This is a genomic window from Methylosinus sp. PW1 (assembly GCF_000745215.1).
Taxonomy (GTDB): Bacteria; Pseudomonadota; Alphaproteobacteria; order Rhizobiales; family Beijerinckiaceae; genus Methylosinus.
Genome location: NZ_JQNK01000002.1, coordinates 340,717 through 450,640, shown reverse-complemented (window position 1 = coordinate 450,640; position 109,924 = coordinate 340,717). Strand labels below are relative to the sequence as shown.

The 109,924-nt window shown below is 66.0% G+C and carries 118 protein-coding genes and 2 tRNA genes (2 of these 120 running past the window's edge); 75 read left to right on the top strand and 45 right to left on the bottom strand.

The features are described 5' to 3' along the window. The 7 genes from K369_RS02635 to K369_RS27465 form a co-directional block, all read right to left on the bottom strand. Positions 1–60, bottom strand: partial view of a peptidylprolyl isomerase gene (locus K369_RS02635; protein WP_084570398.1) — the beginning only. Its footprint begins 492 nt before the window's first position; only the first 60 of its 552 coding nucleotides appear in the window; the start codon lies at positions 58–60; its stop codon lies off the left edge, out of view. Between the two features lie 27 nt (positions 61–87). Then, positions 88–588, bottom strand: coding sequence for a pantetheine-phosphate adenylyltransferase (coaD, locus tag K369_RS02630; RefSeq protein ID WP_036287093.1), 501 nt, complete (start codon positions 586–588; stop codon positions 88–90). 63 nt (positions 589–651) lie between these two features. Next, positions 652–942 (bottom strand): HigA family addiction module antitoxin, encoded by a 291-nt coding sequence (locus K369_RS02625; protein ID WP_036287090.1) that lies wholly within the window; start codon positions 940–942, stop codon positions 652–654. A 12-nt stretch (positions 943–954) separates the two neighbouring features. Beyond that, positions 955–1,233 carry a type II toxin-antitoxin system RelE/ParE family toxin gene (locus tag K369_RS02620; protein ID WP_036287088.1) on the bottom strand — a complete coding sequence of 93 codons (279 nt, stop codon included), beginning with the start codon at positions 1,231–1,233 and terminating at the stop codon, positions 955–957. Positions 1,234–1,277: 44 nt separating this feature from the next. Further along, positions 1,278–3,788 carry a cell cycle histidine kinase CckA gene (cckA, locus tag K369_RS02615; protein WP_036287699.1) on the bottom strand — a complete coding sequence of 837 codons (2,511 nt, stop codon included), beginning with the start codon at positions 3,786–3,788 and terminating at the stop codon, positions 1,278–1,280. Positions 3,789–4,049: 261 nt separating this feature from the next. Further along, positions 4,050–4,451 carry a hypothetical protein gene (locus K369_RS28105; RefSeq protein ID WP_371033282.1) on the bottom strand — a complete coding sequence of 134 codons (402 nt, stop codon included), beginning with the start codon at positions 4,449–4,451 and terminating at the stop codon, positions 4,050–4,052. Next, positions 4,448–4,810, bottom strand: coding sequence for a hypothetical protein (locus K369_RS27465; RefSeq protein WP_245278074.1), 363 nt, complete (start codon positions 4,808–4,810; stop codon positions 4,448–4,450). Before K369_RS27465 ends, K369_RS28105 begins: the two co-directional genes overlap by 4 nt. 30 nt (positions 4,811–4,840) lie before the next feature. On the opposite strand from K369_RS27465, the gene K369_RS27895 reads away from it, so the two are divergent. Beyond that, positions 4,841–4,975 (top strand): hypothetical protein, encoded by a 135-nt coding sequence (locus tag K369_RS27895; protein WP_256380970.1) that lies wholly within the window; start codon positions 4,841–4,843, stop codon positions 4,973–4,975. A 73-nt stretch (positions 4,976–5,048) separates the two neighbouring features. On the opposite strand, the gene dksA is transcribed toward K369_RS27895, so the two are convergent. Together dksA and K369_RS02600 are read right to left on the bottom strand one after the other, a co-directional pair. Further along, a complete protein-coding gene (gene dksA, locus K369_RS02605) occupies positions 5,049–5,465 on the bottom strand; it encodes an RNA polymerase-binding protein DksA (protein WP_024880015.1) in 417 nt (138 codons plus the stop codon). 80 nt (positions 5,466–5,545) lie between these two features. Next, positions 5,546–6,766 (bottom strand): NADP-dependent isocitrate dehydrogenase, encoded by a 1,221-nt coding sequence (locus tag K369_RS02600; RefSeq protein ID WP_036287085.1) that lies wholly within the window; start codon positions 6,764–6,766, stop codon positions 5,546–5,548. Positions 6,767–7,011: 245 nt separating this feature from the next. On the opposite strand from K369_RS02600, the gene K369_RS02590 reads away from it, so the two are divergent. The 5 genes from K369_RS02590 (at position 7,012) to K369_RS02570 (ending at position 12,902) form a co-directional block, all read left to right on the top strand. Then, the gene (locus K369_RS02590) at positions 7,012–7,257 is read left to right on the top strand and encodes a type II toxin-antitoxin system ParD family antitoxin (RefSeq protein WP_018265318.1); all 246 of its coding nucleotides are present in this window, start codon (positions 7,012–7,014) and stop codon (positions 7,255–7,257) included. A 1-nt stretch (position 7,258) separates the two neighbouring features. Then, positions 7,259–7,570 (top strand): type II toxin-antitoxin system RelE/ParE family toxin, encoded by a 312-nt coding sequence (locus K369_RS02585; RefSeq protein ID WP_018265317.1) that lies wholly within the window; start codon positions 7,259–7,261, stop codon positions 7,568–7,570. A 4-nt stretch (positions 7,571–7,574) separates the two neighbouring features. Further along, on the top strand, positions 7,575–8,402 hold the full coding sequence (locus K369_RS02580; protein ID WP_036287079.1) for an RNA methyltransferase: 828 nt from the start codon (positions 7,575–7,577) through the stop codon (positions 8,400–8,402). Between the two features lie 199 nt (positions 8,403–8,601). Next, positions 8,602–11,994 carry a DNA polymerase III subunit alpha gene (dnaE, locus tag K369_RS02575; protein ID WP_036287076.1) on the top strand — a complete coding sequence of 1,131 codons (3,393 nt, stop codon included), beginning with the start codon at positions 8,602–8,604 and terminating at the stop codon, positions 11,992–11,994. Then, positions 11,991–12,902: an MBL fold metallo-hydrolase gene (locus tag K369_RS02570; protein WP_036287073.1), complete on the top strand. Its 912-nt coding sequence runs from the start codon at positions 11,991–11,993 to the stop codon at positions 12,900–12,902. The genes dnaE and K369_RS02570 overlap by 4 nt, the downstream gene beginning before the upstream one ends. Before the next feature lie 67 nt (positions 12,903–12,969). On the opposite strand, the gene K369_RS02565 is transcribed toward K369_RS02570, so the two are convergent. Then, the gene (locus K369_RS02565) at positions 12,970–13,746 is read right to left on the bottom strand and encodes a DUF1499 domain-containing protein (RefSeq protein WP_036287696.1); all 777 of its coding nucleotides are present in this window, start codon (positions 13,744–13,746) and stop codon (positions 12,970–12,972) included. Between the two features lie 167 nt (positions 13,747–13,913). Between K369_RS02565 and K369_RS02560 the strand changes: the two genes are divergently transcribed. Then, positions 13,914–14,117: a hypothetical protein gene (locus tag K369_RS02560; protein WP_036287071.1), complete on the top strand. Its 204-nt coding sequence runs from the start codon at positions 13,914–13,916 to the stop codon at positions 14,115–14,117. A gap of 194 nt (positions 14,118–14,311) precedes the next feature. Here the strand turns inward: K369_RS02560 and tuf are convergent, their stop codons facing one another. The 4 genes from tuf to K369_RS02540 form a co-directional block, all read right to left on the bottom strand. After that, the gene (gene tuf / locus K369_RS02555) at positions 14,312–15,502 is read right to left on the bottom strand and encodes an elongation factor Tu (RefSeq protein WP_018265311.1); all 1,191 of its coding nucleotides are present in this window, start codon (positions 15,500–15,502) and stop codon (positions 14,312–14,314) included. Between the two features lie 185 nt (positions 15,503–15,687). Further along, on the bottom strand, positions 15,688–18,021 hold the full coding sequence (locus tag K369_RS02550; protein ID WP_036287069.1) for a TonB-dependent receptor: 2,334 nt from the start codon (positions 18,019–18,021) through the stop codon (positions 15,688–15,690). A gap of 228 nt (positions 18,022–18,249) precedes the next feature. Beyond that, positions 18,250–19,554, bottom strand: coding sequence for a dihydroorotase (locus K369_RS02545; RefSeq protein ID WP_036287066.1), 1,305 nt, complete (start codon positions 19,552–19,554; stop codon positions 18,250–18,252). A gap of 45 nt (positions 19,555–19,599) precedes the next feature. Next, positions 19,600–20,169 carry a hypothetical protein gene (locus K369_RS02540; protein ID WP_036287063.1) on the bottom strand — a complete coding sequence of 190 codons (570 nt, stop codon included), beginning with the start codon at positions 20,167–20,169 and terminating at the stop codon, positions 19,600–19,602. Positions 20,170–20,308: 139 nt separating this feature from the next. Here K369_RS02540 and ftsE point away from each other — a divergent pair, with 139 nt between their 5' ends. The 4 genes from ftsE (at position 20,309) to K369_RS02520 (ending at position 23,666) form a co-directional block, all read left to right on the top strand. Further along, entirely contained in the window at positions 20,309–20,971 is a 663-nt protein-coding gene (gene ftsE / locus K369_RS02535; protein WP_024880027.1) for a cell division ATP-binding protein FtsE, read from the top strand. Next, the gene (locus tag K369_RS02530) at positions 20,958–21,947 is read left to right on the top strand and encodes an ABC transporter permease (protein ID WP_245278060.1); all 990 of its coding nucleotides are present in this window, start codon (positions 20,958–20,960) and stop codon (positions 21,945–21,947) included. Before ftsE ends, K369_RS02530 begins: the two co-directional genes overlap by 14 nt. Positions 21,948–22,065: 118 nt before the next feature. Continuing rightward, the gene (locus tag K369_RS02525; RefSeq protein WP_036287057.1) at positions 22,066–22,764 is read left to right on the top strand and encodes a YdcF family protein; all 699 of its coding nucleotides are present in this window, start codon (positions 22,066–22,068) and stop codon (positions 22,762–22,764) included. A gap of 125 nt (positions 22,765–22,889) precedes the next feature. Beyond that, on the top strand, positions 22,890–23,666 hold the full coding sequence (locus K369_RS02520) for a 1-acyl-sn-glycerol-3-phosphate acyltransferase (protein WP_036287054.1): 777 nt from the start codon (positions 22,890–22,892) through the stop codon (positions 23,664–23,666). Positions 23,667–23,669: 3 nt separating this feature from the next. On the opposite strand, the gene thpR is transcribed toward K369_RS02520, so the two are convergent. Beyond that, positions 23,670–24,254 carry an RNA 2',3'-cyclic phosphodiesterase gene (thpR, locus tag K369_RS02515; protein ID WP_036287052.1) on the bottom strand — a complete coding sequence of 195 codons (585 nt, stop codon included), beginning with the start codon at positions 24,252–24,254 and terminating at the stop codon, positions 23,670–23,672. A gap of 254 nt (positions 24,255–24,508) precedes the next feature. Then, positions 24,509–25,276 (bottom strand): arylesterase, encoded by a 768-nt coding sequence (locus K369_RS02510; protein WP_084570394.1) that lies wholly within the window; start codon positions 25,274–25,276, stop codon positions 24,509–24,511. Positions 25,277–25,289: 13 nt separating this feature from the next. Here K369_RS02510 and K369_RS02505 point away from each other — a divergent pair, with 13 nt between their 5' ends. The 5 genes from K369_RS02505 to K369_RS02485 all read left to right on the top strand — a co-directional run bounded on the left by K369_RS02505 (position 25,290) and on the right by K369_RS02485 (position 32,129). Continuing rightward, positions 25,290–25,976 carry an ABC transporter ATP-binding protein gene (locus K369_RS02505; protein ID WP_036287050.1) on the top strand — a complete coding sequence of 229 codons (687 nt, stop codon included), beginning with the start codon at positions 25,290–25,292 and terminating at the stop codon, positions 25,974–25,976. Then, the gene (locus K369_RS02500) at positions 25,973–28,531 is read left to right on the top strand and encodes an ABC transporter permease (protein WP_036287048.1); all 2,559 of its coding nucleotides are present in this window, start codon (positions 25,973–25,975) and stop codon (positions 28,529–28,531) included. Before K369_RS02505 ends, K369_RS02500 begins: the two co-directional genes overlap by 4 nt. Before the next feature lie 165 nt (positions 28,532–28,696). Beyond that, entirely contained in the window at positions 28,697–29,707 is a 1,011-nt protein-coding gene (locus tag K369_RS02495; RefSeq protein ID WP_036287046.1) for a DUF2232 domain-containing protein, read from the top strand. A 45-nt stretch (positions 29,708–29,752) separates the two neighbouring features. Next, positions 29,753–30,319, top strand: a complete 567-nt coding sequence (gene rplI / locus K369_RS02490) for a 50S ribosomal protein L9 (RefSeq protein WP_024880036.1) — start codon at positions 29,753–29,755, stop codon at positions 30,317–30,319. 304 nt (positions 30,320–30,623) lie between these two features. Continuing rightward, the gene (locus tag K369_RS02485; RefSeq protein ID WP_036287044.1) at positions 30,624–32,129 is read left to right on the top strand and encodes a replicative DNA helicase; all 1,506 of its coding nucleotides are present in this window, start codon (positions 30,624–30,626) and stop codon (positions 32,127–32,129) included. A gap of 12 nt (positions 32,130–32,141) precedes the next feature. Here K369_RS02485 and K369_RS02480 read toward each other — a convergent pair whose 3' ends face one another. Continuing rightward, positions 32,142–32,741, bottom strand: a complete 600-nt coding sequence (locus tag K369_RS02480; RefSeq protein WP_036287041.1) for a glutathione S-transferase — start codon at positions 32,739–32,741, stop codon at positions 32,142–32,144. Positions 32,742–32,791: 50 nt separating this feature from the next. Between K369_RS02480 and K369_RS02475 the strand changes: the two genes are divergently transcribed. Continuing rightward, positions 32,792–33,451 (top strand): class I SAM-dependent methyltransferase, encoded by a 660-nt coding sequence (locus K369_RS02475; protein ID WP_036287037.1) that lies wholly within the window; start codon positions 32,792–32,794, stop codon positions 33,449–33,451. 39 nt (positions 33,452–33,490) lie between these two features. On the opposite strand, the gene K369_RS02470 is transcribed toward K369_RS02475, so the two are convergent. The 5 genes from K369_RS02470 to K369_RS02450 form a co-directional block, all read right to left on the bottom strand. Beyond that, positions 33,491–33,826, bottom strand: coding sequence for a hypothetical protein (locus K369_RS02470; RefSeq protein WP_036287034.1), 336 nt, complete (start codon positions 33,824–33,826; stop codon positions 33,491–33,493). 107 nt (positions 33,827–33,933) lie between these two features. After that, positions 33,934–34,491 carry a Uma2 family endonuclease gene (locus K369_RS02465; protein ID WP_036287690.1) on the bottom strand — a complete coding sequence of 186 codons (558 nt, stop codon included), beginning with the start codon at positions 34,489–34,491 and terminating at the stop codon, positions 33,934–33,936. A gap of 35 nt (positions 34,492–34,526) precedes the next feature. Continuing rightward, positions 34,527–35,162, bottom strand: a complete 636-nt coding sequence (locus K369_RS02460; protein WP_036287031.1) for a glutathione S-transferase family protein — start codon at positions 35,160–35,162, stop codon at positions 34,527–34,529. Between the two features lie 190 nt (positions 35,163–35,352). Then, complete coding sequence (gene gyrA / locus K369_RS02455; protein ID WP_036287028.1) at positions 35,353–38,100, bottom strand: DNA gyrase subunit A; 2,748 nt, start codon at positions 38,098–38,100, stop codon at positions 35,353–35,355. Positions 38,101–38,473: 373 nt separating this feature from the next. Continuing rightward, positions 38,474–39,682 carry a hypothetical protein gene (locus K369_RS02450; protein ID WP_036287024.1) on the bottom strand — a complete coding sequence of 403 codons (1,209 nt, stop codon included), beginning with the start codon at positions 39,680–39,682 and terminating at the stop codon, positions 38,474–38,476. 175 nt (positions 39,683–39,857) lie between these two features. Here K369_RS02450 and K369_RS24390 point away from each other — a divergent pair, with 175 nt between their 5' ends. Continuing rightward, positions 39,858–40,208: a GCG_CRPN prefix-to-repeats domain-containing protein gene (locus K369_RS24390; protein ID WP_051948805.1), complete on the top strand. Its 351-nt coding sequence runs from the start codon at positions 39,858–39,860 to the stop codon at positions 40,206–40,208. Positions 40,209–40,307: 99 nt separating this feature from the next. Here K369_RS24390 and K369_RS25960 read toward each other — a convergent pair whose 3' ends face one another. The 4 genes from K369_RS25960 to K369_RS26935 form a co-directional block, all read right to left on the bottom strand. Then, entirely contained in the window at positions 40,308–40,466 is a 159-nt protein-coding gene (locus K369_RS25960; RefSeq protein WP_198033001.1) for a hypothetical protein, read from the bottom strand. Between the two features lie 120 nt (positions 40,467–40,586). After that, positions 40,587–40,820, bottom strand: a complete 234-nt coding sequence (locus K369_RS02440) for a group II intron maturase-specific domain-containing protein (protein WP_051948802.1) — start codon at positions 40,818–40,820, stop codon at positions 40,587–40,589. Positions 40,821–40,840: 20 nt separating this feature from the next. Continuing rightward, entirely contained in the window at positions 40,841–41,170 is a 330-nt protein-coding gene (locus K369_RS26940) for an ISAs1 family transposase (RefSeq protein ID WP_245278073.1), read from the bottom strand. Between the two features lie 26 nt (positions 41,171–41,196). Next, a complete protein-coding gene (locus K369_RS26935) occupies positions 41,197–41,589 on the bottom strand; it encodes a transposase family protein (RefSeq protein ID WP_198033000.1) in 393 nt (130 codons plus the stop codon). 208 nt (positions 41,590–41,797) lie between these two features. Between K369_RS26935 and K369_RS02430 the strand changes: the two genes are divergently transcribed. After that, positions 41,798–41,871: transfer RNA gene (locus tag K369_RS02430), tRNA-Cys, on the top strand. Between the two features lie 135 nt (positions 41,872–42,006). Here K369_RS02430 and K369_RS02425 read toward each other — a convergent pair. From K369_RS02425 to nhaA, 3 genes are all read right to left on the bottom strand, one after another. Beyond that, on the bottom strand, positions 42,007–42,369 hold the full coding sequence (locus K369_RS02425; protein WP_036287019.1) for a hypothetical protein: 363 nt from the start codon (positions 42,367–42,369) through the stop codon (positions 42,007–42,009). A gap of 90 nt (positions 42,370–42,459) precedes the next feature. Continuing rightward, complete coding sequence (locus K369_RS02420; protein ID WP_024880048.1) at positions 42,460–42,798, bottom strand: hypothetical protein; 339 nt, start codon at positions 42,796–42,798, stop codon at positions 42,460–42,462. A gap of 49 nt (positions 42,799–42,847) precedes the next feature. Further along, complete coding sequence (gene nhaA, locus K369_RS02415) at positions 42,848–44,050, bottom strand: Na+/H+ antiporter NhaA (RefSeq protein ID WP_036287014.1); 1,203 nt, start codon at positions 44,048–44,050, stop codon at positions 42,848–42,850. A 116-nt stretch (positions 44,051–44,166) separates the two neighbouring features. Here nhaA and K369_RS02410 point away from each other — a divergent pair, with 116 nt between their 5' ends. The 3 genes from K369_RS02410 to K369_RS02400 all read left to right on the top strand — a co-directional run bounded on the left by K369_RS02410 (position 44,167) and on the right by K369_RS02400 (position 47,097). Beyond that, entirely contained in the window at positions 44,167–45,294 is a 1,128-nt protein-coding gene (locus tag K369_RS02410) for an anhydro-N-acetylmuramic acid kinase (RefSeq protein WP_036287012.1), read from the top strand. Positions 45,295–45,382: 88 nt separating this feature from the next. Next, positions 45,383–45,976: a redoxin family protein gene (locus tag K369_RS02405; RefSeq protein WP_036287010.1), complete on the top strand. Its 594-nt coding sequence runs from the start codon at positions 45,383–45,385 to the stop codon at positions 45,974–45,976. 281 nt (positions 45,977–46,257) lie between these two features. Further along, positions 46,258–47,097 carry an outer membrane protein gene (locus K369_RS02400; protein WP_036287008.1) on the top strand — a complete coding sequence of 280 codons (840 nt, stop codon included), beginning with the start codon at positions 46,258–46,260 and terminating at the stop codon, positions 47,095–47,097. Positions 47,098–47,303: 206 nt separating this feature from the next. On the opposite strand, the gene K369_RS02395 is transcribed toward K369_RS02400, so the two are convergent. Next, positions 47,304–47,978, bottom strand: a complete 675-nt coding sequence (locus tag K369_RS02395; RefSeq protein ID WP_018265280.1) for an alpha/beta hydrolase — start codon at positions 47,976–47,978, stop codon at positions 47,304–47,306. Positions 47,979–48,251: 273 nt separating this feature from the next. On the opposite strand from K369_RS02395, the gene K369_RS02390 reads away from it, so the two are divergent. From K369_RS02390 to K369_RS02335, 12 genes are all read left to right on the top strand, one after another. Then, positions 48,252–49,337 carry an acyltransferase family protein gene (locus tag K369_RS02390; RefSeq protein ID WP_198032999.1) on the top strand — a complete coding sequence of 362 codons (1,086 nt, stop codon included), beginning with the start codon at positions 48,252–48,254 and terminating at the stop codon, positions 49,335–49,337. A 9-nt stretch (positions 49,338–49,346) separates the two neighbouring features. Further along, positions 49,347–50,507, top strand: coding sequence for a cysteine desulfurase family protein (locus tag K369_RS02385; protein WP_036287005.1), 1,161 nt, complete (start codon positions 49,347–49,349; stop codon positions 50,505–50,507). A 67-nt stretch (positions 50,508–50,574) separates the two neighbouring features. Then, complete coding sequence (gene sufB / locus K369_RS02380) at positions 50,575–52,044, top strand: Fe-S cluster assembly protein SufB (RefSeq protein WP_036287003.1); 1,470 nt, start codon at positions 50,575–50,577, stop codon at positions 52,042–52,044. 140 nt (positions 52,045–52,184) lie between these two features. Then, positions 52,185–52,934: a Fe-S cluster assembly ATPase SufC gene (sufC, locus tag K369_RS02375; protein ID WP_018265276.1), complete on the top strand. Its 750-nt coding sequence runs from the start codon at positions 52,185–52,187 to the stop codon at positions 52,932–52,934. A gap of 10 nt (positions 52,935–52,944) precedes the next feature. Beyond that, positions 52,945–54,249: a Fe-S cluster assembly protein SufD gene (gene sufD / locus K369_RS02370; protein WP_036287684.1), complete on the top strand. Its 1,305-nt coding sequence runs from the start codon at positions 52,945–52,947 to the stop codon at positions 54,247–54,249. Further along, the gene (locus K369_RS02365) at positions 54,246–55,496 is read left to right on the top strand and encodes a cysteine desulfurase (protein WP_036287000.1); all 1,251 of its coding nucleotides are present in this window, start codon (positions 54,246–54,248) and stop codon (positions 55,494–55,496) included. The genes sufD and K369_RS02365 overlap by 4 nt, the downstream gene beginning before the upstream one ends. Positions 55,497–55,511: 15 nt before the next feature. Next, positions 55,512–55,922 (top strand): iron-sulfur cluster assembly protein, encoded by a 411-nt coding sequence (locus K369_RS02360; protein WP_174242402.1) that lies wholly within the window; start codon positions 55,512–55,514, stop codon positions 55,920–55,922. Positions 55,923–55,937: 15 nt separating this feature from the next. Then, a complete protein-coding gene (locus K369_RS02355) occupies positions 55,938–56,363 on the top strand; it encodes a VOC family protein (protein ID WP_036286997.1) in 426 nt (141 codons plus the stop codon). 57 nt (positions 56,364–56,420) lie between these two features. Continuing rightward, positions 56,421–56,789, top strand: a complete 369-nt coding sequence (locus tag K369_RS02350) for an iron-sulfur cluster assembly accessory protein (RefSeq protein WP_084570391.1) — start codon at positions 56,421–56,423, stop codon at positions 56,787–56,789. A 162-nt stretch (positions 56,790–56,951) separates the two neighbouring features. After that, positions 56,952–58,019: a phosphoribosylformylglycinamidine cyclo-ligase gene (gene purM / locus K369_RS02345; RefSeq protein ID WP_036286994.1), complete on the top strand. Its 1,068-nt coding sequence runs from the start codon at positions 56,952–56,954 to the stop codon at positions 58,017–58,019. Further along, positions 58,016–58,669: a phosphoribosylglycinamide formyltransferase gene (gene purN / locus K369_RS02340; RefSeq protein ID WP_036286992.1), complete on the top strand. Its 654-nt coding sequence runs from the start codon at positions 58,016–58,018 to the stop codon at positions 58,667–58,669. The genes purM and purN overlap by 4 nt, the downstream gene beginning before the upstream one ends. 367 nt (positions 58,670–59,036) lie before the next feature. After that, entirely contained in the window at positions 59,037–59,747 is a 711-nt protein-coding gene (locus K369_RS02335; RefSeq protein ID WP_036286990.1) for a glutathione S-transferase family protein, read from the top strand. A 1-nt stretch (position 59,748) separates the two neighbouring features. Here K369_RS02335 and ndk read toward each other — a convergent pair whose 3' ends face one another. After that, positions 59,749–60,171 carry a nucleoside-diphosphate kinase gene (gene ndk, locus K369_RS02330; protein WP_018265267.1) on the bottom strand — a complete coding sequence of 141 codons (423 nt, stop codon included), beginning with the start codon at positions 60,169–60,171 and terminating at the stop codon, positions 59,749–59,751. A gap of 209 nt (positions 60,172–60,380) precedes the next feature. Here ndk and tpiA point away from each other — a divergent pair, with 209 nt between their 5' ends. From tpiA to K369_RS02300, 6 genes are all read left to right on the top strand, one after another. Next, positions 60,381–61,139 (top strand): triose-phosphate isomerase, encoded by a 759-nt coding sequence (gene tpiA, locus K369_RS02325; protein WP_036286985.1) that lies wholly within the window; start codon positions 60,381–60,383, stop codon positions 61,137–61,139. A 100-nt stretch (positions 61,140–61,239) separates the two neighbouring features. Then, positions 61,240–61,470, top strand: a complete 231-nt coding sequence (locus K369_RS02320; protein WP_036286982.1) for a hypothetical protein — start codon at positions 61,240–61,242, stop codon at positions 61,468–61,470. 57 nt (positions 61,471–61,527) lie between these two features. Next, positions 61,528–61,878 (top strand): HIT family protein, encoded by a 351-nt coding sequence (locus tag K369_RS02315; protein ID WP_036286979.1) that lies wholly within the window; start codon positions 61,528–61,530, stop codon positions 61,876–61,878. A gap of 232 nt (positions 61,879–62,110) precedes the next feature. Continuing rightward, positions 62,111–63,199 (top strand): 3-deoxy-7-phosphoheptulonate synthase, encoded by a 1,089-nt coding sequence (locus K369_RS02310; protein WP_036286976.1) that lies wholly within the window; start codon positions 62,111–62,113, stop codon positions 63,197–63,199. A gap of 106 nt (positions 63,200–63,305) precedes the next feature. Continuing rightward, positions 63,306–63,518 (top strand): hypothetical protein, encoded by a 213-nt coding sequence (locus K369_RS02305; RefSeq protein ID WP_036286973.1) that lies wholly within the window; start codon positions 63,306–63,308, stop codon positions 63,516–63,518. Positions 63,519–63,599: 81 nt separating this feature from the next. Next, positions 63,600–63,908, top strand: a complete 309-nt coding sequence (locus K369_RS02300; RefSeq protein ID WP_051948799.1) for a hypothetical protein — start codon at positions 63,600–63,602, stop codon at positions 63,906–63,908. 15 nt (positions 63,909–63,923) lie between these two features. Here K369_RS02300 and K369_RS02295 read toward each other — a convergent pair whose 3' ends face one another. After that, positions 63,924–64,154 (bottom strand): hypothetical protein, encoded by a 231-nt coding sequence (locus K369_RS02295; RefSeq protein WP_036286971.1) that lies wholly within the window; start codon positions 64,152–64,154, stop codon positions 63,924–63,926. Between the two features lie 184 nt (positions 64,155–64,338). On the opposite strand from K369_RS02295, the gene K369_RS02290 reads away from it, so the two are divergent. Continuing rightward, positions 64,339–64,785 (top strand): four-helix bundle copper-binding protein, encoded by a 447-nt coding sequence (locus tag K369_RS02290; RefSeq protein WP_036286969.1) that lies wholly within the window; start codon positions 64,339–64,341, stop codon positions 64,783–64,785. A gap of 4 nt (positions 64,786–64,789) precedes the next feature. Here K369_RS02290 and K369_RS02285 read toward each other — a convergent pair whose 3' ends face one another. From K369_RS02285 to K369_RS02270, 4 genes are all read right to left on the bottom strand, one after another. Continuing rightward, positions 64,790–66,181, bottom strand: a complete 1,392-nt coding sequence (locus K369_RS02285) for a carbohydrate porin (protein WP_051948796.1) — start codon at positions 66,179–66,181, stop codon at positions 64,790–64,792. Between the two features lie 72 nt (positions 66,182–66,253). Further along, positions 66,254–67,705, bottom strand: a complete 1,452-nt coding sequence (locus K369_RS02280) for a TadE/TadG family type IV pilus assembly protein (protein ID WP_245278059.1) — start codon at positions 67,703–67,705, stop codon at positions 66,254–66,256. A gap of 5 nt (positions 67,706–67,710) precedes the next feature. Beyond that, complete coding sequence (locus K369_RS02275) at positions 67,711–68,199, bottom strand: pilus assembly protein (protein WP_245278058.1); 489 nt, start codon at positions 68,197–68,199, stop codon at positions 67,711–67,713. Positions 68,200–68,294: 95 nt separating this feature from the next. Next, positions 68,295–68,855 (bottom strand): TadE/TadG family type IV pilus assembly protein, encoded by a 561-nt coding sequence (locus tag K369_RS02270; protein ID WP_051948895.1) that lies wholly within the window; start codon positions 68,853–68,855, stop codon positions 68,295–68,297. 205 nt (positions 68,856–69,060) lie between these two features. Here K369_RS02270 and K369_RS02265 point away from each other — a divergent pair, with 205 nt between their 5' ends. From K369_RS02265 to K369_RS02195, 15 genes are all read left to right on the top strand, one after another. Further along, a complete protein-coding gene (locus tag K369_RS02265; protein ID WP_036286961.1) occupies positions 69,061–69,648 on the top strand; it encodes a polysaccharide biosynthesis/export family protein in 588 nt (195 codons plus the stop codon). Positions 69,649–69,744: 96 nt separating this feature from the next. Beyond that, complete coding sequence (locus K369_RS02260; RefSeq protein ID WP_036286959.1) at positions 69,745–71,103, top strand: outer membrane beta-barrel protein; 1,359 nt, start codon at positions 69,745–69,747, stop codon at positions 71,101–71,103. Positions 71,104–71,241: 138 nt separating this feature from the next. Beyond that, a complete protein-coding gene (locus K369_RS02255) occupies positions 71,242–72,732 on the top strand; it encodes an O-antigen ligase (protein WP_036286956.1) in 1,491 nt (496 codons plus the stop codon). Between the two features lie 21 nt (positions 72,733–72,753). Next, positions 72,754–74,994 carry a polysaccharide biosynthesis tyrosine autokinase gene (locus K369_RS02250; RefSeq protein ID WP_036286953.1) on the top strand — a complete coding sequence of 747 codons (2,241 nt, stop codon included), beginning with the start codon at positions 72,754–72,756 and terminating at the stop codon, positions 74,992–74,994. Continuing rightward, positions 74,991–75,617 (top strand): hypothetical protein, encoded by a 627-nt coding sequence (locus tag K369_RS02245; protein ID WP_036286950.1) that lies wholly within the window; start codon positions 74,991–74,993, stop codon positions 75,615–75,617. Before K369_RS02250 ends, K369_RS02245 begins: the two co-directional genes overlap by 4 nt. Continuing rightward, positions 75,614–76,480, top strand: coding sequence for an ABC transporter permease (locus K369_RS02240; RefSeq protein ID WP_036286945.1), 867 nt, complete (start codon positions 75,614–75,616; stop codon positions 76,478–76,480). The genes K369_RS02245 and K369_RS02240 overlap by 4 nt, the downstream gene beginning before the upstream one ends. Further along, complete coding sequence (locus tag K369_RS24385) at positions 76,480–77,766, top strand: polysaccharide ABC transporter ATP-binding protein (RefSeq protein ID WP_051948789.1); 1,287 nt, start codon at positions 76,480–76,482, stop codon at positions 77,764–77,766. The genes K369_RS02240 and K369_RS24385 overlap by 1 nt, the downstream gene beginning before the upstream one ends. Then, positions 77,763–78,932: a glycosyltransferase gene (locus K369_RS02230; RefSeq protein ID WP_036286943.1), complete on the top strand. Its 1,170-nt coding sequence runs from the start codon at positions 77,763–77,765 to the stop codon at positions 78,930–78,932. Before K369_RS24385 ends, K369_RS02230 begins: the two co-directional genes overlap by 4 nt. After that, positions 78,926–79,885 (top strand): glycosyltransferase family 2 protein, encoded by a 960-nt coding sequence (locus K369_RS02225; RefSeq protein ID WP_036286941.1) that lies wholly within the window; start codon positions 78,926–78,928, stop codon positions 79,883–79,885. Before K369_RS02230 ends, K369_RS02225 begins: the two co-directional genes overlap by 7 nt. Continuing rightward, positions 79,882–80,754 carry a glycosyltransferase family 2 protein gene (locus tag K369_RS02220; protein WP_036287662.1) on the top strand — a complete coding sequence of 291 codons (873 nt, stop codon included), beginning with the start codon at positions 79,882–79,884 and terminating at the stop codon, positions 80,752–80,754. Before K369_RS02225 ends, K369_RS02220 begins: the two co-directional genes overlap by 4 nt. 13 nt (positions 80,755–80,767) lie before the next feature. Next, positions 80,768–81,994 (top strand): glycosyltransferase family 4 protein, encoded by a 1,227-nt coding sequence (locus K369_RS02215; RefSeq protein WP_051948786.1) that lies wholly within the window; start codon positions 80,768–80,770, stop codon positions 81,992–81,994. A gap of 5 nt (positions 81,995–81,999) precedes the next feature. Next, positions 82,000–83,454 (top strand): O-antigen polymerase, encoded by a 1,455-nt coding sequence (locus K369_RS02210; RefSeq protein ID WP_036286938.1) that lies wholly within the window; start codon positions 82,000–82,002, stop codon positions 83,452–83,454. Next, entirely contained in the window at positions 83,433–84,506 is a 1,074-nt protein-coding gene (locus K369_RS24380) for a glycosyltransferase family 4 protein (protein ID WP_051948785.1), read from the top strand. The genes K369_RS02210 and K369_RS24380 overlap by 22 nt, the downstream gene beginning before the upstream one ends. Then, positions 84,439–85,704, top strand: a complete 1,266-nt coding sequence (locus tag K369_RS02200) for a glycosyltransferase (RefSeq protein ID WP_371033283.1) — start codon at positions 84,439–84,441, stop codon at positions 85,702–85,704. The genes K369_RS24380 and K369_RS02200 overlap by 68 nt, the downstream gene beginning before the upstream one ends. Then, positions 85,704–86,534: a glycosyltransferase family 2 protein gene (locus K369_RS02195; protein WP_051948783.1), complete on the top strand. Its 831-nt coding sequence runs from the start codon at positions 85,704–85,706 to the stop codon at positions 86,532–86,534. Before K369_RS02200 ends, K369_RS02195 begins: the two co-directional genes overlap by 1 nt. Before the next feature lie 7 nt (positions 86,535–86,541). On the opposite strand, the gene K369_RS24375 is transcribed toward K369_RS02195, so the two are convergent. Then, positions 86,542–88,095: a sugar transferase gene (locus K369_RS24375; RefSeq protein ID WP_051948780.1), complete on the bottom strand. Its 1,554-nt coding sequence runs from the start codon at positions 88,093–88,095 to the stop codon at positions 86,542–86,544. A 225-nt stretch (positions 88,096–88,320) separates the two neighbouring features. Between K369_RS24375 and K369_RS02185 the strand changes: the two genes are divergently transcribed. Both K369_RS02185 and K369_RS24370 read left to right on the top strand, forming a co-directional pair. After that, positions 88,321–89,085, top strand: a complete 765-nt coding sequence (locus K369_RS02185) for a metallophosphoesterase family protein (RefSeq protein WP_051948777.1) — start codon at positions 88,321–88,323, stop codon at positions 89,083–89,085. A 14-nt stretch (positions 89,086–89,099) separates the two neighbouring features. After that, a complete protein-coding gene (locus K369_RS24370; protein WP_051948775.1) occupies positions 89,100–91,160 on the top strand; it encodes a polysaccharide biosynthesis tyrosine autokinase in 2,061 nt (686 codons plus the stop codon). 37 nt (positions 91,161–91,197) lie between these two features. Here K369_RS24370 and K369_RS02175 read toward each other — a convergent pair whose 3' ends face one another. Beyond that, positions 91,198–91,668, bottom strand: a complete 471-nt coding sequence (locus K369_RS02175; protein WP_036286932.1) for a MucR family transcriptional regulator — start codon at positions 91,666–91,668, stop codon at positions 91,198–91,200. Between the two features lie 652 nt (positions 91,669–92,320). On the opposite strand from K369_RS02175, the gene K369_RS02170 reads away from it, so the two are divergent. The 13 genes from K369_RS02170 to K369_RS02110 all read left to right on the top strand — a co-directional run bounded on the left by K369_RS02170 (position 92,321) and on the right by K369_RS02110 (position 103,444). Then, positions 92,321–93,613 (top strand): site-specific integrase, encoded by a 1,293-nt coding sequence (locus K369_RS02170; protein ID WP_036286930.1) that lies wholly within the window; start codon positions 92,321–92,323, stop codon positions 93,611–93,613. A gap of 189 nt (positions 93,614–93,802) precedes the next feature. Next, complete coding sequence (locus K369_RS02165) at positions 93,803–94,153, top strand: hypothetical protein (RefSeq protein WP_036286928.1); 351 nt, start codon at positions 93,803–93,805, stop codon at positions 94,151–94,153. 339 nt (positions 94,154–94,492) lie between these two features. Then, entirely contained in the window at positions 94,493–95,023 is a 531-nt protein-coding gene (locus K369_RS02160) for a hypothetical protein (protein WP_156967643.1), read from the top strand. 114 nt (positions 95,024–95,137) lie between these two features. Beyond that, positions 95,138–95,386, top strand: coding sequence for a hypothetical protein (locus K369_RS02155; RefSeq protein ID WP_036286922.1), 249 nt, complete (start codon positions 95,138–95,140; stop codon positions 95,384–95,386). A gap of 101 nt (positions 95,387–95,487) precedes the next feature. Continuing rightward, complete coding sequence (locus tag K369_RS02150; protein WP_156967642.1) at positions 95,488–95,748, top strand: hypothetical protein; 261 nt, start codon at positions 95,488–95,490, stop codon at positions 95,746–95,748. Then, positions 95,745–96,644: a toprim domain-containing protein gene (locus tag K369_RS02145; protein ID WP_051948770.1), complete on the top strand. Its 900-nt coding sequence runs from the start codon at positions 95,745–95,747 to the stop codon at positions 96,642–96,644. The genes K369_RS02150 and K369_RS02145 overlap by 4 nt, the downstream gene beginning before the upstream one ends. Next, complete coding sequence (locus K369_RS02140) at positions 96,641–98,170, top strand: YfjI family protein (protein WP_051948767.1); 1,530 nt, start codon at positions 96,641–96,643, stop codon at positions 98,168–98,170. The genes K369_RS02145 and K369_RS02140 overlap by 4 nt, the downstream gene beginning before the upstream one ends. A gap of 2 nt (positions 98,171–98,172) precedes the next feature. Further along, the gene (locus K369_RS02135) at positions 98,173–98,460 is read left to right on the top strand and encodes a hypothetical protein (protein WP_036286918.1); all 288 of its coding nucleotides are present in this window, start codon (positions 98,173–98,175) and stop codon (positions 98,458–98,460) included. After that, positions 98,457–98,846: a single-stranded DNA-binding protein gene (locus tag K369_RS02130; RefSeq protein WP_036286916.1), complete on the top strand. Its 390-nt coding sequence runs from the start codon at positions 98,457–98,459 to the stop codon at positions 98,844–98,846. Before K369_RS02135 ends, K369_RS02130 begins: the two co-directional genes overlap by 4 nt. Positions 98,847–98,918: 72 nt before the next feature. Then, entirely contained in the window at positions 98,919–99,659 is a 741-nt protein-coding gene (locus K369_RS02125) for a hypothetical protein (RefSeq protein WP_036286915.1), read from the top strand. 20 nt (positions 99,660–99,679) lie between these two features. Beyond that, the gene (locus K369_RS02120; protein WP_036286913.1) at positions 99,680–102,970 is read left to right on the top strand and encodes a phage tail tip lysozyme; all 3,291 of its coding nucleotides are present in this window, start codon (positions 99,680–99,682) and stop codon (positions 102,968–102,970) included. Next, complete coding sequence (locus tag K369_RS02115; protein ID WP_156967641.1) at positions 102,964–103,164, top strand: hypothetical protein; 201 nt, start codon at positions 102,964–102,966, stop codon at positions 103,162–103,164. The genes K369_RS02120 and K369_RS02115 overlap by 7 nt, the downstream gene beginning before the upstream one ends. Next, entirely contained in the window at positions 103,157–103,444 is a 288-nt protein-coding gene (locus tag K369_RS02110; RefSeq protein WP_198032998.1) for a DUF6525 family protein, read from the top strand. The genes K369_RS02115 and K369_RS02110 overlap by 8 nt, the downstream gene beginning before the upstream one ends. Here K369_RS02110 and K369_RS02105 read toward each other — a convergent pair. The 7 genes from K369_RS02105 to K369_RS02075 all read right to left on the bottom strand — a co-directional run bounded on the left by K369_RS02105 (position 103,416) and on the right by K369_RS02075 (position 106,964). Continuing rightward, the gene (locus K369_RS02105) at positions 103,416–103,715 is read right to left on the bottom strand and encodes a hypothetical protein (protein ID WP_036286907.1); all 300 of its coding nucleotides are present in this window, start codon (positions 103,713–103,715) and stop codon (positions 103,416–103,418) included. The genes K369_RS02110 and K369_RS02105 overlap by 29 nt on opposite strands. A gap of 521 nt (positions 103,716–104,236) precedes the next feature. Beyond that, positions 104,237–104,467: a hypothetical protein gene (locus tag K369_RS02100; protein WP_036286905.1), complete on the bottom strand. Its 231-nt coding sequence runs from the start codon at positions 104,465–104,467 to the stop codon at positions 104,237–104,239. After that, positions 104,464–104,787: a hypothetical protein gene (locus tag K369_RS02095; RefSeq protein WP_156967640.1), complete on the bottom strand. Its 324-nt coding sequence runs from the start codon at positions 104,785–104,787 to the stop codon at positions 104,464–104,466. Before K369_RS02095 ends, K369_RS02100 begins: the two co-directional genes overlap by 4 nt. Further along, positions 104,784–105,152: a hypothetical protein gene (locus K369_RS02090; RefSeq protein ID WP_036286901.1), complete on the bottom strand. Its 369-nt coding sequence runs from the start codon at positions 105,150–105,152 to the stop codon at positions 104,784–104,786. The genes K369_RS02095 and K369_RS02090 overlap by 4 nt, the downstream gene beginning before the upstream one ends. After that, positions 105,149–105,463, bottom strand: coding sequence for a hypothetical protein (locus K369_RS02085; protein ID WP_210165041.1), 315 nt, complete (start codon positions 105,461–105,463; stop codon positions 105,149–105,151). The genes K369_RS02090 and K369_RS02085 overlap by 4 nt, the downstream gene beginning before the upstream one ends. Before the next feature lie 549 nt (positions 105,464–106,012). Then, positions 106,013–106,372, bottom strand: a complete 360-nt coding sequence (locus tag K369_RS02080; RefSeq protein ID WP_036286897.1) for a hypothetical protein — start codon at positions 106,370–106,372, stop codon at positions 106,013–106,015. Positions 106,373–106,889: 517 nt separating this feature from the next. Beyond that, a tRNA-Val gene (locus K369_RS02075) sits at positions 106,890–106,964 on the bottom strand. A 266-nt stretch (positions 106,965–107,230) separates the two neighbouring features. Here K369_RS02075 and K369_RS25150 point away from each other — a divergent pair. From K369_RS25150 to K369_RS02060, 4 genes are all read left to right on the top strand, one after another. After that, positions 107,231–107,410: a YdcH family protein gene (locus K369_RS25150; RefSeq protein WP_083919220.1), complete on the top strand. Its 180-nt coding sequence runs from the start codon at positions 107,231–107,233 to the stop codon at positions 107,408–107,410. A 155-nt stretch (positions 107,411–107,565) separates the two neighbouring features. Then, a complete protein-coding gene (locus tag K369_RS02070) occupies positions 107,566–109,002 on the top strand; it encodes a protein adenylyltransferase SelO (protein ID WP_036286896.1) in 1,437 nt (478 codons plus the stop codon). A 10-nt stretch (positions 109,003–109,012) separates the two neighbouring features. Continuing rightward, entirely contained in the window at positions 109,013–109,606 is a 594-nt protein-coding gene (locus K369_RS02065) for a hypothetical protein (protein ID WP_156967639.1), read from the top strand. A 121-nt stretch (positions 109,607–109,727) separates the two neighbouring features. Next, positions 109,728–109,924: the 5' portion of a YdcH family protein gene (locus K369_RS02060; protein ID WP_051948764.1), read on the top strand. 22 nt of this gene lie beyond the right edge of the window; the window shows 197 of its 219 coding nt (coding positions 1–197); its start codon is at positions 109,728–109,730; the stop codon falls past the right edge of the window.

Genomic DNA, 109,924 nt, shown 5'->3' with positions numbered 1-109,924 from the left:
TGCGCAGGCGGAAGCGGCGGCGAGAGCGGCGAGCGTGAAGCTGCGGCGATCGATAGGCAATCGAGCCTCCCTTTGCGTTGTTTTCTGTCAGCGTCTGGAGAGCGCGCGGCGCAGAGCCTCCGCCGCCTCTGGCGGAACAAAGGCCGAGACATCGCCTCCGAGCGAGGCGATCTGCCGCACGAGCGTCGCAGTAATGTGACGAACCGCTGGAGACGAAGGGTGAAAAATGGTCCTGATCTCCGGCGCCATGGCGAGATTCATCCCCGCCATCTGCATTTCATAGTCGAAATCGGAGCCGTCGCGCAATCCGCGCAGGATCAGCCCTGCGCCATGCTCGCGCGCCGCCTCCACCGCGAGCCCGGCGAAGGAGACGACTTCGAAGCGGCAGGAGCGCGCCTCCTCGAGTCCGGCGCAGACCGTCTCGATCAGCGAGACGCGCTCATCGAGCGGGATCAGCGGCGTCTTGCCCGGATGCGCGCCTATGGCGATGACGAGGCTGTCGCATAGGCTCGCCCCGGCCCGGATCACGTCCAAATGGCCGAGGGTCAGCGGATCGAAGGAGCCGGTGTAGAGGGCGGTGCGGGTCATGGCGGGGATATAGGCGATTTTCTGGGCGTCGTCAGGGCGTGAGCGCTCATCGACCTGTTGACGTCATGCGGATTTTGGGAAGAGCCGTTCGACCTTGATCGACCCGGCTCTAGCGCGCACCAGCGAGAGGTCATGGTTCGCCTGCAGACGAAGCCAAGCATCGGCCGTGCTTCCGAGCGCCGTCTCCAGGCGGAACGCCATCTCGGGCGTTATCGCCGATCGCCCGGCTATGACGTTATGCAGCTGTTGCCGGGTGACGCCGAGAGCTTTTGCCGCCTCGCTCACAGAAACGCCCATTTCCTCGATGCTGTCTCCGATGGTCTGCCCCGGATGAGGAGGGTTTTTCATCGCCATGATCAGCCTCGCTCAGTGATAGTCGACGAGGTCGACATCTGAGACCTCTCCCTTTTCCAAACGAAAAACGATCCGCCAATTCGCGCGAACCGTGATCGACCAGAAGCCATGCAGCTCGCCTTTGAGCGCATGCAGCCGAAAAGTCGCCAAATCCATGTCGGCCGGAACTTCGGCAATGTCCAGCAGAGCGAGGATCTGCTTGATCTTGCGCAGCTGGTCAGCGCTGACGCCCTTTGGATCGTCCTGCTCGAACAGCCGCTTTAGTCCCTTGTGCCGAAAGCTCGCGATCACTCGATCCAGCCGCCATTGTAAAACATCGATTTACATTTGTCAGCTCACCCCAGGCTCGCCTTCACCGTCTCGATCAGCTGCTTCAGGCTGAAAGGCTTCGGCAAAAAGCCGAAATCGCCCTCCGGCAGATTCTTGGCGAACGCCTCCTCGGCGTAGCCCGAGACGAACACCACTTTCGCCGTCACGCCGCGCTTGCGCAATTCCGCGAACATGGCGGGGCCGTCCATTTCCGGCATCACCACGTCAGACACGATGAGGTCGATGCGCTGGCCCTCGCGCTCCACCACTTCCAGCGCCTCGAGGCCGGAGGCGGCCTCCATCACCTTATAGCCGCGCGAGCCGAGCGCCCGGGCCGCGAAGGCGCGCACGGCGTCCTCATCCTCGACCAGCAATATGGTCCCCTGCCCCGTGTAATCGGCGGCGGGCTTGGCGGCCTCGGGCTTGGCGGCGACCTCGCGGACCTCGGGCACATGGCGCGGCAGGAAGATGCGAAACACTGTTCCGCGTCCGAGCTCGCTGGCCGGGAAAACGAAACCGCCCGACTGCTTGACGATTCCGAACACCATCGACAGGCCGAGGCCCGTGCCTTTGCCGACCTCCTTGGTGGTGAAGAAGGGCTCGAAAATCTTGGCCATCACATCCGGCGCTATGCCGGCGCCATTGTCCTCGACCTCGATCAGCACATATTCGGCCGGCGTCAGCGAAGCCTCGCCGAAGGCGGCGCATTCGCCCGCAGCGACATTGCGCGTGCGCAGCTGGATGCGCCCGCCCGATTCCGGCATGGCGTCGCGGGCGTTCACCACCAGATTGATGATGACCTGCTCGAATTGATTGATGTCGGCCTTCACGAACCACAGATCGCGGCCGTGCTTGAGATCGACCTCGACCTTCTCGCCGACGAGACGGCGCAGCAGCAATTGCAGCTCCGACAGCACGTCGCCGAGCTGCAGCACCTGCGGCCGCAAGGTCTGGCGGCGCGAGAAGGCGAGCAGCTGCCGGGTGAGGCCGGCGGCGCGATTGGCCGTCTGCTTGATCTGGATGATGTCCTGGAAGGACGGATCGGTCGGCCGGTGATTGGCGAGCAGCAGGTCCGAATAGCCGATGATGGCGGTGAGCATATTGTTGAAATCATGCGCCACGCCGCCGGCGAGCTGGCCGACCGCCTGCATTTTCTGCGATTGGGCGAAGCCCTCCTGCAGCTTGCGATGCTCGGTGGTGTCGAGCGCATAGATGGTCGCGCCCTTTTTGCCGGCGTCCTCCGAGGGGGCGACGAAGAAGCGCGCCGAGCGCGTCGGCAGTCCGTCCTCCTCCTGCAGCGCGGCGTCGATGGGCGGCACGTCGCCACGATTGTCCAGAGCGGCGGCGATCGCCTCCTTCAGCGCGGCGCGGTCGCGCTCGACGACGCTGGCCAGCACCGGCCAGGCGGCGGCGCCCTTCAGCGCCTGCGGCAGCAGCTTGGCGAAGGCGGCGTTGGAGCGCGTGACCTTGCCGTCGGGATCGACGGCGGCGATGGCCATGGGCGTCGAATTGAAGAAGCGCGCGAAACGTACTTCTGCGGCGCGCAGATCCTCCTCCGGCTCCTCGCCGGCGGTGCGGTTGAGCACCAAGGTCCGCGAGGCGCCCGGCGCGCCGTCCTGGCCGAAGGCGACGCGATGCAGCAGCCGCACCGGCAGAGAGCGGCCGTTGCGGCGCTTCAGATCGAGGTCGATCTGCGCGGTGCGCACCTCGCCCGAGCCGCCGGTGATGGCGGTGAGCAGAGTCGAGCCATTATTGGCGACGATATCGGCGAGCGAGACGCCGCCCGAGCCGACCTGGGTGAGGTCGTAGCCGAGCCAGCCCGCCAGCGTCTTGTTCATATAGGAGATCGCCCCGTCCGGGCCGGCCGAGAAAAAGCCCGCCGGCGCATGGTCGAGGAAGTCGATCGCGTGCTGGAGCTCCTGGAAGACATTCTCCTGGCGCTGGCGATCGGCGGTGGCGTCGACGACTGTCCACAGATTCGTGTGGCGCGCGCCGTCGCGCTCGAGCGGACGCACGCGAATGCGATACCAGCCGACCTCGGCGTCCCCGGTCAGCGGCGGAACGAGCCGCACATCCTCGACATGGGCGCGCCTGGCGCGGGCCGCCTGGGCGAGGCGATAGATCGCTTCCGAGACTTCCGCCGGCCCGGAGAACAGCCGCTCGACCGTCAGCAGCCCGGCCGGATCGCGCGAGCCGCACAGCTCGAGATAGGCGTCGTTAGCGTAGACGATCTGCGTGTCGCCCTCGGTGACGAGCAGCCCCTCGGAGAAGGAATCGGCGATCTGACGGGCGACGTCGAGCCGCGCGGAACGGCCCGGAAAGCGCAAAAATCCAACGGCATAGGCGAAGGCGCAGAAAACGCCGGCGACGGCCAGCAGCGCCAGCAGGCCGACGGCGAATTTGGGCGCGACTGGCGCCGGCAGCAGCGAGGCCACGACGATCGAGCCCACGAGGGCGATGGCGAGCGCGAGGACCAGGCCGACATTGCCGGGGCGTTCGGTGCGGTCATAGGCGGGCGGCGCCGTCCTGTCGGTCACGGGAATCGTCTCATGAATCGTTTCATGGGCCGCCTCATTGGCCGTATCTCGGGCCGTCTCTCGCCGTCGGATGGGCTCCTGCGCCCACAAACGCTGCGGCGCAGGCAGAATCAGGCGGAACAATGGCCCCGGCCGGGGCTCATGGCAATGTCCTTGCGCATTTTCCGCAAGCGCGAATCACGAAGAATGCACTATTAACCATTGCTTAACCTTTGAGGCGCGCTTGCGTCCAACGCTGATAGACTGCATTCTCGCGCCGCGTCACGACGAAAGAAAAATCGATTCATGCCGTCCAGCATCACACAGTCGCAGCTCCTGCCGATACTCGCCGCAATTGTCGCATTCCTGTTCGCGGCGCTGCTGCTCGTCTATATCTACCGGCTCTTGTTCGGACGACGCATCAAGGCTCCAGGGCCGCGCAACCGGCCGCGCCGGCTCGATATCGTCGATACTTTCGATGTCGACGGCGATCGGCAGCTCGTTATCGTGCGCCGCGACAATGTCGAGCATCTCCTGCTCATCGGCGGGCCGAATGATCTCTTGGTCGAGGCGTCGATCAGCCGGGTCGAGGCCCGCGAGCAGCGCCCGCGCGAGAAAGAGGCTCCCTCCGCCGGCCCCGGCTGGCCGCTCGGCCCTTCCGCCGCGCCGCAGGCGCCGGCTCACGCCCCTACGCCGACCCCGTCTTTTCCGCCGACGCTCGGCCCGGCCTCTTCGCCCGTGGAGAGCGAGGCTCCCAAGGCGCCGGTCGAGCCTGCGCCGCCTCCGTCGGCCGGTCTCGCGCCGCTGCCGCCGGATCTGTTCGGCCCTCCGCCCTCCAAGCCCGCTCCGCCGCCCGCGCCCGAGGCGCCTGCCCGCGCCGGAACGCCGCGCTTCACGCCGCAGCGCCCGCCCTTCACCCCGACGCCGCGCCCGCCGCGGCCCGCGCCGCCGCCTTTCCTGTCGCGCGCCGCCAAGCCGCCGGTCCCGCCGCCGGCCGCCGAGGTCCCCCTCCGCCGCCGCCCGCTCCCGAGGAACCGCCGCATCCGCCCGCTCCTGAGCCGCCGCCGGAGCCCGTGGCTGTCGAACCGCCGCCGCCCCCGCCGCCTGCGCCGGAGGAGCCCGCGCCGCCGCTCGCCGAGCCAGATCCGCTCGACTCGCTGGAGGCCGAAATGGCCCGTCTGCTGGGTCGGCCGGAATCCAAGCCCTGAAAATAAAACAGCGCCCGCGGAGATTTTCCGCGGGCGCTTTGGTTTGCATCTGACCGAAAAAGAAGAGAAGCCGTCAGTCGTCCCGATAGACGCGCTCACGACGCTCATGCCGCTCCTGCGCCTCGATCGACAGAGTGGCGATCGGCCTCGCGTCGAGACGCTTCAGCGAAATCGGCTCGCCCGTCTCCTCGCAATAGCCATAGGTGCCGTCCTCGAGCCGCGCCAGAGCGGCGTCGATCTTGGAGATCAGCTTCCTCTGCCGGTCGCGAGCGCGAAGCTCGATCGCGCGATCGGTCTCCGACGAAGCGCGATCCGCAAGGTCGGGGTGGTTCTCGTTCTCGCTCTGCAGAGTGGCGAGCGTGTCGCGGCTCTCCTGCAGTATCTCGTCCTTCCACGCGAGCAGCTTGCGCCGAAAATACTCGCGCTGCCGATCATTCATGAAATCTTCTTGCTCGGACGGTCTGTAGCTCGCGTCTAGATCCACCGCCATTGCCGCGAATCCTCCCTAAGCCTGAACGCGGCGTCTATATAGCCGCGCCGCTCGGGTTGCACAATCACTTCGTCGCGCGCTCATTTACCGAGCGAAAGCGCGGCTGCGAGATTGGAATCGATCTTGTCGAGGAAGCCGGTGGTCGACAGCCATTTCTGATTATGGCCGACGAGCAGCGCCAGATCCTTGGTCATGAAGCCCTGCTCCACCGTGGAGACGCAGACCTGCTCGAGCGTCAGCGCGAAGCGCGCCAGCGCCTCATTGCCGTCGAGCTTGGCGCGATGCGCGAGCGCGCGCGTCCAGGCGAAGATGGAGGCGATGGAATTGGTCGAGGTCGCGTGGCCCTTCTGATGCTCGCGATAATGGCGCGTCACCGTGCCATGCGCGGCCTCCGCCTCGACGGTCTTGCCGTCCGGCGTCATCAGCACGCTCGTCATCAGGCCGAGCGAGCCGAAGCCCTGCGCCACCGTATCCGACTGCACGTCGCCATCGTAATTCTTGCAGGCCCACACATAGCCGCCGGACCATTTGAGCGCCGAGGCGACCATATCGTCAATGAGGCGATGCTCATAGGTGAGGCCCTGCGCCTGGAATTGCGTTTTGAACTCGGCGTCGAACACTTCCTGGAACAGATCCTTGAAGCGCCCGTCATAGGCTTTCAAAATCGTGTTCTTGGTCGAGAGATAGAGCGGGAATTTGCGGTTCAGCGCGTAATTCATCGAGGCGCGCGCGAATTCGCGGATCGACTCGTCGAGATTGTACATCGCCATTGCGACGCCGGCGCCGGGGAAGCGGAACACTTCCTTCTCGATCACCGCCCCATCGTCGCCCTCGAACTTCATCGTCAGCCGACCCTTGCCGGGCGTGCGGAAATCGACGGCGCGATATTGATCGCCGAAGGCGTGGCGGCCGATGACGATCGGCTGCGTCCAGCCGGGCACGAGGCGCGGAACATTCTTGGCGATGATCGGCTCGCGGAAGATGACGCCGCCCAGAATATTGCGGATCGTGCCGTTGGGCGACTTCCACATTTCCTTCAGGCCGAATTCCTGCACGCGGGCTTCGTCCGGCGTGATGGTGGCGCATTTGACGCCGACGCCATGCGTCTTGATCGCCTCGGCGGCGTCGATCGTCACCTGATCATTGGTCGCGTCGCGGTTCTGAATGGAGAGATCGTAATAGAGCAGCTCGAGATCGAGGTAAGGGTGGATGAGCTTGTCCTTGATATAGGCCCAGATGATCCGGGTCATCTCGTCGCCGTCGAGCTCGACGACCGGATTCGCGACCTTGATCTTGCTCATGAAATGCCTCTCCCCGCGTGAGCCGCCGGCCTTATAGCGCGCGCCTGCCGCAAGGCAAAGCAGGCGCCATAGGCAAATCTGCGTCGCGCAGTCGCGTTCGCGCTTTTCTGAAAGGCGATTTTGATCGACGGCTGCCGAATGTTCAGGCGCCGACGCTCACGGCGCGCTCGCCGAGAGAATTCGACCGGCGTTTCCAATAGCACGATATGCGCATATCGTGCTATAAAACCCCGAGGAGGCTCGCCATGAACGTATCCGTCGGCAAGCATTGGGAAGAGTTCATCGATTCCCTCGTCAAGCAGGGCCGCTACGCTTCGGCGACCGAGGTGATGCGCGAGGGCCTGCGCCTCGTCGAGGAGCGCGAAGCCAAACTGAAGGCGCTGCGCGAGACGATAGAGGCGTCGCTGGCAGAAGGGGGCGAGCACAGCGACGAAGAGGTGGCCGCTTATCTCGATAAGAGAGCCCAGGAACTGAAAGCGCGAGGATATTGATTTGCGCCGACTCGTCTATTCGAGCGCGGCGCGACGAAGCCTCGGCGATCTTCTCGAATATCTGACGATCGAAATGGGTGCGGAAGCGCTCGCTTCGCCGATCGTGCGGCGCATTCGGGACAAATGCGTGAAGCTCGCGGAACTGCCCGCTATTCTCGGCAGGCCTCGCGACGATCTCGCGCCCGGCCTGCGCAGCTTTCCTTTCCGAGGTTTCGTGATCTTCATGCGCTATAGCGACGACAGGCTCGATATCATCGACATCGTGCACTCACGGCGGGACGCCGACGCCGTGATGGGCGAGACCGAGCATTGATCCCGTGACCGGCGCCGGTACCGACCACACCAAGCAAAGCCTCGAGGGCGGGCCGACCATTGTGCTCGTGCGGCCGCAGCTCGCGGTCAATATCGGCATGTGCGCGCGCGCCATGGCCAATTTCGGCCTCTCCGATCTGCGGCTCGTCGCGCCGCGCGAGGGCTGGCCGACACGCGATCCCGTCTATCGCGAGGCCTCTTACGCCGCCGCCGCTGGCGCCGCGCATCTGCTCGATTCGGCCAAGCTCTACGAGACCGTGCGCGAGGCGATCGCCGATCTCTCCTTCGTCTATGCGGCGACGGCGCGCGGGCGCGGCCAAGTGAAGCCCGTGGTGACGCCCGCGACCGCAATGTCCGATACCGTCCTGCGCATCAAATCGGGCGAGCGCCATGGCGTGATGTTTGGCCCGGAGCGCACCGGCCTCGACAATGACGATGTCGCGCTCGCCGATTCGATCCTCACCTTTCCGGTCAATCCCGCCTATGCCTCGCTCAATCTGGCGCAGGCTGTGCTGCTCACCGGCTATGAATGGTTCCGCTACGCCCATGGCGAGACGCTGCCCTTCGACGTCATCGAGCGCTCCCCCCCCGCCACCCGCGAGATGACGCTCGCCTTCTTCGACTATTTGGAGAAGCATCTCGACGAGCGGCAGTTCTTCCGGCCCGAGACGAAGAAGCCGGTGATGTCGCGCAATCTGCGCAACATGTTCCACCGCATGAACATGACCGAGCAGGATGTGCGCACGCTCTGGGGCGTGGTGGTGCGGCTGGTGGAAGGCCCGCGGCGCGAGCCGAAGAAGGCGGCGCGGCGCAAGAAAGACGAGCAAAGCTGAACCAGTTCGCGCTCCTTCTCCCATTCGTGGGAGAAGGTGTCACGCGAATGCGTGACGGATGAGGGTCCGTCCGCCGATGCGGCGCCATGGGACAGCGCGAGCGCTGCGAGGACCCTCATCCGACCCCGCTTCGCGGGGCCACCTTCTCCCGCGCGCGGGAGAAGGAGCCGCGGCGGCCGGTTGCTGATATGATCCCTATATGTCCCGCTACGCCGAGCTCGCGACTGCGACCAATTTCTCCTTCCTGCGCGGCGCCTCGCATCCCGAGGAGATGGTCGCGCAGGCGATGGCGCTCGGCCATATCGGCATAGGCGTCGCCGATCGCAATTCGCTCGCCGGCGTGGTGCGCGCCCATTCCTATCTGCGCGAGCATGCGGCCGAAGCGCCCGGTTTTCGCCTCGCCATTGGCGCGCGCCTCGTCTTTGCCGACGAGACTCCGGATGTTCTCTGCTATCCGCAGGACCGCGCCGCCTATGGGCGCCTGTGCCGGCTTCTTACGCGCGGCAATATGCGCGCGCAGAAGGGCGAGTGCCGCCTTTTCCTCGACGATCTCTTAGAATTCGCCGATGGCCAGCAGCTCATCGCGATGGAGGGCGCGGCGCTTGCCCCCGCCTTGCTCGCGGCCGCATGCGGCCGGCTATGGCTGGCGGCGACCGCGCTCTATGGCGTCGATATGCGCGCCGCCCTCGCTCGCCGCATCGCGCTCTCGCGCGAGACGGGCCTGCCGCTCATCGCGGTGAATGACGCCAATATGCATGTCCCCGAGCGCCGTCCGCTCGCCGACATTCTCGCCTGCGTGCGCGAGAAGACGACGCTCGACGACGCCGGCTATCTCCTCTCCGCCAACGCCGAGCGCGCGCTGAAGAGCGGCGCGGAAATGGCGCGGCTTTTCGCCCAAACGCCGCAGGCGCTCGAGGAGACGACGCGCTTTCTGGACGGTCTCTCCTTCAGCCTCGACGCGCTCGCGCATAATTATCCGAGCGAATTGCGCGAAGGTTTTTCCAGCGAGCAGGAGGCGCTCGAACATTACGCGCGGGAGGGCGCGCGGACGCGCTATCCGAACGGCGTTCCCGAAAAGGTCGAGGCGCTGCTGCGCCATGAGCTGCAGCTGATCACCGAGCTCGGCTACGCAGCCTATTTCCTCACCGTGCACGACATTGTGCGTTTCGCACGCGCAAAGGAAATTCTCGCGCAGGGGCGCGGCTCGGCCGCCAATTCCGTCGTCTGCTTCTGCCTCGGCGTCACCGAGGTCGATCCGGCGAAGCATGATCTCCTCTTCGAGCGCTTCGTCTCCGCCGCGCGCAACGAACCGCCGGACATAGACGTCGATTTCGAGCATGAGCGGCGCGAAGAGGTGATGCAATATATCTACGCGCGCTATGGCCGCGAGCGCGCCGGCCTCACCGCGACGGTCGTCTCCTATCGCTCGCGCTCGGCCATTCGCGAGGTCGGCAAGGCTTTCGGCCTTTCCGCCGATGTCGTCTCGCGGCTTTCCGGCAATGTGTGGGGCCGCTCGGGCGAGCGAGAAAAGGCGCAAGGAGAGGCGTCGCCACCTCCCCCTGGAGGGGGGAGGTCGAGCGCCGAAGGCGATCGGGAGGGGGTGACTCCCCGAGTCTCGGGGATGACCCCACCCCGGACCGCTTCGCGGTCCGACCCTCCCCCTAAAGGGGAGGGTGAGCGCGAGCCGCGTCTCGCCAAGGCCCTCGAGCTGACGCGCGAGCTGACCGGCTTTCCGCGCCATCTCTCGCAACATACGGGCGGTTTCGTCATCACGCGCGATCGGCTGGACGAGATCGTTCCGCTCGCGCCCGCCGCCATGGAAGGCCGCACGACGATCGAATGGGACAAGGACGATCTCGACGCGCTGCGCATATTGAAGATCGACGTGCTGGCGCTCGGAATGCTCACCTGCCTGCGCAAGGGCCTCGCCCTGCTGGCCGAGCGCTATGGCGTCGTGCATCGCCTCTCGTCGATCCCGCCGGGAGAAGCGAGCGTCTATGACATGATCTCGCGCGCCGATACGATCGGCGTGTTCCAGATCGAGAGCCGCGCACAAATGTCCATGCTGCCGCGGCTGCAGCCGCGCGAATTCTACGATCTCGTCATCGAGGTTGCGATCGTGCGCCCCGGTCCCATTCAGGGCGATATGGTGCATCCTTATCTGCGTCGTCGCATCGGCAAGGAGGAGGTCTCCTTTCCATCGCCGGAGCTCGAGGAGGTGCTGCGCAAGACGCTCGGCGTGCCCTTGTTCCAGGAGCAGGCGATGCGCATCGCCATTGTCGCCGGCGGCTTCACGCCGGACGAGGCGGACCGTCTGCGCCGCGCCATGGCGACCTTCAAGCGCGTCGGCACGATCGGAACCTTCCGCGCCAAAATGCTCGCGGGCATGGAGGCGCGCGGCTATAGCCGCGATTTCGCCGAGCGCTGCTGGAGCCAGATCGAAGGCTTCGGCTCCTATGGCTTCCCCGAGAGTCACGCGGCCTCTTTCGCTTTGCTCGTCTATGCCTCCGCCTGGCTCAAATGCCGCTACCCGGACGCGTTCTGCTGCGCCTTGTTGAATTCGCAGCCCATGGGCTTCTATGCGCCGGCGCAGATCGTGCGCGATGCGCAGGAGCACGGCGTCGGCGTGCATGAGGTCGATGTGAATTTCTCCGATTGGGATTGCGCGCTGGAGACGCGCGCGCAGGCGACGCCGCGGCATTCGCGCCACGCCTGCATGGCCGGCGACATTCGCGCCACGCATGACGTGCGGCTCGGCTTCCGCCAGATCGTCGGCCTGCGCGAGGCGGATATGAAGCGCCTCGTGGCGCGGCGCGGCGCGGGCTATGATTCCGTGCGCGATCTGTGGCTGCGCGGCGGGCTCGAGCCGGCGACGCTGGAGCGCTTGGCGGAGGCCGGCGCCTTCGCCTCGCTCGGCCTGCCGCGCCGCGATGCGCTCTGGGCCGTGCAGGCGCTCAACCGCGCCGGCGACAAGGACGAGCTCCCCCTGCTGCGCGCGCTCTCCTTCGCGCCGCAGGAGGAGGACGCGAACCTTCCGCCCATGCCGCTCGGGGCCGAGGTGGTGGAGGATTATCGCTTTTTGTCACTGTCGCTGAAAGCGCATCCCATGGCGTTTCTGCGTGGGCGGCTGGAAGCGAAAGGAATTAAGCCTTGCGCAATGCTCGGCGGCGGCCCCCTCCCCAACCCTCCCCCGCAAGCGGGAGAGGGAGCAGGCTCCGCGCTTCATCGAGATTCCGCGCAACGGGGGGGTGTGAGGGAGGGGGCAACGGGCCAAGGCGCGCGCGTGACGGTCGCCGGCCTCGTGCTGGTGCGGCAGAGGCCGGGCTCGGCGAGCGGCGTCATCTTCATGACGATCGAGGACGAGACGGGAATCGCCAATATCGTCGTCTGGCCGAAACTGTTCGAGCGGCAGCGTCCCGAGGTCATCGGCGCGCGGCTGGTGTCGGTCACGGGGCGCGTGCAGAATGAATCCGGCGTCGTCCATGTGATCGCGCAGAAGATCGAGGATCTGAGCGCCGATCTGCGCCTGCTCGAGCAATCGCGCGGCGCCAAGGCGCGCGAGCCCATTCCGAAGGGACGCAATTTTCAATGAGCCCAGATGATTTTCTCACCACATTCGACTCTCCGCCGGGCGCGCTGCAACGCGTTTCGCGGCTGACGCGCCGCATCGTCGCGCCCAATCCCGGCGCCTTCACCTATACGGGCACGTGCAGCTACATCGTCGGCGAGGGCGAGGTGGCGATCATCGACCCCGGCCCGGCGGACGCCTCGCACATAGAGGCGCTGCTCGCCGCCGTAGCGGGCGAGACGCTGCGCTATCTGCTCGTCACCCATACGCATCGCGACCATTCGCCGGCCGCGCGCATTCTGGCGGAGAGGACCGGCGCGACTATCGCCGGCTGCGCGCCTTATGCGCCGCCGCCCGATCTTTCGGTCACAGGCCCCGGCCTCGACGCCTCGCATGACAAAACATACGCGCCCGACATGTCCCTCGCCGATGGCGACCGCCTCAGCTTCGGCGGCCTCACCATCGAGGCCGTCGCGACGCCGGGCCATACGACCAACCATCTCTGCTTCGCGCTGGCCGAGGAGGCGACGCTCTTCACCGGCGATCATGTGATGGGCTGGGCCACGACCGTCATCGCGCCCCCGGACGGCTCCATGAGCGAATATTTCGCCTCGCTGGAGAAGCTGCGCTGGCGCGACGATCGCCTCTACTGGCCGGCCCATGGCGGGCCGGTGAAGGAGCCGCAGCGCTATTTGCGCGCGCTGCTCCACCATCGCCGGCAGCGCGAGGCCGCCATCCTCGAGCGCCTCGAGGCCGGCGACGAGACGATCGCCGTCATTGTCGCGCGCATCTATGAGGGCTTCGACGCGCGGCTGCAAAGGGCGGCGGCGCTCTCCGTCTTCGCGCATCTCGAAGACTTGATCGAGCGCGGCCTCGCCCGCTGCGATGGGCCGGCGACATTGGAGGCGCGGTATTTCAGGGCGAGCGAATAGGGAGTAACGAATAGCGAATAGCGGCGTCTCAGTTCTATTCGCTATTCGCTACAAACTCCCTACTCCCTCACTTCTCGTTCAGCCCCGCCTGCAGCTCCTCCGCAAATTGCCGGATGCGCTTGGCGTTGGCGCCGAAATCATGGCGCCCGTAGCGCGAGGCGGAGCGCACGTCTATGCGCGTCTGGCCGGCGAGCGGACGCAGCCGCACGGCGATGTCGTCGGCAAAGCCCATCACCAATGTGCGGTCGAGAAAATCGAGATGGCCGACGCCGGACCGGCCGCCGGGCGGGCGCTGGTCGATGACGCGCCAGCCGCGGCTCTGCGCGGTCTCCAGCACCAGCTGATAGGCCTCGTCCGGCTCGAGATCGACGACGATCGGCTCTATGTCCGGATAACCGTCCCTTTGCCGCTCCGCAGTGTCGGCGTCGAAGCCGGCGGGCGTGAAGCCGGCGCGCGCCGCCACGGCCGCGCGCGAGGTGGAGAAGCGCGGCGGATCCGCCGTGTCGGTCGAGACGTCCGAGAGCACGGGCAGGCGCACGGCCTGGACGGCGAGATAGGCCGGATAGCCGAGCGTCACCGCCGCGAGAAAGGCGCCGCCGAGCGCCTCGCCCAGCCCGCGCCGGCCCTCCTGCCAGATGACGACGCAGGCGGCGAGAAACAGCAGCAGCGCGACGAGCGCCACCACGATCGCGCCGCCGAGCACGGCGAGCGAGGCCTGCGGCTCCACCGCATTGGCGCGCGCGAGGATCACGGCGATCGCCGCGACCGGCAGAGAGAAAACGGCGAGCCGCCGGCACCAGACCGCGGCGTTGGAGACGGGCTCTTCTGGGATATGGCGCAGCATGGAGCGATCATAGCATCGATCGCGGCGCGGCTCATCCACAGCCACATGCGGAAGATGCGCGGCGGGCTCCGCGATTTTACGAATAGTTTACCGGGGTAAGGGAGACTTTAAATCAAATGCACGCATTCCTCGAGCGTCCCTCAACCATTCAGTAGAGAGTAGCCGCCATGTCGAAGCTCGTCGCCACCGATTTCAGCGAAGCGCAATCTGCCGACCGTCCGCATGATCTGCTCGCCCGCCTCTATCGCGAGATCGGCATTTCGGCCGTCGCCGCGGCGCTCGAGGTGATGCATCCGAGCCATGACGAGACCGAAGCCTCCGAGGATGCGCGCCTGCCGGCGATCCTCCTCGAGGAGCAGCTCGCGGCCTGACGGCCTACAACTCTCTTCTCCCCGACTTGGGACCGCGAGCCTCGAGGCTCGCAGTCCCTTTTTTCGAAGCGAGCCCTAAAGGCTCGCTTTTTTATTCGATGATCGAGGCGACGACGCCGGCGCCGAGCGCGAGCGCGATGTTTCGCGCTCGCGCCGACCTGAATGCGGTTGTCGCGACGGTGTGCTCGCTGCGATCACTCGATGATCGAGGCGACCACGCCTGCTCCAACCGTGCGGCCGCCTTCGCGGATGGCGAAGCGCAGCTTCTCCTCCATGGCGATCGGAACGATGAGGTTCACCTCCATCGCCACATTATCGCCCGGCATCACCATCTCCACGCCCTCGGGGAGCGTCACGATGCCGGTCACGTCCGTCGTGCGGAAGTAGAACTGCGGACGATAGTTGGTGAAGAACGGCGTATGACGGCCGCCCTCTTCCTTCGTCAGAATATAGGCTTCCGCCTTGAACTTGGTGTGCGGCTTCACCGAACCCGGCTTCGACAGCACCTGGCCGCGCTCCACGTCCTCGCGCTTGGTGCCGCGCAGCAGCGCGCCGATATTGTCGCCCGCCTCGCCCTGATCGAGCAGCTTGCGGAACATTTCGACGCCGGTCACGGTCGTCTTCACCGTCGGGCGAATGCCGACGATCTCGACTTCCTCGCCGACCTTGACGATGCCGCGCTCCACGCGGCCCGTCACCACCGTGCCGCGGCCCGAGATCGAGAACACGTCCTCGACCGGCATAAGGAAGGGCTGATCCTTCGGGCGCTCCGGCTGCGGGATATATTCGTCGACCGTCTGCATCAGCTTCAGGATCGCGTCATGGCCGATCTCGGGCGTCTTATTCTCGAGCGCCGCCAGGGCCGAGCCCTTGGTGATCGGAATATCGTCGCCGGGGAACTCGTATTTCGACAGCAGCTCGCGAACCTCGAGCTCGACGAGCTCGAGCAGCTCCGGATCGTCGACCATGTCGACCTTGTTCAGGAACACGACCAGCGCCGGCACGCCGACCTGGCGGGCGAGCAGAATGTGCTCGCGGGTCTGCGGCATCGGGCCGTCGGCGGCGGAGACGACGAGGATCGCGCCGTCCATCTGCGCGGCGCCGGTGATCATGTTCTTCACATAATCGGCGTGGCCGGGGCAGTCGACGTGGGCGTAGTGGCGATTGGCGGTCTCATACTCGACATGGGCCGTCGAGATGGTGATGCCGCGGGCGCGCTCTTCCGGGGCCTTGTCGATCTGGTCATAGGCCGTGAAGGTCGCGCCGCCCGTCTCGGCCAGAACCTTGGTGATCGCCGCCGTCAGCGACGTCTTGCCATGGTCCACGTGACCGATCGTGCCGATGTTGCAATGCGGCTTCGTGCGTGAGAATTTTTCCTTGGCCATGCTTTCTGGTTCCCGGTTGCGGCGCGCCTCGCGTCCCGCGCGCGCGTGCCTTTAAGGCGGTTGCCGCTTTTCTTCAAGAGCGTTCGCGATTCCGCCGGGCCGCTCAAACAAGATAGGGGAGGCGCCGCTTATCGCCGCCTCCCCGTCAGATAAAGAATATTCCGTTGCTAGATCATAGCTTTAGGTCAGAACTTGACCTTGACGCCGCCATAGGCCGCAATCGGCGCGCCCGGCCCCACCGTACGCGGGTTGGAAAAGCCCGACAGCGCGCCGCTTTCGAAATAAGTGCCGAAAGTATAGTAGCGCCGATCGAACAGATTCTGCACGAGGGCATAGACCTCGACATTATCCATGACCTTATAGGAGGTCTTCAGATTGACGATGCCCCAGGACGGCAAAGTCTTGTCGAGATTGGCCTCGTCGCCGGCCAGATGCACGCCGCTCGTCAGAACATAGTCCAGGCCGAACTTCCATTCCGACGTTATATTGTAATCGAAGCCGAGCTTGACGCGATGGCGCGGAATTCCTGGCAGCACATTGCCCGGACGCACATGAATCTGGCCATTTTCGTCGGCGTAGGGATTGTCGCCGGAGTTCAGCGTCATCGAGCTGCGGAAGGTGGCGTCGATGAGCGCGTAATCGGCATAGAGCGCCAGGAAATCATTGCGCCATGTGACGCCGGCTTCCACGCCCTGCCGGCGCGTCTGGCCGACATTGGCGTAATAGCCGCGGCCCTGGATCACGTCGGATGGCAGCGCGAGAATGTCGTCCGAGCTCTCGGTTCGGAACAGGCCGGCGTGATAGTCGAGACGGCCATTGTCGGGGCCGATCGGGTGATAGCCGCGGAAGCCCACTTCCCAGGTCCGCGCCACCACCTGCTTCAGCGGCGGATCGGAGACGAGAAAACCATCGATCATGCAGGGATGCAGGCGGTCCGAGCAGCCGTTCTCCAACGCCGTCGGCGCGCGATTGGCTTCCGAATAATTGCCATAGACGGTGAATTCGGGAAGGAAATTATAGGTGAGACCCGCGACCGGATTGACCCGCTGATAGACGGCGTTGCTGTTGAGCGAGACGCCGCGGTGGTCGAAAAGCGCGATGTCGGCGCTGTTGAAGCGCAGGCCCGCGGTGACGGTGAGCTTGTCGGTTACGTCCAGCGTGTCGAGCGCATAGACGCCCCAATAGAAATTACGGCCGCCGACGCTCACCTGCTGGAAGCCGCCCTCGGGAACGGCGTTCTGATAGATGAGCCCGGTCGAGGCGACGGAAAGATCGGGCTGCAGCACGCCGAGCTCGGAATAGCCGCGGAAGTCGACATGCTGGCGATCGTGCGAGCCGCCGACGACGAGCTTGTTCTTGAAGCCGAAAATCGCCTCGTCATAGGTCCCCTGCAGCGCGAAGCCGAAGGAGCGCGAGTCTGTTTTCGTCTTGTCGACGCTCGCCGGCACGCCGCCGGCGAGGACCGAGGCGGGAATGAGATTACCGGAGACATCGCGCAGGCGGCGCTGGGCGTTGGTCGGCACATTGACCAGGAACGGATCATTGTCCTGACAGATGAAGGCCTGCGCACTGCAGCGCTCGACATCGGCCAGATTGCCGTCGACATGCTCCTGCTGGAACTGGCGGAAATAGGCGTTGCCGTTGAACTTCAGATGATTCGTCGCCTCATAGGCGCCCTTGAAATTCACAAAGGCGAGATCGTTGTTGGTCGTCTGCGGCGTTGTGAAGATGGAGCCGTAGCCGCCCCGCTGCAGCAGATCGACCGGCGTCGCCGCCGCCGCGCCGAGCCGCGTGCCCGCGCCGGTGAAATTCAAATGGAATTCAGTCTTGTCGCCCTTATAGCCGAGATCGGCGAAGCCGCGCAGCACGGAGGAGCCCGAGCGCTGGCGCCAGCCGCCGTCGCCAATGCCCTCGAAGGCGAAATAGGCGGCCCAATTGTCGATCTGCTTCCCATATTGCAGCGTGCCGACGCGGCGCCCATAAGAGCCGCCCCGGCCGTCAGCCTCGAAGCCCTGCCAGGTGAAGCCGTTCTTCATCTCGAGCGTCAGCGCGCCGCCGAGCGCGTTGAGGCCGAACAGCGGATTGCCGCTGACGATGTCGCCATTGGCGATGGCGACGGTCGGGATCAGATCCCAATTGACCGCATCGCCGAAGGCCTCGTTGATGCGCACGCCGTCCTGATAAATGGCGAGGCCCTGCGGCGTCCCGGCCACCGGCGAGGCCGAGAAGCCGCGATAGGTCACATCCGGCTGGAAGGGATTGCCGGCGACCTCGTTGATGTTGATCGAGGCGTTGCGCCGCGCCAAGGTCTCGGTGAGGGTGAGCGCGTGATCGCGGTCGAGGTCCTTGCGCGAGATGGTGATCGGATTGGTGGAAATCTTCGACTTTTCGATCCCCGCGCCCGCCTCCGGCGACGTCGCGATAATGTCGATGTCGGGCAGCGCCTCCTGGGCGCGCGCCTGCAGCGCAGGCGCCGCGGCGACCATCAGCGCGACGAGGGAAATTCGGGAACCAAGCATCGTTTCTCTTCCACGTGACGGCCCGGCCGCTCGGGCGATTTTCTCGTCGAAGGCGGCGCGCCGCGGGAAAACGAACGCAGAATCAGGGATAACGCCCCGCCTTCGGTTCGCGGAAGTTACGGGCAGTTAATCTACGTACCTATTTCAAAGATTCACATTCGACTTGCCAGTTTTTCCCGAAATAGGCGAAATCGAGGCGAGAAGGCGCTTTTTCGGAATGGTCCAGCTCTAGACGTCCGGCCGCTCGAAGACGGATTCTCCCGCGACGAATGTCGATTTCACCCGACCTTGCAGGCGCGCCGTGTCGAAGGGCGTGTTCTTGCAGCGGGAATGCAATTCGGACGGATCAACGACGAAGGGCTCGTCCGGGTCGAAGCGGATGAGATCGGCCGGCACGCCCTTGGCGAGACGCCCCTGCTCCAGGCGTAGAATCTCGGCCGGCCGCGTGGACATGGCCCGCAGCAGCGTCGGCAACGGCACATCGCCCGAGTGAACGAGCCGCAGCCCCGCCGCCAGCATGGTCTCGAGGCCGACGGCGCCGGCCTCGGCCTCGGCGAAAGGCAGGCGCTTCATCTCGACGTCCTGCGGATCGTGATCGGAGAGAATGACGTCGATGAGGCCGCTCGCCACCGCCTCCACCAGCTGACGACGCTCGTCCTCATGGCGCAGCGGGGGACGCAGCTTCAGGAAGGTGCGGTAGTCGCCGATGTCGTTCTCATTGAGCGTCAGATGATTGATCGTGGTCCCGCACGTCACCGGCAGGCCGCGCGCCTTCGCCTCCTGAAGCGCCGCCAGCGACAGGCCATTGGCCACGATGGAGGCGTGGTAGCGCGCGCCGGTCAGCTCGACGAGGCGCAGATCGCGATCGACGATAATGGCCTCCGCCTCCTTGGGCACGCCGGCGAGGCCGAGCCGCGTCGCCAATTCGCCGTCATTCATGACGCCCTCGCCGACGAGATCGCGATCCTCCGGGAAATGGATGATGAGCGCGTCGAAATCGCGGGCGTAGGTCAGAGCCCGGCGCATGGTCTGGGCGTTGCGCAGCGAGCGCTTGCCGTCGCAGAAGGCGATGGCGCCGGCCTCGCGCAGCAGGCCGAATTCGGAGATTTCCTTGCCCTCGCGCCCTTTGGTGAGCGCCGCCATGGGCAGCACGCGGACGCGGCCGGTGTCGCGGGCGCGGCGCAGCACAAAGTCCACGACGGCCGGATCGTCGATCGGCGGCGAGGTGCCGGGGGCGGCGACAATGGTGGTGACGCCGCCGGCCGCCGCCGCCGCTGTCGCGGTGGCTATGGTCTCGCGATGCTCGGCTCCCGGCTCGCCGAGAAAGGCCTGCATGTCGATGAGGCCGGGCGCGAGCACATCGCCCGCGCAATCGACGATTTGCGCGCCTTGCGGGGCGGATTCGGCCGTCAGAGCCGGGCCGAGATCGGCGATTTTTCCGTCGAGGACGAGGAGCCCACCGCGCGTCTCCACGCCGGAGGCGGGATCGACGAGGCGGGCGTTCACGAAAAGGAGAGGCGCATGCGTCGGCATGAGGCCTGCTTAGGCCATTTCGCGCGCCAAGGGAACGCGGCGCGCCTATCGCGCCGCTTTCTCCGCATCCTCGAGCGCGGCGAAGCGCACCTGCACATCGGCGCCATCGGCGGGCGGCGAGGCGAGGCGCGCGCGGAACTGCACGCTCTCCCCGGCCGCGAGCCGCATTTTCGGCGCGGCGGCGGTCCAGCTGTAGCGCTCGCGGCCGTCGGCGCCGCGGATGGCCAGCGCCATCGGCGGCACGCGATTGGCCGAGCGCCGCAGATTGACGATCTCGCCCTCGACGGTGAGCACCTTGCGCGTTCCCTCGGTGACGATCTTGGAGGTGACGCCGCGCAGATCGAGCCCGGCGGCGCTGACCTTCAGTCCCATGGCCGAATAGAGCGCGGTCGCGAAGGGCATGACCCGCACGATCTTCTCGCGCATGCCGATCAGCGCCATGGCCCCGAAGACGACGGCGATGATCGCCGCGATCAGCGGCAGCAGGCGCTGGCGCCGCTCATCGACGAGATCGCTCTCATGCGGCGGCTCCCGCCACAGCCGGCTCTCGTCCAGGTCATGGTCCTTTGAGGCCGAGCCGACCGGAGAATTGTGCGGGGCGAGGTCGTTGCGCATGGCCGGTCTCCGAACCGTGGGCCGCCGCTTCGGAATCGGCCGCCGACATGTCGTCGATTAGCCGCCGATATGGTTAATGGGCAGTGAACTGCTAATCTCCCCGCAGCGCGATTCTGAGCCCGCCAATGGATACACGCCTTTGCTGACCTTCGAGAACGTCGGCCTGCGCTATGGAAACGGCAGCGAGATATTGAGCGATCTCGCTTTTTCCATCACGCCGCGCTCGTTCCAATTCCTCACCGGACCATCCGGCGCCGGCAAGACGACGCTTTTGAAGCTCGTCTTGCTGTCGCTGAAGCCGACGCGCGGGCGAATCACCCTCTTCGGCAAGGATACGGAGACGCTGGACAAGGACTCCGTCACCGACATTCGTCGGCGCATCGGCGTCGTCTTCCAGGACTTTCGCCTGCTGGAGCATCTCAATTTATATGAGAATGTCGCTCTGCCGCTGCGGGTCATCGGCCGCGAGGAGGCGAGCTATCGCGCCGAGGTGCTGGAGCTCTTGCGCTGGGTCGGCCTCGACGAGCGCATCGCCAGCCTGCCGAGCGTGCTCTCGGGCGGCGAGAAGCAGCGCGCCGCCATCGCCCGCGCGCTGATCGTGCGGCCGGAACTGCTGCTCGCCGACGAGCCGACCGGCAATCTCGACCCCACTCTGGCGCGGCGGCTGCTGCGGCTCTTCGTGGAATTGCACAAGAGCGGAACCTCGGTGGTCATCGCCACCCATGATCTGGCGCTGATGGAGCAATATGAGAGCGCGCGCCGTCTGGTGCTCGCGGATGGGCGGCTGCATGTCTTCGAATGACGCCAAGCCCCGCCCCGGCCAGCGCCCGGCGCCCGGCGCGGCCAAGGAGGCCGTGCTCGAGGAGGTCCTCGGCCGGGAGACGCCGCTCGTCCCCACCTCCTCCATCGCCGGACGCTCGCTGGTCATCGTCATCGCCATTATGACCTTTCTGGCGGCGCTCTCGGCCGGGGCGGCGCTGATGGTCGCCGACGCCAGCGTCGATTGGCGGCGCGAGGTGGCGCGCGAGGCCAGCGTGCAGATCCGCCCCCTGCCCGGCCGCGACATAGAAGCCGATGTGAGCAAGGCCACCTCGGTCCTCGTCGCCGCCGAGGGCGTGCGCGACGTGCGCGTCTATACGAAGGCGGAGTCGGAGGCGCTGCTCGCCCCCTGGCTCGGCCAGGGCCTCGATTTCGCCGAGCTGCCGGCCCCGCGCATGATCGTCGTCAAGCTGGACGACAGCCGCCGCGCCGATCTCGACGCGTTGCGCCGCGAGCTGGCCCAGGCGCTGCCGAGCGCGGCGCTGGACGATCACCGACTGTGGGTGGAGCGGCTCGGCCAGATGGCGCGCACTGTGGTGGCGGTGGCGGCGCTGGTCTTCGTGCTGATCGTGGTCGCCATGGGCCTCGCCGTCGCCTTCGCCACGCGGGCGGCCATGGTCGGCAATCGCGAGATCATAGAGGTGCTGCATCTCGTCGGCGCGGCGGACAAATATATCGCCCAGCAGTTCCAGCGGCGCTTCCTGGTGCTGGGGCTGCGCGGCGGCTTCATCGGCGGCGCCTCGGCCATGGGCTTTTTTCTCTTCGCCGGCTATCTCGCCAATCGCTGGACCGCGACGCCGGACGGCGATCAGCTGGAGGCCATGTTCGGCAGCTTCTCGCTGGGGCCGCTCGGCTTCACCGTCGTCGGCCTCATCTCGGCCGCCGCCGGGCTGCTCACCGGCTTCATGTCTCAGGAGATCGTGTTCCGCCAATTGCGGCGTCTGGATAGGGCCGAGTAAACTCTAACGGGGCATAAATTCCGCCCGGCCCTGGACGGCCTCGAGCGCCGCTTCCATCTTGTCGAGGATTCGCGGCCGGGGACGGCGACGAGACGGGGACCGGCGACGAGGTGGACGCTTGCGAGCGCATGCGCGATACGGGAGAGCAGGAGGATGGGCCGCGCCCGGACGCTGGCGCCTCGCGGTCCTCGCCCTCTTCTGCTTTCTGGCCTCCGCCTTCGTGGCCGGCTTCATCGGCTTCGCCCTCTCGCTGGAGCGGACCGAATCGACCCTGACCGTGCAGGCCGATGGCGTCGTCGTGCTGACCGGCGGCTCCGACCGCGTCTATGAGGCGGGCGGGCTCCTGGCGCGCGGCCAGGCGCGCCGGCTGCTCATCACCGGGGTCAATCGGGCGACGCGCGGCCATGAGATCGCCAAGCTGCTGCCGGTTTCCCGGGAGCTGTTCGAATGCTGCGTCGATCTCGGCTACCGCGCCCAGGACACGATCGGCAATGCGCGGGAGACGCGCGACTGGGCGCAGGCGCATGGAATCGGCGCAGGCTCGCTCATCATCGTCACCTCCAATTACCATATGCCACGCGCTCTGGCCGAGCTGTCGGCGGCGCTGCCGGGGGCGGAACTCTATCCTTTCGCCGTGGTCAGCGACCATCTTCGCGTCGAGGACTGGCTCGACGATCTCGCCGTGACGCGGCTCATCGCGGCCGAATATGTCAAATATCTCTACGTCCTGTTGCGCACCCGGCTGCTGGAGCCGGGTCTTTCCGCAACGGCTCTCGCCCCGGCCGAGACCGCCCGCCTCACGGCGCAAGCGCGCTGAATCGGCGGGCGCAGCGCCCGAGAAAGCGCGCCGGCCCGACCGAGCGGCGGTTCCGTTCGAAAGAAAAGCGCATTAGAAGGCTTTCGCGACCCACCTTTTGGCGAAACCCGACGGGCGACCAAAGCATGCTCCTCCTGCGCTCGCTGCTGTTCCACATCGCTTTCTTCGTCAGCCTCATGGCGCTGCAGATCATCTGGCTGCCGGCGCTGCTGATGAAGCGGCACGCCTCCATGACGCTCGGCCGCGTCTGGGGGCGAACGTCGCTCTTCTGGCTCGAGAAGATCGTCGGGCTGAAATTCGAGTTTCGCGGCCTCGAGAATATTCCGAAAGGGCCGGTCATCGTCGCCTGCAAGCATCAGTCGACGTGGGAGACCTTCGTCCTCCCGCTGCATTCGCCGGATTTCTCCTATATTCTCAAGCGCGAGCTGGTGTTCATCCCCTTTTTCGGCTGGTACCTCATGGGCGCCGAGCAGATCGGCATCGATCGCGCCAAGGGCGGCAAGCTGCTGCCGCAGCTGATCGAGAAGACCAAGGCGCTGTTCGCGCAAGGCCGGCAATTGTTCATCTTTCCGGAGGGGACGCGGCGGCCGGCGGGCGCGCCGCCGCTCTATAAGTTCGGCGTCGCGATGCTCTATCGCGAGACCGGCGCGGCCTGCCTGCCGGTGGCGCTGAATTCCGGCCTGTTCTGGGCGCGTAAGGCCTTCATCGTGCGGCCGGGAACCGTGGTCATCGAATATCTGCCGATCATCCCGCCGGGCCTCGAGCCGCGGGACTTTTTCGAGCGCATGCAGAACACGATCGAAAGCGCCTCCGACCGCCTCATCGTGGAGGCGGTGGCGCAAGATCCTTCGCTCGCCGCCGTCGTCGAGCGCGGACGCAAGACTGCGCCGGCGAGCGCCTGACCGTTATCGGCTGTAGGCGGTGAGCTCGCGGGCGCCGCCGGCGAGCGCCTTGCGGTCGCGCAGCGGATAGTCGGCCTCGACGATATAAGGCCCGCCGCCGACCGAATCACGCGAGGAGAACAGCACGAAGCGCGCCGCCTCGAAGCGCATGGGCGGAAAATAGCCGCGCGTGCCGAGATAGGTCGCGACCGAGGAGCAGGACGCCCCGCGCAGGCGCGCGAGCGTCACATGCGGCACGAATTTGCGCGGCTCGGGCGGAATGCCGATGCGCCGCAGCAGGCGCTCCTGCTCCGCCTGCAGCTCGGCCAGCGCCGAATCGGCGCGCGCCTTCACCACAATGGCGCGCGGTTTGTCGCCGCCGAAGCTCGACAGCTCTTCCAGCGTGATCGAGACGGGAGGACGGCGGATGGCGGCAAGCGTCATGGCCGCGTCATGGCCGAGCGCATCGTCCACATCGCCGATGAAGCGCAGCGTGATGTGATAATTTTCCGCGTCGATCCAGCGGGCTCCCGGAACGCCTCCGCGCAGAGCGGCGAGATCGCCGGCGACGAGAGGGGGGATTTCGAGGGCGGTGAACAGTCTGGGCATCGCAGGTCCTCCATCCTGGCCTCGCAAGGCGCTCGGGGAGTGGAAAAGGCGAAGTCGCTGTCTGCTCGCTCGGTCCCTGCCCGGCCGCGGATACGGCGGAGCGACGGGGCCGTTGTCGGCGCCTCCTCGCGGATCGGCGCGCCGCAATGGCGCGCGCTAAGGATGGTGTCGGCACTATATCGAGAATGCGACGGCTGTAACGAAAATCCGGCATGTGAACGGATTTTTTCTCACGGCCTCGCTCGCGGCCTCGCTCAGCGCTGCGCGGCGCCCTGACGCGTCGATCGCAGGGAATCGAGGCGCTTCTCCGCCAAAGGCGCGACGCCGGCGACGATCCGCGCCACACCGGCCCGGCTCGGATGCAATCCGTCGACGAGGGTCATGCCCTTCTCGCCGACGACGCCCTCGAGAAAGAAGGGATAGAGCGGCAGGCCGCGCCGCGCCGAGAGATCGGGGAAAATGGCGTCGAAGGCTTTTTTCTGCTCCTCGCCGAAATTGGCGTTGGCCAGCATTCCGGCGAGCAGCACGGCGAGGCCCTTTTCCTCGGCGGCGCCGATGATTTTCTCCAGATTGCCGCGCGTCGTCGCCGGATCGAAGCCGAGCAGCATGTCATTGGCGCCGAGCTCGAGAATCATCAGATCGCCGCCGTCGCGCAGCGCATAGGAGACGCGCGCCAGCCCGCCCCTCGTGGTGTCGCCGGAGACGCTGGCGTTGACGACGCGGGCGTCATAGCCGTCATTTTTCAGCCGGGCCTCGAGCTGCGCCGGAAAGGAGGCGTCCGCCGGCAGCTGAAAGCCGGCGCTGAGACTGTCGCCGAAGGCGATGACGCGCAGCGGCTCGGCCGCGGCGGGCAGAGAGATCATGGTGAGAAGCGCCAAAATCGCGGCGGCGCAGAGCAGCGCCGCCGGGCCGAGCGGACGAAAGCGCGGCCGCGCACTGGAAACCGGCGGCGCCTTCGCATATGTCGGGGCGGGCGTCTTGGCCGGGTCGCGAGAGCGGCGGCGGGCGCAGCGGCAAACCATTAGGACCTCCAAAGTGCAGCGGCCGGTCATCGAGCTCGAGGACGTCGATCTCACCCTCGGAGCGGGCGCGGCGCGCGTCCATGTGCTCAAGAACATAAGCCTCGCCGTCGCGCGCGGCGAGGCTGTCGGCCTCGTCGGACCCTCCGGCTCGGGGAAATCCACATTGCTGATGATGCTCGCCGGCCTCGAGCGGCCCGATTCCGGCAAGGTGCTCGTCGACGGCAGCGACCTCGCCCGGCTCGATGAAAATGCGCTGGCGCGGTTCCGTGGAGGGAAGATAGGGGTCGTCTTCCAGTCTTTCCAGCTCATCGCGACGATGACGGCGCTGGAGAATGTCGCCATCCCGCTGGAGCTCGCCGGCCGCGCCGACGCTTTCGAGCGCGCCGCGCAGGAGCTGGAGGCCGTGGGCCTTCGCCACCGCCTCTCCCATTATCCCGCGCAAATGTCCGGCGGCGAGCAGCAGCGCGTCGCCATCGCCAGGGCGCTCGCGCCCGACCCTGTGATTCTCGTCGCCGACGAGCCGACCGGCAATCTCGATTCGGAGACCGGCGCGGCCATCGTCGATCTCATCTTCGCGCAAAAGGCGCGACGCTCGGCGACGCTGGTGCTGGTGACGCACGACCCCTCCCTCGCCGCCCGCTGCGACCGCGCCGTGCGATTGCGCTCCGGCCGCATAGAGGACGAGGCGCCGGCGTCATGAAAGCGAGATTCATCTCGCGCCTGCCGCTGGCGCTGCGTTTCGCCCTGCGCGACCTTTCCGGCGATCTGCGCGGCTTTTCCGTCTTCATCGCCTGCATCGTCATCGGCGTCGCCGCCATTTCCGGCGTCGGCGCCGTGTCGCGCTCGCTCGCCGACGGCCTCGCCCGCGAGGGGCGCACGATTCTGGGCGGCGACGTCTCCGTCGCCACCACAATGCGGCGGCTCTCGCCGCAGGAGCGCGAGTTCTTGGAGCGCGACGGCCGCGTCTGCGAGATCGGCCTGATGCGCGCCATGGCCCGCTCGGCGAGCGGCGAGGCCGCGCTGATCGAAATAAAGGCCGTCGATTCGGCCTATCCCGGCGCCGGCGCAGTCGAGCTGACGCCGGCGCTGCCGCTCGCCGAGGCTCTGGCGCAGCGCGACGGCGGCTTCGGCCTCGTCGCCGATGCGAGCCTCATCGCGCGGCTCGGGCTCGAGATCGGCGACCCGGTGAAGATCGGCGCCGGCTCCTTCACCCTGACAGCCGAGCTCTCGAGCGAGCCCGATAAGCTCGCCGGCGCCTTCGGCTTCGGCGCGCGCGTGCTGATGAGCCAGGAGGCGCTGAAGGCGACCGGGCTGCTGCAGCCGGGCGCCGTGGCGCGCTGGCTGACGCGCGTCTCGCTCGGCAAGACCGAAGCCGTCGCCAGCGACGCGGAGGTCGAGCGTTTCGTCACGGCGCTGACCGCGGCTTTTCCGGACGCCGGCTGGGATTTGCGCAAGCGAGACGCGGTCTCCCCGCAATTCTCGCGCAATCAGGAGCGCTTCACCCAGCTGCTGACGCTCGTGGCGCTGACCGCGCTGGTCGCGGGCGGCGCCGGCGTCGCCAACGCCGTTTCTGGCTTCGTCGCCAGAAAGCGCGACGCTTTCGCAATATTGAAGGCGCTGGGCGCGCCGGCCTCGCGCGTCTTCGCCATGGCCCTCGTCGAGGTGCTGCTCGTCGCCGGCCTCGCCGTCATCGGAGGTCTCGCGATCGGCGCGACCTTTCCTTATCTCGCCGACCTCGCCCTTTCGGCTTCCATTCCCCTGCCCTTCTCGCCGACGCTCGACGCGCGCTCGCTCGCCGTCGGCGCGGCCTATGGGCTTCTGGTGACGCTGATCTTCGCGCTGCCGCCGCTCGGCCGCGCCTATGGAACGCCGGTCGCGCGGCTCTTGCGCGACGAGGCCGAGGAAAAATCCCCTCCCCGCGTCTTTCTTCTCGCAGCGCTGCTCGCGGCGGCGGCGCTCGTGGCACTGGTCATGCTCTCGGCCGCCGACAAGAAGCTCGCGGCGACCTATATCGCCGCCACCGCCATGGCCTTCGTCCTGCTGCGCGGCGTCGCGGCTCTCGTCGTCCGTGCGGCGCGGCGCTTCGCCCATGCGCCCGGCGCGCGGCTACGCCATGCGATCGGCAATATTCGCCGCCCCAAGAGCCTCGCCGCGACATTGATCGTCTCGCTCGGCGTGACGCAGACGCTTCTCGTCGCGCTGGCGCTGATCGAGGGCTCCATTCACGCGGAATTGTTCCAGGCGCAGAAGAGCCGCACGCCGAGCTTCTATTTCGTCGACGTCGCCAAGGAGCAGGCGGACGAATTCGCCGCCTTCCTCTCCTCCTTCTCCCCCGACGCCCGCATCGAGCATGTGCCGATGATGCGCGGCCGCATCGTCGCCGTGAAGGGCGTCCGCTCCGAGAATCTGAAGCCCCCGGACGATATCGCCTGGGCGCTGGAGGGCGACCGCGGCGTCACCTTCGCCGCGACGCCGCCCAAGGGCTCGGAGATCGTCGCCGGACAATGGTGGGAAGAGGGACGCAGCGGCCCGCCCCTCGTCTCGCTGGAGGCGCGCGTCGCCGAAGGGCTCGGCCTCACGGTCGGCGACGAGATCGTCGTCAATGTGCTCGGCCGCGATCTCACCGTCCGCATCGCCAATCTGCGCCGCGTCGACTGGCGCAGCTATGGCATTAATTTCATGATGGTGTTCTCGCCCGACGCCTTCGCCGACGCGCCCTTTTCGGAGATTTTCACCGTCGCCTTCGCCGATCGCGACGATCCGCAGCGCGACAAAAGGCTGACGCGCGAGGCGGCCACGCGCTTTCCGCAAGTCGCGGCGCTGCGCGTGAAGGACGCGCTGGAGGCGGCGGAGAAGATCGCCGATCAACTGACCTTCGCGGCGCGGGCGGCCGCCGGCCTCGCCATCGTCACGGCGGCGCTGGCGCTCGGGAGCGCCGTGGCGGCGAGCCAGCGCGGACGCCAGCGCGACGCCATAATATTGACGACGCTGGGCGCGACGCGCGCTTGGCTGACCGGCGCCTTCGCGCTCGAATTCGCTCTGCTCGGCCTCGTGGCCGGCCTCTTCTCGGTCATCGCGGGCGCCGGCGCTGCGGCCTTCATATTGGAGGCGCTGATGCGGATGGATTTCGTCTTCCGCCCTTGGCCGGTCGCGCTGACGACACTCGGCGCGCTGATTTTCGCGGTCGGCCTCGGCCTCGCGGGCAGCTGGCGCGTGCTCGGCGAGAAGCCCGGCCCGGCTCTACGCCGCCAATAAAGGCGAAAAACGCCGCTCCGGCGACGTTTTCGGCTATACGAAGCGGGTTTTTCGCGCTTCCACCCTTGCCGGGAGAGATCGCTCGCCTTAAAAGGCGGGCTTCGCCGGCGTTCAGGGGGCTGGACGCGAGATGATCGCGCTCGCCCTCGAACAAGCGTTGAGCCCATGCCCCAGCTTCTACCCGAACGCAAGAAACTGCCCGTTCCCGACAACGGCGACTTTTCGTTCTCGCAGATCTTCGCCTCCATCGGCGGCGGTCTCGCGGGCGCGGCCGTGTTCGCCGTCCTCACCAAGGGCACTTCGGCGTCGGTTCTGTTCGCCTTTCTCGCGCCGCTGCCGATCTCCATCGTCGCGCTCGGCTTCGGCCTGCGCCATGGCGCGACCGCGGGCCTCATCGCGACCGGCCTGCTGTCGATCTGGCCCAATCCGATCTTCGGCCTCGTCTACGCTTTTCTGGTCGCGGTGCCGGCGCTCGCCGCCGCCTATGTCGTCTCTGGAGCCAATTGGCGCGGCCGCGAGCTGGTGACGTCCCATGCGCCGGCCTGGGCTGTGCTCGCCGCCGGCGGCGTGGTCGCGGCCGCCGTCTCGGCGGCGGTCGCCATAGCGGCGATTCGCTTCGGCAGCCTCGACGAGGCACTGAACCCGCTGCGGGCTCGCGCCTTCATGGCGATCGAGGATCTCATCCGCACGCAGGAGCTCGGCGACAAGCTCGACGCCAGCCAGCTTTCAGCGCTCGTCGTCTTCGCCTTTCCGGCGACGCTCGCGGCGCTCGCTTTGTTCAGCCATGCGCTCAATCTGTGGGGCGCTGGCCTGCTCGCCCGCGCCTCCGAGGCGCTGCCGCGGCCCTGGCCCGACATTGCGCAGGAATTCGTGCTGCCGCGCGCGGCGGCCGGAGCCTTTCTCGCCGCCTGCGCCCTCGCCTATCTCGGCGACCTCGCCGGCGAGATCGGGCTGGTGATCGCCGAGACGCTCGGCCTCGCTCTGGCGATGCAGGGCCTCGCCGTCGTTCACTTTCTGCTGCGCGGGACGCGCATCGGCGGCGTGACGCTCACCGTCATCTATATCGTCATCGGCCTGTTCGCCTGGCCGATCGTCCTATTCACCGTCATCGGCGTCGCCGATGCGGCGTTTTCGTTCCGAAGCCGCAAGCAGGCGGCGCAGGCGCGGCGCGGCTGAGAGTCGCCGCGGCGCAATTCGAGAGACACTGAGGAGAGAGAACCCATGGTCGATGTCATTCTGCTGGAGCGCGTGGCCAAGCTCGGCCAGATGGGCGACACCGTTCGCGTGCGCGACGGCTATGCGCGCAACTTCCTGCTCGCGCGCGGCAAGGCGCTGCGCGCCACGGAAAACAACAAGAAGCATTTCGAGACGCAGCGCGCTCAGATCGAGGCGCGCAACCTCACCGCCCGCAAGGAGGCCGAGGCCGTCGCCGAGAAGCTCGAGGGTCAGACCTTCGTCATCATTCGCCAGGCCGGCGAGAGCGGCCATCTCTATGGCTCTGTGGCCCCACGCGACATTTCCGACGCGGCGACCGCGGGCGGCTTCTCGCTCAACCGCAATCAGATCGACCTCCAGCATCCGATCAAGGCGCTCGGCCTGCATAATGTGCCGGTGAATCTGCATCCCGAGATCGAGGTGAAGATCATCGTCAACGTCGCTCGCTCCGCCGAAGAGGCCGAACGTCAGGCGCGCGGCGAGGCCGCCGCCACGCGCGAGGAGACGACGCTCGATGATCTCGGCCTCGAGGTCGGCGCCGCTCTGGCCGAGGCCGGCGACGTCGAGCTCTGATCGCTCGCAACCGATTCGCTCTATCGAAAAAGGCCGGAGACGCCAGCGTCTCCGGCCTTTTTTACCTTTGGAGCGATTCGCCGTGGCAAAATTGTCACAATCAAAGGAATTCACGCAGATAGACCGAAAGCTTCACTGTGGCATGTGGAAATGACTCACAAGATGGCCGCGCTCGCATTCGCCGAGGTTTGCGGCCATCTTTGTCATTGGCGCCGCTCTCTCCTTCGGGCAAATTCGCCGCCGTTCTCGAGTGCCTGTCGCTATGCGTTCACGAGCATCGAAGACATCCCGCCATGAGAGAGAAATGCCAGCAATCGAACCGTTGCCGGGTCCGCGGCCTTTTTCGGTCGCGCCACTCGACGCGCCCGCCTATCGCACGCCGCCGCACAATATCGAGGCCGAGCAGGCGCTGCTCGGAGCCATACTCATCAACAATGACGCCTTCGATCGCGTCTCCGATTTTCTACGCTCCGAACATTTCTCCGAGGATTTGCACCGACGCATCTTCGAGGTTTTGTCGCAGATCATTCGCGCCGGACGCATCGCCACGGTCGTGACTCTGAAGACGCATTTGGGCGACATAGAGCTTCCCGGCGGCGTGCCGATGCAGACCTATCTCGCGGGCCTCGCGCGCGAGGCGACGACGATCATCAACGCCGAGGACTATGGCCGCACGATCCATGATCTCGCCGTACGGCGCGAGCTGATCGTCATCGGCGAGGATATCGTCAATTCCGCCTACGACGCGGCCGTCGATCAAGCCCCACGCCAGCAGATAGAGGAAGCCGAACGCAAGCTCTATGCGGTGGCCGAAACCGGTCGCTATGACGGCGGCTTTCAGCGCTTCGCCGACGCGCTCTCCACCGCCATGGATATGGCGAGCAGCGCCTATCAGCGCGACGGGCATCTCTCCGGCGTCGCCACTGGCCTCGTCGATCTCGACGAGAAAATGGGCGGGCTGCAGAAGTCCGATCTCATCATCGTCGCCGGACGTCCTGGCATGGGCAAGACGGCGCTGGCCACCAATATCGCCTTCAATATCGCCAAATCCTATGTGCCGGAGCAGCAGCCGGACGGCTCGATCAAGGCTGCGAATGGCGGCATCGTCGGCTTCTTCTCGCTGGAAATGTCGGCCGAGCAATTGGCGACGCGCGTCATCGCCGAGCAATCCGGCGTGCCCTCCTACAAGATCCGCCGCGGCGACATCAACGAAGACGACTTCCGCCGCATCGCCGAGGCGGCGCGCGAGATGCAGAGCGTGCCCTTCTTCATCGATCAGAGCGGCGGCATTTCCATCGCCCAGCTCACCGCGCGGGCGCGACGCCTGAAGCGCCAGCGCGGGCTCGATCTGCTCGTCGTGGACTATCTTCAGCTGCTCTCCGGCTCCAAATCGCGCGGCGACAATCGCGTGCAGGAGCTGACCGAGATCACCACGGGCCTGAAGGCGCTGGCCAAGGAGCTGGCGGTGCCGATCATCGCGCTCTCGCAGCTGTCGCGTCAGGTCGAGAGCCGCGACGACAAGCGTCCGCAGCTCTCCGACCTTCGCGAATCGGGCTCGATCGAGCAGGACGCCGACGTGGTGATGTTCGTCTATCGTGAGGAATATTATCTGCGCAATCGCGAGCCGCGCGAAGGCACGGAGGAGCATATCGCCTGGCAGAACGAGATGGAGCGCGTGCATGGGCGCGCCGAGGCGATTCTCGGCAAGCAGCGTCACGGCCCCACGGGAACGGTGACGCTCTCCTTCGAGGCGGAGGTGACGCGCTTCTCCAATCTCGCCGAGGAGGACAAGCTGCCGGCGCGCATGTGAGGCGGAATCACGCTAGGCGACGCGCGTCGCCTCGAAGGCCGGAACCTCGCGCGAAAATGCGTCGAGCCAGGCGAGGAGCGCGGGATATTTCGCGCGCCAGGCGCCTTCGAAACGCAGATCGAGATAGCCGAGCGCGGCGGCGACGGCCACATGGCCGATCGTCGCCGGGCCGGCCGGCGGCGCGGCGTCGAGCGCCGACAAAGCGCGGTCGAGCTTGCCGCTCTGCAGCGCGATCCAATCGGCGGAGCGCAGAGCCTCCGGCCGGGTCCCCTCGTAACGAATGAGCAGCGCGGCGTCGTTCATGCCGTCGCCGAGCGCCTGCAGCGTCAGCGCCGCGATTCGCGCGGCGGGATCGTGCGGAATGAGCTTGCCGCCGGCGAGAAGATCGAAATATTCGCAGATCACACGGCTGTCATAGATGGTCTCGCCGCTGTCGAGGATGAGCACGGGCACCTTGCCGAGCGGGTTTTGCGCGCGCAGCGAATCGGCAGGATTTGTCGTGTCGGCGCCGACGAGCTCGACGCTCGCGCCGAGGCCGAGGCCGAGCATCTCGGCGACGATGCGGCACTTGCGGGCGTAGGGCGAAGCCGCGGAATAGCGTAGAATGGGCATTGGCTCCCTCACGTCGAAAAAACGTCGCCGAGCAATAGGACGTAACGAAGATGACCGCCAGTCCCGAAGAGATCGCCGCCGGCCAAGCCGTCTACACGCCCGCGGTTCTGCGGCTCTACGATCTGCTGGTGCTCGGCCTCTCCAACCGCTTCGTCTGGAAATGTCCGACGCCGCGCCTACGCGCGCTCTATGACGCGCATGTGTCGGGCAATCATCTCGATGTCGGCGTCGGCACGGGCTATTACCTCGACCATTGCCGCTTTCCCGCCGCCGCGCCGCGCGTCGCGCTGATGGATTTGAACGCAGATGCGCTGCGCTTCGCGGCGGCGCGCATCGCGCGCTATTCGCCGGAGAGCTATCGCCGCAATGTGCTGGAGCCGATCGCTTTCGACGCGCCGAAATTCGACTCCGTGGGCGTCAATTATCTGCTGCATTGCCTGCCGGGCGCGATAGCGGAAAAGGCCGTCGTCTTCGACCATCTGAAGGCGCTGACGAATGAGGGCGCCGTCTTTTTCGGCTCGACCTTGCTGCAAGGCGGCGTCGAGCGTTCCTGCGTGGCGCGGCGGCTGATGGAATTTTACAATCGTAAAGGCGTGTTCTCGAACAGAGACGACGATCTCGATGGGTTGCGCGATGCGCTCGAGCGACGCTTCCGCAATGTCCAGATCGACATTGTCGGCTGCGCCGCCGTGTTCGTCGCGCATGATTGACGGATCGCGCGAGCCTTTCGGCCCGCGCCTCCGACGCCATCACTCGTAGATCGCGCTCAGCACCACATGGAACTTCGCGACCGAATTGCCGATATTCTTGACCTCGTAATGAATCTCGGTCTCGTCCTTGGTGTCGACTGTCTGCGACTGCGGCGAGGGCTTGACCTCCGTCACCGTGTAATGACGCCAAACGCGCGTCACCTCGAGCGAGGTGTCCTGGTTGAAGCCGGTCGCCGTGCTGCCGGTGGCGAAAGGCACGGCCTGCGCGTCCCACACGGCGTTGAACGGCGAGGCGTTGTTCCACCAGCCATGAACAGTCGCGCCCGGCGCGAGGGTGAGCTCGGTCTTGGTGTCGATGAAAAGCACCTTGGACATTTTCAATCTCCTATCTGAAACCGTCGCGTGAAATCATTGCGATCGGATGCAGAGGAGATTAGCCGCGGCGCGTTCTCATCGCCGTGCGCGCGAGCACAGAGCGCGCTCTAACGCGCTTCGCCATAGAGCGCGGAGAGCGGAAAGACGAGGCCGGGCGGATCGAGCGTGATGTCGCCGTCATGAATGACGCGAGTCAGAATATCGCTCCCCTCCCCGCGACGATGATGAATCACCAGCGGCGAATCTGGATCGACGATGAGATAATGCGCGACGCTCTCTATGCGAAAATATCCGACGAGCTTACCGAGAGCGTCATTGCGCCCCGTGGACGGCGAGAGCGCGTCGACGACGATGAGAGGCGTCTCGATCAGCATCGTGTCCGGCGGCAGCTCCGGTCCGCAATAGAGCTGCGCATCCGGCTCGAAGACCGTCGTCGCATCGACGCGCACCGCCATTCCATCCGGCAACACATGGCACGGAGCGCTTGCGCGGCGCACAGCATCCTGCAGCGCGACGAAGACGGCAAGCTTCGCTTTTGCATGAGCGATTCTCTCCGCCGCCTGGACGAAGACCTCGCCGTCGACGAGCTCGTGACGGCCCGGCTGACATTCGGCCCAGACCACGAACTCTTCGGCGGTCATTTTCGTCTTCGGCGGAACGCTCATGAAAACATCCTCGTCGCCGAGCGCCATTCGGAGCGTCACCCCTTCAGATCGTCGAAGGGCACCATCACATGCTGGCGATAGGCCGGCCGCTCGCACAGACGCGCATACCAAGCCTCGACATTGGGAAGCGACGGGCGCTCTATGTCGAGCGAGAAATAGCGAAACAAAGTCGTTCCGGCGGGAATGTCGGCGAGCGTCGGCTCGTCGCCAGCGAGGAAAGGACGATCCGCCAGCCAGCTGTCGAGGAAGCGATAATGCTGCGCGCAGCGCGCGACGGCGGCGTTGATCGCCGGCCAGTCGCGCTTTTCCTCCGGCGTGCGGTAATAGCCCATGAACACGCCGTCGATGAAGGCGGGCTGCAGCGTCGTCTGCGCCCAATCCATCCAGCGATCGGGATAGGAGCGGGTCGCGGCGTCCGCCGGCCAGAAGGCCTCGCCGCCATGGCGCGCGGCGAGATAGCGCAGAATGGCGTGAGATTCCCATACCACCACGCCTTCGTCATCGATGACCGGAATGCGGCCATGCGGATTTTTCGCGCGAAATTGCGGGTCGTCCAGCCCTCCGAAAGCGCCGCCGAGCGGCACATGGGCGTGATCGAGCGCGAGCTCGCCGACGAGCCACATGACCTTCTGCACATTGAAGGAGTTGCGCCGTCCCCAGATCGTGAGCATGCGTTCGTCTCCTTCTTCGGCAATCTCGGCGTTGCGGCAATCTAGCCCGAGGCGCAGGCGCGCGCCATTGACGTGGGGTTGCGTTTATCGAAGCCGCGTAGCTGCGCGCGACGAGAGCAATTCATGAAAACAAATTGCGTTTCGCCGAAAATCCCCCGGCGAAACGCGCTTTTTCGGCCGCAACCAAGGCTCAGGCGGTCTCGCCGCCCGCGTCGCCGGACGCCTCGTCCTCGCCGGCGTCGGCCAGATGCTCGACCGAGACGACGCGCTCGCCCTCCGCCGTGTCGAAGACGATGACGCCCTGCGTGCCGCGGCCCGCAATGCGTATGCCTTCCACCGGGCAGCGGATGAGCTGGCCGCCATCCGTCACCAGCATGATCTCATCGCCGCGACCCACGGGGAAGGAGGCGACGAGCTTGCCGTTGCGGGCGTTCACCGCCATGGCGACGATGCCTTTGCCGCCGCGTCCGGTGATGCGGTATTCGAAGGACGATGAGCGCTTGCCGTAGCCGTTCTCGGAGACGGTCAGGATGATCTGCTCGGCCTGCTCCATCTCACGATAGCGCGCCTCGGTCAGCTCGATCGCGGTCGAGGCCTCCTCGGTCTCCGCCACGCCCTCCTCCACGCCTTCCGCTCCCGCATTGCGGCGCTGCGCCGCTGCGCGCTTGAGATAGGCGGCGCGCTCGTCGCCGACGGCCTCGAAATGCCGCAGGATCGACATTGAGATCACGCGGTCGTCGCCAGCGAGCGCTATGCCGCGCACGCCCATGGAGGTGCGCCCCTGGAACACGCGCACGTCGCTGACCGGGAAGCGGATGCACTGCCCCTCACGCGTCGTCAGCAGAATATCCTCCTGCTCCGCCGCCGTGGCGACATCGACGATGGCCTCGCCTTCGTCGAGCTTCATGGCGATGATGCCGGAGCGCCGCACATCGGAGAAATCGGAGAGCTTGTTGCGGCGCACCGTGCCGCCCGTCGTCGCGAAAATGGCGTCGAGCGTCGCCCAGCTCGATTCGTCCTCCGGCAGCGGCATGATGGTGGTGATGCGCTCGTCCTGCTCGAGCGGCAGCATGTTGACCAGCGCCTTGCCGCGCGCCTGCGGCGCCGCCAGCGGCAGACGCCATACCTTCTCCTTATAGGCCCTGCCGAGCGAGGAGAAGAACAGCACCGGCGTATGCGTCGAGGCGACGAAGAGGCGCTGAACGAAATCCTCTTCCTTCGTCTGCATGCCGGAGCGGCCCTTGCCGCCGCGCCGCTGCGCGCGATAGGTGGAGAGCGGCACGCGCTTGATGTAGCCGGCGTGCGAGACGGTGACGACCATATCCTCTCGCGCGATGAGGTCCTCGTCCTCCACATCGCCGTCGCCATCGACGATCTGCGTGCGGCGAGGCGTCGCATAGGCCTCTTTGACCGCGATCATCTCGTCCTTGACGATTCCGAACAGCTTTTCACGCGAGCGTAGAATCTCGAGATATTCGGCGATCTCGACGGCGAGCTTGTTCAGCGCCTCGGCGATCTCGTCGCGGCCGAGCGCGGTGAGGCGCTGCAGGCGCAGCTCGAGAATAGCGCGCGCCTGCGCCTCGGAAAGGCGGATCGCGCCCTCCTCGGTGAGCACATGGCGCGGATCCGCGATCAGCGCGACCAGAGGCGCCATGTCCTTGGCGGGCCATTCGCGCTCCATCAGCGCCTCGCGCGCGGCGGCGGCGTCGGCCGATGTGCGAATGAGGCGGATGACCTCGTCGATATTGGCGACGGCGATGGCGAGGCCGACCTGCAAATGCGCGGCGTCGCGCGCCTTGGCGAGGCGGAACTTGGTGCGCCGCGTGACGACGCTCTCGCGGAAATCCACGAAGGCGACGAGAACGTCCTTCAGCGTCAGCAGCTCGGGCCGGCCGCCATTGAGCGCGATCATATTGACCGGGAAGCTCGATTGCAGAGCCGTATGGCGCCAGAGCTGGTTCAGCACCACATCCGCCACCGCGTCGCGCTTCAGCTCGATGACGATGCGCATGCCTTGGCGGTCGGATTCGTCGCGGAGATCTGAAATGCCTTCGATCTTCTTCTCGCGGACGAGCTCGGCGATGCGCTCGATCAGCGCGGCCTTGTTCACCTGATAGGGAATCTCGGTGAAGATGATCGCCTCGCGCTCCTTGCGGAGCGTCTCGATCTCGGCCTTGGCGCGCATGATGATCGAGCCGCGCCCGGTCGTATAGGCGTTGCGAATGCCGCCGCGGCCGAGAATCGTCGCCGCTGTGGGGAAGTCCGGGCCGGGCACGATCTCCATCAGCTCGGCGACGCCCATATCGGGCCGGTCGATCAGCGCTATGGCGGCGTCGATCACCTCGCCGAGATTATGCGGCGGAATATTGGTGGCCATGCCGACGGCGATGCCGCCCGCGCCATTGACGAGGAGGTTCGGGAAGCGCGCCGGCAGGACCGTCGGCTCCATCTCCTTGTCGTCATAGTTGGGCTTGAAGTCGACCGTGCCTTCGTCGATGTCCTCGAGCAAAGCCAGCGCAGGCTTGGCGAGGCGCGACTCGGTGTAGCGCATGGCCGCCGGCGGATCGTTGTCGACGGAGCCGAAATTGCCCTGGCCGTCGATGAGCGGCAGCCGCATGGAGAAGGGCTGCGCCATGCGCACCAGCGCGTCATAGATCGCGGCGTCGCCATGCGGGTGATATTTACCCATGACGTCGCCGACGATGCGCGCCGATTTCACGTAAGGCTTATCGGGCGTATGGCCGTTCTCGTGCATGGAGAACATGATGCGGCGATGCACGGGCTTCAGCCCGTCGCGAACGTCCGGCAGCGCGCGGCTCACGATCACGCTCATCGCGTAATCGAGATAGCTGCGCTTCATCTCGTCGGCGATCGAGACCGGGCGAATGTCTGAGCCGTGCGTCGGAGGCTGCGTGTCGTCTGTGTCGTTCTCGGCCAATGGCTCGCCAATCCGCTTCGATCGTCCCGCGCTCCGCGGCGAAATCCTGCCGCGGCAATGTTGCGCCGGCTCTGGGGAAGAGCGCTTCTCGTCGTCGTCCCGTCTCGCCGACGAAGGCGAGGCGGCTGCAGAGTCCGCCACTCGGGAGAGCGGCGCGACGTGGAGATCGCGCTCGCGGGACGTTTCGAGCGAAGCGCGCCGAGGCGAGCCTGGCGGCTGCCGTCGGCGACGCTCGAAACCGCCATTTTTCTATAGGCGATTCTCGGCGGCGACGCCAGTTCGCCCGGGCGCGCCGCGCCGCAGTTCTGCTCGAAGAAACACGGGTTTAGAAAAGCTCTTCAAATCTCTTTCGATTCATTTTCCGATTCTGGCGTCAGCTCTGCGCCGAGCGCAGCCTGCGCCGCGCGTTCATGACGATCGTCCGCGCGCTGGCGTCGCCCGGCTCCAGCAGTTCCAGCCCGTCATCCTCGTTCGGATCCCAGGAATCGGCCGCCCGCCCCCGGCCCTCCGAATCGACCAGGGCGATCACGCGATTGGACTGCGCCGCAGTCGGCTCTCCTGCAGTCTTGCCGCCTCCGGCGAAACGAGCGCGCAGAGCGGCCGCGACCTCGGTCCAATCCATCGTCTTCGCCTTTTTGGGCGCTTCCTTCTTGGGCGCTTCCTGCGGCGCAGCTTCGGCCTTGGGCGCGGTTTCCGCGGCCTTCTCGCCGCGCAGCGCGGCGAGTTTGGCGAGGATCGGCTCGAATTTCGCCCGCGCAGCGGCGAGCGCAATGGCCGAACGGCCCGCCGGAGCCGCTTCGCCCTCCTGCGGGGCGGCGGCTTTCGAGGCGACCGGCTCGGTCGTCTTGGCGACGGCGGGACCGCGCCGCAGATATTTCATCACGAGCAAGCCGGCGAGCGCGACAGCGGCGATCAGCGCCTGCCAGAGGGCCATCGGCGATTCGCTTTCCTCCTGGGCCGGCGGCATAGCCTCGGCGCTCGGAGCCGGCGCCTCGCCCTTCGGGGCGTCGGCTTCGGCCTCGGGCTCCGCGGCTCGCTCGGCCGGGGCCTCCGCCTCCGCCTCGACAGCGGCGGCCTCTGGCGCGGCAGGCGACGCGATTTGGGCAGTCGGCGCGGCCCCCTGCGGAGCGCTCTCAGCCTGGAGCGGCGCGATCGGGGCCGGCTCGGCCGACGTTGCGACGACGGCCTGCTCCGGCGCCTTGGCGAGATCGGCGACCGGCGCGCGCTCGAAGGTCGGCAGCGGCTCGCGCAGGAAGACCGGGACGGCAGGCGTCGGCTTTGCCGATTCGGCCGGGGGCGGAGCCGCGACAGCGACCTCTGGCGCCTCGGCGGCGAGCGCGGGAGGCCGCTCGGCCGGACGCGCCTCTGGTTTCGCCGCGACGAGCGGCGCGAGCTTCACGATGATATCGTCATAGCCTTTGCCATTGGGAGAGCCCAGCTCCTCGATTCGCATGGCTCCGGCCGCATGATGCGCGTGCGCGCGGCGCGGCTCGGCGCCGGCGCATCCGATATCGGCGGCCGCGGCCGCCAGCATCAGGCCGCCGGCCGAAAGGCGCGTGAACGGCGTGAAATTCGACCTCATCTGCGAGCTCCGCTGGAATGACGAGGCTCCAGCTTGCCTCGCGGAGCTGAACAAAGCCTTAGCATTGCGATGAACAAGGAGTTAACGCGCTCATTCCATCCACTCGTTCACGACTGGTTCACTGGCTTTGGCCAATGCTCGCGTCCTCGCTTCGCATTCCAATAGGAGGAGACAAATGAAGCTGAAGCTCGCTTTCGTCGCCATTCTGGCGCTCGCTGGCGTCGCCGCGCCGGCCGCCGTGGCCATGCCGCTCGCGCCGCTGACCGAGGGCGCCGTCGTCCCGCTGACGCATGAAATCGGCGGACGTTGCGGCCCTGGCTGGCATGTCGATCCGTGGGGCCGTTGCGTGCCGCATCGTCGTCCGCCGCCGCCGCCCGTCTATGCCCCGCGTCACGGATACCATCCGCAGGCCTACGGTCCGCGTCCGGGATACCATCCCCCGGGCTATGGGCCGCCTCCCGGATTCCGATGCGGCCCCGGCGCGCATCCCAATCAATGGGGCCGCTGCGTTCCGAATCGCTGGTGATCCGCCGCAGCGCCGGAACTAAGGAAGAATTCACCGAGCTCTCGCCGTGCGCCGCGCGCAGTCTTCCCGCCTCACGCGGGGGAAACGGGTGAAGGATATTCAGGCTGCGACGAGGCTTGCGAGGAATTCGTCGTCCCAGGCGGCGGTCATTCGCTCGAGGCGCTGGGAGTCTTTTCCGGGCGCTTTGCGGATCAGATTATTGGCCATGTGCTTCAGCGTGGTGAAGTTCGCCGGGGCGTTTTCGGTCGCACGCGGCATTCGTCGTCGCGGAAGACCGTGTCCATGACCCAGTGCAGGCTGCGGTGAGTAGGCCGGAGGGATTTCACCTCCAGCCTCTCCCAGAACGGTGCGGGAGCCTCTCGACTCACACCGCTCCCATCAAGCAAGCCCTGCCGCCGGCCCTTTGCGCCAGTGCACGAAGAGATCGGGCTGCCGCTTCGCGATGTCCTCGATGAAGCGACACGCCCGTGTCTTGTGTCCTTTCAAACGCTTATACTTCCTCATCGCCCAGGCGGCCAACGTCTTGTCGGAGCGCCTGAGGACCGGATAGAGCGCCCAAGGACAGAACCGCCCGTAATAGCCAATCCAGCCGCGCAGGACCGGATTGTGCAAACGCGCGATGTCTTTCAGGCTCAGCCGATGTCGTGGAACGCCGTATAGCGACGCGTCTCGATACGGCCGTGCTCGCCGTCGAGCGTCTCGTGGCGGCTGATCGTGGCGTCCTCGAATCCATTGGCTTTCGGCTCGGCGGCGAACAGCTTCACATCTTCGTGGAGCGTTCCCTGATTGCCTTTGAGCGCGATGATGTAATCGGCCTTCTTGTCCTTGATCTTCTTGGCGATGGCCCGCTGGCAGCCCATCGCGTCGATGGTCACGACGGCGCCTTCGATCGCCATCATGTCCAAGAGCGCGGGAATGGCGACGATCTCGTTGGATTTTTCCGCGACGGCGACCTGCCCCAGGACCAGACGCTGCCTGGCGGCGAAAGCTAAAGACCATGTGGATCGGCAGCTTGGAGCTCTTCTTCGCCCCGGACCGGCGCGAGGTCTTCCCGTCTATGGCGATGACATCGGCGGGCGCCTTGGTCAGCGCGGCGGTCCAGGCGACGAAGCAGCGCTTGGAACGCCTCGGCGTCGAGCGTGGCGAAGATGTCGCCGAGGTGATCATGCGCCGGCGTGCCGTTGGGGAAGGGGTGGAAGCGACGCAAAAGGTCGAGCTTCCTCTCGCCGAAGCGCGCAATGTTGGTGAAGGCGTCCGCCCCGGCCAGCACGGCGAGCAGGGACAAGAGCAGGATCTCGTCGAGCGGATACATGACCTTGCCAGGCTGCCGTTCGTCCGGCATATCGTTGAAATATTGCAGGAACACCGTCGTCTCGGCCAAAGCCGCGCAATCCGACCCGTTCTCGTCCATCGACCTGAACTCCTGCCCGAATCACAAGAGGTCGACTGATTCAGCACGGAGCGATCTGACGCCTACTTCTTCAGGCGATCGCCCTGGCGCCTCACGTGCAAAGTCTTGCCGTTCGTCGGCAAGTCCTGTATGAGCGGCCTTCTCACGTCGACGTCGAGCTTTCGGCGCCGGCGTTCGGGGCCTCGTGGCGGAGTGGCTACGCAGAGGACTGCAAATCCTTGTACGGGGGTTCGATTCCCTCCGAGGCCTCCAAGCCCCCTTCCCTTATTTTCAGACGCTCGAGAGACTTGCGATCGATACGCGAGCGCGCGAGCGCTAGGCATCGTCCAACTCACGTCACGTCGGGAGCGAGCGGGAAGGCCGGCGGTCCAAGGGCGTAATGGACCGCTACAGCCGCTCGACCATCAGCGATTTCTCGAGAGCGCCGAGCTTCTCCGGCAGATCGGCGACCGTATCGGCGAGAGCGGCGGCCAGCAGGCTCTCCGCCACCTCATGCTTATATTCGTCGAACACCAATTCCAGCGCGTCGTAGGAATCGTCCTGAATCGGCCGCGCCAGCGCGATGCTGGCATGATCGTCGACCGATTGCGCGAGGCGGTCGAAACGCGCGCGGGTCGTCTCCGGCAACATCGATAAGACCGCCCGCTCATAAGCGCCGTCGAACATGTCGCGCAACGCGAGCAGTTCGCGCATCAGTCGATAGAGCTCTATGACCTCGGGGCTGCTGGATGCTCGGAAAAGTTGATCCATAGGAAATCCTGCTCTCTTGAATTCAATAATTTCGAATTCAACCCGGTTCGGAACGCTTGTCAAGGTTGCGTTTGGGCCGGCGCACCCGCATCACGGCGCCGTTACCGTCCGATGATGGCGACGCTTGATCGCATCGATCTCCTCCAGCATCGCCTTCAACGCGTCGATCGCCTCGCGCTCCTGCGCGGTGAGCTCGCATTGCGGATGAAAATGCGCGAGCAGCACGGCCATTGCGTCGCCGATGCGGCCGAGCTGCTTGCCATAGCTGCCGACGTCGGCGAGCACGTCCTCTTCCACCTGCGGCGCGCTCGAGCGCCCGAGATTTATGTTGATGAGGCCGAATTGCCCGCCATAAGGACTGAAGACGGCTGTCCAGGGGTTGATGGTCTGGGCGACATCGCCCGACAGCGGAAGCTTGAAATTGGCCATGAGAACGGCGCCTCGTGATAAGGAAACGAAGGCCGAGCTTAACCCTTTTTCACGAATCGGCCAGCGGACGCGCGAGCTTCTCGGCGCGCCGACGCGATGCGATCCACAGAACCAGCGAGCCCAGCAGAATGGAGGCGGCCGAGCCCGCCAGCACGCCGATCTTGGTGGCGCGCATCGCCGCCTCGTCCGCCTCGAAGGCGATCTGGCCGATGAAGAGGCTCATGGTGAAGCCGACGCCGCAGAGCACGGACACGCCATAGAGCTGGACCCAGCCCGTCTTGGGCGGCCGCGAGGCGATTCGCGTCGCCAGGGCCAGAGCGATCGCCGTGAAGACTCCGAGCTGCTTGCCGAGAAAAAGACCGAGCGCGACGCCGAGCAGAATGGGCGCGCCGGTCGTCGCCAGATCGCCGCCGCCGAGCGCCACCCCCGCATTGGCGAAGCCGAACAGCGGCAACGCGATAAAGGCGACGAATGGCCCGAGCGCATTCTCGAGCCGGTGCAGCGGCGTATGCTCCTCCGGGTCCGGCCCGGAGAGGCGCAGCGGAATCATGGCCGCCAGCAGCACGCCGGCGAGCGTCGCATGGACGCCGCTGAGCTGCACGAAATGCCAGAGCGCCAAGCCGAGCAAAAGATAGGGCGTGAGAATCGTGACCTCGAAGAGATTGAGGCCGAGCAGCAGGAACAAGGTCACGCCGGCGCCGAGCATCGGCGGGGCCGCCGGCTCGCCGGCGTAGAACACCGCAATAATGACGATGGCGCCGAGATCGTCGAGAATGGCGAGCGCGGTGAGAAAGACTTTCAACGCGCCCGGCACGCGGTCGCCCAGCAGCGCCAGCACGCCGAGCGCGAAGGCGATATCGGTCGCCGAGGGAATCGCCCAGCCGCGCGCCGCCGGGGAGCCGGCGTTGAAATAGGCGTAGATCAGCGCCGGCGCGGCCATTCCGCCGAGCGCGCCGACGCCGGGCAGCACGCGCGCGGACCAATGGCGCAAATGGCCGTCGAGCAGCTCGCGCTTGATCTCGAGGCCGACGAGCAGGAAAAACACCGCCATCAGCCCGTCATTGATCCAATGCAGCAGCGAATGGCCGGAGATCGGAGTCTCCAGCAGGCTGTGATAGGATTCGGCAAAAGGCGAGTTGGCGAGCGCGAGCGCCACTGCGGCGCTCGCCATCAGCACGACGCCGCCCGCCGCCTCGCTGGCGAGGAAGCGACGCAGAGTCGAAGGCGCAGCGTGATGCGGATGCTGTTTCATGGCGAGCGCCGCCCAAGATGAGAAGAACGCGCCACACTTGAGCGATTTGCATTGCTCTGGCAAGAAAATCCGGCTCCGCGCGTGAGCCGCCGAATATGCGTAGGCAGGAGACACAAATGACTCTCTATCGCGCCATCGGCCTCATGTCGGGCACTTCCATGGACGGCGTGGACGTGGCCCTGCTGGACACCGATGGCGAAAAGCGGCTCGACTTCGGCCCGACCGGCTTCTTCCCCTACTCGGACCCGGATCGCGAGCTGCTTCGCGCCGCGCTCGCCGAGGCGACGCGCCTCACGGACCGAGCAGCCCGGCCCGGCGCGGTTGGGGCGGGGGAGCGCCTCGTCACCGAGCGTCATGCGGAGGCGATCGAAGCCTTTTTGCGCGCGGAGAGGCTCGATCCGGCCAGCATCGACATTTTGGGGTTTCACGGGCAGACCGTGCTGCATCGGCCACAGAGCCGGCTCACCGTCCAGATCGGCGACGCATCGTCGCTGGCCGAGCGGCTCGGCGTCGATGTCGCCTATGATTTTCGCGGCGCCGATGTCGCCGCCGGCGGCGAGGGCGCGCCGCTCGTGCCGGCCTATCATCGCGCTCTGGTTGCATCCAGCGGGATCGAGGGGCCGGTCGCCGTCGTCAATATCGGCGGGGTCGGCAATGTCACTTTCGTCGATGGCGACGCCGAGCCCATCGCCTTCGACACCGGTCCCGGCAATGCGCTGATCGACGATCTGATGCTCGCCCGCACTGGCCGGCCGGTCGACCGCGACGGCGCAACCGCCGCCGAGGGCCGCGTGGACGAGGCGATTCTGCAATCCATGCTACTTCATCCATATTTTCAGAAACTTCCGCCAAAGTCTTTAGATAGAAACGATTTTTCATTTCGATCGACAGATGAGCTTTCGCTGGAGGACGCGGCCGCAACGCTCACCGCCTTCACCGCGGCCTCCCTCGCCCTCGCCTTTTCGCAGACGCCCTCGGCGCCGCGGCGGGCGATCGTCTGCGGCGGCGGCGCGCATAATCCGACGCTGATGCGCGCGCTCGCCGCCCGCCTGCCCTGCCCGGTCGCCACGGCGGCGGAGGTCGGCTGGAAGGGCGATGCGATCGAGGCCCAGGCTTTCGCCTTTCTCGCTGTGCGTGTGCTGAAAGGCCTGCCTCTGACCTTCCCTGGAACCACCGGGGCGCCCACGCCGACCAAGGGCGGCGAGATCGCCGCCGCGCAGCGCAGCCGCCGCGCCATCGGCTGAGCGAAGAGATCGCTCTAGCTTTCGCCGCCTCTTTCATTCCGCATTGAGGGTTTCGTCTTCAAATGCGCGATGCGAGAAGGAGCGAAGCATGACCGAGACGATTCAGCGTGACGAGGACGCCCCCGCCTGGCCGAGCCGGCGCAATCTACTGCTCGGCGCGCTCGGGGCCGTCTCGGCCGGGGTCGGAGCGGTGGTCGTCGAGCAGGCATGGAAGCGCAAGGACCTCTCCGCCCGCTTCTTCAACACACTGTCGATCGAGGCCTTCGATCTGCCGCCGACGCTGGGGCTTACCTTCGCGGACGGTCGCCCCATGCCGGGCTTCGGCGCCGGCGATCTCGCGGGCAAGCGCTCGCTCCTCTATCTCTGGGCCTCCTATTGCCCGAGCTGCCGCGCCGAGCATCACCTTTTGATGGCGCTGGCGCAAAAGGGCGTCGCCATCTATGGCGCCGATGTGAAGGACGATCCGGCCCACGCCCGCAGCTTTCTGGCCGAGCATGGCAATCCTTTCGTCGCCGTCGGCCAGGACCAGCGCGCCTTTCTACAACGGGCGCTGGGCGCGCGCGGCGTTCCGGCGAGCTTCGTGGTGGCGCCCGGCCCCAAAATCGACGTCGCCATCCTCGGTCCGATAGACGAGAGCGCGATCACGACGCGAATTTTGCCGGCGCTGGCGAAAAACGCCTGACGACGCTCGCAGCCGAAGCGCGCGCGGTGAACGAAGGCTCTGAGCACATTGCCGAAATTCCATAATATTAAATTTTGTTAACAAGTAGATTTTCGGCTCTTCTACAATATTGCCAAAAATTAACTTGAGATCGGGCCGCATAGAGCAGAGCCTCCGCTCGCTCCCGCCGGCATGCGGCTCGCGTTTTTCGAGAACCGCCCCCGCCTTCCGGCCCCGCCCCGGCCCCGTCTCAGCGGATCGTGGGGACGGCGGGAGCGCTATCGAAACCGAGGTCCTGTCCCATGACGAAATCCATCGTCGTGGCGAGCGCGCTCGCGCTCGCCTGCGCTGTCGGTCCGGCTATCGCCGCCGATCTCCCCTCCACCAAAGCGGCGCCCGCCTTCATTCCGCCGCTCGCGCCGCCGCCGCTCTGGACCGGCTTCTACGTCGGTCTCAACGCCGGCTATACATGGTCCAACAGCGACACTGTCGCCCAGAGCTATTGGGACACAGACGCGGCCGGCCTCGGCGCCAATGCGCTCATCGGCAATTTTCCCGGCTCGATCAACGCCAATGTCTCCGGCTTCATCGGCGGCGGCCAGATCGGCTATAATTCCCAGGTCTCAGATAAATTCCTCTGGGGCGTGGAGGCCGACATTCAGGGCGTCGCCACCAGCGGCTCCACGGCGGCGCTCACCGGCGCCTCCGCCTACACCACGCTCTCGCGCGGGATCGATTATATCGGCACGGCGCGCGGGCGGCTCGGCTATCTCGTTACGCCGACTCTGCTCGCCTATGCGACGGGCGGTCTCGCCTATGGCCAGACCAATCTCTCCGCGAGCTATCTCGGCGCGCCGACCATCGTCGCATCCGACTCCTATTCCGACCTTCGCATCGGCTATGCGGTCGGCGGCGGCCTCGAATGGCTGTTCGCGCCGCGATGGAGCGCCAAGGTCGAATATCTCTATTACGATCTCGGAACCGCCTCTACGCCCGGCGCCGGCTACGCCTACACATCGGCGCTCGGCTCGCAGATCTCGGGCGCGCAATCCTCGACGCGCTTCGACGGCCATATCGCCCGCGCCGGGCTCAACTATCATTTCGACTGGCTCGAGCCGACGCCGATCGTCGCCAAATTCTGAGCATAAAAAAGCGCTGGTTCGCGCGGCCTTTGCCGCCTTCCTTCTCCCCGCATTGCGGGGAGAAGGTGAGGATGAGGGGCTCGGGGCGTTTTCCGTCTGTGGCTCATGCCCCGAGCCCCTCACCCCGGCCCTCTCCCCGCGAGCGGGGAGAGGGGGAACGCGCCGAACCATTCGCTACATCAGAGCGCGGTCAGCCGGACGCCGTATCAATCGCCCCGCGCGGGAATGGCGATGCGGGGCGGATTGCCGAGACGCTTGTCGAGATAGGCGTCGACATGGGCGATCAGCGGCTCGATGCGGTTCTCGAAGAAGTGGTTGGCGCCCTGCACCACCGCATGCTCGATGACGATGCCCTTCTGAGTCTTCAGCTTCTCGATGAGCCCGGTCACTTCCTTCAGCGGCGCGACGCGATCGATGTCGCCATGAATGAAGAGGCCCGATGACGGGCACGGCGCGAGAAACGAGAAATCGAAGCGATTGGCCGGCGGCGCGACCGAGACGAAGCCCTCGATCTCCGGCCGGCGCATCAGCAATTGCATACCGATCCAGGAGCCGAAGGAGACGCCGGCGATCCAGCAGGCGCGCGCCTCGGGATTGACCGCCTGCGCCCAATCGAGCGCCGCGGCCGCGTCGGAGAGCTCGCCCGCGCCATGATCGAAAGAGCCCTGGCTGCGGCCGACGCCGCGGAAATTGAAGCGCAGGACGGAGAAGCCGCGCTCGGCGAAAGCGTAATAGAGGTTGTAGACGATCTGATTGTTCATCGTGCCGCCGAATTGCGGATGCGGATGCAGGATGATGGCGATCGGCGCGCCGCGCTGCGCCGATTGATGAAAGCGGCCTTCGAGCCGGCCGGCGGGGCCGGTGAAAATGACCTCGGGCATGAAGTTCCTCGTCTCCCCCGCGCGAAAAACGCGCTTTTTTCGTCGGGCGGTTTTCGCCGGCGCCGAAAATGCGTTATGCTCCAGCCGGAGCGCCCCTTGCCGGGCGTCCACGCGTCCGGCGCGCGCCGAACCCGCGGCTCATTTTCGGCCGAGCGGGCCTTCTAGCATGTGTGACGGCGCTCATTGCAAGAGTTTTGAAGGGTCGCGGCGCATTCTCGCCCGGCCGATCCATAGCTCGGCTGCATGCGGCGTTTCGCGGAGGGTCGAGAATTCTTGGTCGATGTCGTTCCTTGTCCCGCTCCGCTCGAGATCGAGGCTTCGCTGGCGAGGACGGCCGACGGCCGCGATCCGGGCCTCGACTTCATCAAAGGGATTTTGATCCTCCTCGTCGTCTTCGGCCATTCGATCCAATGGATCGTCCATGCGGGAACGGAAGACTATTGGGACGACGGGCTGTTTCGGGCCATTTATCTCTTTCATATGCCGGCCTTCATCGCCGTCTCCGGCTATCTCGCCGCGCGACGGATCGACGCCGCGATGCGCCTCGAGCAATTCCTCTTTCGCCGCACGCTGCCTCTGCTCCTCGCAATGGCGGTCTGGGCGGTAATTTTGGCCTGGCCCAACCTCGAGCGCGCCTTCGTCGGCCTCGAGACCCATATTCGCTCAGATGTGTGGAAGGATTTTCGTGGCTCCTTTTGGTTCCTATGGGCTGTCGTCGTCGGCTCCGCCGGAGCCTTCGCCGCGACGCGCTTCGGAGCCTATGAGCGCGCGGCGCTGCTGCTGATCGCGGCCGCGCTGCTGCTGGCGCCGCTGCCCGACTTTCCGCCCTCGGCCATTCGCTACACGGCCGCCTTCTATCTCATCGCCTTTCTCGCCGGGCGCGCCGGCGCGACGATCCACGCTATCCCGAGCCACGTCGCCGTAGCGGCCGCGGCGGCGGCGGCGATCGGATGGCTGTTCTGGACGCCGGACACTTACATCTACAACAATGGCTTCGCCTATTGGCGGCCGGGCGTCGCCGGCCAATTGGCGCTGATGCTGCCGGTCTCAGTCGCAGCGGCGCTGGCCTTTCTGCGCGGGGCGGTCGCCCTGCACGACAGGATCGCGTCATCGGCGGCGGCGCAGATCGTGATCGCCATCGGCGGAATGACGCTGGAAATCTATCTGGCGCAGACAGTGGCGTTTCGCGCGACCTCGCTGCCGCCGGAATTCGCCGCCGGCTATCGCGACGCGGCGGCGGCAACCGCGATCATTGTCGCGGGGACCGCGGCGCTCGTCGCCCTCTCCCGCCGCCTTCCGGGCGGCGAGCTGCTCTGGGGACGCCTGCCGGCTCTCCCATTCCGCGCGCGGAACGATTAGCTTCGCAATATGTCCGCTCCCCGCGCCTATCTCGACCATAACGCCACCACGCCGCTGCGGCCGCAGGCGCGCGACGCCATGCTCGCCGCGCTGGAGACGCTCGGCAATCCCTCCTCCGTCCATGCCGAAGGCCGCGCCGCACGGGCGCTGATCGAGGCCGCGCGCGGGCAAATCGCCGCGGGACTTGGGACGAAATCGCGCAATGTCGTCTTCACGTCCGGCTCGACCGAGGCCGCCAATCTGATTTTGACGCCTTTCTTACAACGAGACCAAACTACGGCGGAGATCGATCTGCTGCTCCTCGGCGCCGGCGAGCATCCGGCGGTTCTGGCCGGCCATCGCTTCCCCGCCGCGCGCGCCGAGACCATAGGGCTCGACCCGGAGGGCGCGCTGTCGCTCGACGCGCTGGCCGATACGCTGCAGCGCAACAAAAGTAAACGAATTCTGCTCGCCCTGCAGGCCGCCAACAATGAGACCGGGGCCATTCAGCTGGTCGCCGCCGCGGCCGAACTCGTCCATGCGGCCGGCGGGCTTCTCGTCTGCGACGCCACCCAGGCGGTCGGCCGACTGGAGACCACATTCGCGGCCCTGCGGGCCGATGCATTGTTCTTTTCCTCACATAAGATCGGGGGGCCTATGGGCGCCGGCGCACTGGCGTTCGCGGAGGACCGGCTCCATATCAGAGAGGCGCTTTTGCGCGGCGGAGGACAGGAGAGCGGACGCCGCGCCGGCACCGAGAATGTGGCCGCTATCGCCGGCTTCGCCGCGGCTTTCGCAGTCGCGAAAGACTGCATGGTGGAGGAGGCCGAAAGGCTCGGCGCGCTGCGCGACCGGTTGGAGGCGAAAGTCGCGGAAATCTGGCCGGAAACCGTGTTTCTCGGCGCAAAAGGGCCAAGGCTCGCCAATACGTCGGCGTTTCTGACGCCGGGGCAGAAGACGCAGACTCTGCTGATGGCGCTCGATGTCGAAGGCGTCGCTCTCTCGTCGGGATCGGCCTGCTCCTCGGGCAAGGTGAAAGCCTCCCATGTGCTCGCCGCAATGGGCCTCGAGGACAAAGCCGCGCTCAGGGCGAGCTTGGGTTGGAGTTCGACAGAGGAGCATGTAGATTTGTTTGGTATCGCTTTTGCAGGGGTCGCGAAGAGGATCAGGGCGCGGCGGACGGCCGCCTGAAGGGCGGCTTAGGCGGCTCTAATTTCGGCCGGCGGGCCTTGAACCCGTCGAGACGAGGAGAGGACACATGGCGGCTCGCCAGGAGACGGTGGCGCGCGTCGAAGAAATCGACGTCGACGCATATAAATACGGCTTCACCACCGATATCGAATCCGAAAAGGCCCCAAAGGGTCTCAGCGAGGATATCGTCCGCTTCATTTCGGCGAAGAAGAACGAGCCCGAATGGCTGACCGAGTGGCGGCTCGAGGCCTATCGGCGCTGGCTGACGATGCAGGAGCCCAAATGGGCTCGCGTCGACTATCCCGCGATCGACTATCAGGACCTCTATTACTATTCCGCGCCGAAATCGACGCCCGGGCCGAAGTCGCTGGACGAGGTCGATCCCGAGCTGCTGCGCACCTATGAGAAGCTCGGCATTCCGCTGCGCGAGCAAGAGGCGCTCGCCGGCGTCGAGCAGCGCAAGGTCGCCGTGGACGCGGTGTTCGACTCGGTCTCGGTGGCGACGACCTTCCGCGAGGAGCTGTCCAAGGCCGGCGTGATCTTCTGCCCGATCTCGGAAGCGGTGCGCGAGCATCCCGAGCTGGTGCGCAAATATCTCGGCTCTGTCGTGCCGGTGACGGATAATTTCTACGCCACGCTGAACTCCGCGGTCTTCTCGGACGGGTCCTTCGTCTACATCCCGCCGGGCGTGCGCTGCCCGATGGAGCTGTCGACCTATTTCCGCATCAATGAGAAGAACACGGGACAGTTCGAGCGCACGCTCATCATCGCCGACGCCGGCTCCTATGTCAGCTATCTCGAGGGCTGCACGGCGCCGAAACGCGACGAGAATCAGCTGCACGCCGCCGTGGTCGAGCTGGTCGCTCTCGACGACGCCGAGATCAAATATTCGACGGTGCAGAACTGGTATCCGGGCGACAGCGAGGGCAAGGGCGGCATCTACAATTTCGTCACCAAGCGTGGCGATTGCCGCGGCAAGAACTCGCACATCTCCTGGACGCAGGTGGAGACGGGCTCCGCGGTGACGTGGAAATATCCGTCCTGCATTCTGCGCGGCGACAATTCGCAAGGCGAGTTCTATTCGATCGCAGTGTCGAACGGCTATCAGCAGGTCGACAGCGGCACGAAGATGATCCACCTCGGCAAGAACACCAAGAGCCGCATCATCTCCAAGGGCATCTCCGCCGGCCATTCGCAGAACACCTATCGTGGTCAGGTGTCGGCGCATCGCAAGGCGGAGGGCGCGCGCAATTTCACAAATTGCGACAGCCTGCTCATCGGCGACAAATGCGGCGCGCATACGGTGCCCTATCTCGAGTCGAAGAACGCTTCCGCCGTGTTCGAGCATGAGGCGACGACGTCGAAGATCTCCGAGGACCAGCTGTTCTACTGCATGCAGCGCGGCCTCTCCGAAGAAGAGGCGACGGCGCTCATCGTCAATGGTTTCGTGCGCGACGTGCTGCAGAAGCTGCCCATGGAATTCGCAGTGGAAGCGCAGAAACTGATCGCAGTGAGCCTCGAAGGCAGCGTCGGTTGATGTATCGATGAGCAAAGAGGCGCTCTGTGTTTATTGAGCGCCTCTTTACGAGGCAGGCGAGCGACGAACCGGCCCCGATAGAGCGGCCCCCGAATTGCAACGTCCCTCGCAAGACAGCGAACAGCCAACAGGACGAGACCATGATCGAAATCAAGAATCTCCACGTCTCCATCGGCGAGCGCAAAATTCTCGACGGGCTGAACCTCACGGTGAAGGACGGCGAGGTGGCGGCCATCATGGGGCCGAACGGCACCGGCAAATCCACGCTCTCCTATGTCATCTCCGGCCGCGAGGGCTATGACGTCACCGAGGGCGAGGTGCTGCTCGACGGCGAGAATATTCTGGGCCTCGAGCCGCATGAGCGCGCCGCCAAGGGCGTGTTTCTCGCCTTCCAATATCCGGTCGAGATTCCGGGCGTCGCGACGATGACCTTCCTCAAGGCCGCCGTGAACGCGCAGCGCCGCTCGCGCGGCGAGGAAGAGCTGCAGACGCCGGACTTCATGAAGCTGATCCGCGAGGCGTCCACCAAGCTCGGCATCAACATGGACATGCTGAAGCGCGCGCTGAATGTCGGCTTCTCCGGCGGCGAGAAGAAGCGCATGGACATTCTGCAGATGAGCCTGCTGCAGCCCAAGTTCGGCATTCTCGACGAGACCGACTCCGGCCTCGACATCGACGCTCTTCGCATCGTCTCCGAGGGAGTGAACGCGCTGCGCTCACCGAACCGCGGCTTCCTCGTCATCACCCATTATCAGCGCCTGCTCGACTACATCAAGCCGGACACTGTGCATGTGATGGCCAAGGGCAAGATTCAGAAGACCGGCGGGCCGGAGCTCGCGCTCGAGCTCGAGAAGAGCGGCTATCGCGATTATGTCGGCGAAGCGGCGTGAGGGTGAGATCATGACCGTGCAGGCGATCGACAAGAAGAGCGAGGCCGAGACGGCCTTCGCCGGCGCCTTCGAGGCGATGAAGGGCAAGGGCGCGCCCGCGTTGCGCCAGGCCTCGTGGGAGTTCTTCACGCGCAAAGGGCTGCCGACGCGCCGCGTCGAGGCGTGGCACTATACCGATCTGCGCGCCTCGCTGCGCACAGTGGCTCCGCTCGGCGCGCCGGGAGCGATCACGCTGCCGCCGACGACCCTCGGCCGCGTGCGTCTCGTCGTCGCCGACGGCGCCTTCCGGCCGGAGTTGTCCGACGCCGCTTCTCTGCCGGCCGGCGTCGAACTATCCTCTCTGGCCGATGTCCTCGCCAAGGAGGACGCTTCCGTCCTCACGGCGCTGGGCCTGCCGGAGAACGCCGGCGCCGATGCGGTGGTCGCGCTCAATGCGGCGCTGATGCAGGACGGCGTGGTTCTGCGCGTCGCTCCGGCGACGGAAGTGGCGAAGACGATCGAAATATTGCTGGTCTCCACCGGCGACGAGACGCGCTCCTCCTTCACGCGCTCTCTGGTCGTCGTCGGCGACGGCGCCAAGGCGAAGATCGTCGAGACGTCGCTCGCCCTCGCGCCCTCCGGCGCGCAGGAGAATCACGTTCTCGCCTTCGCGATCGGCGCCGACGCCGAGGTCGAGCATATCGCCGACATCGGCCCGCAGTCGGAAGCGGCGATACGGCTGTTCAGCCTGCTCGTCACCGCGCAAGCGAAGGCGTCGTTCAAATCGCTCGGCTTCGTCGAAGGCGGCGGCCTGGTGCGCCGGCAAATCTTCGCGCGGCTCGCCGGCGAAGAGGCGAGCGTCGCGCTCGACGGAATTTCCCTGCTCGGCGGCAAGGACCATGCGGATACGACGCTCGTCGTCGAGCACGCCGCGGCCCATTGCCAGAGCCGTGAGCGTTTCCGCAGCGTGCTCGACGGCCAATCGACCGGCGTGTTCCAAGGCAAGGTGGTGGTGCGCCCGGGCGCGCAGAAGACCGACGGCTCCATGCAGTCGCGGGCTCTGCTGCTCAGCGAGAACGCCACGATGAACAATAAGCCGGAGCTGGAGATTTTCGCTGACGACGTCGTTTGCGGCCATGGCGCCACTTGCGGACGTCTCGACGCCGACCAGCTCTTCTATCTGGTGGCGCGCGGCCTGCCCAAGCATGAGGCCGAGGCGCTGCTGATCGAAGGCTTCGCCGGCGAGATCGTCGAGGCGCTCGGCGAGGAAGCGGTGCGCGACGTCTATTTCGAGCGCATCCGCAGCTGGCTCGGCAAGCGAGGGGGAGCGAAGTGAACCAGCCGCTCTTGGCCGAGGCCACGCCCGCCTATGACGTCGAGGCGATCCGCCGCGACTTTCCGATCCTGGCCGAAAAGCCCTATGGCAAGGATCTCGTCTATCTCGACAACGCCGCCTCGGCGCAGAAGCCGCGGCAGGTGATCGAGCGCATCTCCCAGGTCTACGAGCACGAATACGCCAATGTGCATCGCGGCCTGCATTATCTCGCCAATGCGGCGACCGACGCCTATGAGGGCGCGCGCGAGACCTTGCGCCGCTTCCTCAACGCCGGCGATCGCGAGGAGATCATCTTCACGCGCGGCGCGACGGAGGCGATCAATCTCGTCGCCTCCTCCTACGGCCTCGCCCATATCGGCGAGGGCGACGAGATTATCCTCTCGATAATGGAGCATCACTCCAATATCGTGCCGTGGCATTTCCTGCGCGAGCGCAAGGGCGCGGTGCTGAAATGGATCGAGACCGACGATGACGGCGTCTTCTCGCTAGAGGATTTCGAGAAGCTCATCACGCCGCGGACGAAGATCGTCGCGCTGACGCATATGTCCAATGTGCTGGCGGCGCCGACGCCGATCGCCGATATCGTGCGCATCGCCCATTCTCATGGCGTGCCGGTGCTCGTCGACGGCTCGCAGGGCGCGGTGCATCTCGACGTCGACGTGCGCGCGCTGGACGTCGATTTCTACATCATCACCGGCCACAAGCTCTATGGGCCGACCGGCATCGGCGCTCTCTATGGCAAGCGCGAGTGGCTGGAGAAGCTGCCGCCCTTCGCCGGCGGCGGCGAGATGATCGAGACGGTCACGCGCGACTATGTGACCTACAACACGCCGCCGCATCGATTCGAGGCCGGCACGCCGCCCATCGTGCAGGCGGCGGGGCTCGGCGCGGCGCTCGAATATATGCAGAAGATCGGCCGCCCGGCGATCCGCGCCCATGAGGCCGATCTCACCGCCTATGCGCATGAGCGCCTCTCCGTTATACCGGGGCTTCGAATCTTCGGTCACGCCAAAGATAAGGGACCGATCGTCGCTTTCGACATGCCGGAGGCCCATGCCCACGACATAGCGACCGTTATCGACCGCTCGGGCGTCGCCGTGCGCGCCGGAACCCATTGCGCCATGCCGCTATTACAGCGCTTCAACGTCACCTCCACCTGCCGCGCCTCTTTCGCAATGTATAATACCCGCGACGAGGTCGACCGCCTGGCGGAAGCGCTGCTGAAAGCGAAGGCGCTGTTTTCTTGATAAGGAGACAGAATCGTGACCAAGACCGATGACGCGGTGGAGCCGCAGGAAGTCGTGACCGGTCGGGAGCTGACGCGGGAGGAGCAGCAGCCCCTGCCCGCGGGCCGGTCCAAGGAAGATGTCGAGCGGCTGACGCAAGGCATCATCGCCGCGCTGAAGACCGTGCAGGACCCTGAGATTCCTGCCGATATTTTCGAGCTCGGCCTCATCTACAATATCGACATCACGCCCGAGGACGTCGTCTATATCGACATGACATTGACCGCGCCGGGCTGCCCCGTCGCCGGCACGATCGTCGAGCAGGTGCAGAGCTCGGTGAGCTTGGTGCCGGGCGTGATGGCCGTGATCGTCAAGCTCGTCTTCGAGCCGCCATGGGATCAGAGCCGCATGTCGGACGAAGCCCGCATGACGCTCGACATGTGGTGAGAATGAGGAGATCCGATGGAAGCGCCCGCGCCGAAAATCGACGGGTGTCTCGAAACGGCTCTCTATGTCGAGGATTTGGCGCGCGCCTCGCGTTTCTATGAGGATGCGCTCGGCCTCGAGCCCATGTTCGCCGATCAGCGGCTGATCGCCTATGATTGCGGACCGCGCAGCGTGCTTCTACTGTTCGCGCGGGAAGCGATGGGCGAGGCGGTGGTTCTGCCGGGGGGCGAGATACCGCCGCATGAAGGTCGCGGGCGCTTGCATTTCGCGCTCGCGATCCGGCCCGAGGATCTCGGCCTGTGGGAGCGACGGCTCGCGGAGAAGAATGTGCCGATCGAGGCGCGGATGCAGTGGCCGCGCGGCGGGCGGAGCCTTTATTTCCGCGATCCAGACGACAATCTCGTCGAGCTGGCGACGCCGGGCATATGGAAGAATTATTGATCGCGACGTCTGGCCGCGCATCCACGCGGAAGATGAAGGGATGTAGGGAGCGAACAGATGAACGTCATGAGCCTCAGCGACTCCGCGGCGGAGCGCGTGCGCGGCCTGCTCGCCGGCGCCGAGAACGCCAATATCGGGCTGCGCATCTCGGTGGAGAAGAGCGGCTGCGCCGGCATGGCCTATAAGATGGAGCTGGCCGAGCCCTCGCCCGGCGACGAGGTGATCGAGGAAAAAGGCGCGCGCGTCATCGTCGCCGGCCAGGCGGTCATCTATCTGCTCGGCACGCGCATGGACCTCGACGTGCAGCAATTCTCCTCGAGCTTCGTGTTCCAGAATCCGAACCAGACCTCGGCCTGCGGCTGCGGCGAGAGCGTCGAGCTCAACCCGGTCGATCCGAGCGCCGTGGAGAAGCATGTGGCCGGCTGAGCCCGGGAATCAGATGCGAGCCTGAAGGCTCGCGGTCCAATGTGCGCCCTGGACCGCGAGCCTTCAGGCTCGCTCTATCGGCCGGCCGGTCCGCAAAACGGATTGCGCCGGGCCGCGTAAGGCGCTAGGCCGCAGGCTCGAAATCGAGCGCGGGATATCGCAATGGCGGCAGGACAAAAAGGTCTCACTTACGCCCAGGCCGGCGTCGACATTGACGCTGGAAATCGGCTGGTGGACCTCATCCGTCCCGCCGTGCGCGCGACGCGCCGGCCGGGTGCGGATGGCGAGATCGGCGGCTTCGGCGGCCTCTTCGATCTCAAGGCGGCGGGCTTTACCGATCCAGTGCTGGTCGCCGCCAATGACGGCGTCGGCACCAAGATCAAGATCGCCATAGAATCGGGCCTCCACGGCACGATCGGCGTCGATCTCGTCGCAATGTGCGTCAATGATCTCGTCGTGCAGGGCGCGGAGCCTCTGTTCTTTCTCGACTATTACGCGAGCGGCAAGCTCGAGCCGGATGCGGCGGCTGCCGTCGTCTCGGGGATCGCCGCCGGCTGCGTCGAGGCCGGCTGCGCGCTGCTGGGCGGCGAGACGGCGGAAATGCCGGGCCTTTATTCCAAGGGCGACTATGATCTCGCCGGCTTCGCCGTCGGAGCCGCCGAGCGCTCGCGCCTGCTGCCGCGCGCCGAGGTGAGGGAAGGCGATCTCCTGTTCGGCCTGCCCTCCTCCGGCGCCCATTCCAACGGCTTCTCGCTCATCCGCCGCATCGTCGCCGAGTCGGGCCTCGCCTGGGACGCCCCCGCGCCCTTCGCGGCCGGGCGGACGCTGGCCGAGGCGCTGCTCACGCCGACGCGCCTCTATGTGAAGCCGCTGCTGGCGGCGCTGAAGCGCAGCGAGAAAATCCTCGCCCTCGCCCATATCACCGGCGGCGGCTTTCCCGACAATCTGCCGCGCGTGCTGCCCAAGGGATTGGGCGCCGCGCTCGATCTCGGCGCATTTCGGCCGCCGCCGGTCTTCTCCTGGCTCGCGCTGACGGGCGGCGTCGCGGAAGCCGAAATGCTGCGCACCTTCAACTGCGGAATCGGCATGGTCGTGGTCGTGGCCGAGGACGGCGCGACGGAAGCCGTGACGGCGCTGCGCGAGGCCGGCGAGACGCCGATCGCCATTGGCGAGATCACATCGGCGGGCGACGGGCCGCGCGTCGTCACGCGCGGGACGCTGCCGCTGTGAGCCGGCGGCTGCGCACGGCGATCCTCATTTCCGGGCGCGGCTCCAATATGGACGCGCTGATCGAGGCGGCCCGCGCGCCGGATTTTCCGGCCGAGATCGCGCTGGTCGTCTCCAATCGCCCGGAGGCCGCAGGCCTCGCCAAGGCCAAGGCGGCCGGAATCGCCGTCGCCGCGGTCGATCACAAAATCTACGCCGGCCGCGAGGAGTTCGAGCGCTCGCTGCAAATCGTGCTGGAGACGCATCGAATCGACTTTCTCTGCCTCGCCGGCTTCATGCGGCTGCTGACGCCCTGGTTCATTGGCCAATGGCGGGGGCGCATGCTCAATATTCACCCGGCGCTGCTGCCCGCCTTTCGCGGCCTGCACACGCATGAGCGGGCGCTCGCCGATGGCGTGAAAATCCACGGCTGCACCGTCCATTTCGTGGTTCCGGAAATGGACGAAGGGCCGATCGTCGCCCAATCCGCCATCTCCGTGCTCGATTCCGACACGCCCGACAGTCTCGCGGCGCGCGTGCTCGAGCAGGAGCATTTGCTCTATCCGCGCGCGTTGCGCCTCGTCGCTTCCGGCGCCGTCAGGGTCGAGGGCAATCGCGTTGTCGGCGTGAGCCCATCGCCGCAGGCGGCGCTCGCCGTCCCCTCCTCCGGCTGATCCTGCCGCGGACATCCGGCGCCGTTGCGAAAGCCATGGCCGAAGGGATAGGAAGCGCCGCCCTTGCACGGGCTCGGAAGCGCGAACCAGCAGAGATAAACGCCGATAGCCAAAAGCTTTGCGAGGCCGAGCGCGCCGTCGAAGGGCGTCGCTACGAGCAGAATCGTGAGCGCCAGCAGGCCTGCCGCCCTCGCCCCCCAATAGACCCAGCGTTTCGTCATCAGATCGCCCTTGCCACCGTCATGCGGATCAGCCCCAATGTTAACGCAAAGATACGAGACTTACTAATCTTTGTCGGTCACGAATATGATCTTTGCAGTTTCTCGATCATATTCTCGAAGCGGCTTCCGCAGAGAGGTTTTCGACAATGATAAAATTATACTCGTTCGGTCCTTATTTCGGCCTCCCGGATGCAAGCCCCTTTGTGCTCAAGACCATGGCGCTGCTGAAATTCGCCGGACTTCGCTATGTCGAGGATCATTCCGGCTTCGGCCGCGCGCCCAAGGGCAAGCTGCCCTTCATCGACGACGAGGGGACGATCGTCGCCGATTCGACCTTCATCCGCCTCTATCTCGAAAAAACCTATGGCATAGATTTCGACGCCGGCCTCACGCCCGAGCAGCGCGCCGCCGGCTGGGCGATCGAGAAAATGCTGGAGGAGCATTATTACTGGCTGCTGGTGCAGGCGCGCTGGATCGACGACGGCAATTTCGCGCGCGGGCCGGCGCAATTCTTCTCGCGCGCGCCGGCGATCGTGCGACCGCTGGCCAAAGCGCTGATCCGCAAGAAGATCGCCCGCACGCTCACGGCGCAGGGCCTCGGCCGTCATACGAATGAGCAGCTCGCCGAACTCGGGCGGCGCGACATAGACGCGCTCTCCACCCTGCTCGGCGACAAGCCCTATCTCTTCGGCGCGGCGCCTAGCGCGGTGGACGCAGCCGCCTTCGCCATGGTGACGCAGACGCTGATTTCCGAGCTCGTGTCGCCGCTCCGCGATGCGGTGGCGAGCAAGCCGAATCTCGTCGCTTATCGCGACCGGCTGCTCGCCGCCTATTTTCCGAGCTATGCCGCCGGCTGACTCAGCCGACGATCTCATTGCCGGAGAAGAACTGCGGGATCTCGATCGCCGCCGTCTCCGGCGCGTCGGAGCCATGCACGGAATTCTCGCCGATGGAGACGGCGAATTCCTTGCGGATCGTGCCCGGATCGGCGCTCGCCGGATTGGTCGCGCCCATGACGGCGCGATATTTGGCGATGGCGCCTTCGCCTTCCAGAACCTGGACGACGACCGGGCCGGAGGTGATCGATTCGATCAGCTCGCCGAAGAAGGGGCGCTCCTTGTGGACGCCATAGAAGGTCTCGGCCTGCGCGCGCGTCAGCTGGATGCGCTTCTGCGCCACGATGCGGAGCCCAGCGTCCTCGATGAGGGCGTTGATCTTGCCGGTAAGATTACGCTTGGTGGCGTCCGGCTTGATGATGGAGAATGTGCGTTCGATCGCCATGGGCGCGTCGTCTCGTCGAGTTCGAGGATGGGATTTTAGATCGCGGCGCTTATAGCCGTCGACCGGACGCCCGGCAACCCGGCGCGAGCGGCGACAATTTTCCATTCGGCCGCAACCGCGCGGCGTCGCGACGAATTGCCCATGGCGGCGAGCGCTGATATGGCCAGAATTGCTCGCTTCATCGCTCTATTTGAGAGGAACGCCCGGACATGCCTTTCACGCCGCGCCCGCTCGTCGCCGGAAATTGGAAAATGAACGGGCTTTCGGCGTCGCTCGGCGAGATCGAAACCATAGCCGCGCGCTATGACGCCGCCTTGCGCGAGAAGGTCGAGCTGGCGATCTGCCCGCCCGTCACTCTGCTGGAGCGCGCGGCGCGCATTCTCGCCGGCGCGAAAATCGCGCTCGGCGGGCAGGACTGCCACGAAAAGCCGAGCGGCGCGCATACGGGCGATATTTCCGCCGAAATGCTCGCCGACGCCGGCGCGTCTTACGTGATCGTCGGCCATAGCGAGCGGCGCGCCGACCATGGCGAGGGCGATGCGCTGATCCGCGCCAAGGCGGAGGCGGGCCTGCGCGCCGGGCTCACGCCCATCGTCTGCGTCGGCGAGACGCGCGCCGAGCGCGACGCCGGCCGCGCATCCGCGATCGTCGAAGCGCAGCTGGGCGGCTCGCTGCCGCGCGGCATCGCGCCGGACCATATCGTCGTCGCCTATGAGCCCGTATGGGCGATCGGCACCGGCCTCACGCCGACGCCTGTCGACGTCGCGGAGATGCACGCCGCCATCCGCGCCCGGCTCACCGCCCTCTTCGGCGCCGGCGCCGAGGCGACGCGCATTCTCTATGGCGGCTCGGTGAAGCCCGCCAACGCCCCCGAGCTGCTACGCGTGAAAAATGTCGATGGCGCGCTCGTCGGCGGCGCCTCTTTGACTGCGAAGGAGTTTCTGGAAATCGCCGAAATCTATCGCTGACCGGCGATAGTCTCGCAATCGTTTCGCGATAGAGTCTCGGCGCGTAAGGGCGTCTTCGTCACTTTTTCATTCGCTTTCATTGCTCGCGAGGAGATTTTCAATGTCCTACACGCTCATCGTCGCGACCTTCGTCGTCACTACATCGCAGGCCGCCGGCGCAGTGGCGACCAACTCCATTCCCGGCTACGCCACGGAGGAGAAATGCGTCGAGGCCGCGCGCAAGCTGCAGCCGCGCGCTTCTCTCGGCATAGCCGCGGAAGGCAGGGAGAACGGCACGCCGCTGAACACGCGCATGACCGGATATTCGGGACTCTGCGTGCCAGCGCCTTGAGCGGCGTCGGCAGGGCGCACAACGACCCGCGACGAGGCGGGGAGCGAAAGAAAAGCCATGGTCTCCTGTCCCTTCTGCTCGAGGCATTCGCTCGCGCTCCTCGGCGAGAATGGGCTCGCTTTCGCGATTCGAGACAAGTTCCCGGTGCGCCCTCTCCATTCGCTGATTGTCACGAAGCGGCATGTCTCCGATATTTTCGAAGCGACGCCCGACGAACGTGAAGCATTGCATCGGATCGCCGCGGAAATCCGCGCGGCGATCCGCCTCCTCGACCCGAACGTCGAGGGCTTCAATTTCGGCTCGAATATCGGGATCGCGGCGGGGCAGAAAATCTTTCATGCGCACATCCATTTGATTCCTCGACGATCGGGGGATACGCCGCCGCCTCCGGCGCGACCGGACCCATAGAACGCCGGCGCGTCGCGGTTGACTCGCCTCCCCCGCTCCGCTTAACTCTGCCGCCATGACCCTCGTCCGCTCTGCGCGCTACTACTGGTATTTTAGCTATCCTGCGCCGGCGGCGACGGGAGGCGAGCGCGTGTGAGCAAAAGACGCGAAGCCTGAAAACCCCGAGAGCCGCCAGTCCCGCTGGCGGCTTTTTTGTTCCGCGGCGCGACGCAAAATAAAAAAGGAACCCGCCGTGCCGACAGAGACCGACGACCTTCGCATCGTCAAGATCACCGAATTGAGCCCGCCCGCCGAGATCATGCGCGAGCTTCCGCGCAGCGATAAGGCGAGCGCCGTCGTGCTCGGCGCGCGCGCCGCCCTGCGCGAGATTTTGCGCGGACGCGACGATCGCCTCGCCGTCGTCATCGGCCCCTGCTCGGTCCATGACCCCGACGCCGCGCTGGAATACGCCCGCCTGCTCGCCGAGGCCAAGCGCGAGCTCGGCGACCGCCTCGAGATCATCATGCGCGTCTATTTCGAGAAGCCGCGCACCACGGTGGGCTGGAAGGGCCTCATCAACGACCCGCGTCTCGACGGCAGCTTCGACATAGAGGCAGGCCTGCGCCTCGCGCGGCGGCTGCTGCTCGACGTCAATGAGCTCGGCCTGCCCGCCGGCTGCGAGTTCCTCGACATGACGACGCCGCAATATATCGCCGATCTCGTCGGCTGGGGCGCGATCGGCGCGCGCACCACGGAGAGCCAGGTGCATCGCGAGCTCGCCTCCGGCCTCTCCTGCCCGGTCGGCTTCAAGAACGGCACCGACGGCAATGTGCGCATCGCGCTCGACGCCGTGCTCTCCGCCTCGCAGCCGCATCATTTCCTCGCCGTCACCAAGGACGGCCGCTCCGCTATCGCCTCGACCAGCGGCAATGAGGACTGCCACATAATTCTGCGCGGCGGAAAGACGCCCAATTACGACGCCGCCAGCGTCGACGCCGCCGCCAAGGAGGCGGAGAAATCCCGCGTCTCCCCCTATCTGATGATCGACGCCTCGCATGCCAACAGCAGCAAGAAGCCCGAGAATCAGCCCGCCGTCGTCGAGGATGTGGCGCGGCAGATCGAGGCCGGCGAGCGGCGCATCATCGGCCTGATGATCGAGAGCCATCTCGTCGCCGGACGGCAGGATATCGTCGCCGGCAAGCCGCTCGTCTATGGCCAGAGCGTCACCGACGGCTGCATCGACTGGGCGACCTCGCTCGCCGCGCTGCGCCGGCTCGCCGCCGCCGTGGAGCAGCGGCGCGCCTCAGGCGGAGCGTCCACGGGGCTCGCCGCGAGCGCCTGACCCCGCGACGATCCGCCGCAGCGCCCTGGGACCGCCCCATATGCGACACAATTAGGGCGCGACGGCGGGAGCGGGGCTCGGCCCGCCTGCGAGAGGAGTCGACGTCATGGAAATTTCTCTGGAACAGGCCGTCGAGATACATGCGCGGGCGCTCACCCGCCGGCTGCGGCGGGACGCGCCAACCAATGCGCGCGCGCGCGCCGCCGATCTGCAAACGGCCGGCGACAGCGACGGCCATGGCGTTTGGCTGCGCGTCGCCGAGACCGCCGAGCGTCTGCTGGGCGAAAAGGACCGCGCCGAGGCTGCGCCGAATAGGTAGATTCCACGATAGGAACTGTCACAAAAGGTCATCGTCGTCGGTTTAGCGCTCTGCGGCAGAAACGAGTCGTGGAGCCGACCGATGATGCAGATTGCCGAAATGCTGGCGCCGAGCGGCCTCGATCCATTGCCGCTCGCCCGAGTCGCCCCTTCGAAGGCGCATGAGCGGACGCTGGCCAGCTATCTCCTCAACAGCCATCGCGGAGCCGCCGCCGTGCGCGATATTCTCATCGCGGATATTCGCGGCTTCGTCGATCTCGGCCAATCGCGCGCCGCCGCCGATCTTCTGGTCGTGCTGAGCATGCTGCTGGCGCGCTGGCCGGAGACGCGCCGGCGCGCGCCGCGTCCACTGGCCTGGGACACGGCGGCGCCTTCGCCCCGCGACGTCTGAGCCCGAGCTGGCAATTCAGGCGCGCGGCTCCGATTCGAGCGCGCGCGTCAGCTCGCCGATGATGCGCTCGACCAGCGCATTCTCAGCGTCGAAATAGGCGCGCTCCTCGCGCTCCAGCTCATCGAACTCCTCGGGCTCGCAAATCTCCTTGCGAATGTCGCAGAGCCGCTCGAAGCGTCGGCGCAGGCTGCCGACCAGCGCTTCGGCGTCGCTGCGCGCCAGCGTGAGCATGATATTCGGCTCCATCTCCTCCTCCCCTTTTATCGTTCCCGCCCTCTGTCGCCAGAAATGGCGTTCGACGAACGCGCGCGCAATGAAACGGTGGTCCAGCCCGCGAGAAAAGGATTGAAGCTTATGTATAATGCGCCAGTTAGAGCAGAACTTTCTCGCCCAGGGACATTTCCCGACCAAAGCGAAAGGATGGCTCCCCATGGAACGTCGTGAATTCGTCGCCGCCGCCGTCGGCGCGGCCGCCGCCCTCTCCGCCACGCGCGCGCTGGCCGAGGATCAGACCGCCGATCCGCATGCCGGGCACATGATGCATGGGCCGAAATTTCAGGCGCTGATGAAGACCAGCGCCGAATGCGTCTCCACCGGAAATGAATGCTTGCGCCATTGCTTCGGCATGCTGTCGATGAACGACGCCAGCATGGCCGGCTGCACCAAGGCCGCCTTCGATCTCGTCTCCGCCTGCGCCGCGCTCGAGTCGCTGGCGGCGGTGAACTCGACCTTCACGCCGACGCTGGCGAAGGCGGTGGGCGACATATGCATGGCCTGCAAGAAGGAATGCGACCGCTTCCCGCAATATTCGGAATGCACGGCCTGCGGCGACTCCTGCAAGGCCTGCGCGGACGAATGCCGCAAGGTCTCCGTCTGAAGTCTCAATAGCGAATGAGCGTGCGCAGACCGACGACCAAGGCGCTGCGCAGGCTCCTGACTCCATTCGGGTCGCGCGGGTCTGCGATATTGCCGCCGGGGCGGCGGATATATTGCAGATCCGGCTGCAGCGTCCAACCGGGAACGAGGCTCGCTATATAGGTCGCCTCGACCAGCGCCTCACCGGAGCGAATGGGCGCGAATTGATTGCCGAAAGCGGCCGTATCGCGATCGAGCCCACGCGCGCCATTGGAAACGCGCGCATAGCCGACGGCGACGCCGAAGAGATCATCCGGCCGCGCCGGCGCGCCGCGGAAGGAGACGCCGGCGTCGGCGTAGAAATTCACCAGATTGCGATCATTGGGCGCGGCTTCGGCGCGCGCGAAAGCGCCGGCGCCGCCCGCCTCTGATTTGAAGATCTGCTGATCGACCAGCGCATAGAGGCCAAAATTTCCGCGACGGCGCAATGGAACGCCGACGCTCGCGGGATCGGCGAGCGAAAGTCCGTCGGCGCCGAATCGCTCATCGGCGAATGCGCCGAAATGCCGCCAGCCGCCGATCTTGGCGACGCCCGGCAGATCGTCCACCGCATATTTCCATTGCCCCTCGCCGATGACGAAAGGCGCGTCCTTCAGACGAAAGCGCAAGCCGTCGGCATTGCGTCGCTGCGGATCGGGAGACTCGAAAGCGCCTTGCGGCCCGGCGGGATCGCCGTCGAAGACCGCGGCGAGAAGAGCGAAGCGCTCCGTCTCCCATTTCGCGCGCGCGCCGAGACTGGACAGCGGAAATGCGGCTCCGCCGGCGGGCAGATCGGCGATGGCCAGCGCCGGCCAGCCGAAGCTGTTGTTGACGAAAATCTTCGCCGATGCGCGCGTCATGAATTCCTGATCCGCGCCCATCTGGCCGAGGCGAATGGAGGCGCCCTCGGCGACGCTCTGCTCGAGCCAGGCCTCGAAGAGACGGGTCGTCGGAGTCGCCTCTATATTGCTGACCGGCATCAGCGCGCCCGTGTAGAATTGATCTATGCCCCGTCCATGCAGCTGCGAGGCGTTGGCGTGGAAGACGAGGCCCGAAAAGCCGAAAGCCTTGTCGAGATCGGCGTCCAAGGAAACGCGCAGCTTGCCGTCATAGATCGTTCCGCGCCGCAAGCCGCCAGAGACATCCGAGAAAGTCTCGCCGATATATTTGAGGCCGAACTCGAAGCCGCGCGCCGCGAGCGCATCGCGCGCCGCCGCGGGCTGCGCCAGAGTGTCGGGAAGGCTCGCTGCGACGGTCGGCGGATTGTCGCTCTGCGGCGTCGGATCGTGATGATCGCCGCCGCGCGCTGCAGCGGCCTCCGCGAAGACCAGCGCGGCGCATGTCGCGCCGAGGCCGATAATGATCCGAAGCGCCCGCATTCTCGTCCTTCGCACATTCTCCGCGCCGAAGCGTAAAGGCCGCGACGCGGGAAATCAACGCGAGCGCGGCCGTTACTTAGTAAGATGAGAAGCGGAGGAAACGGCGTTCAAGAACAGGGTCGACAGCGCCGAGCTGATGTCGCCGCCCGTGTTGACCTCGAAGAAGAGGTCGGGGGAAGAAGCGCAGCTCTTCATATTGTCGGCGATCTGCGATGCGAAGGTGGCGACGGTCCCCTGATAGAAGCCATTGCTCGGCACGGGATAATAGGTCGTGTAGAGAACCGCGATCCGAATTCCGCGGTTCTTGATCGTCGTGCAGAAGGATGTATCCACGGGCTGCAGGCAACGATAAAACGAGCCATAGGCGTTCGAATAGTTCCAATTCAGCGACGTCGTGCAGGTTCCGCTGGAATAATAGCTCGCATCGATGACGCCGTCCGTCACCAGCATCAGCACTTCCTGCGGCTTGTCGCCGGCGACGCGGGCGCCATTGCCGGGCGCAGGCATGGTCGCGTTCAATCTGGTGAGCGCCTGATTGAGATCGGTCATCGCATCATTGGTGTTCAACGCGCCGCCCGTCGTGACCGTGTCGTAGGTCGAGCTGCTGGTCGGATAGGTGTACGACATATTGGCCGCGAGCACATTGTTCGAATCCATCAGCGGCGGCGTCATCGTCCCGATATTGGACTGGATGTGGCTCACATTGCCGCTCGTCGTCGGGATGAGATTCTGCATCATCGTCACGCCGTAATTGAAGCTATAGGCCGCGAGGCGATAGGTCGCGCCATTGGAGGCCATCGTCGATTGCGCGGTCGTGGCGAGGCTCATCGCCGCGTCCCGAACATTGTCGATGCGCAGCTTTATTCCGTTGTTCTCGGCGTAGGAATAGCTGTCGATCGTTCCCCAGCCCGGATAATGCGTCGAATATTCATTGTCGCTGACATTTTTTTCATGGCAGGCGAAGGCGCATCCGAAGGCGTTCATCGCCGTCACGCCCGCCTGCGTGGCGGGCAGCTCCATAGACGGCGAATTGTCGAGCAGCAGATAAAAATCGATATTGCGGGCCGTCGTCGCGCTCGCCGAGGCGGTCACCGTTATGTTCGATGTCCGCAAGCCGTAGAAGGCGCCGAAGGAATTCTGCACCTTCGTCGTATAGGTGACCGACACGCTGCGTGTCATGGAGCCGGGCGCAGGATCGTCGCCGCCGTCGACCTCGAGACTGGCGGCGTCATAGGTCACTCGCGTGATCTGCGTCATCTGAGCGGCGAACATCGTCCTCGCCGCCCCCTTGGCGACGGTCCAAGACTTCAGCATCATCGGCGGCGTCGTCGCCGCGAGCGCGGCGGCGTCGGCGGCGGCGTAGAGCTGCGTCTTGATGCGCCCGGCGTTCGCATAATCGATGGCGCCGCCGGCGGCGATCATCAGAGGAATCGCCGTCAGCGCGAATATGATCGCGACATTGCCTCCTCGATGAGCGAAGAATTTGCCGAGAGTCCGAAACATCATCATGCGTCGCGCGGCCATTTCGTTCAATTCACCCGGGGCACGGATGAGGTGATGCGGGGGTTGATGTAGAATGTGTAGCGGATCGGCACTGCGGGGATCATTTTGGCGCCGAAGGGCGGCGTGTAATTATAGCGCACATAGGCGTAGATCAGCGACGTGTTCATCTGCGCCATGCCGGTCGGAAGCACGAAGGGCGAGCCATCGACGAGTTTCGTCGTGTTGAGCGGCTCGTTCCACGTGATCGTCGTATTGCCAGACCCATCGGTCGTGAGCTCGGCAAGTATGATCGTCAGATTGACGGTCGAGAAAGGCGCGATGATTTGCGTGGACGCGTTCAATATCGTCGTGAGATCGGCGGTGGACACGCTCGCGCGCCGCGCGACGAGATCCGTCAACGCGCGGCCGGTGATCGCCACCTTGCGGCTGATGGTGATCGCCTCGCCGAGCGTGAACTCGCTGACGAGGATCAGCACGGCGATCGGAATCATCAATGCGAATTCGACCGCGATCATGCCGCGCTCATCGCGCCGAAGCGCGCCGGCGCGCCGGCCGGCGTTCGACGTCAAGCGACTGAGACAGCGCATTCGCAATGGGCCTGCTCCAATGCTTACGAATAGGGCTCGACCTGGAATACGGCGGTCGCCATCAATAGACGCCTGCCATTCGGCAGATTGGCGAGATTGAATCCGAGCGGTCCGCCGACGACAGGAAATTGATAGATCACGCGCAGCACGAGAACGCTGCCGACGCCGCCGGTCTGGAATTTCCAGCTATTGGTGACATTGCCGCTGGAATCATAGGTGAGGACGGGCGCCGAAGTATCGACAGAGGCGAAAGCGCTCGCCGTCTGCAGATCGACGATCAGCTGCGTGCAGGTAAAGAGCGCCGTCAGCCCGCCGCAGACCTTGGTCTTGAATTGCTCCCGGTCGAGTCCGCCCTTCTGCACCTCGCCGGTAAGAAGCATGCGCGCCGATTTCTCGACGGCGGATTCCAGCTCCTGCTGCGCGAGAAACACCACGCCGACCTGGCAGATCGCGATCAGAATCGCAAACAGCGGAGCCGCGATGAAGGCGAATTCGACGATCGCGGCGCCCCGACGACAGGCGAGCAGCCCCGCGCCACGGGCGCGCGGCTTCGCCGCTCCTTCGTCGATGTCCTCGCTGCGCATGCCGATTCTCGCTCCCTGCCGCAGCATGACCGTAGCCGACAAACAAAGAGTTACCAGAGCTCCGCTGATACGCCCGTGTCTGGCCACACGCTCCGCGCTCGCCCCTGAAGAGCGAGCGCGAGAAGCCGTCGTATTGACGCGCCGCGCACGGGGCACTTATCTACTGCGGCTTCGCGCCATCTCAGGACGAGGACATTCGAGATCGATGTCGTTTTTCCGTTCCGCCGGCCTCTGCCTCTCGCTCTCTCTCCTGCTCATGGGGTGCGACGGCGGCTCCAACCTCGGTCCTGTCTCGGCGGAAGAGCGCGAGGCGCTGATTCGCACTGCGGCGACCACCGCGCCGAATCTGCAGCCCGGCGAGAAAATCCGCGTCACCGTCTTCGGCGAGGACCGCCTCTCCGGCGAATATGAGATCGATCCCGCCGGCTTTATTTCGTTGCCGCTGGCCGGCACGGTGAAGGCGGCCGGCTTCAGCAAGCCGCAGCTCGAACAGGAATTGGCGAAAAAATTCCGCGGCGAGTATCTGCGCAATCCCAAGGTGACAGTCGATGTCGCGAGCTTTCGCCCCTTCTACATCATGGGCGAGGTCGGCAAGCCCGGCGAATATTCGTTCAAGAGCGGACTCAATGTGATGAGCGCGATCGCGCTCGCCGGCGGCTCGACCTATCGGGCCAGCAGATCGACCGTGCTCATCCAGCATGTGGGCGAGCAAGGGTTCAAGGAATATCCGCTGGCGCCCACCATTCCCGTGCTGCCCGGCGATCTCGTGCGCGTGCCGGAGCGCTATTTTTGACGGCGCCGCCCAGCGCCTCGCCCCGAGGAACTAAGGGGCGCAGGCTTGACTGCGGGCGCGTTTCACTTACAAGCTGAACGCCTTCGAGAGGGCGTTATGAAGAGCAATTTGCTGCCGAATGGCGTCGCGGCGGGGATCGCGCTCATAATTTCCGCCGGTTCCGTCGCCCGCGGCGAGGAAATTCCGGCCGGCGTCACCGCCATGGGTCCAAGTCCCGAGGAAGGCCTCGCGATCGACGGCTGGATCGTCTATCCGTCCCTCTTCATCGGCTCCGTCTTCAACGATAATATCTACTCCACCGCCACCGATCGGCGCTCGGCCATCGGCGTGCGCGTGCGGCCGTCGGTCCAAGCGGGCCTCGACAATGGCCTGCACAAGACCACCGCCTATGTGAGCGCCGACGCGCAGTTCTATCCGGGATTGGGTACGCAATTTCGGCTGTCGCCGACGCCGACGACCGATGTCGATCCCACCAATGTGGCCGGCCGCGCCGGGATCAATCACATTTGGTCGCCTTTCAGCGACCTCAACGTGTATCTTTCCGCTGATTACACGCGGCAGAGCGGTCTCTTCGGCTCCAATTTCGGAGCCACGGCGCCCAATGTCACTGTTCCGACCGGCTATACAGTCTCGGCCTCGCAGCAATTCTCCAATCAGATCACCGGCTCCCTCGCCGTCGAGAAGAAGATTGCCGATTGGTTCGTGCGCGCGACGACCGGCGTGCAATATGTGTCCTACGACAGCCGTCCCATCGCCTCGCTCGCCGCGAGCGGCGATGCGCAGAATGGATTGAGCTATCGAGCCTCGCTGCGCGGCGGCATGTGGCTCTCGCCGATGTTCTACGGCTTCGTGGAGCCGACGCTCGATCTGCGCCGCTACGACAGCTCGATCTCCGACACCAATGGCTATCGCATCGTCGGAGGTTTCGGCTCGGAGCTCATCAGCCTGTTCCGCGGCGAGGTCTATGGCGGCTATCAGAGCCAGTCCAGCGTGCAGAATTTTCCCGGCGGCGAGGTCACAAAGCCCGCCTTCGGCGCGCGGCTGCATTATTATCCGACGCCCTATCTGACATTGACCGCGACGGTCGATCAAATGCTCGCCGCTGCCGCCGCGCCGACAGCCCTCGCGGGCCGTCTCGGCCAATGGTCGCCGGCGACGCTCAACACGCAATCCAAGCTGCAGATCGACTACGCTATCTCCCCCTTCTGGACCGCTTATGCGCGCGGCGGCTATGGCGAGACCCGCTGGACCAACTCGCCGCGCGCCGACACCGTGTGGGCGGCCGGCGGCGGCATTAGCTACACATTCTGGCGCAATATCGCGATCTCGCTGGACTATCAGCTTCAGAAGACCAGCTCCAATGTGAGCGGCGTCTTCGGCTCGATCGGCTATTCCACGGCCAGCTGGGGATTTACGCAGAATGTCGTGTCGGCCGGCGTGACCTATCGTTATTGAGCGCGCCGCGCCAAAGAGAGCCGGTCGCGCCATGAATCGCCCCGGCCTCGACCCGCCCTCATTCGTGGCGATATGATCTCCCCTCCGCAACCGCGCCTTTGGGGTGAAAAGCGCCGCATTCACCCCGAGGGCGGCAGCATGGACAAGCGCCTTTTGCATAAGCTCGCGCCCTTTTCGCGGGAGTCCTCGCTCCCGACCGAAAGCTTCCGCGAGCCGGCGCGCGGATTTTTCGCCGATCTATGGGGGGAAGACGGCTTCGAGGCGCTTCTCCTCCTCGGCCTCGTGGCCGGATTGGCCGTCGCGCCCTTTTGGCTCGGCGGCAATCGCTTGCCAGCCTGGGGCATGAACGGGCTGTATTTTCCGGCGCTGGTCCTCCTCTTCGAGCTCGGCGTCCTGCTCGCCGGCCGCCGCCACGCCGTATCGATCAAAGCCATCGCAGGTCCGGCGGCGCTCTTCGGCGCGGCGCTGCTGTGGATTTGCGTGCAGGCTTCCCCGCTCGCCTCTGGAGGGCTCGCGCATCCGATCTGGAGCATGGCGAGCGAGGCGCTGGAGCGTCCGCTCGACGGCGCGATCTCGGTCGACCGCGGCCAGACTCTCGTCTTCCTGCTCCGCCTCGTGACGACGGCCAGTGTCTTCTGGCTGGCGCTCCAATTGTCGCGCCGCTCGCATCGCGCGCATTTTCTGCTTCGGGCGATCGCGGTCATCGTGGCGGCCTATTCCGCCTATGGGCTCTTTCTGTCGGCCTTCTTCTCGGCGACGATTCCGTTTTTCGACGCGCCCGCGCAAGGCCTTTTCGTGCGCTCCACCTTCGTCAACCGCAATAATTTCGCCACCTATGCGGGCATAGGGCTGGCGACGACGCTCACGCTCCTCATTCCGCTCGCCGATCGCGACGCCCCGCGCGAAGCGGGCTCGCTCGCCGCGCGGCTGGCGCGGCGGCTGGAAGCGGCAGGCCTCGCCGGCTGGCTCCTGCTGGCGGCGGCTTTCGTGATCTTCGTCGCTCTGCTCGGCACAGTGTCGCGCGGCGGCATTCTGGCGACGATTCTCGCCGCCAGCGCCCTGCTCGCCCTCGCCTATTCGCGCGGCCGGCGCGGCGGAGAAAACGCTGGAGCCGTCGCCCTCGCCGTCACAGGGCTCGCCGCGACGATATTTTACTTCGGCGATCTCATCATCCGCCGCGCGCTCGACTCCGGCCTCGACGATGGCGGACGCCTCGCCGTTTTCTCTATTGCGCTTCGCGCCATTCTCGACACGCCGCTGCTGGGCTATGGATATGGCGCCTTCGCCACGCTGTTTCCGCTCTATCGCGACCGCTCGATTCCGACCGCCGATATATGGGACAAGGCGCATAACGCCTATTTGGAGGCATTCTTGGGGCTCGGTGTCGTCTTCGGCGCGGCGCTCATCGGCGCGCTTTTCTGGCTCGCGGCGAAATGCGTCGTCGGCGCGACGACGCGACGACGGGCCTCGGCTCCCGCGGCGGCCGCCGCCGCCTGCTCGCTGCTCGTCGGCGTCCATTCTCTCGTCGATTTCGGCGTTCAGATAGAGGCCGTGGCGCTCACCTACATGGCCATTCTCGGCGCCGGCGTCGCGCAGGCCGAGAGCTCGCGCCTCTCCCTCTCCGACTAGCCCCCCTGGAAAACGCATTCGATGTTGAAACGTCTCGAGACACAAAGGGAGGCGCCCGCGTCGGCCGAAGCGGAAGCCGGCTTCGATATCCATGGCTATGTCAATTTCGTCTGGCGCCAGTGGAAGCTGATCGCCGGCGTGACCTCGCTTTTCCTGCTCGTCGCCGCCGTCGAGACGGCGCGCACGACACCGCTCTACACCGCCTCGGCGCAGCTGCTGCTCGATCCGCATAAGGAAAAAGCCGGCGGTCAGGACGCGATCATGACCGACGCCGCCCTCGATCTGCCGACGATCGAGAGCCAGATCGCCATCATCAAATCCAGCGCTCTGCTCCGCCGCGTCGTGGAGAAGGAGCGGCTCGTCGAGGACGCGGAATTCGGCGCGCGGACCCGCGGCGGCGGCGGCGGCCTCCTCGACCGCCTGCGCGAGCTGCTCTCTCGCAATGCGCCGCAGCAGGCGCCCGCCAGAACGATCGCCTCCGCGCTCGGCGGCCCTCCCGAGACGGTCGCCACGGTCGAGAACGTCAAGCAGGCGGTGGCCGTGGCGCGCGCCGGCCAAGCCTATGTGATCAACGTCTCCTTCACCTCCGCGGACAAGGAGAAGGCCGCCAATCTCGCCAATGCGATCGCCGACGCCTATGTCGTCGACAAGCTCGACGCGCGTTTCGAGGCGGCGCGGCGCGCCTCCGCCTGGCTGTCCGATCGCCTCGTCGAGCTGCGCCAGCAGCTGCGCGAGTCGGAGGAGGCGGTGGCGCGCTTTCGCGCCGAGAATAATCTCAGCGGCTCCACGCCCGGCGCGACGCTCAATCAGGATCAGCTCGCCCAGCTCAACGGCCGTCTCGTGCAGGCCCGCGCGGAGACCGCCGAGAAGAAGGCGCGGCTCGACATGCTGCAAAAGCTCGAGGCGCGCGGCGGCGGCATAGCGCAGCTGCCGGACGTCTCCAGCGGCGCCAGCGCGGAGCTGCGCCGACAGGCGAGCGACCTCTCGCGCCAGGAGGCGGAGCTGCTCGCGCGCTACAATCCGAGCCATCCCTCCGTCGTCAATCTGCGCGCGCAGATCGCCGATGTTCATCGCGCCATCGCCGCCGAGTCGCAGCGCCTCGCCGCCAATATTCGCAATGAGCACGAGCTGGCGAAAGCGCGGCAGGAGGCGATCGAGAAGACGCTGCGGGAAGTGACCGGCGCCAATGATCTCGACAATACGAAGGCCATAACGCTGCGCGAGCTGGAGCGCACCGCCGCCGTCAACAAGAGCCTGTTCGAGGATTTTCTGCAGCGCGAGCGCGTGACGCAGGAGCAATCGACCTTCGAGGCGCGCGACGCCCGCATCATCACGCCGGCTCTGGCGCCGGTGACGCCGACCTCGCCAAAGCCGCTTCAATCCCTGCTCGTCGCTCTCGTCCTCGGCCTTATGGCGGGCGCGCTCGGCGCCTATGCGCTGGAGATGCTCAACGCCGGCTTCGCGACGCCGCGCGAGATCGAGGATTTCCTCGCTCTGCCGCTGCTCGCCTCCATCTCGCGCATGGATCAACGCGAGCTGTCGGTGAACGGCTCCGTCGTCTCCATTCCCGAATATCCGCTCGCCAAGCCGCTGTCGCGCCTCAGCGAGGCGCTGCGCTCGCTGCGCAGCGCCATACAGATGAGCGACGTCGACCATCCGCCCAAGGTCCTGCAATTCACCTCGACCATTCCCGGCGAGGGCAAATCCACGCTCGCCATAGCGCTCGCCGGCTCGGCGGCGCAATCGGGACAAAAAGTGCTCGTTATCGACGGCGATCTGCGTCGTCCCTCGGCGTCACGCTATTTCGGCGCCGATAAGAAGCTCGGCCTCGTCGATTGTCTTATCGGCGCGGCGGAGCTGCATTCTGCGCTCGTCTACAATGAAACATTGAAGCTCTGGTTTCTCCCGGCCGGCGGCAAGACGCAGAACCCGCCCGATCTGCTCTTGTCCGAGCGGCTGCGGACGCTGGTCGCGAGCCTGCGCGAGCAATTCGATCTCATCGTCATAGACACCCCGCCCATAGGGCCGGTCGTCGATCCTCTCATCATCTCCAATCTCGTCGACAAGGTGATCTTCATCGTGCGCTGGTCGTCAACGGCGCGCGAGATGGTGGCGCATTCGATCGAGCGGCTGTCCGGCCACAAGAAGGTCGCCGGAGTGGTGTTCAATCAGGTGATCGACTCCAAGGCGCAGAAATACGGCAAGCACGCCTATTCCTATTATTACGGCGGCCGCTACTACAAGAAATACTACGCCGAATGAGCCGCGTCGCGACCGCCCTCGTCATCATCGCGCTCTGCATGGCCGCCATGGCGGCGGCCGCGCGAGTCCTCTCCTTCGGCCTCGCCGATCTTTCCGCCGAGGCGAGAACAGCGCGAAAAACCCTCGCGCCTTTCCTCGACGATCCATTGGTCGGAACATTGGCGCGCGCGCGGCTGCTCGAGCTCGACGCCAACGCGAGCGACGAGCAGCGGCGCGAGCGCGCGCGCAATCTGCTGACCCGCGCCCCGCTCTCCGGCGGCGCATGGCTCGCTTATGCGCAGGCCGGATTCGAGACCGAGGAGCCGATGGCGAAGGTCGAGCGCGCGCTTCTCATGTCCGCCCTCGTTGGTCGCAATGAAGGCTGGCTGATGGCGCGGCGCGCCGCTTTCGCCATTCCGCTCTGGCCGCAGCTCTCCGCCGCCGCGCGCCGCAGCGTTGTCGACGATCTGCTCGGCGGATGGGTGGGCGCGGCCGGCGCCGATCGCGAGGCGCTCGTCGCCATCGTCTATCTCTCGCCGGACCAGACAAAGACCGAGATGCGCGAGGCGCTGCTGCGCGTCGGCGCCGCGGGCCAGACGATCATCGTCGAAATCGGCCTCACGCCCGCGGCGAGGGAAAGATGAGCCCGATGGACGTGCGCGCGACGGCCTCGATACGCGACGACGCGCGCAGGCCCATCGCCATCATAGAAGCGCGCTCCGGCTGGCGCCTCTATGATTTTCGCGAGGCCTTCGCCTATCGCGAGCTGCTCTATGTGCTGGCCCTGCGCGATCTCAAATTGCGCTACAAGCAGACCGCGCTCGGCGCCGCCTGGGCGCTGCTGCAGCCGCTGACGATGATGATCGTGCTCTCCATCGTCTTCGGACGTCTCGCCGGCCTTCCGTCCGATGGCGCGCCCTACCCCGTCTTCGCGCTGGCGGGCCTATTGCCCTGGACCTTCTTCGCCAATGTCGCGCCGACGGCGGGCGCCTCGCTCGTCGCCTCGTCCAACATCGTCACCAAGGTCTATTTCCCGCGCCTGCTGATTCCGTTGTCCACGGCGGGCGCGCCGCTCGTCGATCTCGCCATCTCGTCGCTGCTGCTCTTCGCCGTCATGGCCTGGAACGGAGTCGGCCTGTTCTGGAGCCAGCTCGCGGCGCCCTTCTTCGTGCTCGGCGTCGTCATCGCGGCGCTCGGCGTCGGCGTGCTGCTGTCGGCGCTCACCGTCGCCTATCGCGATTTTCGCCATATCGTGCCCTTTCTCATCCAATTCTGGATGTTCGCCTCGCCGGTCGCCTATCCGGTCTCCCTCGTTCCCGCGGAATGGCGCTGGCTCTATTTCCTCAATCCCATGGCGGGCATGATCGACGGCTTCCGCCACGCGCTCATCGGATCGCCGCCGGACGCCTTCGGCGTCGTCGTCTCCGGCGCCTCGGCGCTCGTGATCTTCTGCCTCGGCGTCGCCTATTTCGCGCGCGTCGAGCGCGGCTTCGCGGATATCGTGTGATGCGCGGCGGAATTGCGATCCGCGCCGAGGGTGTGTCCAAGCTCTATCGCATCGGCGCGCCGGCGCGCGCCTATCGCACGCTGCGCGAGGCGCTGATCGAGACCGTCGCCGCGCCTTTCGCGCGGCTGCGCGGCCGCGCGCGCGCGAGCGAGGCGGACACGCGCTTCTGGGCGCTGCGCGACGTCTCCTTCGAGATCGCCGAGGGCGAGATCGTCGGCGTCGTCGGCCGCAATGGCGCCGGCAAATCCACTTTGCTGAAAATTCTCTCGCGCATCACCGATCCGACGCAAGGCCGCGTGACGCTCGCGGGCCGCGTCGCCAGCCTGCTGGAGGTCGGCACGGGATTTCACCCCGAGCTGACCGGCCGCGAGAACATCTTTCTCAACGGCGCCATTCTCGGAATGCGCCGCGCCGACATTGCGAAGCGCTTCGACGCTATCGTCGATTTCGCCGAGATCGAACGCTTCATCGACACGCCGGTGAAGCGTTATTCGAGCGGAATGTATGTGCGCCTCGCCTTCGCCGTGGCCGCCCATCTCGAGCCGGACATTCTCGTCGTCGACGAGGTGCTCGCCGTCGGCGACGCGCGCTTTCAGCAAAAATGCCTCGGCAAGATCGACGAGGTCTCGCGCAAAGGCGGCCGCACGGTTCTGCTCGTCAGCCATAATCTCGCGGCGGTGAAGAGTTTCGCGACGAGCGGCCTCGTCCTCGACCGCGGACGGCTCGTGCTGCAGGGCGGCGTGGACGAGGCCATCGCCGCCTATGGCAGGCTGCAGCAGGACGGCGGCGTCGATGAGGCCGAGCGCGACTGGGGCGCCGGCGCGCATACGCGCATACGCTCGGTCGAGCTGATCGGCGACGACGGCCCGACGCGCGTCTATCTGCCGGGGACGCCGCTGCGGCTGCGCATCATTCTCGACACGGACGGAACCCCGGGCCTCTCCGTCGATGTGTTTCTCGCCAATGCGCAGCGCGCGCGCATCGCGCTCTGGTCGTTGAGCCATTTCGACGCCATGTCGCTGCCCGCAGAGCCCGGCTGCTATGAGCTGACGATAGAGGCCGCGCCGATCCACCTCGCCTCGGGACAATATTGCATCGATGTCGCCACGGCGGTGACGATGGTGAATTGGGATCACCAAGTCTATGAGGCGATCGCCTTCGAGACGCCCTTCTCCAATGTCGGCGGCGGCAGCTGGGACTTCAGGCAATCCTTCGGATTCGGCTTCGTTGCTCTGCCCTCGACGACGCCGCCCAAGCTCGCGCGGCTCGGCGAGAGGCGCGCATGAATCTCCTCTATTGCGGCTGCGCGCCGGTCGAGCGCTCCTGTCACGGCTCGCTGTTTCTGTATCGCCTGCTCGAATCGTGGCCGGCCGAAAATCTGCGGATCGTCGAGGGCTATCTCGGTCCCTCCGACCCGGCGCGCCGCCTGCAGGGCGTGCGCTATGCGGGATTGACGCGCAAGCCGCCGCGCCTGCAATTCACACGCTTCGCGCCCTATTTCGAGGCGGCGGTCGAGCGCTTCGCTCCCTATGACGCCCCGCGCGTGCAGCGGCGCGTCGGCGATTGGCGCGTGGACGCCGTCGTCACTGTGGGGCAGCATCATTCCTGGCGTGCGGCGGCGGCCTTCGCGGCGCGGCGCGGCCTGCCGCTGCATCTTATCATGCATGACGATTGGCCGCGCACCGCTCTGCACAACGCGGCGCATGAGCGCGCGCGCGAGCGCTATTTCGGCGAGGCCTATCGCAACGCGGCGTCGCGGCTCTGCATCTCCGCGCGAATGGCGGAGGACTACGCCGCTCGCTATGGCGCGGCGGGCGATGTGCTGCCGCCCTTCCGCGCGCGCGAGGCGACGCCGCCATCGCCGCAGGCGCGGCCGGAGCGTCCCTTCACGCTCGCTTTCGCGGGCAGCGTTCATTGGCCGGGCCTCGCGGCGGCGCTGCGCGATGCCGCCGCGGCCATGGCCGCCATCGGCGGACGCCTGCTGATCTTCGGACCGCTCAGCGCGGCGGCGGCGCGATCCATCGGTCTTTGCGACGCCTCGACCATCATCGGCGGCATGATCGCGGGGCAAGATTTTCTCGCCGAGCTGACGGCGCGCGCCGACGCTCTGTTTCTTCCCTTCTCTTTTTTCGAAAACGAGCGGCGCGCCATGCGCCTCTCGTTTCCGAGCAAGCTCGTCGATTACACGCTCACGCGCTTGCCGATTATTCTCTATGGCCCGCCCGACTGCACGGCGGCGGAATGGTCGCGCGTCAATGGCGACGCGCTGCTGCATGTCGAGACGCCGGATGTGGCGGCGCTCGCCGCGGCGCTCGCGGCATTGGCGCGCGATCCTCCGCTACGCCGACGCCTCGGCGAGACGGCCGGCGCTGCGGGCGACCGCGATTTCTCCTATCGAAGCGCTCAGGCGAAATTCGCTGCGGCGCTCGGGCTCGGAGAAGCGCGATGCTAGAGGCCAGCGACGCAGCGCCGACGATCAGCGCGATCGTGCCGACCTATGGCCGCGCGCAATCGCTGCGACGGCTTCTCGAAACCCTCTCGACGCAGACGCTCGCCGTTTGCGAGATCGTCATCGCCGACGGCGGCGGCGATGCGGAGACGCGCGCCGTCGCCGAGGACCCGCTCTGGCGCGCGCGCGGCCTCGCCATCCGCCTCCTCGCCGTCTCGCCGCCCAATGCCGTGCGGCAACGCCGCGCCGCGATCGAGGCGTCGCGGGGAGCGCTGCTGCTGCTGCTCGACGATGATGTCGCGCTCGAGAAAGATTGCGTCGAAGAGCTGGCCCAGGCGCTCGCATCGCGGGCCGACAGCGTCGGCGTGATGGCGAATATGAGCAATGACGGCTGGCCGCCGCCGACCCGCGTCTGGCGCTTCGTGCTACGCCGCCTGCTCGGCTTTCGCGAAGGCGAATGGCAAGGGCGCGTCATCGGCCCGCTGCTGCGCTACGGCTTCTCGCCGGCTCCGGCGGATATCGCCGAGATCGAATGGATCGGCGGCGCCGCGGCGATGATCCGACGTTCGGCCTATGTGGCCGCCGGCGGCTTTTCCGATTTCTTCCTGCATCGCTGCACGATGAGCGAGGATGTCGATCTCTCCTTGAAGCTTCACCGCTTCGGCGCGCTCTATTTCGCGCCGCGCGCGCGCATCGCGCATTTTCACGCGCCGGGCGGGCGCGTCTCGGCGCGGATCGCCGCCGAGGACGACATATTCAATCGCTATATGATCCTGCGCCGCACGCTCGGGCGCTCGCGCGCGCATGCGCTCTCGCTCATCGTCGCTTACGCAATTCTCGAATCTCTCGGCTCGACGCTACGGCTGCTCGGCGCCGCGGGGCCGCTCTCGCGCGAGATTTTGCGCGGGCGCGCGAAAGGCCTCGCCCGCATCGTCGCCGGATGGGCGGAACGATGAGCGAGCCGCCGCAGATCACCGCGACCGTGGCCGCCTTCGCGCGCGTCGCGCAGACATTGGACACGCTGCGGCGGCTCGAGGCCTGCCGTCCGCCGCCGGCCGAGATCATCGTTCACGTCGACGCCGCGCGGCATGATTGCGCCGATGCGGTGCGCGCGGCTTTTCCGGCGGCGCGCGTCATCGTCAGCGAGACGCGCGTCGGACCGGGCGGCGGACGCAGCCGGATGACAGAGGCCGCGCGCCACGCGCTCATCGCCGCTTTCGACGATGATTCCTATCCGCTGGACACGGATTTCTTCGCCCGCGCCGGCGAGATTTTCGCGCGCTTCCCCGACCTCTCTCTGGCGACGTCGCAGATCGTCCATCCCGGCGAGACACCGGCGCCGGATCGGCGCGCGCTGCGCGAGACCTGCGGCTTCAATGGCGGCGGCGTTGTGTTTCGGCGCAGCCATCTCCTCGAGGCGGGCGGCTATCTGCCATTGCCGCTCGCCTATGGCGTCGAGGAGGAGGATATGGCGCTGCGCCTCATCGAGCGTGGGCGCCGGCTCGTCTTCACGCCCTATCTGCGCGTGTTCCACAATTCCGATCTCGCGCATCACGCCGAGCCGGGCGTCAATGCGGCGAGCATCGCCAATATCGCGCTGCTCGCCTTTCTGCGCTATCCGCCGCGCTTCTATCCGCTGGCGGCGCTGCAGATCGCCAATCGTGTCTTCTTCTGCCTGCGGATGGGACGCAGGCGCGGCGTCCTCGCCGGACTGGCGATGATCCCGCATCATCTTTGGCGAATGCGCGCGCACAGGCGCCTCGTGTCGAAGGCTGCGGTCGCCGCCAAGCTCGCCTTGCGCAAAGGAGGCTGGAGCGATTTCTGACGCGCATGACCCCATGGATTGGATCGTCTGCCAGATCGGCGCGCGCGAGCATTACGCCCTGCCCGCCGCTCTGCACGAGCGCGGCCTGCTGCGCGCATTCCTCACCGATATATGGCTGCCGCCCGATCGTCCATGGAGCCGCGCGTTGCGCGCCGCGAGCCCGCGTCTCGCCGCGCGTTATTCGGCGCGGCTCGAAAGCGCGCACGTCGTCGCCGACACGCTCCCCTCCATCGCCTCGCGGAGCGCCGCTCGGTTGGCGCCGGGCGCGAACTGGTCCGGCCTCCACGCCGATAATCTGCGCTTCGACCATTTCGCCGCGGCGCGGCTGCAGAGCATGCGCGCGCCAACAGGCGGCGTCGCGCTCTGCTACAGCTACGCCGCCGCGCAGAGCTTGCGCGCGGCGCGCAGCCGCGGCTTCGCCGCCATACTGAACCAGATCGACGGCGGGCCACATGAAGCGGCGCTGATCTCCGCGCTGGCGCAAAGTGATGGCGCGCGCGCGAATGCGCCGCCCGAGGCCTATTGGCGCCGCTGGCGCGAGGAATGCGAGGCAGCGGATCTGATCCTCGTCAATTCTGTCTGGGCGCGCGATTGTCTCGCCGTTGAGGGCGTCCCGCGCGAGAAGCTCGCCGTCGCGCCGCTGATGTATCGCGCCGAGACGCCGAGCGCGGCGCTGCGATACCCAGAGCGTTTCGACGCGGATGATCCGCTGATCGTGCTTTTTCTGGGGGCCTTCTCGCTGCGCAAAGGCGCGCGGACGCTGCTGGAGGCGGCCGCCATGCTGCGCGGCGAGCCGATCCGCTTTCTCGTCGTCGGACGCGATGAGCTGGGCGCCGCCGCGCAAAAGGATTATGCCGATATTCGCTTCCTCGGCGAGGTTCCGCGCGACGAGACCTCGGGCTTCTATCGAAAGGCGCATGTGTTCGTCCTGCCGACGCATTCCGACGGCTTCGCGCTCACCCAGCTCGAGGCGCAGGCGCATGGGTTGCCGGCGATCGTCTCGCGGCGCTGCGGCGACGTCGTGCTCGACGGCGCGAGCGGCCTGCTGCTGCCGGATCAGAGCGCCGCATCGCTCCGCGACGCCCTGCTCTGGGCGCTGCGCCATCCGCAGCGCCTCGCCGCAATGTCGGCCCGCGCGATCTCCCGCGCCGCCGATTTCACGCCCGAGGCGGTGATCGCGCAGCTGCGCGAGATCGGGCGGGAAGCGCTGCGCCGGCGCGCCGCGGCCGCGGGAGCCTAGCGGTCATGCGGCCGCTTCCCGGCGACGCCGGCGTCGCGCTCGCCGGCTCGGCCATCATCGGCGCCGGGGGCGTCCTCGCCGTCGCGCTGACGCCGACCGACTACGCGCCGCAGGGCGCCATGTTCCTGCCGGCGGCGGTTCTGGCGACGAGCCTTCTCGCCATCCCGCTCATGCGCGCTCTGGTCGAGGGGCTGCACGGCCTGCTGCATGCGGAGAATCTTCTCCTCGTCGCGATCATCTATTGGATCCTGCTCGATCTGCTGCAGGGCGCCTATCCGCTGGACGAGCTCGGCCGCGACGATGTGATCGCCGCGCTGGAGACGATCGCCGTCTTCGCCCTTTTCATCCCGCTCGGACGGCTCATCCCAGCGATCGGCGCGCCGAGGCCGATCGCGCGCGCCGCGCGGGCGGATCTGCCCGTGCAAAACGCCTTCATCGCCGTCTGCCTCTGCTTTGCTCTGTGCATCTCCTCCTATGGAATTCCGGCGAGATTCGATCCGGCGCGGATGATCGACGGGCTGTTTCAGCCGCGCTTCGCTGCGCCCTGGTCGCGCGGCGATCTCGGCGGCTGGGACGCCTTCATCGATCATCTCGCCTATTTCGGCTATGTGCTGCCGGCGGCGACGGTGCTGGTGGCGACGCGCGCCAAGGCGCGCTGGGCCGATCCGCGCGTCTGGATTTCCGTGCTGCTCACCGCGATCGTCTGCGCCTTCATCGCGCAGAGCGGCGGCCGCCGGATCATCGGCATGATGCTGGGCTCCGGCCTGCTGCTGTGGATGATATTGAAGGAGCGCTTCTCCTTCGTGCGAACCGCGGTCGTCGCGGGCGGCGCGGTCGGCGTGCTGAGCCTGCTGCAATTCATTCTGCTCATCCGCAATGTCGGGCTCGACGGCTTTCTGAGCGGCGACGTCGGCCTCGATGATTTCGAGTTCGCCGGCCAGTTTCACGTCGACGATAATTTCCTGCGGCTCGCGCAAATCATCCATTACTTTCCCGATGTCGTCGAATATGTCGGCTGGAAGCAGATTTATTACGTGCTGGTGCGCCCCATTCCGCGCGCGCTCTGGCCGGACAAGCCGATCGACGCCGGCTTCAGCCTGCCGGGGCTGGTCGGCAAATCGGATGTCTCTCTCTCCAGCTCGATCATCGGCGAGCTCTACGCTTCCTATGGAATCGCCGCCGTCGTGCTCGGCGCGCTGCTGCTCGGCTGGGCGGCGGCCTCCTGGACGGCGCTGCTGCGCGAGCGCAGCGAGAACGCCCGCGTTCTCTACTGCCTCGGCCTGATGGTGTTCTTCGTCGGCATGCGCTCGATGCAGGAGATCATTCTGATGACCTACGCCGTGCTCGCCTGGACCGTCGTCAGCCTCGTCACCTCGAAGAAATCCAGCGCCCGATCCGGCGCAATGGCGCCGTCTGAACGAGACGATAGCGAGCAGAAATGCGAACCGTCGTCATCGTGACCAACATGCCCTCGCCCTATCAGGCGGGCCTGTTCGATCTTCTCGCCGCGGATGGGCGGATCGCGCTGCGCGTGATTTATGAGCAGATGCGCGCGCCCGATCGCGAATGGCGCGCGCCGACGCTGGCGCATGAGCACGCCTGCTGCGGCGAGACGCCTTTCGAACGCCTCGCGCAATGGATGCGCGACAGCGATCTCTGCGTGTTCGGCGGCTATCGCCATCCGATCGTGCGGCGGCTGCTGAAGCTGCGCTTTTCCTCCGGCCGTCCTTTCGCATTCTGGGGGGAGCGCTTCGGCTATCAGGCGCCGCCCGTCCTCGGCGCGCTCTATCGGCGCTGGGCCATGCGCGCCTTTCACGCGAGCGCCGCCGAAATGTGGGGCATGGGCGAGATGGCCGTCGCCTCCTATCGGCATGAGTTCGGCCCGCGCCGGCGCTATCGAAACTTGCCCTATACCTCCGATCTCTCCGGCTTTCTGGCGATCGAGCGTGGCGACGCCGCGCCGCGCGCGCCGCGCCTCCTGTTCTCCGGCGCGCTGATCGCGCGCAAAGGCGTCGATCTCCTTCTCGCCGCTCTCGAGCGAATGCTCGCCGATAGCGTCGCGCTCGAGGCGATCTTCGTCGGCGACGGAGCGCTGCGAGCGGATGTGGAGCGGCTGGCGCATCGCTTTCCAGATCGCATCGAGCGCGTCGGCTTCGCTCAGATGGAGGCGTTGCCGCAGATCTACGCGCGCGCCGATGTGCTGGTCGCGCCGTCGCGGCACGACGGCTGGGGGCTCGTCGTCATCGAGGGCATGGCCGCCGGCATGCCCGTGCTGGCGAGCGATCGGACCGGCGCCGCCGTCGAGCGCGTCACCGCGGACAATGGATGGCTGATCCCCGCCGGCGACGGCGCCGCGCTCGAGCGGACGCTGCGCGAGATCGCGCGCACGCCGATCGCGCGGCTGCGCGCCATGGGCGCGAATGGCCGCGCGCAGAGCCTAGACTATCGCGTCGAGGCTGGCTGCGAGCGGCTGCTCGAGGCGATGCTCGGCTGCCTCGCCGAGGCGCGCTGAGGGAGGCACGAGACTGCGCATCCTCCATGTCACGCCCACCTATCTGCCGGCGGTCCGCTATGGCGGCACGATCCATGCCGTGCATGGGCTCGCCAAAGCGCAAGCGGCGCTCGGCCATGCGGTCGAGGTCTATACGACAAATGTCGACGGTCCCGGCGTCTCGCGGACGCCGCTCGGCGCGCGCGTCGATCTCGACGGCGTCGGCGTCACCTATTTCGCGACCGGGCTCGGACGGCGCCTCTACCGATCCCCCGCAATGGGCCAAGCGTTGCGGCGCCATGCGGCGGATTTCGATATTCTGCATCTCCATTCCGCCTTTCTGTGGCCGACATTGTCGGCGGCGCGCATAGCGAGACGCAGCGGCGCGCCCTATGTGCTCTCGCCGCATGGAATGCTGGTCGCCTCGCTGGTGCGCGCCAAGAGCGCGCTCGTCAAATCCGCCTGGATCGCTCTGTTCGAACGCCGCACCATTCGCGAGGCCGCGGCGCTCCATCTCGCCTCGCGGCGCGAGGCGGAGGATTCGCGCGCCTTCCGCTTCGATCTGCCGCCTCTGGCCGTCGTCGGCCTCGGCGTCGACGCCGCAGATCTGCTAGCAGAGCAGAATATCGGCGCCGATATCGCCGCCGCCATCGCCGGCGGTCCTTTTGTCCTCGCCTTCGGACGCATCGACTGGAAGAAAAATCTCGCGGCCCTGATCGAGGCCGTCGCGCTGACGCCTGATCTGCGCTGCGTCATCGCCGGCAATGACGAGCACGGCCGCGCGGCGGAGCTGGCGCGTCTTTGCGCGCGGCTCGGCGTTAGCGCGCGCGTGACGATCATCGCGCGGCAGATCGGCGAGCCCGACCGCTCGGCGCTCTATCGCGCCTGTCTCTGTCTCGCGCTCGTCTCGCTCAATGAGAATTTCGGCAATGTCGCTCTCGAGGCGATGTCGCATGGGCGGCCGGTCATCGTTTCCCACACGGCCGGCGTCGCCGAGGCGGTCGCGGCCGAGCGTGCGGGCCTCGTCGTCGCGCCGGACGCCGCCCCTATCGCGCGCGGACTCGCGACGATCGCATCGGACGTTCGCGCCGCGGAGGAGATGGGCGCGCGCGGACGCGCCGCTGTCGAGCGGCGATGGAGTTGGACCGCCGTCGCCGCGGAAATGGTCGCGCATTACGAAGATGTGCTAAAGCAATCTTCCCTGCGAGGCGTCCCGTAATGACCCGCCCTTCCCTGCTGGATCGGATCACCCCGGTTCTCCTCACCTATGACGAGGAGCCGAACATCGCCCGCATTTTGTCGCGGCTGCGCTGGGCGAGGTCCATTATCGTCGTCGACAGCGGCAGCGCCGATCGAACGCTGGCGATCCTGCGCGCCGATGCGCGCGTGCGCGTCTTCTCGCGGCCTTTCGACAATCATGCGAGCCAATGGCGCTTCGCCATGACGCAGACCGGCGTCGCCACCGAATGGATCTTGCGCCTCGACGCCGATTATCGCCTCGGCGACGCGCTCATCGACGAATTGCGCGCGCTGCGGCCGGGGCCGGATGTCGCGGCCTATGAGATCGGCTTCGATTATGAGATTTTCGGCCAACCGCTGAGCGGCTCGCTCTATCCGCCGAAAGCCGTGCTGCTGCGTCAAGGGCGTTTTTCCGTCTATGATCGCGGCCATGCCGAGGGCTGGCGCGTCGACGGCCCGGTCGAGACGCTCGCGGGAAAGATCACCCATGACGATCGCAAATCCACGGCGCGCTTCGTCGCCTCGCAAATCCGCTATATGTCGCGCGAGGTCGAGCGGCTGGACGCGGACGAGCCGCCCTCGCTGATCCGCCGTCTGCGCAGCCTTCCGCCGCTGGCGCCGATCGTCGTCTTCCTCTACGCCTATTTCGCCAAGGGCCTGTTTCTCGACGGCCGCGCCGGCCTCTATTACGCGCTGCAGCGGCTCGTCGCGGAGACGATCCTCGCATTGATGGCGCTGGAGAAGCGGCTGACTTCTGAGACAAAGACCGCGCCGGCGCCGCAAAAGGCCGAGCGAGAGGAAGTCCGGTAGCGCCGCCTCAGATCGATCGTCCCGGCGCGAGCGTCGGCGATTTCGCTCGACCCTGGGGCCGTAGGCCCACCGTCTCCGCCCTTCCGCGCGCGCCTTCGAACTCGCGCCGATACCAGCCGGTCGCATGATCGACCGCGGCCCGATTCAGTCTTTCTCCGGTGAAGGCGATGGCGAGCGTGCCGAAGGCGATGGCCAGATCGAGCCGCCAGGAGGCGTGGCGAATATACCAGACGTCGAGCGCGTTCTTCTCCTCGGGAGAGACCAGCGTTCCGCCCTTGATCTGCGCCCATCCGGTGACGCCCGGCCGCACGCTGAGCCGCCGCCGCGGATCGGCCGGCTGATCGACGGGCAGCAGAGGGCGCGGGCCGATCAGCGACATATGGCCGATAATCACATTGTAGAGCTGCGGAATCTCGTCCAGCCGGGCGGCGCGGATGGCGCGGCCGATCCTCGACAGGCGCCGTTCCTTGGGCACGCTGCGGCCACGGCTGTCGAAGGGCGGCCGAAAAGTGCGGAACTTATAGACGAAGAAGCGCTCGCCATTGCGTCCCACCCGCTGCTGCCAGAAGACGATGGGCGCGCCGACATCGATGAGGATGGCGCAAGCCACGATCAGCGCCGTCGGCAGAGCGAAGACGAGCAGCAGGCTCGTCGCCAGAAGATCGATCACGCGCTTGGAGCCGAAATAATCCGGCGTGTCGAAACGCCCGTCCGGCGCCCCTCCGAGCCGCACCTCCGGCCGCGCCTGCCGCGGGGCGAGATTGAGCGCCTCGGCAATGGGGAAGCAATCGCGGCCGCGCGCGTCGCATTGCGCGGCGACATCCTTCAGCATCTCGGCCGGCAAGGCCTCCTTGTCGTCGGCGAGCCAGACCTCGTCGATCTCGACGCCATGCTCGGCATATTCGTCCAGCACAGCGCCAATGTCCTGCGGCAGAGCGACGATCGAGATGCCGCCGACCTTGCGTCCGACAAAGGAAGGCCGCGCGTCCAGAGCGGCGACGATCTGCGTCGTCCGCGGCAGCTGATAGTCGATGAGCTTGATCGCCACAGAGGCGAAGCGATCGACGCCGACCAGGATCACGCGCCGCAACGCCACCGATGGGTTGGCGATGTCGGCCTCGAGCTCCCTGCGCCAGACCTCCCGGTGATGCAGCCGCGTCATCCCGCGGATCGCGATGAGGCCGGCGGCGAGCACGAGGACATAGATCAGCGGCGTGGAGCGCGGCACGCCCTCGAGCCGCGTGAGCGTGAACAGAACGACGCTGCTCGAGGCGACCGCGCAGGCCGAGGCGATGCAGACATCGACGGCGTCGCGCAGCGAGAAAAACTGCCCCATGCGGTCACTGAGGCGGAAACCCCACATGACCAGCAGCGTGCAGGCGATGGAAAGGAAGGCGTAGCGATAGGGCGCGGGAATGTCGCGCGTGAGATCGCCCGCCTCGAGCAGCTGAGGGTCGCGCAGGGCGATGGCGATGAAAGGCGCCGCCGTCGCCCAGCCGATGTCGGCCAGCCGGAGGCGAAAGGCAGTCCCATCCCTCGATGCCGGCGACGCTACCCTCATGTTGAAAATATTCCCAGCGTAAACAGTGATTTACGGCCAAAAGCGGGGCGCTCGATCTTGAGCATAGGCGAGATAATATGTCAACAATGGGGCTCGCTCGACTCCACGCGCGCATAAAAGCGCGACGAAACGCGGCCCCTCGCGATTTCGTCGGCGCGCGATATGCTCTAGACTTACGATCCGTCACGTCAAAACTCGGGGCGCGACGGGGAGCGGGCCAGTGAGATGACGATTTCGAGATTGACGCAATTTCAGGATTTGCAGACCGGGCTTCCGAACGTCCTTCCTCCCAATTTGCGCATCTATGCGGTCGGCGACATTCACGGCCGCGCCGATCTGCTCGACACGCTCGCGCGTCGGATCGAGGCGGAACTCGACACTGCGCCGGCGGAGACGCTGACGATCTTCCTCGGCGACTATGTCGATCGCGGGCTGCAATCCTCGACCGTGGTCGAATGGCTGAGCCGACGCGATTTTCCGACGTCCTTCATCGCGCTGCGCGGCAATCACGAGGAGATATTTCTGCGCTTCCTCGAGGACGAATCCGTGCTCGAGGGCTGGCGCAAGTTCGGAGGCGTGGAAACGCTGCATTCCTATGGGGTGGACGTCTCCTCGGTCATGCGCGGCCGCAATTACGAGGAGGCGCGCCGCGCGCTGACGGCGCGGCTCCCGGATCACCATCTGCAATTCATGCTGGAGACGCCGCTGACCGCGAGCTTCGGCGATTATTTCTTCTGCCACGCGGGCGTGAAGCCCGGCGTGCCGCTCGCCCAGCAGAAGGCGGAGGATCTGCTCTGGATCCGCGAGGAGTTTCTGAGCTTCGAGGGCGGCTGGGGGAAAGTGATCGTCCACGGCCATACGCCCGTCTCCGAGCCGGACATTCAGCCCAATCGCATAAATGTCGACACGGGAGCTTTCGCGACCTCGGTGCTCACCGCTGTCGTGCTCGAGGGCGACAGTCGCCGCATGCTTTTCGCGGACCGCTTCTGACCGCGCCGCGAGCAATGCGCGAGCGCTCGACGACGGCGTTCTGGCTCGATGCGCGCAGCCGCAAGCTCCGCGCCGCAGCGCAATTCCTCCGCCGGCGCTGGCCGCCGCTGCTCGGCGCGACAATGCTCGCCCTCCTCGCCGGCGCGGCCTTCCTGGCAATGTCTACGCCGCGCTACACGACCTCCGCGCAATTGCTGATCGAGATGCGGCCGGATCGCTCGATCGGCGCCGACGCGATCTTGGCGCGAGCGCCGATCAATCGGCAAACGATGAAGAGCGACATTGCGGTCATAAGATCGGCGGCGCTGCTGCGGCGCGTCGTAGAGCGGGAAAGGCTGGCCGACGACCCCGAATTCGGCGCCGCCGCTCTCGACCGCTTGCGGAATGTTCTCGCGGTCGCCCAGCTGCGCTACTCGCCAGTGATAAAGATCGCCGTCACCTCCACAGATCCGGCGAAAGCGGCGCGGCTCGCCGACGCGATCGCCGACGCCTTCGTGGTCGACAGGCTGGACACGCGGCTCGAGGCGGCGCGGCGCGCGTCCGCCTGGCTCGCCGAGCGGCTCGTCGCGCTGCAACGGCAATCGCGCGCCTCCGAGGAGGCGCTGGCGCAGTTTCGCGCCGCCGCCGGCCCCGCCACTCCGGCGAAGCAGCAGACCGCCATAGCGCAGCGCGCGGCCGTGGCGCGGGCGGAGACGGCGGAGCGCAAGGCCCGGCTCGAGCTGCTGCAGCGGATCGAGAGCCGTGGCGGCGGCGCCGCCGAGCTGCCGGGCCTCGACGGGGCGCTCGACGAGCTTCGCCAGCGCGCCGACCAGCTCTCCCGGCGCGAGGCGGAGCTGCGCGCCCGCTACACGGCGGCGCATCCTTCCGTGGTCGCGCTGCGCGCCGAGATCGCCGATGTCCAGCGCGCCATGGACGCCGAGCGACGCCGCCTCGCGGCGGGCGCGCGCCAGGAGCTGGAGCTCGCAGAAAAAAGCAGCGAGGCCGCGGATGCATCGCTTCGCGAAATTTCCGAGTCCGACGAGGATCGCGGCAAGGAGCGGCTCGTCCGGCGCAACGAGCTGGAGCGCGCCGCCGCCGCCGATCGCAAGCTTCTCGACGAGACGATGCGCCGCGCGCGCCTGGTCCAGGAGCAAGCCAAATTCGAGCCGCGCGACGCGCGAATCATATCGCCGGCGCTCGCGCCGAGCGCCCCGTCCTGGCCCGACGCGGAGCAGACGCTGCTGATCGCGCTGGCGCTCGGCGCGATCATCGGGCTCGGCGTCGCCTATGCCTGCGAATTGGCGGATGCAGGCTTCACGACGATCGCTCAGATCGAGACGACGCTCGCCCTGCCTCTGCTCGGCTCCATTCCCAAAATCGCATCGAGCGACCCCGCCCTCGTCGATCTCGTGCGCGCAAAGCCTCTGTCGCGCGCCAGCGAGGCGCTCCGGGCGCTGCGCAGCGCCATCGCCATGAGCGATGTGGACGATCCACCCAGGCTGATTCAGCTCGCCTCCGCCGTCCCCGGCGAAGGAACGACGACGATCGCCGCCGCGCTCGCCGCCTCCGCCGCGCAATCGGGCCTGCGCACGCTGCTGATCGACGCCGATCTGCGCCGCCGCGCCGCGTCGAAGCTCTTCCGCGCCGAGGAGAGGCCCGGCCTCGTCGAGCTGCTCATCGGCTCCGCGAGCCCGATCGCCGCGATCTTCTTCGATGAGACGCGGGGGCTGTGGGTTCTGCCGGCCGGCGGGGAAATGCAGGCGCCCGCCGATCTGCTCGCCTCCGAAAAGATGAAAACGCTCATGGCCGCGCTGCGCGGGAGCTTCGATCTCGTCATCCTCGACACGCCGCCGATCGGCCCCGTCGTCGATCCGACTCTCATCGCTGGACTGGTCGATAAGACGGTCGTCGTCATTCGCTGGGCGGCGACGGCGCGCGAAACCGTCGCTCATGCGATCGAGCGGCTTCCCGATCGCGGCAGAATTGCGGGCGTCGCGCTCAATCTGGTGATCGAGGCGAAGGCGCGCAAATATGGCCCCTACGCCTATTCGCCCTATGCCGGCGGAGGCGCCTTCGACGCCTATCATATCGAGTGAAACGCGCCGACGAGCAAGCTCCGCGGCGCGGCTTCTGTCATGCCTCGGCGGCGGCTCTGCCGCGCGCCGGCGCGCCGCGCTTCTTCGCAGCGGCGGCGCCCTTCGCCGACGGCTTGCGGCCGAGACCCAGCGATTTGGCCAGAGCCGAGCGCTGCGCTGCATAATTGGGCGCGACGATCGGATAATCGCTCTTCAGATCGAAGGCGGCGCGATACTCCTCCGGCGTCAGCTTGTGCTCGGCCTGAAGATGACGCTTCAAGGATTTGAACGGCTCGCCACAACAAAGGCAAGTAATCGCGTCCGACGTGACGGATTTCTTCACCGGAACGGCAGGCCGCCACTGCTTGGCCTCGCCCTCCGTTGCATTCGTCGTCTCGGCGTCGCCGCCGCCGAAAGCTTTTTTCACAGCTGCAATGACAGAAGGAAGGTCGAGAGGCGCAACAGTATTATTCGAAAGATAGGATGAGAGTATCTGCGCGACGAGCGCTTTGTCTTCGGCTTCGGACATGGCTTTTTCCTCCGCGGTCGAATCTTATCAATTGGAGCCGATATCGAAGTCGATTGCAATCGGCGACTTCCCGCGTCGAGAGATTCGGCCCCAGTAACAAGCTCAATTTCGATGATATAGGCCGCGGAACGTCGAATTGAAATAGAAACTCAGCCTAATATCGTCACGGCGCGGCCACGCAACGAAGGAAACGCCACGCGACCGACAAAAAAATCGCCCGATGTGTTTTCGTCATCGGGCGGCGGAACAGATCGTGCGTAGGGTGGATCAGAATGGTGGGCGCGACAGGGATTGAACCTGTGACCCCTACGATGTCAACGTAGACAAACGTAAATCAGTCCAGTTTACTTCACTTTTCTCTGTATTCTGTCAGCTTCCCTTGCTTCCCTACTATTGACTTTCCCCATATGTCAGCGCAGATTCCCTTTACCTCATCTTCTCGGATCAATCCTGACATGGCCCGAGCTTACTCTGCCGCGCTTCCCCCATGCTTCCCCAGGTTCCCCGCCTCGCGCCCTCTCGCGATTTCACGGGAGCGACCCTTGCGACATTTGCGACAACTGCGACATTTGCTCTAAGCATCTGATCTAAAATGACTAAAGTGTCGCAAACGACTTGCGACAGAGTTGCGACACTTCGAGGAGCGGGTCCCATGCCGAAATTGACCAAGTCTGTTGTGGATAAGATCGAACCCGACCCGGAAGGACGCGACCGCTTCGTGTGGGACAGCGAGCTGAAGGGCTTCGGCGTGCGAATGAAGCCGTCAGGGTCCGCCTCCTTTATCGTGCAATACCGGACGGCGCAGGGGCAGACCCGGCGCGTCGCTTTCGCCAAGGTCGGCACGCTCACCCCGGACGAGGCCCGCAAGGAAGCTATCAAGAAGCTTGTCGAGGCCCAGTCGGGGCGCGATCCGTCCGCAGAACGCCACGATGCCCGCAACGCCTTGCTCGTCTCGACGCTTTGCGCCCTCTATCTCGAGGCGGCACGCGCCGGCCTCGTCCTGACACGCTTCCACCGTCCAAAGCGCCAGTCGACCGTCGCAATCGACGAGGGCCGCGTCTCTCGCCACATCGTCCCCCTACTCGGCTCCCGCGTCGCCCGGGAACTCACCCGCGCTGACATCCAGCGCATGGCCGACGCCATTGCGGCCGGCAAGACGGCCGGGATTTTCAAGGCCGGCCCCCGCGGGAAGGCGGTTGTCGAGGGCGGGCCAGGGACCGCCGCCCGCGTCGTCGAGCTGTTCGGCGGGATTTGGACCTGGGCGGAGCGGCGAGGCCTTATCAGCGGCCAGAACCCCGCCCATGGCGTCGAGAAGCACCGCGGCGAGGCCAAGGACCGCGTTTTGAACCCGGCCGAGCTCGCCGCCCTCGGCGCGACATTGCGCGCGCGAGCAGCCTCGCAGCCCATGGCGTGCGCCGCCCTTCGCCTTCTTGCGCTGACAGGGATGCGCCGCGAGGAGGCGTGCGGCCTGCGCTGGATCGAATTCGACGCGGCAGGCTCTTGTCTCCGCCTCGAGGCCACGAAAACGGGTCGCTCGATGCGCCCGATCGGCAAGGCCGCGGCCGACCTAATCACCGCCCTGCCCCACGACGACGGCGCCGTCTTCCTGTTCCCGAATGCCAGCGGAGCCAAGCCGGCTGACCTCAAGAAGCAGATCGCCGCGCTGTTCGACGCCGCCGGCTTGTCAGACGCCCGCTCGCATGATCTCCGCCGAACCTTCGCGAGCGTCGCCGCTGACGAAGGATACGGCGACAGCACGATCGCCGAACTGCTCGGCCATTCTCAGCGCGGCGTGACCGCGCGCCACTACATCCGCCGCCCCGACGCTGCGCTGCTCGCCGCCGCTGACAAGGTGGCCGAGCGCATCGCGCGAGCGATGGACGACAACACGGCCCAAGTCGTCAAGCTGCCCGACGCCACAGATCGACGTCAGCCCGTCCCATGATCTATCACCGAAATACTTTCGCCGCTCAGCACACAAATAATCCGCACCGGAAGCGCATAAATCACACAAATACTGAGCGCGAAAAAAGATTATTTGTGGACTTGTGTTCCACATTCTCGGTCGTATTCTTCAAGTGTGATCAGCAACAAAGAATAGTTGCTCACTACAGCTCACTCGAAAGGACTTCCCATGCTCGCCACTGTTTCAACCGCCAAGCCCCGCCGTTCCTCGAAGCCCGCAACCGTCGCGCCGCTCCAGGCGGCCATCGCGACATACCAGGGCGCCCATGCTGCGCTTTACGCTCCCGCCCCGGCTGCGGCTTATGACGACGAGACCGAGGCGCGCCTCGCCAGCGAACGAAACGCTGCGCTCGCACGTGTCGCCGAGGTTCCCTGCGCGAGTGACGCGGAATTCATCGCGAAACTGCGCTTCCTGTTCGCCGAGCAATTGCGCGAAGTCGGACAGTCGCCGAGCGAGACCGGCGGGATGTTTTACGAGGACATGCTGCGCGCGATCGAACTGCACCTTGCGAGCGCCTGACAGCGCGCAACCACGCCCGCCGCTCAGTCGCCGAACTTGTGCGCAAGTCCGCAAATCATTTGCCGACCCGCGGGCGCCGTGCTGCAAACATCACTCGGGGATAGGCCGGCCAGCCGACAAGCGAGAGAAGCCCGCTCGCTTCCCCGCGCACCACATGGGCATTCGCGAGGGCTCGCGATGGCGACTGACAGCGCTACAGATTTCGACGCGGAAGAGGCCGAGCGGCGCGTTCGGCTCATAGAGGATCGCGCCTCACAGCGAATGCGCGACGATCCTGACATGTGGCGGAACGTCGCCGCCATTCTCGCCATGGAGCTTCCACCTGGACGCCTCGAGGAATTGCTGGCGGCGCCACAAAACGCGGAACCGAAGAAGCCGAAGAAGCGCGGGGCGCGACTGGTCTGGACGCTGACGCGAAAGCTGGAGTTAGCCAACCAGCTCGACACCTTCCGCAGTGCCGATCCGAGACGAGCGAAGAAGGGCGTCGATGCGCTCATCAAAGATGCGGCGACGAAACGCGGCCAAATGTTCGACTGGGCAAGGCAGGACAGCTCCGGGCGACTCGAAAACATCGTCGGTGAAGTCAACCAATGGCGCGCCAAGCGCCGCAATCCGGCCGTGCGGAGACTGATCCAGGCCAAGCTCAGAAGCTGGTCGATGGGCTCGCGCTTTTCCGCAAAGCGAGCGATGCGCGAATTGGTCGCCGGCAAAAAGATCGGCGCGGACAAGGAAGCCCAGATCATGCGAGCGGCCGAGCAACTGGAAGCCATCAACAGCAATCCGCTCTATCGCGAGGGCGCGGTCGAAGCCATCAGCATCGCGACCGGACGGCGGCTCCAAGCCTTCGGCCTCATCCTGCGCAAAAGATAGCGTCACGACAATTCGCCGTCAGCTTTTTCTGTGACGCCCTCGGCTCCATTCTCGTCACATCCGATCCATTCGGGGGAACGAGCTTTCCCCCATGAACATCATCGGGGAAACGTAATGAGCCATTCGCCCCTTCACCGCCGCCCCGCCGCCGCCTGCTACGTTCGAGAGCGGCACGGCGTGCCATGCGCGCCTTCGACCCTCGCCAAGATCGCCGTCACCGGCGGCGGCCCCGAGATCACCTACGTCGGCCGCTGGCCGATGTATTCGGAGGAAGCGCTCGACGCCTGGGTAGCGTCGAAAACCCGCGCAGCTCGCAGCACGTCCGAGCGCCCCGCCGCGCCGCCGTTGCAGGCCGCCGAATAAAAAAGGGCGGGCCTATCCGCCCGCCCCGAATTCGAAGCAACGACAATCGGCCAGAACGTCGTCGCTCACATTTTCTCGCCATCGACGAAAGGCGCACCACCATGCGCGCATCATCAGACAGCCTTACTTTTCATACGCCGCATTCGCCGCCAACACAAGCGAAAACCCAACGTTTGGTTGAGAAACTGCACGCCCTCGGCCCGCGGCCGCTCCTAGAATTTTTGCTCGAGATCGAGCGCGGCGCTGACATTCGCGAGCGCCTGGAGGCCTACGCGCGACTCCCCGCCGACTTCATTCGCGAGAACGGTGGAGACGGCTTCCTGCCGCCTCTTTTCGCGATCGAAGGAGGCGCGAAGCGATGAACGCCGCCGAAATCTCGCGCGCCCTCAAAGGCTATCGACACGGCGCAGGCTATCTCTGCCGCTGCCCACTACCAACGCACGGGAACGGCAAGGGCGATCGTCGCCCGAGCCTTTCCATTCGAGACGGCGAGGACGAGCGCTTGCTCGTTCACTGCTTCGCCGGCTGCGATCCTCGTGACGTTCTCGCCGAATTGCGCCGGCGCGGATTGCTCGACGACGACCGACGCGATCACCACGAGCGCCGGGCGCCCATTGCGTGTGAAGCCGCCGAGGAGCCGCCGCCATCGCCGAACCCCCTGGCGCTCGACCTGTGGCGCGCCGCCGAGCCGATCGGCGACTCACTCGCGCAGACCTATTTGCGCAATCGCGGCCTGATCGTGGACGCGATGCCGACGCTGCGCTTTCTGCCGCGCGCGGCGCACGACTATCTTCCGCGCGTTCCATTCGACGCGATGATTGCCGCCGTTCAGGCGAGCGACCGGAGCATTATCGCCGCGCAACTCACGTGGCTAGACCCGAGTGGCGCCGGCAAGGCGAAGATCGAACCGCCGCGCCGCACGATCGGCGGCCTTCACGACGGCGCAATCCGTCTCGGCGCCGCCGGCGACGAGCTCGGCCTCGCCGAAGGAACCGAAACAGCGCGCGCAGCGATGCAAATGTCAGGCGTGCCATGTTGGGCGAGCCTCGGCTCGAAGCGAATGGCCGCCGTTCGCATTCCTGACACCGTGAAACGACTCCATATTTTTTCTGACCACGACGACGCCGGCCGAGCGTGTGCCGAAGAAGTTGCTCGAGCGCACAGATCGCTCCGCGTCGTCGTTCACACCCCGCAGGAACCTTTCGGCGACTTCGCCGATGTCGCGCAGCACCTCGCGAAAGGGAAGGCTGCAGCATGATCGACGAACTCGCCGATATCCCCTTCGACCCCGCGCCGACGGCCGAGCGCCTGCCCTACGCGACCTCGCGCGAGTTCGAGCCCGATCCGAACGCGACGCAGGCCGAGGGGCCGCTCCCGCTCTTTCCGCCGCCTCCACCCGCCGCGCCCTATCCGGTCGACGCGCTCGGCACGCTGGCGCCCGTGGCGAAGGCCATAGCGCGAAAAATTCAGGCCCCGGCCGCCGTCGCCGCGCAGTCCGTTCTCGCCGTCGCGGCGCTCGCTGCGCAGGCCCACGCCGACGTTGTTTTGCCCTATCGCCAGCGCCGGCCGTTGAGCCTCTACTTCGCGACCGTCCTCGGTTCGGGCGACCGCAAATCCTCCGCCGACGCCGAAGCCTGCGCGCCCGTGTCGGCGCGCGAGAGTTTCCTGCGGGCGCAACATCGCGACGACCTCAAGACCTGGAAATTTGCCGCCGCGGCATGGGCCGCCGAGAAGCGCAAAATCGAGGGAGACAAAAAGCTCGGCCTCGACGAGCGCCGCAGGAAGCTCGAAGCCCTCGGCGACGAGCCGCCGAAGCCGCTGGCGCCGTTCCTGACGACTGGCGACGCGACGCTCGAAGGCCTCGCGAAAAATTGGGGAAGCTCGCACCCGTCGCTTGGAATTTTCAGCGCCGAAGGCGGAACCTTCACCGGCGGCCACGGGATGTCCGACGACGCCCGCTTGCGCACTGCCGCCGGCCTCAACGAGGCGTGGGACGGCCGCCCAATCAAGCGCATTCGCGCCCAGGATGGCGCGACGATCCTTCCCGGCCGACGACTGTCCGCGCACGTCATGATCCAGCCCGACGCCGCTGCCGCGTTCCTCGGCAATGCGACGCTCCGCGACGTTGGGCTTCTCTCTCGTTTCCTCGTCGCCGCGCCCGACAGCCTCGCGGGTTCCCGCCTCTATCGCGATCCGGCCCCCGAAGACGAGCGCGAGATTTCCAGTTGGACCGACCGCGTTCTCGCGATCCTCGAAGCCCCGGCCCCGATGGCCGACGGCGCGACGAACGAGCTCGCCCCGCGCGCGCTTCCCATGTCGCCCGACGCGGCCGACGCATGGCGGAAATTTTTCGATCACGTTGAAAAACAGAGCGGCAAAGACGGCGACCTCGCGCCCGTGCGCGACTTCGCGTCGAAGGCGGCGGAGCACGCCGCGCGCGTCGCGGGCGTCTTCGCGATCTTCGCTGACATACGCGCCGCAGAAATCTCGCGTGCTGACGTGCAGAACGCTGTCAGGCTGATCGACTGGTATCTCGCCGAAGCCGTTCGACTCGCCGCCAGCTCGCGAACCGATCCGCGACTTGTGAAGGCCGACGCGCTGGCGTCGTGGATGAAAGCACAAGGCCGCGCCGCATATTCCATTCGCGACATCATGCGCACAGGCCCGAACCAGTTGCGGCCGAAATTCGAGGCGGAGAACGCAGTCGCAATCCTGATCGCGCACAATTGGCTCGTCGAGATTTCGAGGCGGCCTCGAATGTTCCGCCTCGCAGAGGGCGTGTAATCATGGCCTATCGACCTTTCGCCTTTGCCGCAGAAGACGCGCAGCCGGCGCCGCCCGCGACGCTGAAGCCGCCAGCTTACGACCCCGCGCGACTGCAGCGCGAGGCCGATCGCCGCAACGCCGCCGCCGTGCGCGCCGGGACGGGCGAGCGTTGGTGCGCATGCCGCCGCTTCGCGACATTCGCTTATCCACATCCGCGCGGTCGCGATGTGTGGCGCTGCACGGAATGCGGGCCGCCCGAAGAATTTCGCACGATGATCGCGCGCCAATTGGGGGAGGCCTCAAGATGACGATCTACGCCCTTGTTACCGGGACGATGTTTCGCGCGCCAGAAGAAAAAGCCTCGAAAGGCGGCAAGCCATTCGTCGTCGCTACGATCCGTGTCGACAGCGGGAACCGCGAGGACGCGGCAGAATGGTGGCGCGCGGTGGCGTTCAGCGAAACGGCCCGCGTCGAGCTTTTGCGGCTGCATGACGGCGACGCTGTCAGCGTGCAGGGCGCGTTGCAGCTCGAGCTCTACGAGAGCGACGGCGAGCGGCGTCTGTCGCGAAAAATCATCGCCTATCACGTCACCGCGCTGCGTCAGCCGAAGGCCGCCACCGGCCAGCAGAAGGGCGCAAGGCCTCCATCGCGAACGCCTGCGCAGCGCGCCGGACTGCGCGAAGAAATGGGCTGACACGGTGACATCGACTGCTTACAATTCTACAGAATATTGTTGTAGAATATGCCCGCGAAGAGATCGAGAGCCATGACCGAAGACGCCACGCACACCACCCGGCCACCGCGCAGCGCAGACGACGCTATTCTCGACGACATGCTGGGCATTCGGCCGCCCCTCCCGCCGGCCGAGGCGGGCAATCGTTTGAAGCGCGCCGACCCAAAAAAGCAGCTGGCGCCCGAGCGCTTGAAGGAGCTTTCGGCACAGCACCGCTTGATGATCCGCTACATGGTGCATGGCATATCGTCGCCCGTAATCGCGCGACAGCACCGCGTCGGAGTCGACGTGCCGCTCTCATTTCGTGACGCCGCGCTTGTCGCGCGCATCCGAGTTCATCGCGCGCGCACGCTCATCTCCGACCCACTCTTTCGCGGCGCGCTCGCCGAGGAGCTGCGCAACTTTCGCGCCTCCATCGCGCCCGAAGCCATCCGCGTCGTCGCGGCGATCGTCGAAGACCCAGGCGATAACACGGCCGCAGACAGGACGGTCCGGCTCAAGGCGGCAGCGGCGATCCTCGGCGACGCCGTTGGCCCGGCGCCTGCGCAGACGAGCATCAATGTCAGCGTGACCAACAAACTCACCGCTGGCGTCGTGGTGCGCATTCCCCAGGCCGCGCCCGAGGCGGCCCCTGCGACGATCGACGCCCAGCCTTCGCGCCTGCCTGTCCGAATGCCCCGAGCGACCGTCGAGGCCGACCCCGAATATCGTGACCGGCGAGCGAAGCGCTTCGACATGGAGCGGGCGCCGCCGCCGGTGTCAGACGAGAATTGAACGAACGAAAGGAACCCACAATGGCCGACCTTCCCATTCCGAATGTCCCGCTCGTCACGGCCGAAATGCCGTCCTCGCGCGTCAGCGGTTCCGTGTTCCAAGAACCGCAGCGCATCGGGATCGGATCGGGGCTCGAAGCGATCGCCGGCGGCGTCGATCAGATGGCGCAATCTCTCGCCGAGAGCGAAGGCCGACAAGACGCGATGATGGGCTTGCAGCGCGGCGCAGACGGTAAGCTCAATGTCGCGACGCCCGAGAACAACGTCATCCTCGGCAACGCCGGGCGGGCCTATCAGCACGCCTTCAATGTCGGCACGCTCGCCGGACTTCAGACGAACATCAACGAGCAGGCGAACGATCTTCGCAACAAATTCCCTGGCGACCCTGAGGGCTTCAAGGTCGCGATGGGGAAATATGCCGACACGATCCGCGCGAATTATCCGGGCGCGCTCGGCGCCGCAGCGTTCAACCATGCGACTGAGCTGGGCTCGCAATATTACATCGGCGCCGTCAACGACAAGAAAAACACGGATGTCAGCGCGGCATATCAAGAGATCACCACGCGCCTGACGGACTTGAAGACCGACACGGGGAACATCGCACGCGGCACAGTCGCGAATGACACGAAGTTCCTCGACGATCCGAGCACGCCGGCCGGCAAGAACTTCGCGCAGGTGAAGGCCTATTATCAGTCGCTCGCCGACAACCCCGAGTTCAAGAAGACATGGACGCAGGCGAAGGTCGACAGCGAAATCCGTCAGGCGCGCCAGCAATTCGTGAATGACTGGGCGCTCGGCAATGCGCAGTCGATCCGCGACAAGGACGGCGTCGACGCCGCGGTGAAATGGTCAGAGAAAAACGTCCTGAACTCTGACACGAATATGCCATACGGCGAGCGACTCGGCGCGCACAACATGGTGCTCGCCAAAATCCAAACGCTGACAGAAGAGCAGAAGGCGAAAGCACAGGCCAGCTCCGCGGCCGTCGATGGCTTCACAAAGCTCTACCAGAACGGCACGCCGCCGACCGAGGAGCAATTCCAGGCCGTGCAGCAGAGCGCGCGCGAGAGCTTCGACGTCGCAGGCGTCGCGCGGCTGCAGGCGTTCCATGACGCTTATTCGTCGTCGATCAAGCCCTATGCTGGCGTGGCGCCGCGCGCGGCCGTCGGGACGATCATGGGGCCAGCGGGCGCGCAGGCGACGGCCTCGGCGGCCACGTCAGGGCGCGCAGCAACGGCGATGCAGTTTTTCCAGTCCCGCGGCTGGACGAAGGAGCAGTCGTCTGGGATCGTCGGAAACCTCGTCGGCGAGTCCGGCCGTAGCCTCGATGCGAACGCCGTCGGCGATGGCGGAATTTCGATCGGAATAGGACAGTGGAACAACGAGCGCGCCGCAGCGCTGAAGGCCTATGCCGCGGCCAAGGGGAAGCCCTGGAACGATTTCCAAACGCAGCTCGAATTCGTCGATCGCGAATTGCACGGCAGCGAGATTTCTGCCGGGACGGCGCTCCAGGGCGCGAAGACGGCCGACGAGGCCGCGCGCGCTATTCTCGGCTATGAGCGGCCGCGCGGATGGGCGCCGGGCGCGCCGGCCGAGGGTGTGTCGGGATGGTCGAACCGTCGCGCTGCCGCGCTGGCCCTTGCTGGAGATCAGTCTCTCCCTGGCGCGACCACAGTCGCCGGGCAGAACTCTCCCGTCCCATTCACGCCCGACCAGCTCAGGCAAAATCCCTATCTCGCCTCCGCCGCCGTGGCGATGTTCACGCAGAACCAGTCGCGGCAGATCGAGTTCGCCAAGAACCAAGCGGGCCTTATCGAGCAGGCGATCAAGATGGGCGCACCCGTCGATCAGACCTCGGTCGCGCAGGTGCTCCAGATCGCGCAGGCCAACCCGCGAGAGCTCGGCGATGTGGCGACGAAGCTGCGCGCGCAGGCCGACGCCGCGCCCGTCGCGATGATGGCCGCTGGTCAGCCCGACGGCGGCGCTGGCTTCATTGCGCAGGCGGAGGAAGAGGCGCGGCGGAGCCCGGACCTCTATCACCTCGCGCGCGCCGATGCGATCCGATCGCAGGTCGAGGGCCGCGCGAAGGCGCTCGCTGACAACCCGCACGCCTACGCCTCGCGCTCCGATGTGGGGTGGACGAAGCCCGTCGCGCCGATCGAAGCTGTCGCCCAGCCCGGCGCCGTGGGCGCGCAGACGCCGGCCGACGCCATGGGGACGCTGATTTCGCAGCGGCGCGAGGCCGCTTTCCAGATCGGCTCGCGGCTCGGTGTCGACCCGTCGTCGCTGATGTTCTCGAAGCCTGACATCGACGGCCTCACCCACATGCTGCAGCGCGTGGACGGCTCCGGCGCTGACACGATCCTGCGCAGCCTGCAGGCGAACCTACGCCCTCCTGAGCTCGAAGCCCTTGCCCAGAACAAGGACTTCACCAACGCCGTCGCTGGCCTGACGCGCTCGGGCGATCCCGGCAAGGCCGAGGCCGCCTATGGGTTTCTGGACAAGCAATGGCGGCAAAACCCGGAAGCCTTCAAGAAGGAATACGGCGCCGACATAGAAACCAAGATGGCGGTCTTTCAAGACAAGATCGCCTTCATGACGCCAGACGCCGCGGCGAAGGCGATGGCCGTCGCCGATGATCCTGCGACGGCGCGCGCGAAGGAAGGCCGCCGCGAGGAAGCCGATAAGGCGCTCAAGGACCTGTCGAGCGACCACATCGCGAAGCAGCTGTTCGGCTCCTGGGTTCCATTCATGAGCCCCGGCTCGCCCGTCAGCAATGACGCGAACATGAGTTCGTCGGCGCTGCTCGCCGATTATCGCTCGGCCTATCGCGATCTCTTCGCCGAGAGCGGCGACAAGAGCCTGTCAGAGAAGCGCGCGCTCGAGCGCGTGTCACAGAAATGGGGCGCGTCCGATCTCAACGGCGGCCGCGTCATGGCCTATCCGCCCGAGCGCTATTACGCGCCCGATATCAACGGCTCGCGGAAATATGTGACCGATCAGCTCAACGCCGACGTCGACGCCGCCGCCAAGCGCAACGGGATAGAGCTCGCCCATGCGCAGGAATACGTCCAGAGCCCACATGCTCTCGTCGCCGATCAGACGACGCAGGAAGACGTCGCCAGCCGCAAGCCGCCGTCCTATCGCGTCGTGACGCAGGACAAGGACGGCCAATGGCATGCGCTGGAAGATCGCCCCGGCGTCCCGCTGCGGTTCTGGGCCGATCGCGATGGCGTCGTGCGCGCGCAAGAAGACAGGTTCCTGCTGCAGCGCAGGCAGTCGGCCGAGAATATGAGAATGGGGGCTTGGTGATGATATTCGAACAGGGGAAAGACCCGCTCGACCAACCGAAGAAGAGCCTCGAGGAGGCGTTTTGCGAGGCGATGCTCGGCGCGATGAACGCGCTGGCGGTCCAGCCGAGGCCACCGCTGCGCCTCGTCATCGACAACACGCGGCCCGGCGCGCACCAGGAAGCGCAGGCCGAGAAGGCCGACCCAGATGGCTGACGCGCCACGACCGGGCGGTAACGCGAGCAACGTCGAGGGCGTCGCGTCTGGCGCGAAGCCGCCGCCTGAAATCGTCATGGCCGCCTTCGACAGCTTGCCGAAGGAGGTTCGCGAGGCGATCGCCGCCGCCCGCTTCGATTGGAATACGCCCACGATCTTCGAGGAGCTACGCGCCGGGCGGATCACCGCGGCCGACGTCGTGGCCCTGATCGAGCAGACGGAGCGCGACGCGGCGCGATTGCCCTCGCCGATCACGGCCTGCGCGCCTGCACGGCCTTAAGCTCTTCGACCTCGCGCGACAGCTCGCGCACCACCCTCTGCAATTCGACAATCTCGCGGGCTTCGGCCTCGATCGCGTATTGACTGGCTGAGCGATTATTCGCTGCGGCAATTTGCTTTCCGAGACAATTTATCGCTTCTACGATGTCTTGCTGATCGCTGATGAAGCCGCCGACGCCGGCGCCATCGGACCGGCATACGACCCCACCCAACGCGAACACCTGCGACGATAAAGCGACGTTCAAAAGGAACGCGACAGCAATTTTATTCATGAATGGCCCTCGGATAGACGATCCATCCTCTCGCAATTGGAAGCCACGCTCAAGACGCAAAAAACGCTTCGCCTGTTCATCCGAGGTCGGGGCGTTTTATCGATGAGGCCGCTCGATAGGCTCGCCCGTCGCGTCGTTTCTCCACCATCCGCGCCGCCAAGCGACGCCTTCGCGAATTTCAGCCACAGACGGTGGGCGGTTGTGGCCCGAGGTGATCCGCTCCCGCGCTGCCCGATCGCGCGCACGGGCGGCGGCGACGTTCGGCAGGGGCTTTTCCTGGCAGCGCTTGCTCATCGGCCCGCCTCACTCTCCGCGCCGCTGTAGGCCTCGCCGCGGCCCGGGAGCGCTACGGGCGGGCGCTCCGCCAGGATCACGCAGCGCGCTCCGCTCCGCGCGATCCGAGACGCCGCCGAAACCCGCCTCGACGTTGAACGTCGCCAACACGATGACCCGGCCGCTGGCGTTGCGCATCGTCGCCGCGCGGCGTGGCCCGTGTGGCATGTCGGGTGGCGAGGCCGCCATTACGCGGCTCGCGGCGGCTCGTCGTCGCCCGGCGTCGGCCAGACGAAGGGCGTTCCTTTCCCGATCGCCCGGCCCGGCCCGCGGAGCCTCGCGGCCATGTCGAGCGGCGCGATAGGCGCGCCCGTGGTCGGTCGTACGGCGGGCGTGAAGGGCTCGCCTCGTCCGACGGGCTTGGCCGCGCCGAGGAACGGGCGGTTCGTCGCGGGGGTGGTGGCCTCCTCGTCGCTCATCGCCTGCCACTCTGCTGGAGTTGATAGGCGCGCTTCTCCGCCGCGCTGTAGCGGTCCCAATTCGCCGGCTTATCCGTCGGCGGCGCACGCCGGCCCGCGGCGAGCTCGGCGGAAACGACGCGATCGAAAGACGCGCGTTCGTGCGGCTGCAGGCCACTGAGTTCCCGCTCGATCGCCTGCCGCGCTGCGGCCGCGCGGGTCGGGTCCGAATGGCCGAGATCGCCGGTCGGAAGTTTCGTCGCCAGCGCGAGCATACGATCGTCGAGAGCACGCGCTTCGATCTGCTGGTGTCGGCGGTCGAGTGCGGTTGGTTCGGTCATCTGTCTCCCCCTTGATTGGCTCGCCGTCGGTTGCGCGCACGAGCGAGGCGCAACGCCTCTCGGCCTTCTTCCGTCGCCGCTTCGAGCCGTTCGCCCCGCGCGTCGGCGCGACGCACCATTTCGTCGAATTTGCGATCTGTCTCGGCGACACGCGCCGCGGCCTCGGCCTCGTGTTTCGCCTTTTTCTCGGCCCAGCTGGCCCCATGCGCGAGCGTCATTCCTGCAGCATGCGTCGCATTCAGCAGCTCAAGGAACGAGACACCCGCATATTCGCCGGAAGCGCGAAGCTCGGCCGCGTCGCGGAACGCGTGCGAATAGGTGTATTTCCCCGGCTCGAACCTCTCGGGCGCGCTGTTCGATGTCATGTCAGATCGCCATACGCGGTATTGATCGGCGCGTTGTACGAATTCGGGCTCGCGAGCCCATCCGTTCCAGGCGGCTGAGCAACCGGCGAGTCTGCGACCGACAGAAAGACGTTCGAAGCGTTCAAAAGGCGGCGGAGGTTCGCGGCATTCGCGCCGCCCAAGGCAGTCGAGAGAGCGTCCCAATCGGCCTGAACCAACCCGGCGCGCGCGAGCAGCGTCGAGCGCGTCCAGCCCCGTTCGGCGCAGCGGCGGTCGAGCGCGGTGAGAATGCCTGACGGGGCGGCGAGGGTCGCGAGCGGGGCTCCCAGCATGACGGTCATCCTTCGTTGCGGAAATCTTAGGCCTACGAAGCAGGCGCGCGATCATAATAACACATTCACGGCTATTCGCGAAGCAGCGTCCACAACATAGGCGTATATCGCCTCGCGTCGACAAATGCTCACAAAAAGTAATCATATAAAAAGTAGGGCGAATGACGGCGAAGCGTAGGAAATACTGACATGAACGGCAATCGATAGACTGTCAGAATTCGCAGAGTCTTAGGATATTTTGTGAGGTGAAAAATTTCTGACACCGAAGTTTTCGGGGGCCTCTGGCGCGCGGGCAAACCACCAGGTCAGGTCTTCGCTTCGATTTTGCCCCCCACCCCGGGGCGCCCGGGCCTCGCCGGGAGAGGGCGCGATCGACGGCGGGGATTTGCGCGGGCGGTCGGCCGGAGGGAAGCGCTCGCCCATCCCTTTCGGCTACACCGAAGGGGATTGCTAGAAATTATAACTATATGTCTGATAGTTGTAAGATAGCGCGCCACGAGGGGAAGCGTAGGGGAAGCTCAACGCTCGAATTCGCCCCGCTGACGCCTATCAAGCGGCCTCGTCGAGGCCGCCCGGCTCGGCGTTGCCGGTCCCTCGGCGCTTGCAGCCTCTCGGCCCGTGCGGGGCGGTCTGAGGGCGGGCGGGCAGCTCGTCGAGGAAGCGGCGCGTCGCGGCAGGGAGGCCGGCGTCGTCCTCGACGATCGCGATCCGCAGGCCGAGCGCGCCCAGGATGGCCGGCATGCTCATGTCTCCGAGGTTCTTGGAGCCGCAGGCCGCTTTCGAGAGGTAGGAGGGCTGCACGCCCGCGAGATCATCGACCTCGAGCGAACGAAGACCGAGCGCATATCGCCGCTGCTCGATAAGCGCGACGATCTCGCGCGGCGTGCTGGCGTAACCGACGATCCGCATAGAGCGATCCTCCGCGAAGCATTCCACTGATTTGCTCTGTAGAATATTCGGGCGCGGGCAGCAAGGCGAAGCCCCCGGCCGGCGCTTCCCCGATCCGCTTCCCCCGAGGAAGGAGGCCACGGCCCGGAGTCGTCGCAAAGTGTCGCAACTTTGTCGCAACCGATTTGCGACAGTTTTAGCGTTGTATTTCAGGGAGTTATGCGAAATGTCGCAACAGTCGCAATTGTCGCAGGGGTGCCGCGCTCGAAAACGCGATTTCGGGGCTGCTCGACGGCTCGAAATCTTCGGCCGCCTCTCGCGCGCCGATTGGGCACCACCCCTCCCCACGCGAGCAGAGAAATCACCACACAGCGCAGGCTGTCTTTCACACTCACGCGTGAGACAAAGACACGCGATATCAACAGGATAATCTAAGCCTTAGCCGTAAGCGTATGAGAGCACCCCCAGGATGCTTCCCCCGAGCTTCCCCAGCTCCAGGACCCACCACTCTCGACGTTCATAAGTTGCTGATTTTGAATGGTGGGCGCGACAGGGATTGAACCTGTGACCCCTACGATGTCAACGTAGTGCTCTCCCGCTGAGCTACGCGCCCCCGGCGCCGTTCGGATGCTTGCTCCGTCCAGCGCGAGTGCAGCCCGTATAATGGCTGTCGGGCCGAGGCGCAAGCGCCCTTCGACAGTTTCCACGCCCTGTCGCAAAACCGCGGCCTCGGCGTCGCCGAATGTTAAGATTTCCTTCCGCGCGCAATGGCTTCGGGCGAAATAATTCATTGCCCCGCGACGACTTCGCCCCTTGCGGGCCTTGGAATTCATGTCACACTGACGTCGTCCTTCTGTCATCAACCAAAGGAGGCGCCGTATGTCGCTACAGACCCATCTCGTCGAGCTCGAACGCCGCCATCAGGCGCTCAAGAAAGAGATCGAGCAGGTTCAGCACCATCCCCGATACGATGATTCGAAGCTCCACGAACTGAAACGCAAAAAGCTTCAGCTCAAGGACGAGATCAACAAGCTGCGGCAAGGCGTCAGCCTGCACTGAGCAGATTGCGATAGAGGTCTAGCGTCGAGGCGGAGAGCTGCTCTCCGCCTTTTTTTGTGGCGGGGGACGGCGCCCGGGCCGATGCGGGCGCCCGGCTTGCTTCGCGGCGTCTATGGTCGCAGAATTTTCTGCCATAGCGAGAGCCGAGAATCCCCATGCCCCCTTCCCCGCGCTATCGCGCCGAGACCCTCCACGCCACGCTCGGCGACGGCTTCTTCGACCCTGTGGAGCCCGCGCGCTTTCCGCAGCACATATTGCGCTATCGCAATCAGCGCTGGGCGACGCGCGTCGGCCTGGACACGCTGACGGAAGAGGAATGGATCGCCCATCTCGGCCGTTTCGAGCCGCTGCCCGGCGGCTTTCCGCAGCCGCTGGCGCTGCGCTATCACGGCCATCAGTTCCGCACCTATAATCCCGACATAGGCGACGGCCGCGGCTTTCTGCTCACGCAGCTGCGCGACGCCAGGGACGGACGCCTGCTCGATCTCGGCACAAAGGGCTCTGGCCGCACGCCCTGGTCGCGCCAAGGCGACGGCAAGCTCACGCTGAAGGGCGGCGTGCGCGAGATTCTCGCCACAGAGATGCTGGAGGCGCAGGGCGTCGACACCTCCAAGAGCTTCAGCCTGATCGAGACCGGCGAGCCGCTCTATCGCGGCGACGAGCCCTCGCCGACGCGCTCCAGCGTGCTGGTGCGGCTCTCCCATTCGCATATTCGCATCGGCACGTTTCAGCGCCTCGCCCATCTCGACGACCAGGAGGGGCTCGGGCGGCTCATCGACTATTGCGTCGCCAATTATTTTCCCGAGCTGGCCGGCGAGCCGGCGGAAAGCCGCGCCGGCGCTTTTCTGGAGCGCGTCGTGGCGCGGGTGGCGCGGCTCGGGGCGCGCTATATGGCCGCAGGCTTCGTCCATGGCGTTCTCAACTCGGACAATATCAACGTCACCGGCGAGAGCTTCGACTATGGGCCGTGGCGCTTCGCGCCGCGCTATGATCCGCAATTCACCGCGGCCTATTTCGACGACAGCGGGCTCTACGCCTTCGGCCGTCAGCCGGGCGCGCTCGGCTGGAATCTCACGCGCCTCGCGGAGACCATTCTGCCACATGTCGGACTGCAGCGCGCCGAGCAGATTCTCGGCGGCTTTCAGGCCGTCATCCAGCGCGAGTTCCAGCTCGCCCTGCTCGACCGCCTCGGCCTGCTGCCGGCGGGGGATCCCGAGCAGGACGCCGCGCTCGCCAAAGGATTGCTGGAATTTCTCGGCAAGACGCAGGCGCCCTTCGAGCAGACCTTCTTCGATTGGCGCGGCGGCATGGCGAGCCGCGAGCGCGCCGCCGCGAGCCCGGAGGCCGCCGCCTATGACGCGCCAGAATTCCAAGGGCTGCGCGCGGCGCTCGCCGCGCATGAGACATCGCCCGCCGCCAATCTCGACCATCCCTATTTTCGTCGCCCCGTCCCCTGCACTATGCTGATCGAAGAGGTCGAATCGATATGGGCGCATATCGCCGAGCGTGACGATTGGAGCGCGCTCGCCGACAAGGTCGCGCAGATCGCTTCGATGCGCGAAGCCTATGCGCCGGCGCCTGCCGGGGGATGACATTCGGAAAATGAAGCGCTCGCTATGCGTCTCGCTGTTTCTCGCTCTTTCGAGCGCCGCCGCCGCCAAAAATCTGCTGATCGACAAAGTCCCGCCGAGCGGGGCCTGCTTCTTCCGTCGCTATGACGAAGCGCATCTGCGCGCGCATCCCGGTCAGACCGTCGTCTCCGTGCGGCTGTCGCTGCAGCGCGAGCTCGCCACGACGCCGGAGGATGCGCGCGATCTGCGCGTCGAGCTTCGTCACAAGGGCCATGGCAAGGCTTTTTACGTCGTCGGCGGCTGCGTCTGGAGCGAAAAGGCCAATCGCGACGTCGACGGCGCCCGCCTCATTCGCTCGTTCCGCAAAGACGCCGCCGCCCAATGCATGGCGCGCGGCGGCCTCGGCGGCTCGGCCGAGGAAGGCGGCGAGTTTCCCATCGATCTCGCCGAGGATGGCGCTTCAGTCACGCTCTACATGGACGAGGGCGTGAGCGGCTGGCGCGGCCCGGACCAGAAGAAGAAATCCGTCTATCTGGAGCTGACGCGCCAGAACCGCGTCTTCGAGCTGGAGCGCGTCGATCCGGCCTCCTGCGTGGAGCTGGACAAGTCGATCGCGGTCGAATGAGACGGAAAATTCGCGGGAAGGCGTCGCCGCCTTCTCATTGGGACTTGAAGATGAACATGATGCGAGGCGATAATCCTCGTGTCACGACTCGCCGCTGAGCGGCGCTCGGGCAGGTTGGCGAATGGTTGATGAGCTGAACGAAACCGAACGCGATGCGATCCGGCTGGAAGTCGAGCGACTGAGGCTCGAGCACAAAGACCTCGAGGATGCGATCGACGCCCTTCTCGCGGTCGGCGCCGTGGACCAGCTGCAAATTCAGCGGCTGAAGAAGCGAAAATTGCTGCTGCGCGATCGCGTTGCATTTCTGGAAGATCAGCT

Excerpts from the sequence above, each read along its gene's own strand:
- K369_RS02150 (WP_156967642.1), top strand. The coding sequence starts at position 95,488 with ATGCGCGCATCATCAGACAGCCTTACTTTTCATACGCCGCATTCGCCG.
- sufB (WP_036287003.1), top strand. The coding sequence starts at position 50,575 with ATGGCGGCTCGCCAGGAGACGGTGGCGCGCGTCGAAGAAATCGACGTC.
- K369_RS02385 (WP_036287005.1), top strand. The coding sequence starts at position 49,347 with ATGTCCGCTCCCCGCGCCTATCTCGACCATAACGCCACCACGCCGCTG.
- K369_RS02240 (WP_036286945.1), top strand. The coding sequence starts at position 75,614 with ATGAGCCCGATGGACGTGCGCGCGACGGCCTCGATACGCGACGACGCG.
- K369_RS02290 (WP_036286969.1), top strand. The coding sequence starts at position 64,339 with ATGGAACGTCGTGAATTCGTCGCCGCCGCCGTCGGCGCGGCCGCCGCC.
- coaD (WP_036287093.1), bottom strand. The coding sequence starts at position 588 with ATGACCCGCACCGCCCTCTACACCGGCTCCTTCGATCCGCTGACCCTC.
- K369_RS02465 (WP_036287690.1), bottom strand. The coding sequence starts at position 34,491 with ATGAGCGTTCCGCCGAAGACGAAAATGACCGCCGAAGAGTTCGTGGTC.
- K369_RS02320 (WP_036286982.1), top strand. The coding sequence starts at position 61,240 with ATGTCCTACACGCTCATCGTCGCGACCTTCGTCGTCACTACATCGCAG.
- K369_RS02270 (WP_051948895.1), bottom strand. The coding sequence starts at position 68,855 with ATGCGCAGCGAGGACATCGACGAAGGAGCGGCGAAGCCGCGCGCCCGT.
- dksA (WP_024880015.1), bottom strand. The coding sequence starts at position 5,465 with ATGGCGGTGGATCTAGACGCGAGCTACAGACCGTCCGAGCAAGAAGAT.
- K369_RS02590 (WP_018265318.1), top strand. The coding sequence starts at position 7,012 with ATGAACGTATCCGTCGGCAAGCATTGGGAAGAGTTCATCGATTCCCTC.
- K369_RS02500 (WP_036287048.1), top strand. The coding sequence starts at position 25,973 with ATGAAAGCGAGATTCATCTCGCGCCTGCCGCTGGCGCTGCGTTTCGCC.
- ndk (WP_018265267.1), bottom strand. The coding sequence starts at position 60,171 with ATGGCGATCGAACGCACATTCTCCATCATCAAGCCGGACGCCACCAAG.
- K369_RS02165 (WP_036286928.1), top strand. The coding sequence starts at position 93,803 with ATGCTCGCCACTGTTTCAACCGCCAAGCCCCGCCGTTCCTCGAAGCCC.
- K369_RS02085 (WP_210165041.1), bottom strand. The coding sequence starts at position 105,463 with ATGCTGGGAGCCCCGCTCGCGACCCTCGCCGCCCCGTCAGGCATTCTC.
- K369_RS02530 (WP_245278060.1), top strand. The coding sequence starts at position 20,958 with ATGTCTTCGAATGACGCCAAGCCCCGCCCCGGCCAGCGCCCGGCGCCC.
- K369_RS02140 (WP_051948767.1), top strand. The coding sequence starts at position 96,641 with ATGATCGACGAACTCGCCGATATCCCCTTCGACCCCGCGCCGACGGCC.
- K369_RS02080 (WP_036286897.1), bottom strand. The coding sequence starts at position 106,372 with ATGCGGATCGTCGGTTACGCCAGCACGCCGCGCGAGATCGTCGCGCTT.
- K369_RS02470 (WP_036287034.1), bottom strand. The coding sequence starts at position 33,826 with ATGTCCAAGGTGCTTTTCATCGACACCAAGACCGAGCTCACCCTCGCG.
- K369_RS02540 (WP_036287063.1), bottom strand. The coding sequence starts at position 20,169 with ATGCGCAACGACCTCGCCCCGCACAATTCTCCGGTCGGCTCGGCCTCA.
- nhaA (WP_036287014.1), bottom strand. The coding sequence starts at position 44,050 with ATGAAACAGCATCCGCATCACGCTGCGCCTTCGACTCTGCGTCGCTTC.
- K369_RS02285 (WP_051948796.1), bottom strand. The coding sequence starts at position 66,181 with ATGCGGGCGCTTCGGATCATTATCGGCCTCGGCGCGACATGCGCCGCG.
- K369_RS02545 (WP_036287066.1), bottom strand. The coding sequence starts at position 19,554 with ATGCCGACGCATGCGCCTCTCCTTTTCGTGAACGCCCGCCTCGTCGAT.
- K369_RS02450 (WP_036287024.1), bottom strand. The coding sequence starts at position 39,682 with ATGAGGTCGAATTTCACGCCGTTCACGCGCCTTTCGGCCGGCGGCCTG.
- K369_RS02155 (WP_036286922.1), top strand. The coding sequence starts at position 95,138 with ATGAGCCATTCGCCCCTTCACCGCCGCCCCGCCGCCGCCTGCTACGTT.
- K369_RS02315 (WP_036286979.1), top strand. The coding sequence starts at position 61,528 with ATGGTCTCCTGTCCCTTCTGCTCGAGGCATTCGCTCGCGCTCCTCGGC.
- K369_RS24375 (WP_051948780.1), bottom strand. The coding sequence starts at position 88,095 with ATGAGGGTAGCGTCGCCGGCATCGAGGGATGGGACTGCCTTTCGCCTC.
- K369_RS02510 (WP_084570394.1), bottom strand. The coding sequence starts at position 25,276 with ATGGTTTGCCGCTGCGCCCGCCGCCGCTCTCGCGACCCGGCCAAGACG.
- purM (WP_036286994.1), top strand. The coding sequence starts at position 56,952 with ATGGCGGCAGGACAAAAAGGTCTCACTTACGCCCAGGCCGGCGTCGAC.
- tpiA (WP_036286985.1), top strand. The coding sequence starts at position 60,381 with ATGCCTTTCACGCCGCGCCCGCTCGTCGCCGGAAATTGGAAAATGAAC.
- K369_RS02090 (WP_036286901.1), bottom strand. The coding sequence starts at position 105,152 with ATGACATCGAACAGCGCGCCCGAGAGGTTCGAGCCGGGGAAATACACC.
- K369_RS02260 (WP_036286959.1), top strand. The coding sequence starts at position 69,745 with ATGAAGAGCAATTTGCTGCCGAATGGCGTCGCGGCGGGGATCGCGCTC.
- K369_RS02195 (WP_051948783.1), top strand. The coding sequence starts at position 85,704 with ATGACCCGCCCTTCCCTGCTGGATCGGATCACCCCGGTTCTCCTCACC.
- K369_RS25960 (WP_198033001.1), bottom strand. The coding sequence starts at position 40,466 with ATGCCGCGTGCGACCGAAAACGCCCCGGCGAACTTCACCACGCTGAAG.
- K369_RS02230 (WP_036286943.1), top strand. The coding sequence starts at position 77,763 with ATGAATCTCCTCTATTGCGGCTGCGCGCCGGTCGAGCGCTCCTGTCAC.
- dnaE (WP_036287076.1), top strand. The coding sequence starts at position 8,602 with ATGTCCCGCTACGCCGAGCTCGCGACTGCGACCAATTTCTCCTTCCTG.
- K369_RS02355 (WP_036286997.1), top strand. The coding sequence starts at position 55,938 with ATGGAAGCGCCCGCGCCGAAAATCGACGGGTGTCTCGAAACGGCTCTC.
- K369_RS02275 (WP_245278058.1), bottom strand. The coding sequence starts at position 68,199 with ATGATCGCGGTCGAATTCGCATTGATGATTCCGATCGCCGTGCTGATC.
- K369_RS02245 (WP_036286950.1), top strand. The coding sequence starts at position 74,991 with ATGAGCCGCGTCGCGACCGCCCTCGTCATCATCGCGCTCTGCATGGCC.
- K369_RS02335 (WP_036286990.1), top strand. The coding sequence starts at position 59,037 with ATGATAAAATTATACTCGTTCGGTCCTTATTTCGGCCTCCCGGATGCA.
- K369_RS02135 (WP_036286918.1), top strand. The coding sequence starts at position 98,173 with ATGGCCTATCGACCTTTCGCCTTTGCCGCAGAAGACGCGCAGCCGGCG.
- rplI (WP_024880036.1), top strand. The coding sequence starts at position 29,753 with ATGGTCGATGTCATTCTGCTGGAGCGCGTGGCCAAGCTCGGCCAGATG.
- K369_RS02065 (WP_156967639.1), top strand. The coding sequence starts at position 109,013 with ATGAAGCGCTCGCTATGCGTCTCGCTGTTTCTCGCTCTTTCGAGCGCC.
- K369_RS02420 (WP_024880048.1), bottom strand. The coding sequence starts at position 42,798 with ATGGCCAATTTCAAGCTTCCGCTGTCGGGCGATGTCGCCCAGACCATC.
- K369_RS02225 (WP_036286941.1), top strand. The coding sequence starts at position 78,926 with ATGCTAGAGGCCAGCGACGCAGCGCCGACGATCAGCGCGATCGTGCCG.
- K369_RS02130 (WP_036286916.1), top strand. The coding sequence starts at position 98,457 with ATGACGATCTACGCCCTTGTTACCGGGACGATGTTTCGCGCGCCAGAA.
- sufD (WP_036287684.1), top strand. The coding sequence starts at position 52,945 with ATGACCGTGCAGGCGATCGACAAGAAGAGCGAGGCCGAGACGGCCTTC.
- K369_RS02625 (WP_036287090.1), bottom strand. The coding sequence starts at position 942 with ATGGCGATGAAAAACCCTCCTCATCCGGGGCAGACCATCGGAGACAGC.
- K369_RS02110 (WP_198032998.1), top strand. The coding sequence starts at position 103,157 with ATGGCTGACGCGCCACGACCGGGCGGTAACGCGAGCAACGTCGAGGGC.
- K369_RS02215 (WP_051948786.1), top strand. The coding sequence starts at position 80,768 with ATGGATTGGATCGTCTGCCAGATCGGCGCGCGCGAGCATTACGCCCTG.
- K369_RS02395 (WP_018265280.1), bottom strand. The coding sequence starts at position 47,978 with ATGCCCGAGGTCATTTTCACCGGCCCCGCCGGCCGGCTCGAAGGCCGC.
- K369_RS02570 (WP_036287073.1), top strand. The coding sequence starts at position 11,991 with ATGAGCCCAGATGATTTTCTCACCACATTCGACTCTCCGCCGGGCGCG.
- sufC (WP_018265276.1), top strand. The coding sequence starts at position 52,185 with ATGATCGAAATCAAGAATCTCCACGTCTCCATCGGCGAGCGCAAAATT.
- K369_RS02210 (WP_036286938.1), top strand. The coding sequence starts at position 82,000 with ATGCGGCCGCTTCCCGGCGACGCCGGCGTCGCGCTCGCCGGCTCGGCC.
- K369_RS02300 (WP_051948799.1), top strand. The coding sequence starts at position 63,600 with ATGATGCAGATTGCCGAAATGCTGGCGCCGAGCGGCCTCGATCCATTG.
- K369_RS02305 (WP_036286973.1), top strand. The coding sequence starts at position 63,306 with ATGGAAATTTCTCTGGAACAGGCCGTCGAGATACATGCGCGGGCGCTC.
- K369_RS02070 (WP_036286896.1), top strand. The coding sequence starts at position 107,566 with ATGCCCCCTTCCCCGCGCTATCGCGCCGAGACCCTCCACGCCACGCTC.
- K369_RS02350 (WP_084570391.1), top strand. The coding sequence starts at position 56,421 with ATGAACGTCATGAGCCTCAGCGACTCCGCGGCGGAGCGCGTGCGCGGC.
- K369_RS02105 (WP_036286907.1), bottom strand. The coding sequence starts at position 103,715 with ATGAATAAAATTGCTGTCGCGTTCCTTTTGAACGTCGCTTTATCGTCG.
- K369_RS02175 (WP_036286932.1), bottom strand. The coding sequence starts at position 91,668 with ATGTCCGAAGCCGAAGACAAAGCGCTCGTCGCGCAGATACTCTCATCC.
- K369_RS02400 (WP_036287008.1), top strand. The coding sequence starts at position 46,258 with ATGACGAAATCCATCGTCGTGGCGAGCGCGCTCGCGCTCGCCTGCGCT.
- K369_RS02120 (WP_036286913.1), top strand. The coding sequence starts at position 99,680 with ATGGCCGACCTTCCCATTCCGAATGTCCCGCTCGTCACGGCCGAAATG.
- K369_RS02565 (WP_036287696.1), bottom strand. The coding sequence starts at position 13,746 with ATGCTGCGCCATATCCCAGAAGAGCCCGTCTCCAACGCCGCGGTCTGG.
- K369_RS02485 (WP_036287044.1), top strand. The coding sequence starts at position 30,624 with ATGCCAGCAATCGAACCGTTGCCGGGTCCGCGGCCTTTTTCGGTCGCG.
- K369_RS02410 (WP_036287012.1), top strand. The coding sequence starts at position 44,167 with ATGACTCTCTATCGCGCCATCGGCCTCATGTCGGGCACTTCCATGGAC.
- K369_RS02460 (WP_036287031.1), bottom strand. The coding sequence starts at position 35,162 with ATGCTCACGATCTGGGGACGGCGCAACTCCTTCAATGTGCAGAAGGTC.
- K369_RS02520 (WP_036287054.1), top strand. The coding sequence starts at position 22,890 with ATGCTCCTCCTGCGCTCGCTGCTGTTCCACATCGCTTTCTTCGTCAGC.
- K369_RS02480 (WP_036287041.1), bottom strand. The coding sequence starts at position 32,741 with ATGCCCATTCTACGCTATTCCGCGGCTTCGCCCTACGCCCGCAAGTGC.
- K369_RS02265 (WP_036286961.1), top strand. The coding sequence starts at position 69,061 with ATGTCGTTTTTCCGTTCCGCCGGCCTCTGCCTCTCGCTCTCTCTCCTG.
- K369_RS02170 (WP_036286930.1), top strand. The coding sequence starts at position 92,321 with ATGCCGAAATTGACCAAGTCTGTTGTGGATAAGATCGAACCCGACCCG.
- K369_RS02255 (WP_036286956.1), top strand. The coding sequence starts at position 71,242 with ATGGACAAGCGCCTTTTGCATAAGCTCGCGCCCTTTTCGCGGGAGTCC.
- K369_RS02600 (WP_036287085.1), bottom strand. The coding sequence starts at position 6,766 with ATGAGCAAGATCAAGGTCGCGAATCCGGTCGTCGAGCTCGACGGCGAC.
- K369_RS24370 (WP_051948775.1), top strand. The coding sequence starts at position 89,100 with ATGCGCGAGCGCTCGACGACGGCGTTCTGGCTCGATGCGCGCAGCCGC.
- thpR (WP_036287052.1), bottom strand. The coding sequence starts at position 24,254 with ATGCCCAGACTGTTCACCGCCCTCGAAATCCCCCCTCTCGTCGCCGGC.
- tuf (WP_018265311.1), bottom strand. The coding sequence starts at position 15,502 with ATGGCCAAGGAAAAATTCTCACGCACGAAGCCGCATTGCAACATCGGC.
- K369_RS02475 (WP_036287037.1), top strand. The coding sequence starts at position 32,792 with ATGACCGCCAGTCCCGAAGAGATCGCCGCCGGCCAAGCCGTCTACACG.
- K369_RS02220 (WP_036287662.1), top strand. The coding sequence starts at position 79,882 with ATGAGCGAGCCGCCGCAGATCACCGCGACCGTGGCCGCCTTCGCGCGC.
- K369_RS02250 (WP_036286953.1), top strand. The coding sequence starts at position 72,754 with ATGTTGAAACGTCTCGAGACACAAAGGGAGGCGCCCGCGTCGGCCGAA.
- K369_RS02125 (WP_036286915.1), top strand. The coding sequence starts at position 98,919 with ATGACCGAAGACGCCACGCACACCACCCGGCCACCGCGCAGCGCAGAC.
- K369_RS25150 (WP_083919220.1), top strand. The coding sequence starts at position 107,231 with ATGTCGCTACAGACCCATCTCGTCGAGCTCGAACGCCGCCATCAGGCG.
- K369_RS02145 (WP_051948770.1), top strand. The coding sequence starts at position 95,745 with ATGAACGCCGCCGAAATCTCGCGCGCCCTCAAAGGCTATCGACACGGC.
- K369_RS02550 (WP_036287069.1), bottom strand. The coding sequence starts at position 18,021 with ATGCTTGGTTCCCGAATTTCCCTCGTCGCGCTGATGGTCGCCGCGGCG.
- K369_RS02495 (WP_036287046.1), top strand. The coding sequence starts at position 28,697 with ATGCCCCAGCTTCTACCCGAACGCAAGAAACTGCCCGTTCCCGACAAC.
- K369_RS02560 (WP_036287071.1), top strand. The coding sequence starts at position 13,914 with ATGTCGAAGCTCGTCGCCACCGATTTCAGCGAAGCGCAATCTGCCGAC.
- K369_RS24380 (WP_051948785.1), top strand. The coding sequence starts at position 83,433 with ATGCGAACCGTCGTCATCGTGACCAACATGCCCTCGCCCTATCAGGCG.
- K369_RS02100 (WP_036286905.1), bottom strand. The coding sequence starts at position 104,467 with ATGAGCGACGAGGAGGCCACCACCCCCGCGACGAACCGCCCGTTCCTC.
- K369_RS24390 (WP_051948805.1), top strand. The coding sequence starts at position 39,858 with ATGAAGCTGAAGCTCGCTTTCGTCGCCATTCTGGCGCTCGCTGGCGTC.
- K369_RS02095 (WP_156967640.1), bottom strand. The coding sequence starts at position 104,787 with ATGACCGAACCAACCGCACTCGACCGCCGACACCAGCAGATCGAAGCG.
- K369_RS02425 (WP_036287019.1), bottom strand. The coding sequence starts at position 42,369 with ATGGATCAACTTTTCCGAGCATCCAGCAGCCCCGAGGTCATAGAGCTC.
- K369_RS02295 (WP_036286971.1), bottom strand. The coding sequence starts at position 64,154 with ATGGAGCCGAATATCATGCTCACGCTGGCGCGCAGCGACGCCGAAGCG.
- K369_RS02185 (WP_051948777.1), top strand. The coding sequence starts at position 88,321 with ATGACGATTTCGAGATTGACGCAATTTCAGGATTTGCAGACCGGGCTT.
- K369_RS02405 (WP_036287010.1), top strand. The coding sequence starts at position 45,383 with ATGACCGAGACGATTCAGCGTGACGAGGACGCCCCCGCCTGGCCGAGC.
- K369_RS27465 (WP_245278074.1), bottom strand. The coding sequence starts at position 4,810 with ATGCGGCGGTTCCTCGGGAGCGGGCGGCGGCGGAGGGGGACCTCGGCG.
- K369_RS02280 (WP_245278059.1), bottom strand. The coding sequence starts at position 67,705 with ATGGCCGCGCGACGCATGATGATGTTTCGGACTCTCGGCAAATTCTTC.
- K369_RS24385 (WP_051948789.1), top strand. The coding sequence starts at position 76,480 with ATGCGCGGCGGAATTGCGATCCGCGCCGAGGGTGTGTCCAAGCTCTAT.